Annotated in this window: 80 protein-coding genes and 2 tRNA genes (1 of these 82 cut by a window edge); 31 read left to right on the top strand and 51 right to left on the bottom strand. The window is 56.3% G+C overall.

Annotated features, from left to right (window positions below):
* The 8 genes from OSO_RS47560 to OSO_RS47555 form a co-directional block, all read right to left on the bottom strand.
* Positions 1 to 1,396: the 5' portion of a hypothetical protein gene (locus OSO_RS47560; protein ID WP_010582759.1), read on the bottom strand. It extends 167 nt beyond the left edge of the window; only the first 1,396 of its 1,563 coding nucleotides appear in the window; it begins with the start codon at positions 1,394 to 1,396; the stop codon falls past the left edge of the window.
* 204 nt (positions 1,397 to 1,600) lie between these two features.
* Entirely contained in the window at positions 1,601 to 1,831 is a 231-nt protein-coding gene (locus OSO_RS0107135; RefSeq protein WP_157605076.1) for a hypothetical protein, read from the bottom strand.
* 3 nt (positions 1,832 to 1,834) lie between these two features.
* Entirely contained in the window at positions 1,835 to 2,416 is a 582-nt protein-coding gene (locus OSO_RS0107130) for a sulfotransferase domain-containing protein (protein WP_010582757.1), read from the bottom strand.
* Positions 2,417 to 2,440: 24 nt separating this feature from the next.
* Positions 2,441 to 3,286 (bottom strand): hypothetical protein, encoded by an 846-nt coding sequence (locus OSO_RS0107125; RefSeq protein ID WP_010582756.1) that lies wholly within the window; start codon positions 3,284 to 3,286, stop codon positions 2,441 to 2,443.
* On the bottom strand, positions 3,283 to 3,468 hold the full coding sequence (locus OSO_RS0107120; protein WP_010582755.1) for a hypothetical protein: 186 nt from the start codon (positions 3,466 to 3,468) through the stop codon (positions 3,283 to 3,285). Before OSO_RS0107120 ends, OSO_RS0107125 begins: the two co-directional genes overlap by 4 nt.
* Positions 3,469 to 3,512: 44 nt before the next feature.
* A complete protein-coding gene (locus OSO_RS0107115; RefSeq protein ID WP_010582754.1) occupies positions 3,513 to 5,555 on the bottom strand; it encodes an alkaline phosphatase family protein in 2,043 nt (680 codons plus the stop codon).
* Entirely contained in the window at positions 5,552 to 7,717 is a 2,166-nt protein-coding gene (locus tag OSO_RS0107110; protein ID WP_010582753.1) for an alkaline phosphatase family protein, read from the bottom strand. Before OSO_RS0107110 ends, OSO_RS0107115 begins: the two co-directional genes overlap by 4 nt.
* A gap of 583 nt (positions 7,718 to 8,300) precedes the next feature.
* The gene (locus OSO_RS47555) at positions 8,301 to 13,142 is read right to left on the bottom strand and encodes a secretin GspD/PilQ domain-containing protein (protein WP_050986023.1); all 4,842 of its coding nucleotides are present in this window, start codon (positions 13,140 to 13,142) and stop codon (positions 8,301 to 8,303) included.
* 462 nt (positions 13,143 to 13,604) lie between these two features.
* On the opposite strand from OSO_RS47555, the gene OSO_RS0107090 reads away from it, so the two are divergent.
* The 3 genes from OSO_RS0107090 to OSO_RS0107075 all read left to right on the top strand — a co-directional run bounded on the left by OSO_RS0107090 (position 13,605) and on the right by OSO_RS0107075 (position 16,864).
* Positions 13,605 to 14,672, top strand: coding sequence for a sialidase family protein (locus OSO_RS0107090; RefSeq protein ID WP_010582750.1), 1,068 nt, complete (start codon positions 13,605 to 13,607; stop codon positions 14,670 to 14,672).
* Between the two features lie 400 nt (positions 14,673 to 15,072).
* Positions 15,073 to 16,209, top strand: coding sequence for a Gfo/Idh/MocA family protein (locus OSO_RS0107085; RefSeq protein ID WP_010582749.1), 1,137 nt, complete (start codon positions 15,073 to 15,075; stop codon positions 16,207 to 16,209).
* A gap of 175 nt (positions 16,210 to 16,384) precedes the next feature.
* A complete protein-coding gene (locus OSO_RS0107075; protein ID WP_010582748.1) occupies positions 16,385 to 16,864 on the top strand; it encodes a GreA/GreB family elongation factor in 480 nt (159 codons plus the stop codon).
* A 105-nt stretch (positions 16,865 to 16,969) separates the two neighbouring features.
* Here the strand turns inward: OSO_RS0107075 and OSO_RS50650 are convergent, their stop codons facing one another.
* Complete coding sequence (locus tag OSO_RS50650; RefSeq protein ID WP_029246740.1) at positions 16,970 to 17,524, bottom strand: hypothetical protein; 555 nt, start codon at positions 17,522 to 17,524, stop codon at positions 16,970 to 16,972.
* A 550-nt stretch (positions 17,525 to 18,074) separates the two neighbouring features.
* On the opposite strand from OSO_RS50650, the gene OSO_RS0107065 reads away from it, so the two are divergent.
* The gene (locus OSO_RS0107065) at positions 18,075 to 18,899 is read left to right on the top strand and encodes a sugar phosphate isomerase/epimerase family protein (RefSeq protein ID WP_010582746.1); all 825 of its coding nucleotides are present in this window, start codon (positions 18,075 to 18,077) and stop codon (positions 18,897 to 18,899) included.
* 78 nt (positions 18,900 to 18,977) lie between these two features.
* Here OSO_RS0107065 and OSO_RS47545 read toward each other — a convergent pair whose 3' ends face one another.
* The 8 genes from OSO_RS47545 to OSO_RS0107010 form a co-directional block, all read right to left on the bottom strand.
* On the bottom strand, positions 18,978 to 20,198 hold the full coding sequence (locus OSO_RS47545) for an ABC transporter permease (protein WP_010582745.1): 1,221 nt from the start codon (positions 20,196 to 20,198) through the stop codon (positions 18,978 to 18,980).
* A 19-nt stretch (positions 20,199 to 20,217) separates the two neighbouring features.
* The gene (locus OSO_RS0107055) at positions 20,218 to 21,357 is read right to left on the bottom strand and encodes an ABC transporter ATP-binding protein (protein ID WP_083842800.1); all 1,140 of its coding nucleotides are present in this window, start codon (positions 21,355 to 21,357) and stop codon (positions 20,218 to 20,220) included.
* An 88-nt stretch (positions 21,358 to 21,445) separates the two neighbouring features.
* Positions 21,446 to 22,177: a phosphatidate cytidylyltransferase gene (locus OSO_RS0107050; RefSeq protein WP_010582743.1), complete on the bottom strand. Its 732-nt coding sequence runs from the start codon at positions 22,175 to 22,177 to the stop codon at positions 21,446 to 21,448.
* A 365-nt stretch (positions 22,178 to 22,542) separates the two neighbouring features.
* Positions 22,543 to 23,538, bottom strand: coding sequence for a tetratricopeptide repeat protein (locus tag OSO_RS0107040; RefSeq protein ID WP_010582742.1), 996 nt, complete (start codon positions 23,536 to 23,538; stop codon positions 22,543 to 22,545).
* A 425-nt stretch (positions 23,539 to 23,963) separates the two neighbouring features.
* Positions 23,964 to 24,593 (bottom strand): D-glycero-alpha-D-manno-heptose-1,7-bisphosphate 7-phosphatase, encoded by a 630-nt coding sequence (locus tag OSO_RS0107030; RefSeq protein ID WP_157605075.1) that lies wholly within the window; start codon positions 24,591 to 24,593, stop codon positions 23,964 to 23,966.
* Positions 24,594 to 24,725: 132 nt separating this feature from the next.
* Entirely contained in the window at positions 24,726 to 25,451 is a 726-nt protein-coding gene (locus tag OSO_RS42500; RefSeq protein ID WP_010582739.1) for an HAD-IIIA family hydrolase, read from the bottom strand.
* A 406-nt stretch (positions 25,452 to 25,857) separates the two neighbouring features.
* Positions 25,858 to 28,299 (bottom strand): vWA domain-containing protein, encoded by a 2,442-nt coding sequence (locus OSO_RS0107020; RefSeq protein WP_010582737.1) that lies wholly within the window; start codon positions 28,297 to 28,299, stop codon positions 25,858 to 25,860.
* 123 nt (positions 28,300 to 28,422) lie between these two features.
* On the bottom strand, positions 28,423 to 30,579 hold the full coding sequence (locus tag OSO_RS0107010) for a TolC family protein (RefSeq protein WP_010582736.1): 2,157 nt from the start codon (positions 30,577 to 30,579) through the stop codon (positions 28,423 to 28,425).
* Positions 30,580 to 31,063: 484 nt separating this feature from the next.
* Between OSO_RS0107010 and gap the strand changes: the two genes are divergently transcribed.
* Positions 31,064 to 32,113: a type I glyceraldehyde-3-phosphate dehydrogenase gene (gap, locus tag OSO_RS0107000; protein WP_010582734.1), complete on the top strand. Its 1,050-nt coding sequence runs from the start codon at positions 31,064 to 31,066 to the stop codon at positions 32,111 to 32,113.
* A 334-nt stretch (positions 32,114 to 32,447) separates the two neighbouring features.
* On the opposite strand, the gene epsC is transcribed toward gap, so the two are convergent.
* Complete coding sequence (epsC, locus tag OSO_RS0106995) at positions 32,448 to 33,380, bottom strand: serine O-acetyltransferase EpsC (RefSeq protein WP_010582733.1); 933 nt, start codon at positions 33,378 to 33,380, stop codon at positions 32,448 to 32,450.
* Between the two features lie 284 nt (positions 33,381 to 33,664).
* On the opposite strand from epsC, the gene OSO_RS0106990 reads away from it, so the two are divergent.
* On the top strand, positions 33,665 to 34,498 hold the full coding sequence (locus OSO_RS0106990) for a CPBP family intramembrane glutamic endopeptidase (protein ID WP_157605074.1): 834 nt from the start codon (positions 33,665 to 33,667) through the stop codon (positions 34,496 to 34,498).
* A 116-nt stretch (positions 34,499 to 34,614) separates the two neighbouring features.
* Here OSO_RS0106990 and OSO_RS49725 read toward each other — a convergent pair whose 3' ends face one another.
* The 3 genes from OSO_RS49725 to OSO_RS0106975 form a co-directional block, all read right to left on the bottom strand.
* Positions 34,615 to 35,238: a methionine-R-sulfoxide reductase gene (locus tag OSO_RS49725; RefSeq protein ID WP_010582731.1), complete on the bottom strand. Its 624-nt coding sequence runs from the start codon at positions 35,236 to 35,238 to the stop codon at positions 34,615 to 34,617.
* Positions 35,239 to 35,324: 86 nt separating this feature from the next.
* A complete protein-coding gene (locus tag OSO_RS0106980) occupies positions 35,325 to 36,506 on the bottom strand; it encodes a sulfatase-like hydrolase/transferase (protein WP_010582730.1) in 1,182 nt (393 codons plus the stop codon).
* Positions 36,507 to 36,657: 151 nt separating this feature from the next.
* Entirely contained in the window at positions 36,658 to 36,927 is a 270-nt protein-coding gene (locus OSO_RS0106975; RefSeq protein WP_010582729.1) for a hypothetical protein, read from the bottom strand.
* Positions 36,928 to 37,131: 204 nt separating this feature from the next.
* Between OSO_RS0106975 and OSO_RS0106970 the strand changes: the two genes are divergently transcribed.
* Positions 37,132 to 37,530 carry a YkgJ family cysteine cluster protein gene (locus tag OSO_RS0106970; RefSeq protein WP_237729262.1) on the top strand — a complete coding sequence of 133 codons (399 nt, stop codon included), beginning with the start codon at positions 37,132 to 37,134 and terminating at the stop codon, positions 37,528 to 37,530.
* A 126-nt stretch (positions 37,531 to 37,656) separates the two neighbouring features.
* Here OSO_RS0106970 and arfB read toward each other — a convergent pair whose 3' ends face one another.
* The 3 genes from arfB to OSO_RS0106955 all read right to left on the bottom strand — a co-directional run bounded on the left by arfB (position 37,657) and on the right by OSO_RS0106955 (position 39,712).
* A complete protein-coding gene (gene arfB, locus OSO_RS0106965; RefSeq protein WP_010582727.1) occupies positions 37,657 to 38,100 on the bottom strand; it encodes an alternative ribosome rescue aminoacyl-tRNA hydrolase ArfB in 444 nt (147 codons plus the stop codon).
* 133 nt (positions 38,101 to 38,233) lie between these two features.
* Positions 38,234 to 39,058: an ExeA family protein gene (locus OSO_RS47540; RefSeq protein ID WP_010582726.1), complete on the bottom strand. Its 825-nt coding sequence runs from the start codon at positions 39,056 to 39,058 to the stop codon at positions 38,234 to 38,236.
* Between the two features lie 135 nt (positions 39,059 to 39,193).
* Positions 39,194 to 39,712, bottom strand: coding sequence for a hypothetical protein (locus tag OSO_RS0106955; protein WP_010582725.1), 519 nt, complete (start codon positions 39,710 to 39,712; stop codon positions 39,194 to 39,196).
* Between the two features lie 382 nt (positions 39,713 to 40,094).
* Here OSO_RS0106955 and OSO_RS0106945 point away from each other — a divergent pair, with 382 nt between their 5' ends.
* The 6 genes from OSO_RS0106945 to OSO_RS42475 all read left to right on the top strand — a co-directional run bounded on the left by OSO_RS0106945 (position 40,095) and on the right by OSO_RS42475 (position 46,744).
* Positions 40,095 to 40,973, top strand: a complete 879-nt coding sequence (locus OSO_RS0106945; protein ID WP_010582723.1) for an alpha/beta fold hydrolase — start codon at positions 40,095 to 40,097, stop codon at positions 40,971 to 40,973.
* Between the two features lie 264 nt (positions 40,974 to 41,237).
* Positions 41,238 to 41,522 carry a 30S ribosomal protein S18 gene (gene rpsR / locus OSO_RS0106935; RefSeq protein WP_010582722.1) on the top strand — a complete coding sequence of 95 codons (285 nt, stop codon included), beginning with the start codon at positions 41,238 to 41,240 and terminating at the stop codon, positions 41,520 to 41,522.
* Positions 41,523 to 41,720: 198 nt separating this feature from the next.
* The gene (locus tag OSO_RS42485; RefSeq protein WP_010582721.1) at positions 41,721 to 42,536 is read left to right on the top strand and encodes a phytanoyl-CoA dioxygenase family protein; all 816 of its coding nucleotides are present in this window, start codon (positions 41,721 to 41,723) and stop codon (positions 42,534 to 42,536) included.
* 84 nt (positions 42,537 to 42,620) lie between these two features.
* Positions 42,621 to 43,049: a hypothetical protein gene (locus tag OSO_RS0106925; protein ID WP_157605073.1), complete on the top strand. Its 429-nt coding sequence runs from the start codon at positions 42,621 to 42,623 to the stop codon at positions 43,047 to 43,049.
* 398 nt (positions 43,050 to 43,447) lie between these two features.
* Positions 43,448 to 45,445, top strand: a complete 1,998-nt coding sequence (locus OSO_RS42480) for a redoxin domain-containing protein (protein ID WP_010582719.1) — start codon at positions 43,448 to 43,450, stop codon at positions 45,443 to 45,445.
* 33 nt (positions 45,446 to 45,478) lie between these two features.
* Positions 45,479 to 46,744: a YcjF family protein gene (locus OSO_RS42475; RefSeq protein WP_157605072.1), complete on the top strand. Its 1,266-nt coding sequence runs from the start codon at positions 45,479 to 45,481 to the stop codon at positions 46,742 to 46,744.
* A 277-nt stretch (positions 46,745 to 47,021) separates the two neighbouring features.
* Here OSO_RS42475 and OSO_RS42470 read toward each other — a convergent pair whose 3' ends face one another.
* Positions 47,022 to 48,074 carry a TerC family protein gene (locus OSO_RS42470; RefSeq protein WP_040592031.1) on the bottom strand — a complete coding sequence of 351 codons (1,053 nt, stop codon included), beginning with the start codon at positions 48,072 to 48,074 and terminating at the stop codon, positions 47,022 to 47,024.
* 553 nt (positions 48,075 to 48,627) lie between these two features.
* Here OSO_RS42470 and OSO_RS0106895 point away from each other — a divergent pair.
* Positions 48,628 to 50,184, top strand: coding sequence for a purple acid phosphatase family protein (locus tag OSO_RS0106895; protein ID WP_010582715.1), 1,557 nt, complete (start codon positions 48,628 to 48,630; stop codon positions 50,182 to 50,184).
* 6 nt (positions 50,185 to 50,190) lie between these two features.
* Here the strand turns inward: OSO_RS0106895 and OSO_RS0106890 are convergent, their stop codons facing one another.
* Positions 50,191 to 50,637 (bottom strand): FHA domain-containing protein, encoded by a 447-nt coding sequence (locus OSO_RS0106890; protein WP_010582714.1) that lies wholly within the window; start codon positions 50,635 to 50,637, stop codon positions 50,191 to 50,193.
* A 398-nt stretch (positions 50,638 to 51,035) separates the two neighbouring features.
* Between OSO_RS0106890 and OSO_RS0106885 the strand changes: the two genes are divergently transcribed.
* The 3 genes from OSO_RS0106885 to OSO_RS0106875 all read left to right on the top strand — a co-directional run bounded on the left by OSO_RS0106885 (position 51,036) and on the right by OSO_RS0106875 (position 55,812).
* Entirely contained in the window at positions 51,036 to 53,648 is a 2,613-nt protein-coding gene (locus tag OSO_RS0106885) for a FliG C-terminal domain-containing protein (RefSeq protein WP_010582713.1), read from the top strand.
* 101 nt (positions 53,649 to 53,749) lie between these two features.
* Positions 53,750 to 54,445 (top strand): FliH/SctL family protein, encoded by a 696-nt coding sequence (locus OSO_RS0106880; protein WP_010582712.1) that lies wholly within the window; start codon positions 53,750 to 53,752, stop codon positions 54,443 to 54,445.
* Between the two features lie 56 nt (positions 54,446 to 54,501).
* The gene (locus OSO_RS0106875; RefSeq protein WP_010582711.1) at positions 54,502 to 55,812 is read left to right on the top strand and encodes a FliI/YscN family ATPase; all 1,311 of its coding nucleotides are present in this window, start codon (positions 54,502 to 54,504) and stop codon (positions 55,810 to 55,812) included.
* Positions 55,813 to 55,912: 100 nt separating this feature from the next.
* On the opposite strand, the gene OSO_RS0106870 is transcribed toward OSO_RS0106875, so the two are convergent.
* The 3 genes from OSO_RS0106870 to OSO_RS42465 all read right to left on the bottom strand — a co-directional run bounded on the left by OSO_RS0106870 (position 55,913) and on the right by OSO_RS42465 (position 61,940).
* The gene (locus tag OSO_RS0106870; RefSeq protein ID WP_010582710.1) at positions 55,913 to 57,256 is read right to left on the bottom strand and encodes a BamB-related PQQ repeat family beta-propellar protein; all 1,344 of its coding nucleotides are present in this window, start codon (positions 57,254 to 57,256) and stop codon (positions 55,913 to 55,915) included.
* Between the two features lie 301 nt (positions 57,257 to 57,557).
* Positions 57,558 to 59,093 carry an ammonium transporter gene (locus OSO_RS0106860; RefSeq protein WP_010582709.1) on the bottom strand — a complete coding sequence of 512 codons (1,536 nt, stop codon included), beginning with the start codon at positions 59,091 to 59,093 and terminating at the stop codon, positions 57,558 to 57,560.
* 648 nt (positions 59,094 to 59,741) lie between these two features.
* On the bottom strand, positions 59,742 to 61,940 hold the full coding sequence (locus OSO_RS42465) for a hypothetical protein (RefSeq protein WP_010582707.1): 2,199 nt from the start codon (positions 61,938 to 61,940) through the stop codon (positions 59,742 to 59,744).
* A gap of 452 nt (positions 61,941 to 62,392) precedes the next feature.
* On the opposite strand from OSO_RS42465, the gene OSO_RS0106830 reads away from it, so the two are divergent.
* On the top strand, positions 62,393 to 63,241 hold the full coding sequence (locus OSO_RS0106830; RefSeq protein WP_157605070.1) for a ThuA domain-containing protein: 849 nt from the start codon (positions 62,393 to 62,395) through the stop codon (positions 63,239 to 63,241).
* A 137-nt stretch (positions 63,242 to 63,378) separates the two neighbouring features.
* Positions 63,379 to 65,076 carry a tRNA 5-(aminomethyl)-2-thiouridylate-methyltransferase MnmM gene (locus OSO_RS0106825; RefSeq protein ID WP_010582705.1) on the top strand — a complete coding sequence of 566 codons (1,698 nt, stop codon included), beginning with the start codon at positions 63,379 to 63,381 and terminating at the stop codon, positions 65,074 to 65,076.
* 565 nt (positions 65,077 to 65,641) lie between these two features.
* Here OSO_RS0106825 and OSO_RS0106815 read toward each other — a convergent pair.
* From OSO_RS0106815 to OSO_RS0106795, 5 genes are all read right to left on the bottom strand, one after another.
* Complete coding sequence (locus tag OSO_RS0106815; RefSeq protein WP_010582704.1) at positions 65,642 to 66,151, bottom strand: GNAT family N-acetyltransferase; 510 nt, start codon at positions 66,149 to 66,151, stop codon at positions 65,642 to 65,644.
* Positions 66,152 to 66,213: 62 nt separating this feature from the next.
* Positions 66,214 to 66,384 carry a hypothetical protein gene (locus OSO_RS51570; RefSeq protein WP_193378329.1) on the bottom strand — a complete coding sequence of 57 codons (171 nt, stop codon included), beginning with the start codon at positions 66,382 to 66,384 and terminating at the stop codon, positions 66,214 to 66,216.
* A gap of 693 nt (positions 66,385 to 67,077) precedes the next feature.
* Positions 67,078 to 67,152 (bottom strand) — tRNA-Pro (locus OSO_RS0106805).
* Between the two features lie 80 nt (positions 67,153 to 67,232).
* Entirely contained in the window at positions 67,233 to 68,180 is a 948-nt protein-coding gene (locus OSO_RS0106800; protein ID WP_010582702.1) for a ParB/RepB/Spo0J family partition protein, read from the bottom strand.
* A 316-nt stretch (positions 68,181 to 68,496) separates the two neighbouring features.
* Entirely contained in the window at positions 68,497 to 70,416 is a 1,920-nt protein-coding gene (locus tag OSO_RS0106795) for an ArnT family glycosyltransferase (RefSeq protein ID WP_010582701.1), read from the bottom strand.
* 98 nt (positions 70,417 to 70,514) lie between these two features.
* On the opposite strand from OSO_RS0106795, the gene OSO_RS0106790 reads away from it, so the two are divergent.
* Positions 70,515 to 70,862: a tetratricopeptide repeat protein gene (locus tag OSO_RS0106790; protein WP_010582700.1), complete on the top strand. Its 348-nt coding sequence runs from the start codon at positions 70,515 to 70,517 to the stop codon at positions 70,860 to 70,862.
* An 846-nt stretch (positions 70,863 to 71,708) separates the two neighbouring features.
* On the top strand, positions 71,709 to 73,922 hold the full coding sequence (locus OSO_RS0106780; RefSeq protein ID WP_010582699.1) for an alpha-amylase/4-alpha-glucanotransferase domain-containing protein: 2,214 nt from the start codon (positions 71,709 to 71,711) through the stop codon (positions 73,920 to 73,922).
* A gap of 60 nt (positions 73,923 to 73,982) precedes the next feature.
* Here OSO_RS0106780 and OSO_RS0106775 read toward each other — a convergent pair whose 3' ends face one another.
* A complete protein-coding gene (locus tag OSO_RS0106775) occupies positions 73,983 to 74,912 on the bottom strand; it encodes a universal stress protein (RefSeq protein ID WP_010582698.1) in 930 nt (309 codons plus the stop codon).
* Positions 74,913 to 75,232: 320 nt separating this feature from the next.
* On the opposite strand from OSO_RS0106775, the gene OSO_RS0106765 reads away from it, so the two are divergent.
* Positions 75,233 to 76,282, top strand: a complete 1,050-nt coding sequence (locus OSO_RS0106765) for a hypothetical protein (protein ID WP_157605069.1) — start codon at positions 75,233 to 75,235, stop codon at positions 76,280 to 76,282.
* 26 nt (positions 76,283 to 76,308) lie between these two features.
* Here the strand turns inward: OSO_RS0106765 and OSO_RS0106760 are convergent, their stop codons facing one another.
* Positions 76,309 to 77,493, bottom strand: coding sequence for a DUF6263 family protein (locus OSO_RS0106760; RefSeq protein WP_157605068.1), 1,185 nt, complete (start codon positions 77,491 to 77,493; stop codon positions 76,309 to 76,311).
* 330 nt (positions 77,494 to 77,823) lie between these two features.
* On the opposite strand from OSO_RS0106760, the gene lepB reads away from it, so the two are divergent.
* Complete coding sequence (gene lepB / locus OSO_RS47535; protein ID WP_010582695.1) at positions 77,824 to 79,578, top strand: signal peptidase I; 1,755 nt, start codon at positions 77,824 to 77,826, stop codon at positions 79,576 to 79,578.
* A 52-nt stretch (positions 79,579 to 79,630) separates the two neighbouring features.
* Positions 79,631 to 83,185 carry an ATP-binding protein gene (locus OSO_RS0106750; RefSeq protein WP_010582694.1) on the top strand — a complete coding sequence of 1,185 codons (3,555 nt, stop codon included), beginning with the start codon at positions 79,631 to 79,633 and terminating at the stop codon, positions 83,183 to 83,185.
* A 169-nt stretch (positions 83,186 to 83,354) separates the two neighbouring features.
* On the opposite strand, the gene OSO_RS0106745 is transcribed toward OSO_RS0106750, so the two are convergent.
* The 8 genes from OSO_RS0106745 to OSO_RS0106705 form a co-directional block, all read right to left on the bottom strand.
* Entirely contained in the window at positions 83,355 to 84,980 is a 1,626-nt protein-coding gene (locus tag OSO_RS0106745) for a hypothetical protein (protein ID WP_157605067.1), read from the bottom strand.
* A gap of 158 nt (positions 84,981 to 85,138) precedes the next feature.
* Positions 85,139 to 85,588, bottom strand: coding sequence for a GNAT family N-acetyltransferase (locus OSO_RS0106740; protein ID WP_010582692.1), 450 nt, complete (start codon positions 85,586 to 85,588; stop codon positions 85,139 to 85,141).
* An 8-nt stretch (positions 85,589 to 85,596) separates the two neighbouring features.
* On the bottom strand, positions 85,597 to 88,200 hold the full coding sequence (locus OSO_RS0106735) for a polynucleotide kinase-phosphatase (RefSeq protein ID WP_010582691.1): 2,604 nt from the start codon (positions 88,198 to 88,200) through the stop codon (positions 85,597 to 85,599).
* A 72-nt stretch (positions 88,201 to 88,272) separates the two neighbouring features.
* The gene (locus OSO_RS0106730) at positions 88,273 to 89,676 is read right to left on the bottom strand and encodes a 3' terminal RNA ribose 2'-O-methyltransferase Hen1 (protein WP_029246727.1); all 1,404 of its coding nucleotides are present in this window, start codon (positions 89,674 to 89,676) and stop codon (positions 88,273 to 88,275) included.
* A gap of 406 nt (positions 89,677 to 90,082) precedes the next feature.
* Positions 90,083 to 90,156: transfer RNA gene (locus OSO_RS0106725), tRNA-Arg, on the bottom strand.
* Between the two features lie 221 nt (positions 90,157 to 90,377).
* Positions 90,378 to 90,989, bottom strand: a complete 612-nt coding sequence (locus tag OSO_RS0106720; protein WP_010582689.1) for a sigma-70 family RNA polymerase sigma factor — start codon at positions 90,987 to 90,989, stop codon at positions 90,378 to 90,380.
* A 580-nt stretch (positions 90,990 to 91,569) separates the two neighbouring features.
* Positions 91,570 to 92,124, bottom strand: a complete 555-nt coding sequence (locus OSO_RS0106710; RefSeq protein WP_029246726.1) for a hypothetical protein — start codon at positions 92,122 to 92,124, stop codon at positions 91,570 to 91,572.
* 274 nt (positions 92,125 to 92,398) lie between these two features.
* Positions 92,399 to 93,343, bottom strand: coding sequence for a sensor histidine kinase (locus OSO_RS0106705; RefSeq protein ID WP_010582686.1), 945 nt, complete (start codon positions 93,341 to 93,343; stop codon positions 92,399 to 92,401).
* A gap of 324 nt (positions 93,344 to 93,667) precedes the next feature.
* On the opposite strand from OSO_RS0106705, the gene purM reads away from it, so the two are divergent.
* Both purM and OSO_RS0106685 read left to right on the top strand, forming a co-directional pair.
* Positions 93,668 to 94,732: a phosphoribosylformylglycinamidine cyclo-ligase gene (gene purM / locus OSO_RS0106695; RefSeq protein WP_010582685.1), complete on the top strand. Its 1,065-nt coding sequence runs from the start codon at positions 93,668 to 93,670 to the stop codon at positions 94,730 to 94,732.
* A gap of 255 nt (positions 94,733 to 94,987) precedes the next feature.
* Positions 94,988 to 95,806, top strand: coding sequence for an ABC transporter permease (locus OSO_RS0106685; protein ID WP_010582684.1), 819 nt, complete (start codon positions 94,988 to 94,990; stop codon positions 95,804 to 95,806).
* Positions 95,807 to 96,093: 287 nt separating this feature from the next.
* On the opposite strand, the gene OSO_RS42450 is transcribed toward OSO_RS0106685, so the two are convergent.
* From OSO_RS42450 to wecB, 6 genes are all read right to left on the bottom strand, one after another.
* Entirely contained in the window at positions 96,094 to 96,573 is a 480-nt protein-coding gene (locus OSO_RS42450; RefSeq protein WP_157605066.1) for a hypothetical protein, read from the bottom strand.
* Positions 96,574 to 96,895: 322 nt separating this feature from the next.
* Positions 96,896 to 98,158 (bottom strand): DegT/DnrJ/EryC1/StrS family aminotransferase, encoded by a 1,263-nt coding sequence (locus OSO_RS0106675; protein WP_010582682.1) that lies wholly within the window; start codon positions 98,156 to 98,158, stop codon positions 96,896 to 96,898.
* Positions 98,159 to 98,234: 76 nt separating this feature from the next.
* Positions 98,235 to 99,488: a NeuD/PglB/VioB family sugar acetyltransferase gene (locus OSO_RS52370; protein ID WP_010582681.1), complete on the bottom strand. Its 1,254-nt coding sequence runs from the start codon at positions 99,486 to 99,488 to the stop codon at positions 98,235 to 98,237.
* 1 nt (position 99,489) lies between these two features.
* A complete protein-coding gene (locus OSO_RS0106665; RefSeq protein WP_010582680.1) occupies positions 99,490 to 100,710 on the bottom strand; it encodes a glycosyltransferase family 4 protein in 1,221 nt (406 codons plus the stop codon).
* Positions 100,695 to 102,929: an alginate lyase family protein gene (locus tag OSO_RS0106660; RefSeq protein ID WP_157605065.1), complete on the bottom strand. Its 2,235-nt coding sequence runs from the start codon at positions 102,927 to 102,929 to the stop codon at positions 100,695 to 100,697. The genes OSO_RS0106665 and OSO_RS0106660 overlap by 16 nt, the downstream gene beginning before the upstream one ends.
* A 186-nt stretch (positions 102,930 to 103,115) precedes the next feature.
* A complete protein-coding gene (gene wecB, locus OSO_RS0106655) occupies positions 103,116 to 104,213 on the bottom strand; it encodes a non-hydrolyzing UDP-N-acetylglucosamine 2-epimerase (protein WP_010582678.1) in 1,098 nt (365 codons plus the stop codon).
* A 527-nt stretch (positions 104,214 to 104,740) separates the two neighbouring features.
* Here wecB and OSO_RS0106650 point away from each other — a divergent pair.
* A complete protein-coding gene (locus OSO_RS0106650; RefSeq protein ID WP_010582677.1) occupies positions 104,741 to 105,904 on the top strand; it encodes a glycosyltransferase family 4 protein in 1,164 nt (387 codons plus the stop codon).
* Positions 105,905 to 106,165: 261 nt separating this feature from the next.
* Here OSO_RS0106650 and OSO_RS0106645 read toward each other — a convergent pair whose 3' ends face one another.
* Positions 106,166 to 107,341: an aldose 1-epimerase family protein gene (locus OSO_RS0106645; RefSeq protein ID WP_010582676.1), complete on the bottom strand. Its 1,176-nt coding sequence runs from the start codon at positions 107,339 to 107,341 to the stop codon at positions 106,166 to 106,168.
* 353 nt (positions 107,342 to 107,694) lie between these two features.
* On the opposite strand from OSO_RS0106645, the gene OSO_RS0106635 reads away from it, so the two are divergent.
* The 4 genes from OSO_RS0106635 (at position 107,695) to OSO_RS0106620 (ending at position 114,640) form a co-directional block, all read left to right on the top strand.
* Entirely contained in the window at positions 107,695 to 108,534 is an 840-nt protein-coding gene (locus OSO_RS0106635) for a glycosyltransferase family 2 protein (protein ID WP_010582674.1), read from the top strand.
* 341 nt (positions 108,535 to 108,875) lie between these two features.
* A complete protein-coding gene (ftsH, locus tag OSO_RS0106630; RefSeq protein ID WP_010582673.1) occupies positions 108,876 to 110,804 on the top strand; it encodes an ATP-dependent zinc metalloprotease FtsH in 1,929 nt (642 codons plus the stop codon).
* A gap of 529 nt (positions 110,805 to 111,333) precedes the next feature.
* Complete coding sequence (gene thiC / locus OSO_RS42445; RefSeq protein WP_010582672.1) at positions 111,334 to 113,163, top strand: phosphomethylpyrimidine synthase; 1,830 nt, start codon at positions 111,334 to 111,336, stop codon at positions 113,161 to 113,163.
* Positions 113,164 to 113,341: 178 nt separating this feature from the next.
* A complete protein-coding gene (locus OSO_RS0106620; RefSeq protein ID WP_010582671.1) occupies positions 113,342 to 114,640 on the top strand; it encodes a glucuronyl esterase domain-containing protein in 1,299 nt (432 codons plus the stop codon).
* Positions 114,641 to 115,343 lie beyond the last annotated feature (703 nt).

The raw sequence follows: 115,343 nt of genomic DNA, 5'->3' as shown, positions 1-115,343 counted from the left end.
CCAGCGAATTCGTACCGAGTGTACGGAAAAGTCCCAGCCGCAAATTGAATCCATCACACAGCCAGAGAAACAGGGCATAGATGACCAATGCGACCCCGGCGGCGAAGGTGGGGTAGGGCAGCGTGCCATGACGCTGGCTCATCATCCAGTAGTTCCATTTACGCTTCTCAATCCCCGGCGGCGGCACGAAAGGAGGTTCGGCAAATGTTCCATCCCAGGCCTGAATTCGTTCCTTGGAAGGAAAGACCGGATCAAGTGCGTACTTCTTGGGATCAAGTCCCGCCATCATCACGAAAGGTGGCTTGGCAGTTTTCGCTTCGGCAACGGGTTCGGCCTTGGGTTCCGGCGCGGGGGCGGGGGCCATTTTGGCTTCCAAGGCTTGATTCGCCGCGTCGCTGGCGACGTCGAGTTTTTCGTCGAGCACCCCAATTTGCTTGGAGTCAGGATTGGTCTCGGCCTCGGTCTTCGGCACACGTTCGGCGAGCGGGGTCGCTGCTTCGACGGGTGTCGCGTCGACCTTCGGTGCTGCATCAGCAGTGGGTGGTGTGGTTTCGGCGGCGGGCGTGGCGACAGGTGGCGTCGTTTCAGGCGTTTTGGTTTCGGGTGTCGTGCCTTCGGGGGCGGCGGCGGGGTCGTCCAACGTCTTCGCTGCAGGCACGTTATAGAGCACCGAGGCATTCGACATACCCCAGCCAATGAGCATCACCGCGATACCGCTCAGCGCAATTCGGCTGGCGGCTTTGGGGCCAGACGCCCGAACGGCGTCACAGGCGATGGTGCCTGCGATGGCGGGAATGGACCAAGTTAGGAATCCGAGCGGGCCTCCATCGATTCCCGTGGGGGGAGAAAAGACCCATTCATAGTTGAACCAATACGAAAGGCCGACATGGGCAAGTCCCGACGCGACGGCGTACCACAACCGAACCTTCCACGACATCGCGATGACGGGAAGAATCCAAAGCGAAGTGGCCGCGATGTGCAGCAGAGTTTGAAACAAGGGGCGTTTGAACAGGACATACAACGCCTCGCCAACCGGCAGGGTGTTGAACTTTTCGACGACGCCTCGGTAATCCGCATATCCGTACCACAGGATTGCAACGAGTGCCAAACCGAGAATCCGGCGAATGGCCCGGCCCCAGGGGGCAAAGCCGCCGACGGCCAACCGCTTGCCCAGGCTCAGCCGCATCGCAAAACCGGCCGCAAACAAGAACTGCGGCATGATGGTGTCGGCGTAACTGCAGTAATCGTGCGAGTGTTTCAGGATTTGCGGGCAGACGTGGTAACTGCCCAGATAGTTGACCAGCAGCATTCCCAACATCGTGTAGCCACGAAACTGGTCCAATGATGTAAGTCGGGCAGAGGGCGCAGGCACGGAACTGGCAGGACTGGTCGACATGATCGCAGTTCGCTCTTCGATGAACAGGGACAAAATGGACGATGACAACAAGGCAATGGCGGTCCGCGAGCGCGGCACACCGGAACGTACCCACGAGGAGATGGGAACTGTCGGCAATCGGTGAAGGGGCCGCGCCAAGTCTCGACAGAGTCGACGATGCGACGCGCGCGGCCAAATCACAGAAGGCGTAGACAGGTGGCCAGTCTACCAACGAAATCGCCGTGTGTAATTCTCGCGGAGTACGAGATGAAGAAGTTTTATGAAGACAATTGCCAGATCGCGGCTTTGAGGGCTGGTTGGCAGCACAGCCCACCCAATTCGACGCTTGAACTGGCGACCGACGGCACGAACACGCACGCCTGCCGTCTTGTCGAGATCCGGGGCGGTTTTGAAATCCGGCTGGATTCCGGCACCCGCCAATATTTGCCTTGTCAAGGATCAGCGTCCTTCGGAATTTCGGTTCCGGTAAAGGTCGGGATCGATCGCGTTGGCCATCGCCTCAATGTCGAGCGATGTTCCCAGGAATTCGTTGATTCGCTCCGCCTGCCGTGCAGGGGCTTCGATCAAATCCTTGTATCCGACTCGAAGGACGGACATCTCTGGACGCCCCTTCAACCAGTTGTTGAATTGCTCCAGATGGATCGTGAATGCCTCACGCATCTGATCGCGCGGGATGGCCGGTCGCTGCAAACGCCGCAGCATTGCTTCCTGGGATTGCAGAATTTCTTCCAGATCCCGTTCCATGAACAGAACTCGAAAGTGCTCTGTGGCGGGAAGCTGGTACAGCAGCAGCGAGATCATCTTGAAGACCTTGCCTCGCGATTGCGGCAGCCACGACGCATCCTCTTCGATCGACTTGACCGCTTCAAACTCAAAATAGCCTTTCGGATTGTCGACGTCGGCCATACGAATCTGATCGGTCATGACTTCGAGACCGCCGCGATGCAGCATTTGCATCATGAGCGACGTCCCGGATCGAGGCAAACCCGAGACGATATAGATGTCGGATGTCGAAGTCATGGAAATTCCCTGCCGAACAGACGACTAAAGGTTGACGTTGAACACGCCGCGAAAGCAAAACGCCACGATCGTCGATCCCAGAAACCAGAAGATCAACCACGAATGGGTTCCCGTCGCCCAGGCGCGATTTTCCGGATACTGAATGTCGATCGATTTCACGGCGGAACGCGCCTCAATAGGAGGTTCCGCGGGATGCATCACAATGTCGGACCAATTCCATTCCGGCCGCTGCAGGCTGATCCGCATGGGGGCGCGACCGACGGCCAGATCTTTTTTCCACGATTGACCATCAACGTGAATATCGAGTTGCTGGTGTCCTGGCTCACGAAATCGGATGCTCCAGCAAATCTCGCGTTTGCTGCGAATCGTATACGGACCTTGCGTAATCTCCATGGACGGCAACGGTTCGAGGTTGACCTTCGGCCAGCTCGATTTCGGATCGCCGTTCAAGCGGATCGTCACGACGGCGTCTTCGCCCACCTGAAACGGACGAGCCTGCCACCACAGCGAGAGCTGACCAAGCAGAAGTGTCACCGGTACGATCATCACCGCGATCGGGACGAGTGCCAGTCCCATCAATTTCAGGGCATAGCCCAGGATCCGTCCCTGCGAACCCAGGTTGACTGCGACATTATCACGAAACAGCGAAAGCGCCAGCAGTTCCGCTTTGATTCGGTCTCGGGCTTGTTTGATCGCGGCCTGATGCGAGGTGTACTTGAACGCAATCAGCATCAAAATGCCGGTCACCATTGCAACCAGGACCGCGCCCGCCAGTTCCGGAAGTTGTTCCAGCGGCGCAAGCAGCCAGCGCCCCAGCAGGTTCGCAAGTTGATTGAGCATGACAGTCAAGCGGATCGCAAGGTCGTTCACTTCAGGTATCCCAAACCTCGCAGCTGGTTGGCGACTTGCGATTCGGCGGATTCGACCTTCATGCGTTTGAGTTCGTTCTCAATGCAGTGGGCGATGAACTCATCGACGCTGCTATACCCCGCGGTCTCGGCGGCTTTCTTCGCACGATCATACAGGCTCGGTTCGACAGCCACTTTGGACATCTTGTTCCCTTGATTCTGTAGGACGAGAAAATCTCGATGAAGAATTACGACGAAAAAATACTTCGCCCGGACATGGTGGACGGTTTAGGCAAACCGAAATCTTCCAGGATTGACGGGGCGAGATCAACCAGCGACGGGTTTTCCGCTCGAATTGGCCGGTTGCAGCAAATCAGTCCCGGAACTTCTAGAGCGTCGGCGCAGTGGTCGGCGCTCCAGGCCGAGTCATTGTCGAGTAACACCGCGGGAGTCAGTCCTCCCAGACAGGTTTCCCACGACGCACGGAAACCGCGGCGATAGCCGATGATCAAGTCGGGGGCGAGTGCCGTCGCATCGCCGGTATAAATCTGGTCCGACCGATAGACGCCGCGAATCACCGACTTGCCATCGACATCCTTGACGGATTCCAGTTGCGTCACCAACTGCTTCAGCAGCGCCTCTTGCTCGTCACCCGGTTCAACAACACCGTCACGCTCGCGGCCTTTCAGATTGAGATACAGCCCGTTGATTCCCAGCCCATACGCGCGGGTGCTGGCCCAGTCGATATCGTCCATGATCGACGTACACTCGCGCGGGCCCAGATATCCGTTGTCACGGAGCCACGAATTGAGATTGAACTGTCGACCAAAGTTGGCGAACCCATGATCGCTCATGACCAGAATCGTGGCGCGGCTGCCATAGCGGTCATTCAGGTCACCGATGATGGCGTCAAGTTTCTGATAGAGGGATTTGACATGCGCGTAGTACTTTTGCGCCTCGGGATTCGAACGGATGGGATGCCGCTCATCCGAATCCCACCAGAACATGTGCGACTGCAGATCGCTGCTGGAGAAGTAAAAGAACAGCAGCCCGTCGTCATAGTTCTCGATCGCGTATTCCAGCAGTTGCAGGCGTTCATCAAGGACCTGACTGGCTTGCCGCAGGAATTCGTCATCCTGAAACACGCCATTCGTGCGAGCTTTGTGATCTTCTTGAAAGCCCGTTGTGTAGAACAGACCCAGATCCTTCGAGATGTCTTGAATGAAGTGTCCCGGTTCCGAAATCGGCACGGCCGGTGCCGAGGGATCGATATTGATCGGCGTCACGTACAGGCGATGATTTGGACTTCCTTCCATCAGATGGAACCGACAAATTCCGCTGATATGCGCGGTCGGGACGAACGAAGGACCAGTCAATGGAAAATCCACCTTCGTCCAGGGGCTCCACATTCCCGGGTTCAGCAGGATCTTTTTTCCCTGAATCTCAACGACGATTCCATTGGCCGTTCGATCGCGGTGAATTTGAAAGTCGATCACGATCGGCGAAGGGGTCTTCAACATCCCGTTCTCGGGGCCGACCAGTTTGCACTTGGCGGTTTCGCCGATAAACCGCAGCTTCGACCGTTTTCCGCCGGCTTCATCGAGCGGCTTCTGCGGTCCGTCCTCACTGAAGTACTGGTACGTTCCGTATCCGCCCAGCATATCCGGCGTGCCCATTCCACTCAGGCAGCGGTGATGGCCATGTTGCGAAGGGCTGGGGGGATAGTTGGCGGGAAGATCGTAAAACGTCGAGGGAATCCCCACGGCATCAAGATAGTCCCAGAACGGAACCCCCTGGCGTCGCAGGACGGTCTTGGGCGGCTGATGCTCGAACGGCCAGAAATCGAACTGCAAGCGGTGGTCGCCAATGTCCCACCCGCCTTCACCCGGCATCGTTTCGGCGGCCGAGTAAAATGGCTGACACTGATTGTGAGGATGGCGGTGGATGAAGTCGAAGATCCCGTGCGAGCCCGGTCCCGCTCCGTTAATAAAATTGGCCCAGGCCACGGGGCTCTGCGGGGGTGTGCTGGTTCCCAGATTACTAAAGCCACCTTGCGAGCTCATTTTGACAAAGTTGGGCATCAGTCCCTGTTTCATCAGGCTCGACGACAACCGGGGATCCATCCCGTCGATCCCGATGACGATGACTTTCTTGCCCAGACTGCGAGAAGCGCGAGTGATGCTACCCAACCAGTACGATGCGGCACCGGTTGCCGCCGCAGCCAGCGTGGCCGCGGTAGCCCCTTTCAGCAGCGTTCGTCGGTTGACTCCCTGATTTTGCGGCGCTGTCATTTCAAAGACCCTTGTGGGCACATTTCCGCTGGTGGTGCCTCGTTGCGTGTGCCAACCGAAAGTGGTTTCCCGTCCATATAGGCCGGAGGAGTGATGCCAAAGAGTTCCAAGATTGTCGGTCCGATATCCAGCAGCCGGGGCCGGTCCCCGGTCACCGGATGGTTACAAAACAGGACCCCAGGCACGACGGAAGGATCGACGCAATGATCGCCGCTCCAGGCACGCGTGTTGGCATGGAAGATCTCGTTGCTGGTCTGTCCATTGGCCGCCTCCCACGAGACTCGATATCCGCGCGCGTACCCGATAATCAGATCAGGAGCCTGTGTCTTGTAGGGGCCATTGTAGACGTGAATGGCTGGGTAGATCCGATGGATTGGTTTGGAATTTGTGACCGGATCGATCAGGTCACTCAACCGTTCGATGATCTCGTTTCGAAGCTGCTCGGCTTCAGCACCTTCTTCGACGATGCCTTGCGAGAATCGATCTTTCAAATTCAGAAAGATTCCCGTCAATCCGATCGCAAAGGCACGGGTTTTTTGCCAGTTGATTCCCGCGAGATAGTCCTCGTGACGCCGCGATTCATCGACAGACAGATATCCGTTCTGTTCCAGCCAGCGGTTCAAGTCGATGCCCCGGCGAAACGAATTGAATCCGTGGTCGGAGAGCACCATAAGCAGGGTATCGGTGCCTTCGCACTTCTTCATGGTTCGCCCGACGAGGTCGTCCATCCGGCCATAAAGATCTTCGATCGCATTGGCATGTTCGGCCGGGATGGTTTCGGGCCGCGCGGGATGTTCGGGGTCGTGGTATCGCCAAAACATGTGCTGCATCCGGTCCGTTCCGTCGAACACGCAGACGCAGAATCCCCGCGGGATCTTGTCGAGCGAATCGAAAAACATCGATTCGCGTTCGCGGTCGGTTTCCAGACACTGCTCCAGGAAATGTTCGTCGTCCAGGACCTGCTCGTTCAGTCCCCAGGTATCTTCGGCCAACCCAAGTGTCGCATAGGGGCCTTGTCGTTTTGCCAGATAGACCGGATAGACGCTGGGATAGCCAATCGGCATCGCCGGCTTTTCCGGATCGATGTTGATCGGTGTGACGTAAAGCTCGAAATCCGGTTCGTCCGAAAGCAGCAGAAACCGGCAAACGCCCGAGATCTTGACGCTCATGCCACAGCGGAACGTGACAGGCACCCAGTCGGTGTAGGTGCCTCGTTTGAGTTTTCGAGTTTGGTTGCCGATTCGCAGCGTGGCGTGCCCGTGATCGTGGATGGTCACACGAAACGGAAGTTTCAAAGAACCGCTTTTGGGGTTCGTGGGGTGGGGTGGCCCCGTCAATTCCGATGCGACGATTTGCCCCTCACGCGATACGGAAACGGTCTCGCCGCCATAGCAGGTGTTGGCATCGAGTGGCTTCGTGGTGAAGTGCGTAAATTCACCTTGTGTTCCTCGCAAATCGGGAACACACATGGCCGACAACTGCACACCACGCAGCTTTTCGGGCGGGAACGTGATTGGAACGCGAATGACGCAGTTGAAGATGCCGTAGTCGCTCAGAATACTCCAGAACGGTTTGCTCTTCCGCAACAGTCGAATATCGGGCCTGTAGAACGGAAGCGACCATTTCCCGATTCGCCAGATTGGTCGCGGTGGACGAATCTCGACGGAACTCATCTTTGGCTGATAGGTCTGTCCGTCCGGCACGAGGAAGTCAAAGATATTGTGTTTGCCAGGATTGACCCCGGTCTGGAACGACGACCAGGCGACTGGCGAGATCGGAGGCAGGGTACTGCCCAACGCCTGGAATCCACCTTGATCACGCAAGCGGGCAAGGTTTGGCAGCTTGCCTTCGTTCAGCATCGTCGACGTCAGTCCGTGGTCGAGTCCGTCGAGTCCCAGCACGACGACGCGTTGGAATCGGGCTTTGGTCGGTGCCTTTCGGCCAAAAAAATAGCGAAAGACAAGCCGGATGGGCCAGGTCAGCAGCAGCACGAAGGCCGAGAAAATGGCTGCAAAGACCGCCAGAAACGAACCAGCCAATGCAAACCCTGCCCCTGGTCCGACATAGGCCATCGCGGGTTGGGGGATTGCCAGAATCAGCAGACCGGTGCAGACGACGATTTGCAGAGAAAACTTGCTTGCGCGGTAAGACACAAATGACATCCAAATTGACTGATCGCCTTCTACGTCAACCGGCTTGCGGACGTTGGATAAAGCCAGCAGACATTCGATTGTACACGGTCACACACGTGCATTTTGCGAAATCCTCGCCGAAATGTCGCTTCAATCGCATCCGGAGACGGTGGCCGTATTCGCGAGCGGCAGACGATCGATTCCGCATGGCGACAGGCGAGATCGGTAGCCCTGTTGTCGGGCTTTCGGCTTGGCGAAGTCGCTATTCCCGAGGGCACGGTGCTTGAGAACGCGGACGAACGCCGAACGCAAACACGTATGTGATGCGATTTACAGAATTTTTGAAACGGATCCTGAGTACGGACAGAGAAGGCAAATCGTGGAAACGTCAGGCCTGGAAATAAAAAAACCGCCGCGATCCACCCCGGTGGGATCGCGGCGGCCGAGGACTTGCGACAGAGCCTCGGATTGCGATGTGTGTTGCGACTGGATCGAACGCGAAGTCGAGTTCAGGTCTCAGTCGTTTGGGAACCTCGCACAGATGCCGCTTGAAGGACGATCGGCGGCATTCAGGACGAGGCAACCCCCACGATGGGCAACAAGTCTTCGAAGCTCAGTTCTTCGAAACACCCAGCAGACTTTCTTCTTCTTCCTGGATGATGATTCGCGGAGTCACCATCAACATCAAGCTTTCCGTTTCGCGACCAACCCCGCTGTTTCGGAACAGGCGGCTGACGTAAGGAATCTTGTTGAGGATTGGCACACCGGACATCGTTCGTCCTTCTTTCAGTCGCTTGATACCACCCATCAGCACCGTTCCACCGTCGGGAACACTGACCGTCGTCGAGACGTTGACCGTTTCGATAACAGGTTGCTGAACCGTGATCTGCGTGCCGCCGCCGACTTGACCGGCCTGGCCTGTCTGTCCGCCAGCCTGGCCACCACCGACACCGCCAGCACCACCACCGGCACCGCCAGCGACACCACCAGCTTGCTGCTGTGCGAAGAGGGACTGCATGATCTGCATGCTACCGAGGCCCCCACCGATACCAAGCTGGCCACCGCCACCGGCTTGTCCGCCGCCTTGACCACCGCCACCACCACCGAACTGACCACCACCGAATCCGCCCTGGCCCTGGCCCTGGCCTTGCTGGCCACCGCTACCCGAACCGGATGCCTGGAAGGTGAAGACGTCTGTGATGCTGCGGAAGATCGGAATCAGCGTCAATCGGACGAATCGTCGATCTGCGGAGACCACGGCGGTGGCGGTCAGCGTGATTCCTTCGTTCACCGGCGTGATGACCGGTGTGTAGCCGACGGCGGCGATCCCCACCGTTGGAATCAAGCTGGTTACGAACGGTCGTTGGCGGTTGTCTTGCACAGTGGCAGACTGACCGTTGAACAACGTGACTTTCGGTGCGAACAACAGGTTGGTTCGTTGATCACCCTGTGCAGCCTGGATGAAGAAGAAGGCTTCCAGGTCACTCAGGATGGCCACACCGGTTTGAACACCGGCTGCAGGGTTATATCCACCGAATTGGGGGATGCCGACGTTGAACGAACCTTGTTGGAACGGAACCGTCAAATCGTTTGTAAACGTATCAGGCGATTGCAAACCAACGATCGTGGTGTTCTTCGGATTGTTGACCAGGCTGAAGCCAGGGAATGGTGTGAACAATCCACCGGATGTGGTTTGACCTGTTTGTCCCGTGGTTCCCGCTTGACCGCCCGTTTGACCGCCCGTTTGACCACCCGCTTGGCCACCTGCTTGACCGCCCGCCGTTCCACCCGAAGTTCCACCAGTTTGTCCTGTCTGACTGACAGACGAGCCGAGGAAACCAGATTGAGGCAACAGCACCGAACCGAAGTTTGGAATTGGCAACCCGCTTTGGTCGGTCTTGGCATATCCCGTGGTTGGCTTGATGTTGAAGTCGAAGTCGATCCCGATTCGTTCGAAGAAGCGGTCTGCGACAGTGACGAAGCGGACTTCAATCGTGACCTGCAGGTCCTGCAGCCGTCGAAGTTGTTCGAGCAAATCATGGATTTCTTCGTGAACCTTTTGAGTCTGGCGAATCACCAGGCTCAATGTTCCCGGATAAGGCTTGAGTGAGGCCTCGCCACCGCTTTGTTCCCATGACTCGGGAGAAATCGTGGACGTGATCAAATCGGTCAGCGACGAGAAGTCGGCATTACGATTCGTCTGCGTGGGCTTGCCATCGTTATCGAACTGCCGTGGCGCCCCGCCCCCGACAGCAACTCCGTTTGGACCGACTTGAGCAAAGACCTGTCCGCCACCGGTTGGATCCAAGTAGGCCTGAGGACCAAACCCGCGATTGCCGGTCGGTGCCGACCCCGTGTTGAACGGAACGTCACCGACGACACCGAAGTTCGGAATCGGGACAACCAGATCCGTCACGGAGTAGGTTTCGATGACGAGCTTACCTTGTTGTCGCTGACGATTGGTGATCATCAGCACTTCGTTGTCAAACATGTAGCCCAACTCGAACCGCTGCAGGATCAGATTCAAGGCACTCTTAACGGTGATGTTTTCGACATCGATGGTAATCGGCGTCATCGAGGTCACACCGACTTCTTCGAGTCCCACGTCGTCGATCACGATATTGATGTCTGCAACCGACTTGATCTTCGCGATCAATGCGGTTAGCGACGTGTTGTCTTCGTGCAGCGAGATTTTCTTCAGCAGGCTCTTTTCGGTCTCGAGTTCGGTTTCACTGCGAGTCCGATTGCTCTTTGAGTACTTGTCTTTTCGCGAACTGATCTTGTCCCAGATCTTCGTATCGAAGGACATTGGGTTGTCATCACCCACATCGTGGACCAGGCCACGCTCGAGTTCATTGATGGATCGCAGACGGGTTCGTTCCTTGTCCGTTTTCAGATCTTCGTTGAACTTCCGCTGCATCGCAAATTGGCCCTTGAGCACCATTTGGACGACAGCAGGGTCTTTCGGGTTCAGCGCGTTCGCCTTCTTGGCCACGACGTTCGCTTCGTCATAACGCTGTTGTTTCAAGAGGTCGTTGAATTCTTCGGTGAGTTTCGCCAGTTCTTGATCGATGCGAACGGCGTTCTCGATTTCACCTTGGATCAGATCTTTCACTCGTTTGTTTTCGGCCTTGAGCGCGAGGTTCGGAGCCTGTTGTTCAACGGCACTTCGAAGCGATGATCGCGAACGGTTCAGTTGCTTGAGCAGCGGAGCCGTGGCTTCGACCGACAGTTCGGCGCTTTCAACCTTTGCCAACGTTTGATCGATCAGTTCGAGTGCCTTTTCAGGTTCGGTTTCCTTCAGTCGCTCTGCTCGGAACAGGGCGTTCATGACTTCATCGCGAACGCGTTCGAGTTTGACGAGCTGTTCCTGACGAGCGGCATCGAGAGGCGTCGATTCCGTGACTGCTTCGCCTTCATTATTGGCGAGGCGGATGTCTGACTTTGGTTTCAATTCACGCAGATAAACGCTGAGGCGTTGCGTGCTGATGGGGTCGAGGCGTTGACCCGTCTCATGAGCGGCCTTAAACGCCTGGTAGGCGACGTCCGGACGGCGGTTGTGCAGTTCCGTCATTCCGCGTTGATAGAGTTCACGGGCCGACAGTCCGGACTGGCTGAATTCGGGAACGTCTTCACGGGCGGCAGCGACGGTTTCCTTGACGGCCACTTGTGCGTTCAATCGGGTGCGACGAGGAGCCGACGGGGCTTCTTCGTCAGAGAAGTCCTCTTCTCCCTTGGCGGTTTTCACTTCATTGCCATCTTTGCGAACCTTTGAGGTCAGCTGAATGGATTCCGCTTTTTCCAGATCGGCGAGAACCAGTTCTGGGCTGTCCGCTTCGACGGGCAATTCCAGACCCATGTCCTCGACGTGCAGTGCTTTCAGCCGTGCTTCGTCGAAACGTCGATCCTTGATCAGTTGACGAGCCTGTCGCAGTAGATTGAGAGCATCCTTCTGCTGTGCCACAGCCGTGGAGTTGTCGCCTTCCACAGCCGACGTCGGTGCGACGTTGCGTTGTGTGGCTTTGTGTTCGGCTCGTGCAATCTCGTTCAAAACGACTTCAGGATTCGAAGGATCGAACAGACCGAAGGCGACTTTCAGGCGTTGAGCCTGCAAGGCGAGTTCACGCGCTTCACCGAAGCGGCCATCTTTCATGGCTTTCTTCGACTTGGCGATCAGTTGCTTTGCCTGAACCGCGTCATTCTCAGAGCGATCGTTGACCGTTTGGTCTCCACCCTGAGCGATGTTTTCAGCAGCGCGACGTTCTTCGATGTCGTTCAGCACGACTTCGGGCATATCTTCCCACAGTTTGAACGCAACTCGCATTTCCTGGGCTTGTTCCGCCTTCTGCTTGGCCGAATCGAGTCGGCCTGCTTCCAGGTCGGCACGAGCCTGCTTCAAGAGTTCGATGGCTCGGTTTTTCTTCGCTCCTGCCGACTCATTCGAGCCCGCGGCGATTTCGGTTTGCGGTTCTTCGGCGACATCATCTCCAAACTCGGCCGCGACTTGCTTCGCCGATTTTGCGGCAGGCTGCCGTGGCAATGTCGTGGTCTTCATCTTGCGGTCAATGTCCGCCAGGATGTGTTCTGGTCGTTCTTCAAGGACACCGTACGAAGCGCCGAGTTCATTGGCTTCCAGAGCGTGTCGCTTGGCGTCTTCCAGGCGGCCTTCTTTGATCTCATTCTTGGCTTCTGAGAGCAGCGTTAGAGCGCGTTCTTTCAGAGAAGCGGTCTTGTGACTCTTCTTGGAAGCCTGTGCGAGTGTTTCATCGACATAGGGTTCATCGTCCGATTCTTCATCGCTTGCACCGGCGAGTTGAATGCCTCCGCGAGCGTTTCCTGATCCCGCGACCTGGCGAATCGTCGATGCCGGCGTGAAGTCATCTTTTGCGATGTCGTTCTTGGCGACGTTTGAGTCCGTCTTGACGAGCTTCGCCAACAAGTCGCCTGGAGTCGGTTTGTTCTTGGCGAACGTCAACTTGGCAGACCTTGCGGCATGGTCGGCCAGCTTGGCGAGTTTCATCGCTTCCGCTTTGTTTCCATTCTTGAAGGCCGCCATGGCCTGAATCATGAGCTGTTCGACGCGATCACGTGCCGCTTCTTCAGCAGATCGATCGACATCGGCTTCGATCTCATCCCAGCTTTGGGATTGAGCTCGGACGACCGATTTGCGTTTCAGGCCGGCACCCGGTCGCTTGGAATCGGCGAGCTCTTGAACCTTGCCGCGGGCTCGGTTCAAGTAGTCGTCGTTCGTGTGACGTTCGGATGACGTCAGGCCCGAAGTGGCCGCAGAGGCGTCTTCCAAAAGGGGCAGGGCTTCGATGTAACGGCCTCGCAGGTAAAGCTGCTTACCGAGCTTGTAGCTGGCGCGAGGCGTGAGCTTGGCCTGAGTCTCTTTGCGAGCTTCACCACCTTTGAGCGTGGTGGACTCGACGTGCGAGAGGTTGGTTAATCGCATCGCAGCGATTACCAGACATGTGCAACCGATCAGTCCGATGAGCCTACCCAAGATAGCTTCCTCCTCCAGGTCTGACTTTGACGAGGCGCGTCGAAGTTTTTTCCGACATGTGCGATAGCCGTGAACGCAAGTACGACCCGGCCGTTTGATGGCAAAACAGGGATTGTGCGAACTTCAAGCGTCGTCGCTTGAAATCCTTATCAGATGTGAATACGTGAATACGATTGATGGGAACGATCAGGAGCGGGGCGTGTAATAGTGGAACTTCCGGAAAAGGGTCAATACGACTCAAGTCAAATTCCACGCAGTACTTTTCGGGAAATTTCAAGGGCACGCCGACTTCGGCAGAGGTTGCCGCCGGGATTTACTCATTTCGTACAGCCCGCTATGTTCCCCTGATCACGAAAATCGGGGTTTGAGACGGCAATTCACGAAGAAAACCAATCAGCGAGTTCGATGTCCATGCGTCAATTTCTGCTTATCACGTTCGCCTTCTTTTGCCGGGCTTTTTGCCGACTGGCGCCACTTGCCCATGCCGAGACTGCTGGAGATGAGCTTCTCAAACGAGAATTTGTTTACGAAACGGCTCCATTTCCGTCCTGCCATGCATCGACGATCGCAGAAACGAAAGAAGGGTTGGTCGCCGCCTGGTTTGGTGGAACGAAGGAAAGTGATCCCGATGTCGGAATCTGGCTGTCACGTCATGTGGCAGGCGCCTGGACATCGCCGGTTGAGGTTGCAAACGGAGTTCAGTCGCCTACGAAGCGTGAACCCTGCTGGAACCCCGTGTTGTTTCAACCCCAAACAGGCCCGTTGATGCTGTTCTATAAGGTCGGTCCAAACCCCGATAAATGGTGGGGCATGCTGATGGTTTCAGACGACTCGGGGAAGTCATGGTCCGAACCGCGTCGATTGCCGGATGGAATTGTCGGGCCGATCAAAAACAAGCCTGTGCAACTTGCGAACGGCGACATCTTATCGCCCTCGAGCAGCGAATATGCCAAATGGCGTGTCCATTTCGAACGTTCCGCGGACCTTGGCAAAACCTGGACGGCGACCGCAGCGGTCAATGATGGAATCGCCATCGCAGCCATTCAGCCCAGCATCCTGACATATCGCGATGGCCATCTGCAGGCTATTGGCAGAACTCGCCAAGGTCAGATCTTCGACCTTACGTCGTCGAATCAGGGCGCGACCTGGAGCGAGATGAAATTGATCTCATTGCCCAATCCGAACTCAGGGACCGATGCGGTCACGCTGGCTGATGGTCGGCAACTTTTGATTTACAACCACATCTCACGCGGTCGCTCTCCGCTGAATGTGGCGGTTTCCGACGATGGCTACAACTGGTTTGCCGCTTTGGTGCTGGAGAGCGAACCGGGTGAATTTTCGTACCCTGCGGTGATTCAAACGGCCGACGGTCTGGTCCATTTCGCCTATACCTGGAACCGAAAACGCATTCGGCATGTGGTCATTGATCCCGAACGGCTGAATCTGACGCCAATTCTGGATGGAAAATGGCCGGAATGAACGATTGAATCGTCCGCAGGCGAGCAAATCGTGTCGCCGCATCAAAAAGCCGAAATGTCGATGACATTTACGCCATCGACACTCCATGCCTTACGGCATTTGCGTTTCCGTTGAGCGTCATCCGGCCCGAGGCGTCCGTGTCTTCGGGAATGCCAATGTCGGCGAAGGTACGGGAGACGTTTCAGTCGACTTCCGTTCAGTTGGCCGCGCGTGTCGGGCTGTATTTTTGATATGCACCTTGTCTCGGCGATCCCGTTGTTTGGGGCTGTCCGTTTGAGGTGTGGTGACAGTGAGCGTATGATGCTCGATCTGCCGCGGAAGGCTCGACGCAGGGTATTTGCCCTGTTGGAACGCCCCTGCAGGTCGAAATGTGGAATTTTTGAATCTGGAGATTGCGAGAATGGCGAAGCCTCTGCGGATTGGCATGGTTGGATATGGATTCATGGGGCGGACGCATTCCAATGCGTACCGTAAAGTCAGCCATTTCTTCGACACCGAGCATCAGCCAGTTCTGAAAGCGGTTTGTGCACGTGACACCGAAAAGGTCAAGGCGTTTGCCGACCGCTGGGGCTACGAATCGATCGAATCCGACTGGCGGAAGATGGTCGAGCGGAAAGATATCGATGCCATCGATATCTGTACTCCCAACAATCTGCATCATGACATTGCGATCGCGGCAGCGGCCAATGGCAAGATGATTCTGTGCGAAAAACCGCTTTCGATGGATGCCGCCGAAGGCGAGAAGATGTGTGAGGCTGTGGAAGCCGCCAAAGTCATCAATACCGTCTGGTACAACTACCGACGGGTGCCGGCAGTCACCTTTGCCAAGCAATTGATTGACTCTGGCAAGCTCGGCCGCATTTTCCACTACCGCGCCAACTTCTTGCAGGACTGGACGATTTCCGCGGACCTGCCTCAGGGTGGTGCAGCGCTTTGGCGGCTGGATGCGGCGGCCGCAGGGAGCGGTGTCACGGGCGACCTGCTGGCACACTGTATCGACACAGCAATCTGGCTAAACGGTAGCGTCAAGAACGTGACCGCGATGACGGAAACGTTCATCAAAGAACGCAAACACAACTTGACCGGCAAGATGGAAAAAGTCGAAATCGACGACGCGTGTGCGTTCCTTTGTCGATTCGGGAACGGTTCATTGGGTCTATTCGAATCCACGCGGTACGCCCGTGGACACAAGGCCCTCTACACGTTTGAGATCAACGGCGAATTTGCCTCGATCAAGTGGGACTTGCATGACTTGCATCGTCTGCAGTGGTTCGATCACCGCGACGAAGGAAAGATGCGCGGATGGCGTTCGATTCACGTCACCGACGGCGATCATCCCTATATGAGTCACTGGTGGGTGCCGGGCTTGCAGATTGGATATGAGCATAGCTTCGTCCATCATGTGGCTGATTTTCTGCAAGGGGTCGACAAGGGGGAATCGGTTGGACCGACTTTCCGCGATGCATTGGAAACGCAGAGAATTTGTGACGCGGTTCTGAAGAGTGCAAAGTCGGGCAATTGGTCAGAAGTCGGATAGCATCTGACTGTTTGCTTGGTATAATTCGAGGATGATCAAATTGCACGGGCGGCTACTGTTGTCGCCCGTGCTTCCTTTTGCCCGCGAATATTCGGCGGGTGCCCGCCTCGTTCTCACGCAGTGCGGGCTCGTCCAGACATTCCAGGATTGATCGACTTTAGACTGGGGAAAAGAGATGGAACGGCAGCCAATTTCTCGTGAAGGCTACGACAAGAAGAAGGAAGAACTCCGGATTCTCGAAGAGGTCGACATGCCGAGAATTACTCAGGCAATTGCCGATGCTCGCGCAGAAGGAGATCTGCGCGAGAACGCTGAATACCACGGCCAGCGCGAAGCCCAGGGAATGCTGCAGGCGCGGATCAATTCTTTGCGTGCCACACTCGCCGATTGCTTTATTGTCGACAAGTCCACCCTGCCAAAGGGCGTGGTCACTTTCGGAACGCGCGTCACCGTGAAAGATCTGAGCGACGGGTCGATCGAACAATATGAGTTCGTCGGTCCCGGCGAAGAGGATTACATGAGTGACGTCATGAAGATTTTGACGGCGTCGCCGCTTGCCACAGCTCTGATGCACAAGAAGGTGGGCGACCGGGTTGAGTTCCAGGCCCCACGGGGCGTGACGAACTACGAGATCACGCAGATCGACGAAACGTAAGCTGCTTGCCTTACGGTCGCGCAGGACGTCTCGCTTCAACGCGAGACGTCTTTTTGTTTTTGCTCCGATCGAAAACCGTGACCGCGCTCGATCGCACGTCCCCGTTCAGCGAGGATGAATGACCCGCTTCGACAGCCGGATTTCGATTTCACGTTCGACATAGTTCCATTCGTCCGTGGCCCGAATGGCCCGCGCCAAGTCATTAATCAGTGCGGAATCCTGGGCATCGAATTCGAACCAGGTCAGGAAGTCGAACGCGTCACTTCCGTCGCGATGCAACGTGAATCTTCGTGCAATGGCGGGCAACATGCGCAGGCGCGCATCGACTTGACGCGACCTCGCTTCAATAATGTCTTGCCGCGTGGCCCCCGCCAAATTCCACCACTCATCCGACTTGCGAATGAGTACCAGCGCGGCCGAGGGCTCACGACTTTCTGGTACAGGGGATCGACTCGATTCAGCCGGACGCGGATCTTCGCGGGTAATATATCGGGTTGAGCTGACGACGGCTGGCAGCACCCAAGCGGTGCCCTGTGGCACGCGTCCAAGGCGACCACCCAGAATCTCCAAATGCGAGACAGGCGTCAGATCCGGGCCTGAGAAGGTCTCGATCTGATCGACGCGCCATGAACCTGTTGCGCCTCCGACATAGTGCAACACACCAGTTTCGGAAGGTTGCGCGGCCCGCCACGGAACGTTGCACGACAAATGAGATCTGCACGTGACAATGCTCATGAAGCGTCCTGTGAACTCATCCGAATCGGAACGGCGATGTCGGTTTTCAGCGTTCTGTAGCAAGCCGAATGCCGCGTACACGACATCTGGACTTCTGGACTCGCACGACGTTTCTGCAGGCGATTTCGGGGAAAGGAGTTGTGCCAAATCGGATTGCTGGATGATTGCGAATTTCACGTCGGTTTTTGCGAACGATTTTGATTTCCGTGTCGCGCGGCACCAGCTTGAGATCTGTACAACGCGCCGTTTCTTGGCATGGCTGTTGTTTGATTCAGCATTCGCGTTTGCCGCGGCTTTCGCTTCATGGCGTGGGGAATTATGTTGTGTGGCGTACACAGACCACTGCGAATCTTGCCATGCGAGTCCACTCGGTCCCGGCAGGTTCGCGAGGATCGCTCGCAGGCTGTTGACCCGCTTGCTGTGCGTTCATCGACGTGTCAATTCAGGTTTGAAGCACCACGAGGGATCTCGACACATGAAACTGGGACTGATCAATTCCGCCTGGGCACAGGCCGGTCGCGATACGGCGTGGGGAATTCAAAAGACGAAGGAGATCGGGTTCGATACCATCGATCTATTCGCCGATCCACTGGATCTCGAGATTCAAGAGCGTCAATTGATTCGGCGCGAGTGTGAACGCTTGGACTTACCCATCGTTTCCTTGTGTTGTGTCGCGACGGGGTTAGTGGACTTTAACCCCAGCGTCCAACGTTTCCATGTCGATCGAGTCACCCAGTATCTGGAACTGGCGTACGAGTATTCTGCGAAGAACGTGCTGCTGGTTCTGGGAGAATACATCTGGAATCGCGAAGTCATTCGTCCCGAAGACCAATGGGGTTTCGCGATCGAAAACTGTCAGCGACTTGGCGACTATGCGGCGGAGTTGGGCATTCAGATTGCCTTGGAGCTTGAACCGTTTCCGCTCTCATTGATCAACAGTGTCGAGACGATGGTGCGATTCATCGACGATGTTGACCACGATGCCGTCCGGGCGAACATTGATGTGTCGCACCTGTGTCTCGCGCAAGTTCCGGCAGAAGAGGTCAAACGCCTGAAGGGGAAGGCGATTCATGTCCATATTTCAGACTGTGATGGAAAGGTCCACGGCGACCTTCCGCCAGGTCGTGGAGTGGTTCAATTTGAGCCCTACTTGCGCGAGATCGCTCAGTTGGGATTGAGCGGCGCGATCTCCATTGAACTCGAATACAGCCCTGAACCGGATCAGATCGAATCCTGGGTTGCCGAGGCCTATTCTGCGACGCGCCGCTTGATGAAATCGTGTGGGCTGAGCGAGTCCTGACAGGCACGGTCGCCCGTCGCAGGCCGATGGCGCTTGATCATGCGAATCGCGGCAGGATCGATCCGGACGATCAAAGCCTCAGGCACGTGCCGTGGCACGGAATCGCCACCAACCGGTGGTGAAGCAGGTGACGGCAAACAGAAGCAGCATCCCGCAACAGGTCGCGATCAATCGCGGGTCGACGTTCGGCTGCGTCAGCACGGCGTCAAAGGCTTTCAGTGACCAGGCGTGCGGGGTGAAGAGACTGATCTGTTTCATCGCTTTCGGGAAGAATTCGCGCGGAAAGAAACAGCCGCTGATGCTGCTGAGGACCAGGATGAGCGTCGTGCCATAGGAGGAGACCTGCTGGTCGGATTTCACAACGGTTGACAGCAGCAGTCCCAAGGACGTGGCCGCCGCCGACGTGCAAAGCACCACGGGAATCAAATACAGCGGCTGTGATCCCCAGGGCATTCCGAACAACAGGCGGCCGCACACGAACAGCAAACCGCATTGCAGCACAGACGTCAAATAGAATGGCGTCGTTTTGCCCACCAGGACTGGGAGTGTGCCTACGGGCGCCATCAGCAGGCGTCGGAGCGTCCCTTGGTCACGCTCGATGATGAACGAGCGAGCCATGATGCTGATCAGAAAAAATGCGAACATGACCGTGAAGCCGGGAACGACCCACAGGTAGACGGAATTGTTTTGCACCCGAACTTGGGCCGAGGTGGGGGCCGCCGCGACAGGATCGCCTTCCGCTTCTTCATTTTCTCGCTGGCGAACCCAGGCGCGTGTCACGGGATTCTTTTTCGCCGCGATGGGTGCGACAAACTTGATGATTTGCGAGTACAGGACCGCTTCAAGCAATCGGCCAACGCCCGATGATCCCAACTTCGATTCGAAAGTGAGATCGAGCGCCGCAGGCCCCTGAGCGGTCAGGCCGTTCTGCGAATTGAAGATATCGCTGACGCGGACATCGTCGACGCGCGCTTCGAATTCAGGGCCGACGATCAGAATCATCGACGCGTCGCCACGTCGCAGGACGTCGAATGCCGAATCGATTGAATCGGCGGCACTCATGGAGAGTTCGGGACGTTGCTGAAATTCTTTCATCAAGTCGCGAGAGGTCTCACTTTTGTTTTGATCGACGACCACAACCTTGAATCGATCGGCGTCATCGTCTCGCGTCAAGAACTGACCCGTCGACATTCCCACGATCGAAATGAACATCAGTGGCAGGACGAGCAGCAATACCAGCGCACGTTTGTCATGCGTCAGCAGCAACAGGTCCTTCAGAGTGATATGCCAGGCCGACATGCGTTGAACACCTTCTTCTTCAATCGCGCAGACGATTTCCGGTCAATTGGAGGAATAGCCGTTCAAGATTGGATTGCTGTGTTTCAATCCTTAGGACGCGGATTCCCAGATTGCCGAGTTTGTGTAAGGCCACTTGCAGCCGCCAGGCCAGACTCGGGGAAGGGCGTGCATCGCGGGCCAGACTCGTCAACTGGCCACGGTCCATCGAAACAGGCAGACCGAGATTGTCTGTCGGGTTCAATTCACCTTGTAAGATCACGGCCGGCGCGCCGTCGCTGCCTGTTCCCAGGCGGCCCCAGTCGCCAAGTTCGTTCGCGACTCCGGTCGTTCGGTCAACGTAGAGATAGAGGTCCGCCACCAGGCCGGACAGCAGATTCGGAATGGAGTCGTTGGCCAGAACTTCTCCGTGGTCCACGATCGCAACGCGTTCGCAGATCGACTGCACTTCTTCCATGTAGTGACTGGCGTAGATGATTCCAACGCCATCTTTGGCCTGGAGTCGTACGCAGTCCATGAGATGCGATCGCGATTGAGGATCGACGCCGACTGTCGGTTCATCAAGGATCAGGATTCGCGGGCGATGCATGATGGCCACACCAAAGTTCAGCCGTCGCTTCATGCCGCCCGAGTAGTTTCCGGAGGGACGATGCGCACTCTCGACCAGGCCAATCTGGTCGAGGACTTCGTCACAGCGTGCTTTGAGCGCTTTTCCTCGCAAGCCATAGAGTTTGCCGAAGAACATCAGGTTTTCGATCGCGTTCAGCTCTTGGTAGATCGCGTATTCCTGAGGAACAACGCCCAAAAGTCTTCGCTGATCGTGATTCCGACCGTTGAAAGGTTGCCCATGGAACAAGATCTCGCCGCTTGTGGGTGACAGCAAACCGGCGACCATCATCATGGTCGTGCTTTTGCCAGCACCGTTTGGGCCAAGCAGGCCCAGAACCTCGCCCGATTCGAGCGAAAAGCTGACGTCTTTCACCGCCAGATGCTGTCCGTAGCTCTTGCGCAAATGACGGACGTCAACGAGGCTTGTCGTTGAATCAGTTCGATCAGGCACAGGTTCTGACATGAGTTTCGAGCGGTTCACGATCGGTTTTCGCAGGTCCATAGTCCACCCGCGTTCCAGTGGTGAGCGAGTGAAAGAGTGTGCTGTCGCCATGCGTCACGAACCTCCTTCAACGCAGGAACTCGGCAAACGTAGCAGACCTGTGACTTTGAGAGAACCGCAGAATTCTCTGTTTTAGAATTTAGAAGGAGGAGAGCAGTTGGCTCATTAAGACCCCCGTGAAGAGCGCCGTGACACCAACCCGCAGATTGTCATTCGAGCGGATCGGCAACGATTCGACGAAGGCCGCGAGCAGGGCCGCCGTACCGCAGATCAAGAACGCTGATCCGACGGGAATTGCAGGTCGCGACTCTCCCCAGAAGCTGTAGGTCGATGCCAACGTGCCCACAATGGCAAAACAGAACAAGCCCGAGAACGTTTTGCTGCGATTCCAAGGCAGACGTCGTCCACCCAGCATGATTCCACCCAACGTTGCCGATCCGTCACCGAGTGCAATGATCTGGAGTGTCATCAGGCCAAACTCGGCGCGTCCCGGGAAAATAACGAGTGGAAGCAGCACGGGAACCATGTATCCCACGACGGCTTCCATCCAATTCTCTTCTCGTCGACGCTTCATCAGGTGACCAAAAGTGACGGCCAGGACAAGCGCGGAAATGGAGAGGATAAAGATGATGGTGACGAGAGTCGGCCCCCAGACATCGGAGTGTGGGATAATGGGAAGTCCCACAGGCAGCAGGGCCGGGGTCATGTGAAACAATCGACGTCGAAATTCGGTCACACCCAATCGACTGACCAGATGAGGGACACCGGGAAGTGCCAGGACCCACTGGGGTAGTGGCGGTGCTCCAGCGCCCGCGGAATTGACGGGAATTGCGGGCTGGATGAAATTCTGGGAAGTCGACAAGCGGCTCATGAGGGGGTTCCGTCCTGTTGTAAGGATGGTTCTCGACAGCGGCTCGCTGCAATCCCTTGGGCATTGATGCCAGACGTTCCAAAACTACCACCGTGTTCGAGGCGCTTCCATGGAATTTCCTGCCCCATGGAATTGTTGCGTCTGTGATTGTCACGATGAACTTAGCGTTAAATCGACGAATCGACTTAAGAAGATTTGGTCAATTGATGTCGCCCCGTCAATCGCCTTACCGGCAACGCGAGGCATAACCGGCAAAATCTGCGCGTGGCCAGAACGCAATGCCGATCTTAAGTTTCTTCCGTATTGTCCTCACTGCGGAATGAATTTTTTCTCGCCGTAAGTGACTTAATGCAATTATGTTGCGGTCAATCGAGGTCGTGGTGTCCGGCCGGAGTGACACGACGTTGCGCGGTCATCGATTCCGTCGACGCCTCGAGTTGATTGGCGAGCGATCGAACCGACGCAGAGTTGGGATCGCAATGGACCGCTCGTTGAAGGTCGGACTGAGCGCCTGTTACGTCACCGCTCTGCAATCGTGCCCATCCGAGAAAGCACCAATCTTCGGCCGATGCCTTTCGTCGTCCGATGGCCCGTTCGAGCACCGGCACCGCGAGGGACCAGCGCTGACTTCGCGTGTATGAGATTCCCAGCAACCATTCAATTTCCGATTGTTGTTCCGGCGTGGTTGCGGAATGCTGGCTGGCGGCACGAAACAACGGGCAGGCACGGTCCGGATGACCTCGTTTGAGATGAAGTTCCGCCAATTCGATCATCGGAATGACGTCGTCGGGAGCCAACTGTGCGAGTTGAATATATGAGGACATGGCTTCTTCGAATTCTTCGCGAACAACCTGGCAACGGGCTCGAACAAGCCATGCTTCTTTCGACTTTTGATCCAGTTTCAGAACCGACTCGGCCGTTTCAGCGGCTTCGGTCCGCCGATTGGTTTCCCACTGCATGACGGCGAGACGGGCGGCGAGCCGGGTATCTTTGGGGAGTTGATTGTGGAGCGCTGCGAACTCTTCAACCGCTTCGTGGCGTCGTCCCGAGTTCCACATGGTTTCCGCCAATTGACGGCGCGTTTCGACGTCGGTTGGTTTCTGACGGAGTGCCTCGTCAAGGTACTGGTTGGCCTGTTCGGCATTCCCTCGTTCGCGTGCTTCACGTGCTTGTGCGCATAGAGCCCCGCATTTCGCCGAATCTTGACTCAACCGCTTCTGCAGAGACTGGCAGCCGGTCACCAAGGGGCAGATCAAGACGGCCACAACGCCCAAGCGAATGGAACGCGGCGTCAAAACCGGCGTTCGGTTTCTGATCGTTGTGATCGTATTGGCAATTGCACCATTAGGATCAGGCAACATTCCTGCACCCTAGATAGTTTCGGAGACAGCTTGGGAATGGGGCGGGGAGCTTAGCACGTTATGAGAATTCTGAGAAGACGATGTTCTCGAGCGGGCGCGACGCCGTCTCGTTGGCGTGTGTGATGACTTTACGCTTGAAAAATAGGTCTTTCTTTGAAGTGACATGTTGTCAGGAGCATCGGCTGCAGGCTGGCTCTCGGACTCGTCAGCTTTCGTCCGTCACCTGAAATCGAGCCAATCCGATTTGTCCCGAGTCTGTCCAGGGATTTCTTGTTGCCAAGTTGTCGATTGGCAACGCTTCCCCAACACCAGCAATGTGGACGAGCGGTGCAGGAGGCGTTCCTGCTTGCCAGATAAAAGGAGGCAGGATGCGTTGCCAAGCGGGAGCTTGGCAACGAGGAATCGTGTGCGTTCCGTGCGATGCATCAATGTTTGTTGAGGCCCAACCAGGCTTCGACCGCGTCGCCGACGGAATCAAATGTGCCGATTCCCCGGACCCGGTTGTGATCGATCGCCACGCTCGTTTCATGTCCGTATCCGGTTCGCACGAGTGCCGTCAGACAACCCGCCGCGGCACCGGCTTGAAGGTCGCTTTCGCGATCGCCAATCATCAGCGATTGCGTGAGATCCAGCCCCAATTCCTGCGCGGCGCGGGTCAACATGCCTGGCATCGGTTTGCGGCAGTCACAGTAGGCCTTGTAGTGGCCTAAGCCGGCAGAGGGATGATGGGGACAGTAGTAGATGCCGTCGACTCGCGCCTGGTGTTCTCCAAGGAGTATCTGAAGTCGCTGATGGATCGGTTCGAGACGCTGCTCTGGGAAGTAGCCGCGTGCAACGCCAGCCTGGTTCGTGACAACGACCACGGCAATCTGGTGCCGATTGAGCAAGGCGATGGTCTCTGCGACGGTTGGCAGCAATACGAGCTGCTCCGGTTGAGAGAGGTAGTGGACCTCTTCGTTGACGGTTCCATCGCGATCCAGGAAGACGGCCTGCCGGAGTTTTGGGGATTGAAGCGGGGCCAATACAGTTCCTTTGTGCCCAGGGGGTGTTGTCATACCGAAATTCTCGGGTGGCCAGGTTTGGAAGGCTTTGCCGAAACCCCGAGGTTTCTATCGCTGCGCTTGTTCGGCTCCGGCCACCCGACCACTATTTTCAGGCCTGAAATCGCACTGGGGCCAGTCGTCGTCTCAGTGTTTCAGCAACTGATGTAGCGACCTGATCGTGTTGCCCGTCGTCCCTGCGTTCAGTCGGTCAATCAATACGGCGTTCATGCCATTGGCACGCGGGGCCGACACATCGTGCTGTAGATCGTCACCGATCATGAATATCTGATTTGCGTCACAGCCACAACGAGAAATGACCTGGGCATAGAACTCGGGGGCTGGCTTCCGATAACCCGTTTCCGACGACACAAATCGCTGCTCGATCAATTTCAATTCCGGGTGACCGCTACAAACGGTATGAAGGCGAGAATCGAAGTTCGATGCGATTGCCAGGCGATATCCCGCGTTTGAAAGTGCCTGGAGCGTTGAACCCACATCGTCGAAGCAAGCCCAGGATGACGGTCGGGCAAAATGATCCCACATCTCGGTGAAACACTCGTCGATCGAGGGGACATCGGGAATCACCTGCTCAACAATCCAGCGCCAACGCGCCATTTCAATCGCATCGCTGGATTGCCAGATCGATGTGGCGTCGGGGCCACCGGGAAATGTCTCGGTTTCGGTCTGTCGAAAAGATTGACGAAATCGTTGCCCGATCTCGTCAACGGATTGCCTTGATCCGTGGCGCACGGCGATCGAATGATAGGCAACCGCCACGGATGGATTCGGTCGAATGAGTGTTCCAACGGCATCGAAAACCATCCATTGATATTCGGTGCTCAACAAGGGGCCCTGATGATCCGCAGTCAAAATCCCAATCCTTCCACCCATTGATCGAATTGCTGTTTCGCCAGACTGAATCCCATGTTTTTTGCGGGTGGTCTATGGCGGCGGGCGAGGATGCATTGACTGCATCCTCGCCCGCCGCCATAGCGACTTCCACGCGCGACATTGGGGCATTTCAGAAATTGTAGTTCCGACCGGCCAGTCCGGCTGAGTTTTTTCTCAGTTCGACCAGTTGGCAATGAGCCTCGGCCGATTTTTCTCGTACGAGAGTCACCGTTCACGGACCGAAGAGAGGGGACAGGCACATTTTCGCGGTTCAATTGGAATCCACAGTGCATCGAGGTGGGGCATTGTTCCCTTGAATGCGGGAAAATGAGCCTGTCTCCGGCCTATGAACGGTTGCCGTACGTGATTCCCCGCACGCCGGGAGTTAGGCCTCATCCGTGCGGTAGAACCAGGTGGCCGTGAATTGTTCCAAGGCAAATACGGCAATGAGGAACGCGACGAGCAGGCTGTAGACTTCCTGGCCCAGCCGTCCGGTCTGAACGTTTCGTTCCAGGCTGCCAGGGTCACGATTGACGGTATAGCGGCCTTCGCCCAGTAGCGAATTAAGTTCCGTGGGTTCCAAACGGCGCAGGTCGCATTCGCGAGCCGGCAGATTGAGACTAAAACCTTCTTCGTAGGTACTCTTCTTGTCCGTCGAATCCACCTGATAGGAACCAATGGCGGTCAGGTCGCGGAGTAAGAGGAATTTTGAATCGAGAGGAACGTCTTGTGTCCGCTGTTTGAAATCAGGCATTCGCAGCACGACTTTCTTGAGTGGGTGCTGACGATCCAGCGGCAACGACACTTCATCGCCGACGCGCAGGTTTGTCCTGACGGACGTCTGCTGCGAAAGATACTGCATCAATTGATCGGCGAAGACGAAATACCACGGGGTGCGGATGAGATCATTCCATTCGACATTGTCGACACTGGTGGTCATCAGCATGACTCGACCATCACCCAAGCGTCGTTCGACCAGGGCTGGCCAGTCTCGAACTTCGCTGAATTTGGAGACGACCATTGATCCGGGTTGCGGTTTGACTTTCCAGGCGCGGCTTGAGAGCGTCGCTCCCAACTCGGTCAGCGCGTTTTCGTCCAGATCTGCGAACTGTTTGAGAAACGGGTGTTGTGTTTGCCGCAAATCCATCGATCTCGGCGGTGAGAGGGGAAGCGATGCGATCAATTCGGCCGGCAGGACGGATTGGGCCGCCGCACTGTTGTAGCCAACCGGATCGATTCGGTTGCTCTGCCGCGTGTCCGAAACAGCCGAACTCTCGGCACCCAGAAACACGGCAAGGCCGCCCCCATGTTCAACGAACGGTCTCAGTTTGTTCCAGAACGCTTCGGTTGGCGAGGAGACATTGAGAAGGCAGACCACGTCAAAAGCGTCAACGTTCGATGAAGCAAATCGATTGGCGGTGACAAACTCGGGGCGGATGTCGGTGATCTTTTCGTCGGCAAGAACATTTAGCGCCGTCTGCCAAAATCTGGCCACGGTAGGTGTCTCGGCGACGATCAAAACTTTCAGTGGCGGCAATGTCCGGAAGGTGAAGTAGGCCACATTGTCGATGGCCAAGGGATCTGATCCCACGACACGGACCTCGCCCTGTTGATACCGGCCTTTGGCGTTCGTGGGGATTTCCAATCGAAGAATGCGCTCTGACCCGGATTCCAATGTGACGGGTTCCTGCTTTTTCCTGGATTGTTTTCCGTCTGCTTCGGTCAGCGAGAGTTCGATCATCTGGTCGGGGGGAACGGCGCCTGTTGCAGAAAGGGCAACATCCACCTTCAAGAAACCGCCGACGGGGATCGTCTCGCGTAAAAGTTTTACGCCCGAAATTCCCGTGTTCGTGGCGCCGGTCTCGCCGACATCGATCAAGTAGACACCGACCGTATCCAACCGTTTCAATTCATCGTGCAGCAGTGTGGACGTATCTTCGCGCCAGGCGGATTTGGCCAGGTCGGTAAACAGATAAATTTCGCGGACAAAGCGATCCTGTTTCTGGTTCGCGGGACCGGATTGGTCTTCTGTGGAGCGACGACGGTCGTCTTCTTGCGCCAACAGGACCGTTCGAAGCATGTCGTTGAGCGGCAAGCTGACCGCATTGATCTCGGTGGAGTCGATTCTTCCACGAGCGGCCTGAAGGTCGAGTGAAAATACGGGCGAACTCGACTCGTGCGAACCGGCGATCATAAGCTTGCTGCCGCTTGGCATGCGACTCAGGTGATCACTGGCAATTTGTTGCGCGACCTGCAGGCGTGTCTGGTTCGCATGCCGATAGGTCATGCTCGGACTGGTGTCGAACAGAAACACCGCTGCCACGGGAATGTTGTCTGCCACTTTGGGAGCTGGAGACTTGATCTCGGCCGAGACACGGCTGGCATACGGCCAGCCGACGAGGAGCAGCAGTAAGACCGCGACAAGAGTTCCAACGCCGCCGCGCAGGATGGTTCGCCGTGTCAGGAAGGTATTGCGCGGCCAGTTCCGGCGTTTCCACCAGTGCATGATTCCGAAGTAGGCTGCCAATCCCAACGCAACAACTGCAAGAAACGACAGCCATTCCCTGGTGCCAAACGCATAGTTGGCCGCGGGCAGCGATGGGCGGGTGAGTGCCAGCGAGATTAATACGATCGCCAACACACGCAGCAACAACAGCCAGAGATGTCGAAGCTGCAGACGGCGGACGTTCTGACGACGGTTTTGCTGAATCAGTCGTAGTGCGGGAAAGATCAGCCGCTTGGGTTTTGCCCGCAATAGCAAATGCAACAGGATGGGAATGATCGCCAATCCCAATCCAGCCAACAGTGCGGGGTGCATGAACGACATGAGCACGAATCGCCAGAGTCAACAACACAGAGACCTGCCGCCAGTGTATGCCATGCTCGCAGGGAATTCACCGTCGAGAATGGTTTACGGCGTCAATTCGATCGTTGAATGACGGCCGAGCGGTTACTCGTCCGGCGATGGCGGCACGACAATGGAGTAGCCCGGTTCGTTTTCGTCGGATGTTGACGCATCAACAGGAAGTTCCTGCGGTGCCCAGGCGGCTGGGTCGGAGGATGGTTCTGCGGCTGGGTCCGTTGTCTGCAACGGCATTTCTTGCGGTATTTCTTCGGTTGCTGATTCTAAAGAATTGCTGATCGACGAAAAGCCTGCAGGCACTTCGGGTCGGACGCCGTCTGCCACGGGAGTCTTTCGTTTTGGCTTCGCATCCGGCTTGTTGTCGGGGTCGGATGGCGATGGCAATTCGGGAAGTGGTCCGGGCGGGACTTCGTCTTGGGCTGGTGAATTCAGCGGCAGACCATCCACATCGAGAACCGAAATTCCATCCATGGGCAGCAGTCGTCCCGTGCGGTAGAGCAGCTCGCGAAGCGACTTATTGTATTCTGTGATGCTTTTGGCATAGGCGACTTGCGCCAGCGTTTGACTGGCCAGCGCCCGCAGGAAGAGATCGCTGTTTTTATAGCCCCCTTCGTAGGCCTTTCGAGCGGCATTGACGCGTTTTTTTGCGGCCGTCAGTCGAAGCTGATAGATCTTTGAGATGGATTGAGATCGCTTGATTGTCAGCAGCACATTGTTGAGCTCGTGAGCAATTTCGTCTTCCTGCGTCGCCAGGGCTCGGCGTGCTTTGACGATCCGGAATTCCAATTGCCTGACCTGCGCCTTTTCCTGACGCAGCCAGAGCGGGATTGAGTATTCAAAGCCGGCGCTCCAGCTTGTCTCTCGTCCCGTATAAAGGTTGGAAACGGCACTATTGAAGTTGTCGGTATTGGCGTTCAGGAAATTGTGGCCGAACCCATTCAGAGCGTAGCCCGAAACAAAATCCAGTTTGGGTGCGACCAGCTTTCTGGCCGCGACTAACTGCAGTTCCAGGCTGTGCAGGTTCGTTTTCTGTCGTGTCAGCTCAAGGCGGTTGCAAAGAGCTTCGTACAAACACCGAGGGCGGTCGAGCGAAATTTCTTCCTCACGGGGCAGATCGCTGGGGAAGATGACTCGTTTGTCATCGATGGGTAAACCCAGTAGCCGACGGAATTTGGCTTCCGTCAGGTACAGATTGGAAAGAGCCAGTTCTTCGCGGCCTTTGGCGTCAAAATAGGCGTCTTCCGCCTGGGCAAGATCGACACCCGATTCCTGGTATTCGCGGCGGCGCATGCTATCCCAAAGGTCTTTCGCCACCTTTGCCGAGCCGCGTTCTGACTCATAGTCTTGATAGGTTTGATAAAGATCCCAGTACGATTCACCAATATCGCGGGCCAGATTCTGCAGGTTTTCATGCAGGTCAATCTCGGAAAGCCGCCGATTGATGTGGGCGATCACAATCCCCTGGCTCACGTTGCTGAAGCCACGAGCGCGCTGGTTGGCGGGACCGGCCACCGACGTGAAGAATTCGCCTCCACCTGACCACAAGGGCTGTCGAAATTCAGCGCCCAAGACACCGGTATAGGCGGAGTTGAACAACTGCAGCGGTTGGTTGGTAAGCTGATAATTCCAGTTGTTGTTGATCGCCACCGACGCACCATTCAGGAACGTCTGTTCGAGCCGTGTTTGATAGCTCGTGTAGTTGTTTTCGAGAATTTGATTGGGCGGTGCCTGCACAAGCGAGTTCTGAACGGTCTGGTCGTTTCCGGATTTGAACACCGTCGTCAGACGCGGGTCGAAGTCGGAAAGGGCGGCTTGCGTACCGCGTTGGCCGTACAAAACCCCTTCGTTTTGAATGATCGAATCGAAGACCGACGGCACGCCGTCTGGATTTCGCAGGACAGGGTTTCCGGGCGACATGAACTGCGCGTTCTGTCGGATGATCTTGTTGTTTTCGATGCCGATCCTCAGTGCATCGAGCAGTGCAATCGGCCATCGATCTGCGGGATCAGGGGGAACCAGGTCGCGTCCTTCTCCCAGAGACGGAGCCGGATCCGGCGACTGGAGTTCGGGGTCGACCTTAGCAACCTGTTCCGCGATGCGGTTGTAGTGGTTGACAAGGTGGTTCTGGATTCTGGGTTCTGTTCCCAGCCAGGATGCGCAGCCGGCCGAAATGACGGCGCAGCCGATTACCGCAAGCCTTTGAAGGCCACGTAGGGGACGCGCAATCCTGACGAGATCCGGCACGTGTCGGTCGTCCTGATGGGAACGTGGATTACAAATTGGAAAGTCGATTGATGGGATTTACGCGGCGGGAGATTGCCGAGTGCGCGAACCCTATCAAACGCTTTTCTCTTGGTCTATAGCAAGTTGCCGCAGTGCCGATGCGACGAAGGGCAGGGCATCATCAGGACTTAGGTTCTTAGACAGAATTGGGAGAAATTGAGGGGGCGAAGCAACATTGTACATCGAATGTACGGATCGACTCATCATGACAGCGATTGCGTGATCACAGAGTTTTTCGATTGCGTCAGGAAATCGCTTACGGGTTACGGGGAACCGAAATTAAGGCAATCGTGGGGCACATTCGTTTCCTTGTTCCTGATGACGGATGGAACTAGAATCTATGGCTTGATCGCCAAGGGCTTGTGGCGTGCAGTCTCTTTGGAAACTTTGCTCGCAGTCCATTCGGACGCCTCGTCGGCGAACCTTTTTGTTCAGGAGAAGTATTGTGACGGTGAAGGTCGCGATTAACGGTTTTGGCCGCATTGGGCGGTTGGTGTTCCGAGCCATGGTTGAGCAAGGCTTGGTTGGCAAAGACCTTCAGGTCGTCGCTGTCGGCGATGTCGTTCCTGCCGACAACCTGGCCTATTTGTTGAAGTATGATACAACGCAAGGGCGTTTCTCCGGTGAAGTGAGCTCGAAGAAATCCAGCCCGGACAAAGCCGAAGACGACGTTCTGGTCGTCAATGGCCACGACATTCATGTCGTGAGCGCCAAATCACCTGCCGAACTGCCCTGGAAGCAGTTTGGTGTGGATATCGTGATCGAATCGACGGGCTTGTTTACCGAAGCAGAAAAGGCCAAGGGGCATCTGACCGCCGGCGCGAAGAAGGTCATCATCTCGGCCCCTGCGAAGGGTGAAGATATCACCGTGGTGATGGGCGTGAATTCGGACAAGTACGATCCGAAGTCGCACCACATCATTTCGAATGCCTCGTGCACGACGAACTGCCTGGCGCCTGTCGTTCACGTGCTGCTGAAGGAAGGTTTCGGGATCGATGAAGGTCTGATGACGACCGTTCACGCATACACCGCAACCCAGAAAACGGTTGACGGTCCAAGCAAAAAGGACTGGAAGGGTGGCCGTGCTGCCGCTCAGAACATTATCCCCAGTTCAACGGGTGCCGCGAAGGCCGTGGCGCTGGTCTGCCCGGAAGTCAAAGGCAAGTTGACCGGGATGTCGCTTCGCGTGCCGGTTCCGACCGTTTCGGTCGTTGACCTGACGGTGAAGACCGTCAAGGAAACAAGCTACGCCGAAATCGCGGCCGCCATGAAGAAGGCCAGCGAAACCTATTTGAAGGGCGTGCTGGAATACACCGAAGACGAAGTCGTCAGCAGTGATTTCATTCACAGCAAGGCATCGTCGATCTTCGACAAAGGCAGCGGTATCGAACTGAACAGCAAGTTCTTCAAGCTGATCAACTGGTACGACAACGAGTGGGGTTACAGCAATCGCGTGGGCGACCTCGTGAAATTGGTGATCTCGAAGGGACTTTGATGCCTGGTGGCCCATTGGACTTAATTCAGGTTGACTGAGTTTGTCTCGATGGCAGGTTTAATCAAGATGCAAAACAAATGCCCCGTCACACGTGTGTGGCGGGGCATTTGTGATTTATGGTGAGCGCCACCTTCAGAGCGGTGGCCTGGGGCAATGGCGGGTGAGGACGGTGTGGCGAACGAGGCGTTACCAAGCGGGACGGCTTGGTAACGAGGAACGACGCGGGAGGAAGAAGAACAGAGGAGCAAGAAAAAGATACGTCCCCAAGCGGGAGCTTGGGAACGAGGGATGACGAGGAGAAACGCGGGTAGACGTGGGAACGAGGGATCGAAGTCTACGAAGCCTGACGCATCCGAAGTGTGGGTTTTTCCAGGGTCACCACCGTGTTTGGGGGGATGCTCTCGTAGACTGATGCGCCGGCGCCAATCACCGAGTTGCGTCCGATCGTGGTTGTTCCACCCAGAACCGTGGCGTTGGCGTAAATTACCACATGGTCCTCGATTGTCGGATGCCGTTTCGACGTGCGAATCAGATTGCCCTGTTCGTCCTTGGCAAAGCTAAGTGCCCCCAACGTCACACCCTGGTACAGCTTGACGTGGCTGGCGATCTCGCATGTTGCGCCGATGACGACGCCCGTACCGTGATCGATGAAGAATGAGGGGCCAATCGTCGCGCCGGGATGAATGTCGATTCCCGTTCGTCCATGGGCCCATTCGGAGATCATGCGAGGTATCAACGGGACCTGCAAAAGGTGCAGTTCATGCGCCAGTCGATAGATCGTGACCGCTTCCAGGCCCGGATAGCAGAAGATGATTTCGTCCAAGCCCCCTGCGGCAGGGTCGCCATCGAACGCCGCCTGGACATCGGTTGCGAGCAAACGGCGGATTCGTGGGACGGTCGACAGGAATTCGATCGCTTTTTCCTGGCCAATCGCCTCGAAGTCTGGCTGAACGTCGCTGCACGTCAATCGGTTTTTGCGGCGATAATCGTGTCGCAGCGCGCGGGCGATCTGTTGCGTCAGCCGATCGTGCAGACTGTCGACCAGGTCACCGATATGATAGGTGACATTGCCCAGGTGCAGATTCTGCCGCTTGCGGTAGCCAGGGTAAAGGATTTCCTTCATATCCTCGGCGATTTCCGTGACGACATCGATGCTGGGCAGCGGGCAGTGTCCCAGATGGTTGATCGTTTCGATTTCCTGATAGGTATCGACGATCCGATCCGTCAATTCGGGCAGGCGTTCCTTCAGGCGAATGTCGGTGGCCATTAGCCAGTCCTTTTACGAGCACGTCGCGTCGATCGAGTTTGAATGGAATCGGCGGACGAATCCGTCGCGGTCTACTGAATCTTGCGATCGGCAAGGTTTCACTTGCCAGCAGTACCCCCACCGCCGAAACGATCGTTATCGCTTTCCTACACTGTGGAGTATACCAAATTTGATTGAGCGAGACTTTGCGGGGAACGGCTCCGAATTTTGATTTCGCGCAAGTGGGGCGACGATGACAGGGCGAGTCGAGGGATTGAACTCACCGCTTGCTCGAAGTTGTCTTCATGACGCTGGACGATTCGTACCAGACGATTCCTGTGAATTGCGGACCGCCACTTCCCTATTGGCGGGAGACCCAACGTCCGTTCTGCAATCTCATCTTTCTGGTGCCGTTGCTGTTCGTCTACGAATTGGGTGTTCTACTTGCGGCTCATTCGCGTGGGACGAGTATTCGCAACGGAGCGGACGCGTGGCTGCGTCTCTGGCTGAATCAGGTGGGGATCGAGATCGTCTGGATGCCGCCGGCGCTGCTTTTAGGAGCACTCATTGCCTGGCACATGGTCACTCGACAACCCTGGAAGACAACTTGGGAGACGCTGGGCGGCATGGTGGCGGAAAGTCTGCTCTATGCCTTTCTGTTGATCATGATCGGACAGCTTGTTGATCTGAGTTTTCGGCAGGCAGGAAGTCCGCGGCTGCAAATGGGTGAGGGTTTGGTTTCTTCGGGGACGTTGATTCGGCTGGTCACCTTCATGGGGGCCGGCATCTACGAAGAATTCCTATTCCGCCTTTGTCTACTTCCGATCTCGTATCTGGCGCTCCGGGTGCTCCTGGTACCGAAGCACTGGGCCATTGCCGTGACCGTCGTCGGGACGAGTGTTGTTTTCTCGCTCGCGCATTACCTTGGTTCTGACAGCGGCCAGAATGCCATTTCGATGCTGGCCGACGCGTTTTTCCGTGTGCAGTCCAGCCGTGATCTCTGGTTCAGCTTTGTGTTTCGCGTGCTGGCCGGGATGTTCTTCGCAGGGCTTTATTTCTATCGCGGATTTGGAATTACGGTAGGGGCCCATGCGACTTACGACGTCGTCGTGGGCGTTATCCTGATTCAAGAAATCTAGTCCGTCGCGCGTGGATTCCCGCGCCCCGTAATCACGAGACAATGACCCAGTTTTCGACCAGCGGGCGGTTTGTTTGACGACCGATGCAGGCCCGCTCATTGGCCAGCGCGTCGCAGTCAGTCTTCTTTCTTGATCACGGGTGGCAACGTCTTGCCTTCGGCGTAGAACTTCATCGAGAGTGAATTGACGCAGTGGCGCGTATTCTTGTCCGTCATTTTCTCGCCGATGAAGACGTGGCCCAGGTGTCCGCCGCAGTTCTTGCAAACGATTTCCGTGCGCATGCCATCGATGTCTGGAACGCGTTTGACGGTTCCGGGAATTTCATCGTCGAAGCTTGGCCAACCGCAGTGGCTCTCGAACTTATCTTTTGAGCGATAGAGCGGCGCGTTGCAGCGGCGGCAGACGTATGTGCCCGCGTCTTTCAGATTGGTGTATTCACCGACGAATGGGCGTTCGGTTCCCTTATGGAGAATGACGCGTTCTTCGGCCTTGTTCAGCAGATTGTACTTGCGAGGAGCCGCCTTTGTGCTGGCGGGCTCATCGCTTTTTGTCTTTTCATCTTTTGGCTTTTCGGACACTTTCGACTCCTTGTCCGTTTGAGTTTCCTTGGCCGGTGGCTTCTTTTCCGCATCGGCTTTCGGGGTGTCTCCGACCACCTGGGTTCCGATGGCAAGCACCACCGCCAGTGCGAGAACACTCGCCGATGCGTGCCAATCGAAATACCGTTGATTCTTCGTCATGCTCGGCCTCCAAGAGACGACACGTCCATCGCAATTCGATTCAATTGTATGCACGTCGACAATGGTACGTTTCGAGTCGGATGACTTCAACAGGGGAATTGCCGCAGCAAACCTTCGATCACTTCGGGGTGCTGCGGTGCGACATCGCTCACATCCCAGATGTCTTCGGGTTTCACAAACAGGGAAACCCGTTGTGTTGCGGTTGTCGTTGTGTCGTCTCCGCCTGTGCTGGTTGAGTCACCTGATCGGCTTCGGATCAACAGCCATTCCGACGTACGGACCGCGTCGTCGCCATGGGAACTCGCAATGTAGGCCGGGGGGACCGACGTCGTTGGTCGCTGGTGATGTCGAAGCCAGCTAGTCTCGTTCGCGGGGGACTCGGGCGTTGTGGATGGCTGGTCAAACCAGTCGATCAGTGTTGATTCCAAATGATGGCACTGGGTGAGATGATTGGATCGCGTGCAAGTAACGTCTTCTGAACGAGGATCATGTCGAACGCTCAGGACGAGCGGTGTGCGGATGCATTGATCGGTCAGCGCATCGCACCAGGCATTGGTCGAGTCAGCGGACCGTTGCTCGATGCGGTGCCAAAGTGTTCCCTGCGCGGCGGTGACAATCAGCAGCGTTGGCTGATCGGTCGACTCGAGAACGACCTGCATCAACTCGCCGAGCCAATGATCGAGAAGTGACACGGCACCAGCATAGACGGCGGGATGACGCGCCCGCTCGTCGTCCGTCAGCTCGGAAATGACCTGTCCACGCTCTTCGAAGTCTTCAAAGTAGAGCGATTCAAATCCGGTCGGGGGAACTCCCGGTGCAAGCGAGTGCAGCCACAGAAGTCGTGAACCCTGGCGGAACGAAGCGTCGTTCCATGCCGCGACTCCCGCCTTGACGAGCGCGGCGATGGGGACTTCGTCAGGAGGCGCATCAGATCCTTCGCGTCCCACAACGGTTTGCACTTCGTCAAAATCGAGTTGCTCCTGCCACGCCTGACGAGCACCGGCAACGATCAATTTTGTCGCGATCTGTCGCGTACGAAGGAACTTTCCCAATGACAATGACGCAGACGCATCTGTTGGCAATGGTCGCGAGGATGGAGGGGAGGAACTCCATCCGGCGTTTGGGCCGATGGTATTCGCAAAGTGATTGTCAAACACGATACCTGACGCGGCGAGCCTGTCCCAATTGGGTGTTTCGATCCATTCGTTGCCGTAGCAGCCCAGCGAGTTCGCGGCGAGAGACTCAAACGAAAGAATGACAGCCTGCATTGAGATTGGTCCGGACGGAACGGTGAAAGTCGTGTGGCCAGGTGAATGCGCAATCGCACCTCACTTGTCGACGCGTACCGTAGTACAATCGGACCAGTGGTGAAAGCAGACAGCCCGGACATGTCGACCGGGCTGTCTGCTTTTTATGGATTCAAGGCGTTCGGAGCGCTCGCCGCCACTGAGGGCTGACAAGAATTCGCTCGATCTGCAATTCGTGTAACTGATCGAACCACGTGCCGTCGAACTCGAAGACCTCGTACATTCGTTGGGATTGGTCGAAGCGAGGATCTGTCGTTCCTCCGCCTTCGTCTGTCCCCGCAAATTGACTTGGGACGATCAGTACCCAAGTCCGATCTCCGGCCCGCTCCCAAGTGGGTTTCGTCCAGCGATATCCGATTTCCTGCAGCTCTGCCTGTGGCATACAACGGCCTCCTTGCCAATCGTCACGGTTCCGTCCGTGGGGCGGATTATTCAATCAGCTCATCCGTTGGTCAAGCGACTTCTGCACGGTTATGCTGACATCTCGATGACTTGATGTCGCCGCGTGGCCAACGAATCCAACTCGGTCGCACTCCCTGCAACATAGGTGAATCCACTGATGGTGGAAAGGCTGAAGCGTGTTTGGATGGCGCGAGCGATTGGGGCGGCGTCATCTCGCTCTGGCGTGCTTGACAAGTGGGTGACCATGATCCTTACGCTACCTCTATTGCCCCCAGACAGTTGTGAAGGTTGTGGATTGTGTTGCGAGGGGATCGGATCACCGGTTCTGCTTTACGCTTCGCGACACGATCTTCCGGAGCCACATCCGTTTCGACCTGTGGATCTTCCTCAGGCCCTGATTGACGAAATCAACGACCACTTTGCGGGACTCGTACGAGGTCAAGAGCCGCAGGCCGCCTGTCTGTGGTTTGATCCTCAATCACGTTCGTGCCAGCACTATTCCTTTCGGCCACAGGTCTGCCGCGATTACGAGCTCGGCGGACGAAGCTGCTTGCAGCGACGTCGACAAGATGTGACGTCATGACGACTGGGTGAACGTGTGGATTGGTCGTCAAGCAAAACAGGGACTGCTTGACGACGATCCAATCAACGTCAATCAACGTTTCTGATGGTCGCACACGCGGTGCGGACCGAGTCGATGTGGAAAGGGTCAGTCATCCGCGCGAGGAGGCTTGCGTCTCTGCTTGGTTTCCCCGCGTTCGCGCTTGGCCGTGATCCGTCGAACCTTCGAGGCCTTGGTCGGCTTAACTGCACGGCGCGGTTTGGGCGGGATGGCGATTGACTCAATCATTGCCCGCAATTTTTCGAGACAGTCGCCGACGTTTTTCAACTGATCGCGATAGCGTTCGCTGCTGATCACAATGTCGCCGTCGTTGGTCATACGTGACCGAAAGGCGGTGACGAATCGCTCACGCACATCTGCAGGCAGCTCTTTCGACTGTACGACGCTCCACCGCAAGATGGCCTTCGAGTTAACCTTGTTGACGTTCTGGCCGCCGGGGCCGGAACTGCGCGCGACGGACCACGAGAATTCGCTGCAGGGAATGCGAACTCGTCGAGTGACTTGCATCACCTCTGTGTCAGCGGGAAACATGGTCTGCCTCAATCCTCTGTCGTCGAACAGCGCACCGTCGCACGTCGACACAGGCAGACGACCAAGGTTCGCCACAAATGCCGCGTTCCGAAAATTCTAACAAGAATCATCGCACGAAACGTCGAGCAGGGCGTCAGGCGGCGATGGGCGACCGTGTGATTTCGGCGTGCACGCCCTCGATTTGATCTGAGGAAACGAACGCAAGCTGATTCGCGTAGCCGATCAGCAACGCAAAATCGCAGAGCCGGTTGATGCGGCGTGGAATGCCACCTGAAAGTTCGAAGATGGCGCGCAGGGCCGAATCGTCGAACAACGATTCAGTACGTCCTGCGGTCAGTAGCCGGTGGCGAACATAGGCCGCGGTTTCTGCCGCGGTGAGCGATTGCAGCAGGCACTGAAATGCAATGCGATCCGACATCTGTTCATGTCGCTGCAAAGTTCCAGCGAGTTCTGGCTGCCCGGCCAGAATCAAAGAGAAGTTGGTTCGACCCGGTCGCTGGAAATTCATGAGTTGATGCAGTGTTTGGAAAACACGCCGGTCATCAATGAGGTGTGCATCGTCAATCATGATGACGGGGGATTGGCCAGCTTGAGTCAGTTCGGTGAGCCGGCCTTCAAGTGTTTGCAGCAAAAGATCCATCCCCGGAACCGCACCTGCGGATTTTGGAGGATTGGCGTCGAGTTCGTGCGTGATGTACGAGACGAGTTCATGCGGCGTCAGTTGCGGGTACAGCAGGTGGACGACCGGCCCGCGGGTGACCGACTGGCGGACCAGTTCGAGGACATGGGTTTTTCCTGTCCCGCTGGCGCCGACGAGTGACGCCGAGCCTTTGCCGTGTTCAATCAGGTATTTGAGCTTGATCAGGGCCTCACCATGAAACCGGCTGGAATAGAACGTTTCTGTGCGGCGATCTTGATCAAAGGGGGCTCGTTCGAGCTTCCAATACCGTTCGTACATTTCGTGCTTTCTTTCGAATGATCAAGTGAGGCAACCTGCCGCACGCTCGCTGTCTGTGAAAATCATGCGGACAGGCACCTTTGCCTTCGCGACGCCCTGGCGTTTTTGATTCTGTCAGGAGCCTGACCTGCCATTTCATCGAAACGAGGAATTGTCGCTGCGGCCTCCCGACAGTCGTTCTGGCACGCGGATGCCGTCTGTGGAATCGGCATCTTCGATTGTGCCCGTCAGCCAGGCGTTTGCCGTGGTGCGCGTTCCGATAGCGACAGAGCTTGCGGTGGCATTTCGAGAGGGAATTGCGATCTCGCCGGTGAGCGGCGGCAGTTCAATCGTTGCGCTGTTCTGTGTATTTGACGCGACCATGTCGTCGGGGACAGGTGTGCCCAGCGACGGTGTGTCGGCGTCGAATCCGTCGATATCCGCGATTTCATCCCCGTCGTCAGCGTTCGATGAGTGCGGTAGGACTTTCCAGGCCACGCCACCGATTGCGATCATCGCGAGCAGAAAGCCAATACCCCAGATGGTCCCGATCGGTTTTCGATTTCGCTTTCGGCGTCGGGACGGTTCGGCCGTTTGTCCGCGCGACTTTGTGTCCGCGGCTTCCATCATCACCGTTGCGTCTTCGTCGTTGTTCGGAATTCCGTTCGCGGTCATGTGAAGGCTCCGAGCCACAGCGGCAGTTTTTACCGAAGATTGCACGGTACAAACGAACTGGGACGAACCCCAGCGGGGATCGCTCGATGTTTCTATCGTCCGTCACAGAGATCGACTTGAGGCGATTGAACGCGTGGTGCCGTTCATACGGATTTGCCCGGACATTACTTGCTTTTACTCAAGCTGCCGGGAGGTCAAGTCGCACCCGAGAGGCGAAATTGGTGGTTTACACTCCATCATGGCGTCGTCAACAAAGTCGGTCGGCAACTGGGTTCGAACACCGCCGTCAGACTGGAAGAATTTCATCGTGGCCGCGATGATGTGATTTTCGTTCACGCGGCACGGCTGCTGCGAAATCTCTCTTCAGTATGATGGCGGCACCGTGGCATTTCCTGGTTACGATTTTGCGTCGAACTTCGTTGAGATCAATCGAGTCGGGATGCACTATCTCGACGAAGGCCGCGGCGATCCGGTTGTGATGCTGCATGGCAATCCCAATTGGTCCTACTACTACCGCAATCTGGTTCACGCCCTGCGCGATCGGTATCGCTGCCTGGTGCCGGATCACATTGGCTGCGGACTGTCGGATAAGCCAGGGGATGACCGCTATGAGTATTCGCTGGCGCGGCGGGTCTCGGACCTGGAGGTTTGGCTCGATCATTGTCAGGCGACGACGAACTTGACGCTCGTGGTGCATGATTGGGGTGGCATGATCGGGATGGCGTACGCCACGAAGTATCCCGAACGCATTCGCCGCCTTGTGATTTTGAACACGGGCGCGTTTCACCTTCCCGCAACAAAGCCTGTCCCGTGGCAACTGAAGCTTGCACGCGGTCCGCTGGGGGCGATGCTCGTCCGAGGATTCAATGCATTCAGTCGTGGGGCCGTTCGATCATGCGTCACCCGGCGACCGATGTCGTCAGAAGTCGGTGACGCCTATTGTGCGCCATACGACAGTTGGGCTCATCGCATCGCGGTTCATCGGTTCGTCCAGGATATTCCGCTTCGATCTGGAGATCGCGGATTTGACCTGGTCACGGAAACAGCGAGTCGGCTCTGGCTGCTCAAGGGAGCGCCGATGTTGATTTGCTGGGGCGATCGCGACTTCGTCTTCGATGCCCATTTTCTGCAGGAGTGGAAGCTTCGGTTTCCTGAGGCCGAGGTGCACGAATATCCCGATTGCGGACATTACATCCTTGAAGATGCCGCTGAAGAAGTCGTGCCTCTGATTGGGGACTTTCTGGATTCGCATCCGCTCTGATCGCGGCAAGCGGCTCAAACACAGGTCATTGTCCGCCTTGAACTTCCGTATTATGAGGAAATTCCGACCTAGGACGTGGGGCAGGCTTGCAATCTCGAGCCCAGACAACGATACTTTCCCACCCGTTTCAGCGCTGACGCTGAGCCGTCGATGAGATCGATGGCGGGGCCGCTGGCTCACAACGGTGAATTGATTCCTCCCGCGTTTCTTCACGAAACGGGTTTCGGTTAGCTGCCGAAATCACCAACCTGAGGTGCTTTGACGATGAACGCTTATACCAAGACTGAAATCAAGAAGCTTCGCAAGAAGCGTCAACGCCTGAAGAAGAAGCTGCGCTGCCGATTCTGCCCACATGGCTGCGACAAGTCACCTCGTCCGGTTTTCGTCGACTACAAAGACTTGAAGACCCTTCGGACGATGATCGATCGCGAAGGTAACATGCTTGCTCGCCGTAAGACGGGCAACTGTGCCAAGTTCCAGCGTGCTGTCCGCGAAGCGATTCTTCGCGCTCGCTACGTCGGGCTGCTGCCTTACGTCGCCGAAGAGTGATCCAGGCGACGGTTGTCGTCTGACAATCTCGATCATAAAAGAATCAGAGCCCGGCAATTCGGTTGTCGGGCTCTTTCTTTTCCGGTTGTGATTGATCTTGCCGGAAGCGACTTCGCCTGGGCCTGTTGAATGCCGAGGCTTCCGTCATCTATGCTGGGCTTTGAGGCCACATGGATGGAGTGAGGGAGTCTTTTCGAAATGCCTGAATTCGCGCTGACCGAGTCGATGATCGATCAATTCCATGATGAGGGGTACCTGATCGTGAAGGACCTGCTCGACTCGGAAGAGATCGAGTTGCTGCGGCAGATCGCCAAAGCGGATCAGGGCCTCGATCGCGATACTTTGCAGCGAGCGGACGGCGAAGGCGGCGCCGTCAAGTTGGTGGTTCGCAACGAACTGCCCGACGACACGATCTATGGTGCACTCGTCCGCTGCCAGCGAATCGCTGCAACCATCGAGCAATTGCTCGACGACGAAGTGTACCACTACCACCATAAGCTGATCTTGAAAGAGGCTCGCGTCGGCGGAGCTTGGGCTTGGCATCAGGACTATGGGTACTGGTATCGAAACGGCTGTCTGTTTCCTGACATGGCAAGCTGCCTGATTGCGATCGACGGCGCCACGAAAGAGAACGGGTGCCTGCAGGTCGTTAAACACTCGCATCTGCTGGGACGGCTCGATCACGGCAAGGTCGGTGAGCAAACGGGTGCCGATCCAGAACGCGTTGCGGCTGCGCTTGAACGATTGCCGCTCGAATATTGTGAGTTGGAACCAGGATCCGCAATTTTCTTTCACGCCAATACGCTGCACAGATCGGATCAGAACACCAGCGAGAATCCGCGGTGGGCCTTCATCTGCTGCTACAACACGCGTCATAACGACCCATACAAAGAGTCAGAGCACCCCGGTTACAGCCCGCTTGAGATCTGGGACGATGGTTGCGTGAAAGAGATCGGCAAGCGGCATTGGGAACGGATGGTGGCCGTTGATGCGTCGCAGTCCGATCAACAATGATTCGAGGCCGCGACGTGGTATGATTTTCTGCGGATGCGAAACACTGTTTTGACTGTCAATGTCATTGGTTCAAGGATCACGACGATGCCACGATCGCTCTTCTGTCTCTTGTTCGTCCTGACGCTCAGTGGTTGCATGAAAAGCTTGGAAGATCAGACGAAAAAATCCGAAGGGTTCATCGTCGGGAAGAAGACGCAGGATGTCGGCAAGTTCGATCCGAACGCCGACAACAAAATCAGCGATTCCAAAGTGAGAGTCGACACGCCGGGCCTGAGTGGCTTGCAGGCGTATGGCCCGATGGTCGAGCAGCTCATGAAAGGACAGGTGAAGCACGCGGTCGATCTGTTTCATGCGACCAATGATCGCTACCCCAAGGACTATGACGAGTTCATGGAGCAGATCATCAAGGCGAATCAGATCCAGTTGCCGGTTCTGCCTGGCGGTAAGAAGTATCAGTACGACGAAGTGAACCACGTCCTTGTCGTTGTCGAGCCAACTCCAGCGGCCAAGTAATTTTTGACGACGCAGGGGGGGCGGGCGTTTTTCCGTTCGACCAAAATTGAGGTCGCAAGAGGCGTTGCCAAGCGGGAGCTTGGTAACGAGGACAACGCTGTAACGCTCTCGCTTGGCAATGTTTCCTACATCAGAAATGTGTACGTCGGTTCGGGGCCGCTTTTCCTGCTCGATGGAAAATAGAAGTGCAAGAGGCGTTACCAAGCGGGAGCTTGGTAACGAGGGGGGAAGAGGCATCGCTGGGGGTTTGAGCTGAGTTCGAGGACTGTCGGAACGTTCCAAGATTGCTGATGACTCAAAATTGGGCAATCTCTAGAATTCGCCGGCTCGCATGGATGCCATCTGCCCGATTCGCTGGCGGTGGAGAAAGTTCGTCTGGTTTCAAGGGAGTGGCGAGGATGACTTCGCAATCTCGTTGGTATTGTGGCTTGGTGGTTGGCTGCTCAATCTTCGCCCCGGCTGTTAGCTATGCCGAGCCGACGGTCGCACAAGTGCTCGCTCGTACTCCGATTCAAAAGGACGTTGAGTACGAGACTCCCAAGAAGGACGAAATCGCCAAGTGTAAACTGGAGGCCGAGCGAAAAGGGAAGAGCGTCGGTTGGGTTGTGACCGGACCCTCCGGTCAGGTGCTGCGCCGGTTCCTCGATACCGACGGTGATGGCACGCTTGATCAATACCGGTTTTACAATCACGGGATTGAGGTCTATCGAGATATTGATTCGAACAACAACCAGAAGGTTGATCAGTACCGCTGGTTGAATTTGGCGGGTACACGCTGGGGCATTGATCAGAATGAGGATGGCCGTATCGATCAGTGGAAGGTCCTGTCCGCGGCGGAAGCTTCCAAGGAAGCAATTCGTGCGATGGTGACTGGCGATCAGGCCGCGTGGCCGGCGCTGATGATCAATGCCGATGATGTGAAAACACTGGGTTTGAACCCTCAGCTCGCTGCGAAATTGCTCGAATCGGCAGCCGATCCTGCCAAGAAGGCGAAGGCGATTCTCGACAAATCGAAGACGGTCAGTCCGCAGACAAAGTGGACTCGATTCGACGCGCAAATGCCCAGCACCATTCCGTTCGACGATGAAAAGGCGAACGCGGATTTGAATGTTTATGAAAGTGCAATGGCGATCATCGAGACGCCCGGCAAGAAGGATCCTTTCGCGGCCGTACAAATCGGTGAAATGATTCGCGTGGGCGAAGTCTGGAAGATTACGCAGGTTCCGCTGCCGATTGAAGGTGATGTGATCACCACGAGCGGCGGCGTCCTGATGGAACCATTGATCGCGTCCGGAAACTCTGCGACCTCACTTCCTGGGCCATCGCCTAAGGTCGCGAATATCTTGAAAGAACTTCAGGACATCGAACAGCGGTTGCTGCAGCCAAGCCAGTCTGCTGCCCAGGTCAAGACGCTCATGTCCAAGCGTGCCGTCTTGTTGAAAGACGCTATCGAACTAGCGGATAGCGACGACGATCGGACGATTCTGACGAAGCAGATGGTCGATGGTTACGCGTTGGCGGCGCAGATGGGAACCTACCCCGAAGGCGTGAAAGAGCTCAAGGCGATTGAAGCTGACATCACCAAGAAATCTCCCAAATCGCCGCTGATTCCATATACCAACTATCGCTTGTTGCAGGCGGAATACTACGTCAATGCGCAGGAGCTCGACGGCAAAGAAGATAAGAAGGAAAAGCAGGGCGAGGTTCAGAAGCAATGGCTCCAAGCCCTTCAGGAGTTTGTGACGAAGTATCCCACTGCGGATGACACGGACGATGCCATGATGACGCTGGGAAACAATGAAGAAATGCAGGGGCGGACGAAAGAGTCTGTTGTCTGGTACCAGCGAATCGTTCAAGAACGCCCGAAATCCACCTTGGCGGCACGCGCACAAGGTGCCATCAAGCGACTGGATCTGAATGGCAAGGTGCTCGACCTGGAAGGGCCGATGCTGGCGGGCGGCAGTCTCGATCTGAAGAAGCTTCGTGGCAAGGTCGTGCTGGTCGTGTTCTGGAACAGTGAATACAAGATGTGCGAGGAAGACATTCCCGCACTGCGTGCTTTGTATCAAGAGAACAGAGCGAAGGGTTTTGAGATCGTGGGGGTCGCCCTGGAGCACGACAAAGCGTCAGCACAGTCGTATGTCGACAAGCATCGCATGACATGGCCGCAGATTTTCCAGCCCGTTCCTGCAAACCAGGCCGGTGGGCTGAACAGTCCGATGGCGACGTCTTATGGGATTATCTTGTTCCCCACGATGTTTCTGGTGAACGCAGACGGTAAAGTGGAAAGTCGCAATGCGACAATGACCGACGTCAAGCAAGAGTTGCCTGAGCTATTGAAGGCAGCGAATGTTGCGCAAAACCCACAGGCGAAGGGCAGTCAACCTAAGAAGTGACCAGCCCGTCGCAATTCGACAAGGCTGTTCATCGTGTTTGACAGTATCAAATCCTGGATGGGGCTTGGGCCGCTCACTGATGAGCAGTTCGAAAAGAAGCGTGACGAACTATTGAAGAAGATGCCGGTGCCGGTCTTCTGGCTGTTTGGAAAAACCGGCAGTGGCAAGACGTCGATTATCCGGTATCTGACCGGATCGACGCAGGCGGAAATCGGCAACGGGTTTCAGCCGCAAACGAAAACTTCGTTCCAATACGATTTTCCCTCGACAAGCCAGCCGCTCATGCGTTTCCTTGATACGCGCGGGTTAGGGGAAGTCGGCTATGATCCGTCAGAGGATTTGAAGTCGTTTGATGGCTCAACGCACGTTGTGATCGTGGTCGCTCGGGTGATGGACCACGCCCTGGCGGAGGTGATCAAGCCGCTTCAAGCGATTCGTGCTGCGCGGCCATCAAGGCCAATCGTGCTGGCTCTGACCAGCTTGCACGAAGCGTACCCCTTCGAACAGCATCCCGAACCCGATCCCTTCGATGCTGTGTCCACGGCGCTGGCCGTCTCGAATTCCGGCGACGCGACGACGACAGCAACGGCACAATCGAGCCCGGCATGTGATCTTCATCCCTCCGCTCGTGCGATCCATCCCGCGCTGCAGAGAAGTCTGCGTGAGCAGGAAGTTCGATTTGCTGGACTGGTGAATTGCATTGTTCCCATCGATTTGACTCGTCCCGAAGAGGGATACAACGAGCCAAACGTCGGAGGGAAACGGCTGCAGAATACCTTGAGTGAACTTTTGCCCGCCGCATGCCGTCAGGCCTTGTTACATCTGGATGAGTTACGAGGTTCGCTACGTGATCTGACGGCCAGACAGGCGATGCCGCTGATCCTGACCTACAGCGGGCTCGCCGCGACATCTGCGGCGACACCGCTACCTTGGGTGGATATTCCGGTCGTCATGGCGCTTCAGTCGCGGCTTGTTTACCTGTTGGCCGACCTTTATGACCAAAAGATGAATGCCGAACTTCTGCTGAAGATGTCCGGGGTTGTGGCAGGACGGCTGGCGGTGCGATCGGCCGTGAAGGCGCCGCTGAAGTTCATTCCATTCCTCGGGCAGACGGCCAATGCGGCGATGGCGTTTGCGTATACGTATTCGCTCGGCAAAGCCTGTTGCTGGTATTTTGGCGAAATGCGGGACGGTCACGTTCCCTCAGCGGAGCACCTGAACAAAGTCTGGGCCGATCAACTGCAGCAAGCCGTCCATGTCTGGCGCGATCGCCAGCCGGACGCCGCCGCCAGGCATTGATGATGCTTGAGCTGATTGGGGACTTGTACGAAGGGTCGACTTCGTTTGAGATTTCGTGCTTTGACGCGGCCGTCGAGCAGTCCACAGACGAGTGGCGACTCGAGTACGTCAGCGGGGTGTGATCATTGCTACGGCGAACCACAAATCCCTGGTGTCGTGTCATACAGAAATCTTCGGGTTGCCGGCGTCGAGCGGCTTGCCGAAACCGCGGAGCTTCCGGCGCGTCGCTCGTCCAGCCCCGGCCAAACAACCCGTGCATTTCGATCTGACAAAAGTACTAACTGAGATGTGCGTCGGGGGGCTCTGACGTCTCGGCTTCATGCTTCTCGGGGTATGCGAACGACGCCGCGACACCACCGAATAGCGTGAGAACAATGACCGCGAATGAAATGAGATTCACGATCCCCTTGGTTTCTGCATCATGTGGGATGAGAAGCTTCTCAAGCAGCATCTTCGCACCCACGAATGCCAGGATCACAACCAGCGAATACTTGAGCAGGTGGAATCGACCGAGCAGATCGGCGAGCGCGAAATAAAGGCTTCGAAGGCCCAGGATTGCAAACACGTTTGATGTAAACACCAGGAACGGATCGCGCGTCAAGCCAATGACGGCCGGGATCGAATCCACGGCGAACACCAGGTCGGTGGTTTCGACGACGACGAGTGCCAGAAGCAGTGGTGTGATCGCGAGCTTGCCGTCGATTCGTGTGAAGAAATGGTCTTCGACGAATTCGGGGTGAAAGCGGAAGAGCCGCCGGACCATTCTGACGAGAAAACTCTTCTCGAAATCGATTTCGTCGTCTTCGCCGGCCGTCAACATCTTAATGGCCGTGTAGATCAAGAACAGACCGAAGATGTAGGTCATGAACTCGAAGTATTTGATGAGCGCCACACCGGCTGCGATCATGACGCCGCGCATGATTAGCGCGCCGAGGATGCCCCACAGCAAGACACGATGCTGATAAGCGGACGGGACTTTGAAGAATCCGAGAATCAGTGCGATGACGAAGATGTTGTCGACGCTGAGCGACTGTTCGAGGATGTATCCCGAGAAGAACTGAATGGCTGCTTCCAGGCCGGAATCAGGCAGGCTCGCATCGTCCGCGTGTTCGCCTTCGACATTTTCATACACACCCAGATTGAACCAGTGGTACTCATACGCGAAATAGACAAATCCCGTGAACAGCAGAGCCAGCGTGAAGTAAACGCCGGTACGGAACAACGCTGTTTTCGCGCTTAGTGTCTTCGATTCGCGTGATAGGATTCCCAGATCAAACGCGAGGATCAAAAGCACCAGCAGTACGAATCCCCCCCAAAGAATCCCCGTCACGCGTTTATCCCTTTGCCCGAGAAAGATCATTGCCTGCAGAATTTGAATTCTACGAGGCTGTACGTTGGCTCATGCTCACGTGCAACTTTGCGTCCGATCCGCTGAACCGATCGAATAAATCGTCCACTTCGTCCGGTCATGTCAACCGGCCGGTGGAAGTCGGTCCAGAGTATAGCGATGGCAAGCAAAGTTGCGCACTCAACTCCCTAAAAACGTTCGCCATCGGTTTTTGGATCACGCCACGACGCCGAAAATGCAAAAAAATCGGGACTGCGGTGCGGCAATCGTCACCTTTGGAAATGAGTTTACGGCACCTCGATTCGTTTCCTGGATGGCGACAATTGCTTGATCGTAGAGATTTTGAAGAAATTCACATAATCTTCACAAATGGTGGCGGTTTTCGTCCATCCGTTGGGATCGCGTCTCGGCGCTATCGGTATCATTTGTGGTGCAGAGACCGAACTGGAACAGAATTCTTCAGGAATCGTCCTGCCAAATTTTCTTCTGAGCGGCCCTCCTTTTTCTGACTCATTCATCATGAGGTGATGTTCCGATGTTCCAATTCCGAAATTTCCTGTTTGCCGGGATTCTGCTGCTGGCGTCCGCCGTCACAGCGGGTGAATCGTTTCGAGTGCTTCCCTACGTACAGAATCCAGCACCCGACGCAATGACGGTGATCTGGTTCTCAGAGGCCGACGAAGCAGGAAAGCTGACCGTTGAATTGCCTGAAGGGGCGAAGGCGTTTACTTCGAAACCGGTACTCACGAAGTCGCTGGCCTACAATCCCTTTAAACCGGAACCCGGCGAGCCGCATCCCTCGATTCCCTGGATGCACCGAATCCGCGTCACGGGTCTGACGTCTGGTGCGACCTATGCGTACCATGTGCAACAGGGGGCGAAGGAGTACTCTGCTTCGTTCCGGACATCTCCTTCGTCCGATCGGTCCGTGCGATTCATGGTTTACTCGGACTCAGAGACGGAACCCGAATCCAGTACGACGCCACCTGTTGAGTGGCCTTCGGCCGCTGGCAGCAACCGACCTGCAGAGATTACGAAGTACCTTGTGGACCAAACGATCGGGTATCAGGAAAACTGCCGATTGATGGCGTCTCGCAATCCTGATTTTTTGCTGGTGACGGGGGATCTTGTCGAAACGGGCGGTGAGCAACGGGACTGGGATGAATTCTGGCGACATAACGCCGGGGAGCTTGGTCAGATTGCCTCTGGAGTGCCAATTCTGCCTGCGATCGGGAATCATGAGAACTTTGCGGGGCCAGGCGGTGGCTATTCGGCCGAGGGGGCGAATTTCGCCACGGACAAGTATCTAACCTATTTCGAAGTTCCCTCAAATCACGCCAAGAATCCGAAGCATCACGGGCGTTACTACCGCGTTGACTATGGCCCGATCACGATTATCACCGTCGATTCGAGTGACGGTCTGCCACACAAGTCGGCGTCGGATACAAATCACAATCTGGATGGCAGCAATGCACCTGACTTCAACCCTGGTTCAGAGCAGTATCAATGGTTGGAATCGCAACTGGCCGATGCACGCACCAAGAGTCGATTTACGTTCGTGCAGTTTCATCACACGATGTACGGTTCAGGTCCCCACAGTATTCCCTTTGGAAATGCAGGGTTCTCGGGGCAGTCAGGAATTGCCATGCGTGCGCTGGCGCCGCTGTTTTTCCAGTATGGCGTCGACATCGTTTTTTCTGGCCATGACGAGATGCTCGAGCGATCTCACGTCACGGGTATGCAAACGCTGGCGGATGGCACCAAGGCGTCGCATCAGATTCATTTCTACGACGTGGGGATTGGTGGAGACGGCTTGCGCGGACCTTCAAAGGGTTTCGACAATCCGTTCCGCAAGTTTCTCGCACATGACAACTCGCTGGAAGTCTGGGTTGGAAAGCAGTTGATCTCGGGTGGAAAGCACTATGGCCATCTCGAGGTCAACGTCGCCAAGAATTCCGAAGGTGTCTGGGAAACGGAAGTGACCCCAGTTCAGCTCTTCCCTCGTACCGACGAGGCAGGAGAGGTCATTGGCTGGGAGCGCCGGGCGTATGATGACCTCGTGAAAATCAGTTCGACTCGCGGTTCAAAATGAACCGGGTTATTCGTGCTCTTCGAGGAACTTCACGTCGCTGTTACTCGATTTGAGCGGTTCAAGCTGATACTCGAGGAAGTTTTCTTCCGCGGCCTTCACGGGCAATTCGATCATTTCCGTGTGCTGGTTTTCCATGTCGCGATCGGGTTCGGGATCAGGGTCGCCTGGTCCCATCTCGACGCGAAATTTCTCGCCGGCGAAGGCGAGTTCATCACCTGGCAATAGCGCACCGCGCACCACGCGCTGTCCATTCACTTTCGTGCCGTTTGTGCTGCCCAGGTCTCGAATGAAAAGCAGTCCATCCGTGCGGACGATCACGCAGTGCATTTTGGAAACGCTGCTCTTCTTCAAGCAAACGTCGCACAGGTCTTCCTGTCGTCCGACAACGGTGATATCGCGCGTAATCTGAATCGGGCGTCCGCGACCTTTGACTGGTATCAGATGTGCACGCATGACAGAATTCTTTCACTTCCTCGCGCCGAGGCAGTCTGTAGACCACCATAAAGTCAAACGGCCATCACTATTCTACGCCCCGACCACTCCAAGATCGTAGCTCAATTGGAGACGATTCGTATTCGACAAGTTGAAGATGAGGAAAGTTCGTCGGATCTGCTTGACCGATTGTTGGGTTTTTCCGGGCAGTCCGACGGCGTAAAGATTTGTTAAGTCATTCTCTCGAAAGGAGAACGGGAGTCAAGTACGTTCCAGGCACAACGCGGATTGATTTGCGGAACTGCTGATTTGTACAGAGAAGTTCGACCGACTCGCATTGCCTCGAATTGCCAGTCGCAACTATAAGACGCATCGTGCCTTGGCTAAATTCCGTTCCTCAAACGACCGCGCGCTCCAACATGGACGTTCTGCCGCGCATCACCGCACAATTCTTCGAGCTATTTCGGTCGATGTCACCCATGCGTCGCGTGGCATCGATAGCGATCTCGCTCGCGGTTGTCGTTGGCTTTGGTGCCTTGCTGCTTTCGAATAGTCGGGCCAGCTATCAGCCTGTGTCGTTCGGAAGGGCGTTTGTTGGCGATGAACTCCCGGCGGCGGAACAGGCGCTCAAAGCGGCGGGATTTGTCGATATTCGACGTGATGGTTCACGATTGCTCATTCCAGCCAGGGATCTCGAACGCGGCAATGCCGCACTGCTGGCCGTCAACGCACTACCCGCCGATTTTGGCTCGCAAATGTTAAAGCATTTCGAGACCTTGGGGCCGTTCAGTACGGATCGCCAGCGACAGCAAATGAAAGAGGCTTTGCTGATTCAGGAACTGCGCAGCACCATCAAGCAGATTCCCGGGATCGACGACGCCCGGGTGGCGATTGCGTATTCCGATCGGCGGCATGGATGGAATCAGAAACCACGTACGACCGCGAATGTCACTTTGAAATCGGCTTCAGGCTACGAGATCACGGCGTCGCTGGTGGATTCATTGCGGCACGTCGTGGCGAACATGGTTCCCGATCTGAAGCCTGTCGACGTCACGGTTTTTGATGTCGCTCGGGGACACGCCTACCATGGCGATCGGATGGGCGAACCGTCGACGAATGGATCACTCCCGGCGAACGAAACGCTGATTGCTCAATATGAGCAGCAGCTTCTGAAGGCGCTTTCCTACATTCCCAACGTCAGTGTCGCGGTGCAGTTCGACAAGGACACCGAATCGCGTGTTGCGACGACGACAAATTTTCAATCTGACGAACGGGCTGAATTTGATTCCGTCGCGAATCGTCCTGCTGTGATCATGCAACCGGATTCACATTCGGCCGCATTTCGAGGTACGTCTACCGCACTTCCGAGTTCCGGTGCGCCGTTGCCTTCGTCGGATGCGTTGCGAACGACTGGGCTGCGAGTCAGCGTCTCAATTCCCCGCGACTACCTTCGCGCGGTGGCTGCCAGTCGATCCTCAAAATCGCGAAGTGCAGCAGCGGATTCTGAGTCCTACATGATGGAAGACGAAGTCGCGGCCACGGTCGAGCGCGTTGTGCGGCGTCTGATTCCTTCGACCTCCTCTCACGACGCAATTTCGGTCACGTTTGTTGATCGGATATCTGCCGATCGGAATAGCGACGGGCCGCAGCTCAATTGGAATCAGACGATTGAGCATGCTCGGCGATGGCAGAAGGAGATCAGCTACGTCGGCGTGGTATGCTTGGCGTTCACACTGATTTGGCTGTTTCGTCGTCCGGCGAAACAGGCTGAGGGCACTTCGGACATGACGTTCCCCACCGAATTCGAGGAACCTGGCCCCTCGATCGCGATTGCCGAGGAGGTCGAAATTCCGCGTCCCACCGTTCCTGTTGTCGATCGGGTGGCCTTATTGCGGGACGATGTGCGGGCTTTGATCGGCTCTGACACCATCGCTGCGGCAACCGTCGTTGGACAGACATTGTCAGAAGTTGGTTCCGTGGCGAGCTACAGTGAAACTGACGGAGATCGACAGGCTGCAATTCTGTTATTAAGTCTTGATCAGTCGCTCGCGTCCGAGTTGCTTGGAAAGCTTACGCGTGAGAAGGTCGAGCAGATTACTTTTGCGATTGCAAAGGCTGATAATATTACACGCGATGAACAGGAACGAGTCCTCAGTTCGTTTCAAACGTCGTTCCTGTCTCGGCCGCTGGTGCAGCCTGCTGGGCCCGAAACCGCTCGAATCCTGCTGGAACGGACACTCGAACGCGACGATGTCGAACCCGCGTTGGTGAAGGTGGAAGCACAGGTTGCAGCGGGGCCGTTCGCGTTTCTGCACCATCGGCACGCGGATGAGATCCGTCAGTTGATTCAGGACGAGCATCCGCAGACCATCGCACTTGTCACATCACAGCTATCACCTCCTTTGGCTGCCCAAGTGTTGTCTGGATTTTCGGCCGAAGCACAGGCCGATCTTCTGGGGAGAGTGTCCCGACTTGCGGCGACCGATCTCGATGTCTTGGCGGACATCGCCGCGCTGCTACATGATCGACTTGGTCGCATTCCGGTGCACACCGGTGGCGTCGCCCGTGCGGCGAAAATGCTGAGCGCCGCCGATTCGTCGAGTGCCGCGTCACTCATGAGGACGATCGAAACGCGTGATTCAACGGTGGCGGATGCTCTGAAGGACGAGTTGTTTTCGTTTAGCGATCTGGCTCTGATCGATGACGCAACCTTGCGTTTGGTGATGCAGCGGACGGGCCAGTTTCGCTGGGCTGTGGCGTTGAAGGGTGTGTCGACGGGATTACGGCAGAGGATCTTCAGTTGTGTTGCTTCACCGTTGGCGATGGCATTGAAACGCGAAATCAATGCCATGGGGCCATTGCCGTTGAGCGAAATTACGGTCGTTCAGCGTCAGATTGCCGCGGCGATTCGGGGCCTTGCGATCGAAGAAGAGATTCCGCTGTCAGGTTTGGCATCACGACGTGGAGGGCGGGCCTCGAACGCGACCGTTACCAGTCGTGACACGGTTCGTCCTGCGCAAAGGACAGCCTGATGTCTGACAAAATTGCGCAAGATGCAATTTTCATGTGTTGTAAATAAGTGATATTAATAATTATTGACTAATAAGTCATAAAGTCATTTGAGAGCGTCGTCATGTCCGCTCGGATCATTAAAGCGTCGGAAGTCCGTCAGGTACGCGAACCAGGCTCCTATAATCTCGTCGACTTCCGACTGGCGGCAGAGCAATTGACGGAGGTTGCCTCACGCGAGGCATCGGCGATTGTTGAGGCGGCGCATCGCGAGGCGCACGAGATTCGGGAACGCGCTGCGGGTGAAGCACGAACGTCGGGACTTGACGAAGGAATGCGAGAGGCGACTGAGGCAATTCACCGACAAGCGAGTGAAATTGCCGAGACGCAAATCACCGAGCAATTGTCGACGGCGCTCCCCGCGCTCCAGAACGCGGCGGCACTTCTTCGTGAAGAGCGAGATCGCTGGATTCAGCGCTGGGAGCAAACGGCGGTGCGAATCAGCGTCGCCATTGCTGAGAAATTGCTGCAGCGGCAACTTGAGTCACGGCCGGGCGATGCGAAGGAGATGATTGCTGCCGCGCTGCGACTTGCTGTCGGCCAGCCGCAGTTGACGATTCATCTGAATTCGGCGGACCTGGGGATCCTTGGTGACCGCGCGGTGCAGGTGGTCCAATCGCTGACGGCGTGTGGTGAAACAACGATCGTGTCGGACGCGGGCATGACGCGGGGGGGATGTCGAATCGAAACGCGGCATGGCGAAATCGATGCGACAATCGAAACGATGTTGGGTCGCATCGCGGATGAATTGATGAACTAGTGCCGGTTTGATGACCTGTGTCGCGACGGTGGATCGAATTTCACTAAGGCTGCCAGATGCTGGATTTGGAAGATCATCTTCAGCGGATTGCCGCTGCGAAATTGACCGGGCGTGTCACGAAGATTGTCGGGATGACGATCGCCGTGGCGGGTTTCCCCGCGCCGCTGGGCGCCATCGCCAGGCTCGAAGCGGATCATGGTGGCTCGCTGGAAGCGGAGGTCGTCGGCTTCTCGGGTGAAGAAACGCTCTTGTTTCCTTATGACGAAATGAGCGGAGTTCGGCGCGGAACGCGCGTCGTTCTGGGGCATTCCGTCCAGCGGGTGAAAGTTGGCCAAGGTCTATTGGGGCGGATCATTAATGCACGCGGGGAGTTCATTGATCTGCGTCCGAGTCCAATCTTGCCAGATCGAGTTTGTCTGCATCAGAAGCCGATTCCACCCATGAGCCGCCCTCGGATCGATGAGCCACTTTCGACGGGAGTGCGCGCGATCGACGGCTTGCTCACGATGGGGAAGGGACAGCGGCTCGGGATTTTTTCGGGCAGCGGGGTCGGAAAGAGCACCCTGCTGGGGCAGATCGCGCGAGCGACGGCCGCCTCCGTCAACGTCGTGATTCTCATCGGTGAACGTGGTCGCGAAGTGCGAGAATTCATTGAGCGGGATTTGGGACCGCACGGGTTGTCACGCAGTGTCGTCGTGGTCGCAACGAGTGACGATCCCGCGATTCTGCGGTTGCGAGCGGCGTACTTGGGAACAGCGATCGCCGAGTACTTTCGTGATTCGGCGAGTGACGTCTTGCTGATGATGGACAGTGTGACGCGGTTCGCACAGGCACAGCGTGAGATCGGACTCGCTGCGGGCGAGCATCCTGCAACTCGTGGAAATCCGCCGAGTGTCTTTGCACTGCTTCCCAAGTTACTCGAACGTTGCGGCCGCACGGAACATGGAAGTATTTCCGGATTTTATACGGTGCTGGTGGAAGGAGATGACACCAACGAACCGATTTCCGACACCGTTCGCGGAATCCTGGATGGGCATATCATCTTGTCGCGGTCTCTTGCGCAGCAGGGGCATTTTCCGGCGGTGGATGTCCTGGGAAGCGTGTCTCGATTGATGCCCGATACGACGACGCCGTCGCATCGTCAGGCGGCCAGTTCGTTACGGCAGTTGATGGCGGCGCGTCAGCAAGCGGACGATCTGATCTCGATCGGGGCCTATCAGGCAGGCGCCAATTCCGTCGTCGATGCGGCGCTGCGATTGCAGGCGATGATCGAATCGTATCTGCAGCAGCCGACCCATGATGCCAGCACTTTGGCGGATTCCATTCATCGACTCGAGCAATTGAGGGATGCCAGGAGTGAGATTTGAGTCGACCTCAAATTGCGTTTTTGCGCCGCACAATCGGTTCACGAAGTGACCTGTCGTGGCAAGGGGAAACGCAAATTCGGACGTCGGACAATGTCCAAGATCACGGGCGGGCTGCGATTCCGACTCGATAGAGGTGGGACTGACTGCGTAGTAACAACGACTCGTCGAGGACCGCTGGCGATGCCATGAGTTGTCCGTTCAGGGTGTTGACGGCGACTTCGTCGTATTCGCGTCCCGGCCGGATGATCGTCGTTTTGCCTTCATGACTGCAGAAGTACAGTTTACCGTCGGCGAAAAGTGGCGACGACGAAAAGTTGCCCGAGACCCGCTTGGTCCAGATGACCTCGCCTGTGTTGGCGTCGATGCTTGTCGCAACTCCCTGATCCGAGATGAAGTACAGCTGATTTTCGATAAGGATCGGCGATGGAGTATTTGGGACCTGTTTCGGGATCTTGAATTTGACGTGCGTTTGGGAGACGTCACCCCGGCCGTCGAGACCGATGGCCCAGATCTGCGGCTGCATGAAGCCGGTGCAGATATAGGCCATTCCGTTGCCGACCACAGGGCGTGGGACATTCGAGAATCCTTCGCCGTGGCGCACGCGCCAAATCTCATATCCATCGCGCGGGTCATAGGCGACGACCCACTGCGCTCCGGGGATGATGACCTGATCGCGGTTGTCGACATTCACGACCAGCGGTGTGCTGAATGACTTGTGCACATCACCCGTCGTACCGGTGAGCGGTGGACGCTTGGTCTTCCAGACCTGCTCGCCGCTCATCTTGTCGAGTCCGATGACGTACTGCTGTTCGGTTCCATCGCACGGGACGATGAACAGATCCTGATGGACAATTGGAGAACTGCCGGGGCCAACCGAATGGTTGGACGGCAGTTGTGCCTTCCATTTGATCGAATTCGTTTCGGTGTCCACGCACGCGGTACCGAGTTCGCCAAAGTGGCAATACAACCGAGTTCCATCGAGCACGGGTGACGGAGACGCGAAGCTGTTGAGCGAATGAATCGGTTCGAGCTCAGTCAGAACGAACAGCGGAATGTTGTGTTCGACCGCCCCCGTTCTGGGATTGATTCCGATGGCATGCAGTGCGACGGACTCGAACAAATTCATCTGTTTGGCAACGGGATTTCCCGCCAGTTTTTTCTCCCGCAGTTCCGCCTCTTGCTCTGGGGAAAGCGGCTTTTCGATCGCCGTCGTGAGCCAGATCGTGGAATCGGCGAAGACAGGTGACGACCAGCCACGACCGGGGATCTCGGCCTTCCACAGGATGTTGTCCGTCTCGCTCCACTCGGTTGGCAGGTTGGTTGCCCCTGCGGCGTGACCTTGTCCATCGGGACCGCGGAACTGCCGCCATTCGTTTGCAGAAGACACCTGACAACAAACGGTTGAGATCACAGCGATAGCCAGAGCACGATACAGGGCGTTCATCAAAGACCTCACACAACAGGCGGCGGGAACAATCAGGAATGAACTTGCATAGCGGAAGTTCCAGCATAAACGACGTTGCATACTTCATAAAGTCTGCAGTGAGTGATTGTCTCGTTGCGGACGCACATGTACGGTGATCTCGAAATTTGGTTTCGCTCGAAACGCTGGTCGAGGCTCGTTCTCCAATGACGAACGCGGGGATCGAGCGATCTCGAATCCCCGCGTTTTTTCAAATGAATCACAATCCGATCATCCCCGCGAACTGATCCTCGCGGAGACTTCGATCGGTGACCGGATGGGATCAGTGACCGGATGGTGCTTGCATGACGAAACCTGGATAGGCTTCGTTGCCGTGTTCACCGATGTCCAAGCCTTCGATTTCTTCTTGACGCGTCACTCGCAGCCCCATCGTGGCCTTCAGAATAAACCAGATGACCAGCGAGACGGGGAAGACATAGGCGAAACACATTCCAACCCCGATGGCCTGGACGATGAGTTGATCCGTGCCGCCACCTGTAAACAGACCGGCCTTCAACGTTGTTCCGGCTGGAATCAGCGACGTTTCCGTGAAGAGCCCGATACAAAGTGTTCCGAAGACTCCGTTCACAAGATGGACGGACGTCGCCCCGACAGGATCATCGATCCCGATTCGGTCAAACGACATGACCGCGATCACGACAACCACTCCGGCGATACTGCCAATAATGACCGAACTCCAAATCGAGACGAACGCACAGGGGGCGGTGATTGCGACAAGTCCGGCAAGACAGCCGTTCAATGTCATTCCGATATCGGGCTTACCGAGCAGGCACCACGCGGTTGCCGTGGCGGTAATGGTTGCAAACGCGGCGGCAGTGTTCGTGGTGACGGCCACATGGGACATCAGGCCGGGATCGACACCCATCGTGCTACCTGGGTTGAATCCGAACCAGCCGAACCAAAGGATCAAGCATCCGATTGTGGCAAGCGACATGTTATGACCCGGTATCGCCTGAACTTTTCCCTCGGCTGAATATTTTCCAATACGCGGTCCCAGAACGATGACACCAGCCAAAGCGGCCCAACCACCGAGTGAATGCACTTGAGTCGACCCAGCGAAGTCGAAGAAACCCTTGGAAGCCAAATAGCCACCGCCCCAGATCCAGTGTCCCACGATTGGATAAATCAAGGTGCCCATCAGGAAGCTGAAGACAATGAACGTGTGGTACTTGATCCGCTCGGCCACGGCACCCGAGACGATCGTGGCAGCGGTGCCAGCGAACACAAGCTGGAAGAAAAATTTGGCATTGAGCGGAACACCGGTCCAGCCGATCGACGCGTAGTCTCCTTTGTACCCGTCGCCCGTCGCAGGGCTGTTGTCAGCCCCTTGGACGAATAGCAGACCCGCTTTTCCGTACCAGCCGCCATCGCTTTTGCCTTCTTCAGGCTTATCGTTTCCGAACATCAGGCCCCAGCCGATTGCCCAGAATGCAATTGTGGAAACGGCGAACACGATGAAGTTCTTCGACAGAATATTCACGCAGTTCTTGGCGCGACACATCCCGGATTCGATCGCTGCGAATCCGAGATTCATGAAGAACACGAGCATCCCGGTGATGAGTACCCACACGGTGTCCAGCATGACCTTGATTTCGGCTGTGGTCAGCGGCGCAGGTGGTGGTGGGGTTTCAGCGGCGGGTGTTTCGGCTGCGGTCGCAGGTGCCTCAGTGGTTGCTGCTGCAGCCGGTGCATCCTGGCCCCAAGCCGGTGGCTGCAATGCCATGGAAAAGAGCATTAGCAACGCGGCGAGGCCGGCGGGTACACACCGCCAACCGCTCGAAACAGTCAACATCTTCATCGTGCGCTTCCTCAAAGTATGATTCATTCATAACCGTCGAGAAACAAATTCTCGTCCACCAGATTCGACCCGACTGAATCACGGGAGCGCGCGACTTCAGGGCGAATAATCCGGGCGAACGCAACCTGCGTGCCCGAAAAAGTGACGGCGGAGCAAAAATTTGGCGACTTGAAAAAAACGCCCGCTAATTCGAAGACCTATTTGAGGTCCTTGTCGTGTCGGGAATGTGAAGAAATTTGTTTTCGCATTTCCGGTGTCTGCCTAGCTGCCTTGCAGTTCTGCCTGTGAATCGCGCCAATTTGGTTCTGTGAGGACTCAAACCGGAATTGAAGGCGCGACGCCCTCGCAATGTTCCTGCGCGAGACGCTTGCGAGCCTATCGGGACTGCGACCCGGTGCCTCTTGGTGCCGCTGCAGGTCGGGGGGCCGTGTGGCTCTTTGTGGCGGTCCCCATGCCGGACTTCTGGAGGCGGGAAGTGCACGACGGAACCACGTCGTTGAGGGGCGTGTTGATTGGATCGCCGAGCGTGTGGTGACGACGAAGGTTCTTCTCGTTCCCGTGCTTTTCGAGTTGAAATCATAAAGGGAACAGGCACCTTGCGGAGCCAGTCCCCTTTATGATTTCAACTCGCTGGGAAACTTAACGAGGTTACTTGATCAGCCCCTTGTCTCGTTCGATCATGGCTTCCAATCGGCGAACGTACGCCAGTCGCTGTTTCTCGTCAGCGTTGGCGCGATATTCCGATTTTCGTCGTGTCAGTCGTTCAACCCAGAAATCGGCCAATTCACGAATTTCCAGTTTCTGGCTGAGCATCCAGTTGGGGAAAAGTGACGACGTCACGGGCGAGTCTTTGACATCTTCGGGTGTGAAGCCCCAAAGCAGCCGGTAGACCGCCTCGGCATCGACGGGGGAATAGTAGGTCTCGAGCTCGGCTTTCAGAAGTCTTCCCCGATCGATTTCCATAGGAAGCCACTGCCGCAATCCGTCGCGAGCCGCGAACCGGGCATCTTCGTGCGGGCATTCGGCCAGGGTTTCGACAAGGGCCCGGTAGTTGTGAACGGCGGACAATCCCCGGGTCGCCAGCTCCGCGATCTTAGGATTTTTGGTTGTCTTGACCAGCATCAACAGCGATTGCTCGACAGCCAGGTCCGGCTCGAACGCCTTCTCGAACGGAACCAGATATCGTCGTAGCGGGGCGGTTCGTCGCTTGGACGCATCGGTCCAGTCTGGCGGCGACGCAATCGCGATCGGCTCCATCCTGGACGAGACGTCACGTTCCGGGACAATCGTGAGTGCCTTGGATTGCGGAATCTCGATCGGCGGCCCGTCGCGGTGAGTCCATCTTGCAGTTCCCGACATGACATACAGTGTCGCCATGTACCAGTGGTAATCATTGTATTTCTGGAACTGCACCGGCTCGCGCGGTGTGACTTCGATCGCACAGACGGTGTCACGATTCAGCAATTCGAGCTTCCAGGTATCCTCGCCAATTGTGATTCCGATGGCACCGCGCGCTTCGTCGTCTTTTCGGACCGTCTGCAGCACGAAGCGTCCGTGGCCAATCTCCAGCCCTTGCAGAATGCTGTCGCTGGGGGGCATCAACTTCACGACCGCCTCACTCACCACCAGGGCGCGAACACCCGCTTTTTCAAACTCCAACACGCCATCGAATGGCTCGAGATTGGCGATCGTCTCACCCGGTTTGATCTCCTGACGGCGCGGTGCAGCAAACCAGTGTTGCTGCGATTCGTCGTATCGAACGACGACCCCTTCCGGGGAACTGTATGTGACTTGAAGCTCACTCAGGATCTCGGCGGGGATTTCGGGGACCTTCGCTCCTGGCCGTGGACCTGCGGCCGAGGCCACATTCGGAACCGGTTTGGCAACGGGATCGCCGGGAATCGGTGCCGCGGGTGCGGCCGCATCCTTTGGCTCCGTGGGTGCGTTGACTTCGGGGCTCGGCAGGTCCGCGTCGAAATCGTCCATTGGCGGAGCAGGGTCGAGCCCTTGGGGTAATTCGTTCTGCGCCACAGCGGGGATCGACGACCGAGGTGCTTCTGTCGTCTTGGTGGCCGCCGCAACCGTCGCGGTGGCCGCGTCGTTCTCGGTCGAGGGCGTGCTTTCTTCGCTGTCGTCAGCCGGTGAGATCACTTGATCACGAGGGGCCTTTCGCTGAATCTCACGCGTGGCTTGCTGAAAAATATTGGAGAGGCCGGGAACAAAGAGGGCCGCACAAACCAGGATCAAGGCGGCGATGATCGCGGAAGGCAAGAATCGCGCCGACCATGGCGCGGGCTTCAAGTAGTCCGGTACGGTCGTGATTCGCTCGTCTTCAACCTTGACCGATTTCATGCCCATCTGGATTCCCGATGGCGGGGCGTTGCGCGTCGAAATGGACTCGGGCGTGCGTGACTGAACGCTCAGCGAGGTGTCGCTGGGGACAGCCAATTGCGATGTCGAATCGACGGGGCCGAGCGCATACAGGCGTTCGCGGCTCGCCAGCGAGACCTCGGTCTGCTCACCCAAGATCAGTGTCAGGACCTGATGACAGGAGGCCGTCTCGGCCAGGAGTTCGTCCGACTCCAGCAGGACGCGTTCAACGTCCGCATACGTTTCCGGGGCGAGTGTGTTATCGAGATACTGCGCGACGATGTTTGGATCGATTCCAATACTGGCTCCAAACAGTTCGGGCGCTTTCAGACGACGACGGCGCATGACCTCTTTGATCCGGCTGACGAGCAGCTGGGCCATGGGACTTTCCTGGATCTTCTGTCCAATGATCTTGGTGTCGGCGGGCGACAGGACATCATCCAGGTAGGCCAGCAGTGTTCGCAGCGTCAAACGCATGGTCGTAATTCCTCTGTTCGCTGGCCTGATTCACGGCCAGAAAATCGTACCTCAAATCGCCTCGACTTCGCCGGTCAACATCCTGAGATCTACCCCCTAAGAGGGCGTCGCTCCACCATCATCACCAACCCCAGATCACTTCACCCCGCCCAAATCACCCCGCGAAATCTGGAATCATCCCGCGAGAATTGACCGGTGCCCGGGTGGACCAGCGCACGGCCGCTTTTTGACCGTCAACTTAATAGTGCGAGTTGACGGTAGCTTCCGTACAAGTTTTTTGGACAATCGGGGATTCGAGAGGAATTTTGTCTGCCTGTCGACCGGCAACGGACTGGCAGCAGACCGGGATGTGGAGTGGGGGCGGCTCGGCGAAGGTGTCTGGTCTCGGTGCGGTCGGTTCGGGTGAGTCTGAATGGCTGGTGGTCGACGGGAGACGTTTAATGTTCAGATTCATGGCGAGAATTCTTCCGAGCTTGGTAACCGTCGTCGCGATGGTGTTGAGCGAGCGAGGTTGGGCCGAGGACCCCAAGCCACCGGCGTCCCGTCCCAAGCGAATTCTCCTGCTTGGTCAGAAGCCCGATTCTCATCCCAAGACGACTCATGAATACATGGCAGGTTGCCAGCTGATCGCGAGGCTCTTGCAGAATCGAAATGCGATTCAGGTTGTCGTCGTTCAGGCTGACAATCCGTGGGCCGACGGGCCGGAACTGATCGACGGCGCGGATGCCGTGGTGTTGTTCTTGAGTGAGGGAGCGAAGTGGGTCAGTGCCGATCCGCAGCGTCTGGCGGCGTTCAAACGCCTGGCAGAGCGCGGGGGCGGTTTCAGTTGCCTGCATTGGGGGATGGGCACGCGAGAGGCCCCGCCGATTGCGGACTTCGTCGCGCTGTTTGGAGGGTGCCACGGTGGTCCGGACCGGAAGTATCGCTACACCGACTATCGGGTGGTTCCCGCATCGGTTTCTCACCCCGCCCTGCAGGGTGTCGCCGCGTTCGACGTCCATGAAGAGTTCTACTACGATCTCAAGTTTGCAACCCCTCGAGACCAGGTCACGCCGTTGCTTGCGACCAAGGTCGACGGGTCGGACTACGTCGTGTCATGGGCGATGGAGCGTCCCGACGGAGGACACTCGTTTGGTTTCTCTGGACTGCACTATCATGAGAACTGGAAGCGGATCGAATACCGTCGACTGATCCTTCAAGGAATCCTTTGGACGTTGAAGGAGCCGATCCCCGCGGAAGGGGTGGATGTTGAACTGAACGAATCGGACTTTGCACTGCCTGAGCGTCCCGCAGGAAAGTGAATTCGTTCCACGTGGAACGTTAGGGCGGATGCAGTCGCTTTGGCTGCATGCACCGAATTGGTTGTGTGCACGACATTGGCGGTGTGCACTGCGCGGGAAGTCTGGTGAAGATGTTTCACGTGAAACGTTGAAGGAAAATGCCGATCACCCAGTCTGTTGATGTCGTTGTCCTCGGGCAGGGGCTGGCCGGAACCGCCTTGGCCTGGAGCCTGCTTTGGGAGGGGGCTCGGGTGGTGGTCATTGACCGCGAGGCTCGAGTGGGCTCATCGGGGATTGCCGCAGGGCTCGTGACGCCCGTCACCGGCCAGAAGCTGACCCTCTCGTGGCGGTTCGCGGACTTCTGGCCGCACGCCATCGCGTTCTACCGACGGGTCGAATCGGAAGTTCACCGCCCGTTGTTTCGAGAAGACCGGATGGTGCGTCTGTTCGCTGATGAGCGGGAGCGCCGTGCGTTCAATCTCAGAGGGGAATCGGGCGAGCTCGACGGCGTCGTCTCGGACTCAAGTCCACAGTGCGAACCTTCGCTTGATCAGACACATGGCGGTTTCGAGATGACCTCGGCCGGGCGGCTGGATGTTCTCCTCTATCTGGACTCGTCTCGAGAGTCCTTGCTGCAGCGAGGCTCGTTTCTCCCAGGCGACGTGGATGTTTCACGTGACTTCGAACTGGAGCCATCGGGGGTGACCCTACCGCGATTCGGGATTCGTTCGCGGCGTTTGGTTTTTTGCCAGGGGTATCAGGCCGATCCGAATCCCTGGTTTCGCGACGTGCAGTTCAAGCCGGCGAAGGGCGAGATTCTGACGGTACGAATCCCCGGGCTGACCGAGCAGAAGATCGTCCACCGTGGCATCTGGCTGGCACCGATGGGCGACCAGGTGTTCAAGGTGGGGGCGACCTATGACTGGTCGCACCTCGATTCGATTCCCACGTCCGAAGGGAGAACCGAGATCCTGACGAGGCTCGCTGGGTTTTTGAATCGACCTGTCGAGGTGCTTGAACATGCGGCGGCGGTTCGACCAATCCACCGGAATCAGTATCCGGTCGTCGGGATCCACCCAGTTCAATCGCAACTAGGGATCTTCAATGGATTCGGATCGAAGGGGGTTCTGCAGGCTCCCTACTTCGCGAGCCAGTTCGCGGGAGTTCTTCGAGGTCAGGGTGAGGTCGACGCGGACGTTGAACTGAATCGGAAGACGACCTGGTCCGATGTCGCCACAGCACGGGCGGCGATATCGTTCGAAGCGGCGCGCCACGTGAAACCGCGCCCGTCCAGACCGCTGACCGAACAGGCACAGCTCGCTGTGGGTGAGGTGATTCAGTCGGGTGACGTTGTGATCGACGCGACTACCGGGAATGGATACGACACACACTTCCTGGCGGAACAGGTCGGGCAAGACGGACGAGTGTATGCGTTCGACATTCAGCAGGTGGCCCTGGATCGAACTCAAGCACGCTTGATGGAGGCGGGACTGGAGAACGTGACCCTGCTGAACCAGAGTCACGCGAACATGACGTCGTTGATTCCCTCGGCCGTTCACGGTCACGTCGCCGCCATCATGTTCAATCTGGGTTACCTGCCGAGCGGTGACAAAACATTGACGACCCAACCAGAGTCGACGCGGCAGGCGATTGGGCAGGCAGCCACGCTATTGCGACGGGGCGGGGTCATGACGATCGTGGCCTACATGGGGCACGATGGAGGGAACGCGGAAGCGGACATCGTTCAGTTGACGCTTGGTGGTCTGGGGCCAGGTGAGTTCGAAACGAAGGCGTTCGATAGCCAGCCCGGGAAGAAAATCGGACCACGGTTGTTTCTCGTGAAACGTGTCGTGTGACGCGCGTAAGGTCGTCAATTTGCGTCGCAGATCTGCAGGCCTAACGTGGTCGATCAGTCTCGTAGCCAGGGGCGGAGGCGTCGTCGCCGGAGACCCTGGACCAGATCACATTCAGAAGATTCTGAGGTCTGAATGACCGGAAGGCCTCTTTTAATTCCAGATAGATCACCACCACGGTTTCGTGGGATTGGTTCGTGACAGAAATGAGACGGTACGGTCCTTCAGACCTTTTACGATTTGATGGGGCGGAATTCCACGGCCTCCGGTGAGACCACCTCCGACCCTGGCTATGAGGCTGGCTGGCCCGATTGGGCCTGAGGAATACAGATCGCCTATGCGATACATCTGAACTTGTTCTTCGCCTTGATTGGAACTTGAAACTCAACCGCAAAATGCCGCACAGCGTTGCCTGACTGGGCGGGTGAGCACTTTGAGGCTCGGTCACCCATGGCAGCGATCGAAACTCGCAACGCGGCGACCAACGTTTTCATGCCGAAGATTCCATGAACGCAACTTCAAAAGCTCCCGCTTGGGAACAAGGAAGGTGCATTGCGTGCCGGCGCGGCTATTTTCGAACTTGGGCGATAGGAGACTCAGCGTTGTTCGCCGAAAGTTGAAATGTGAACATCGCCGGGGCTGGCGGCTTCACGCATCCGATCGACTCGTAAAGCCGGCATGCCGAGTGGTTTTGTCGATCGGTCAAGACCCAGGCTTCCGAACAACCGAGGTGCCGACCGACCTCGAGCAGTGCCGTCATCAACCGTTTACCGAACCCCCGACCACGATGTGACGGCGCGACTCCGACCTCGTTGATCCAAAGCTGCGGAGATTTGTCGGGATGAACGTAGTGGACGGCGGACGCGATTCCGACCACAAAACGACCGTCGATTGCGACCGCGAGATGATGACGTGGATCGCCGAGAAACTCTTCTGACAGGCGATTGTCGATCGAGTTGTCGAAGACTCCCTCCGCGACCCTGTTGAGAATGTCGTGATCGCCACGTCGCAGAATCCGGATTTCGACATCATTGAAGTCACTCCCTGAACCGGAATGATCTCCCGATAGGGGGGCCATGCCGACGCTCACGCAACAATCGAAGTCCCCCCTCGATCGACCGACTTCGAGAAGCGACGGCACTAGTAACTTGCCGATGCCGCAACTTCGATGCGATGGGGTGATGAGGCTCGTTCGGCGCCCGCTTTACACTTTGCCAACAGCTCTTGGTAGCCGTTGTACTCGTTCTTCCAGTCTCCATAGACCGCCGTTAACCCACATGCCGTGCAGCGGAAGCCAAGAGATACAGCCACCGCATGTCATCGGTTTCGTCGTAGAGTGCGACGCCCACAGTGACTTCGAACGTCACGTTTCCACAGGGGTATTCGCATTCGCACACCTCGGCATCATCGAGATACTCTTCACTGTCGCCAATGGGATGCTGGTGTTCGCAGCCGATGCAGGCTCGAATTGCGGCCCCCCTCGTTTTCGTCGAGAAACACTCGAAATCGCATACCACCGCACTGGCGGGTCGCGTCAGCGAAATGCTGAGCAACGTAACCATTCAGTTCGCTGTTTCGGAGAATTTCGGTGCGGATGTTCTCCTGGCGGTCTCCGTAACAATGCTCTCCCCGTTTTTACCACGGCCATGGACGCACCACTTTACGCTGACTGTTGAATGCTGATCATTGATTCGTTCAATCGAACGCATCGACATGGCGCTGGGAGCAAATGCTCTACAGTACAGACGTCCCTCGCAATACACGTCGGCTTATGCCAATCGCATTTGACCAAGAATATTGTGAGAGTACTGGTCCGGCCGCACCATAAGCTGGCGAGATGGTTTTGAACTACGCTTCGTCAGGCGTCTCAATGAGATTTCTCTGGAATCTCTTGAGCCGTCGTCTGTCCGGCCCCATGCGTTTGCTCTCGTTCAGCTGGCTGCAGCTCTCGACATAAAAAAAACAGACCCTTCGACGAAGACATCGAAGGGTCTGTTTTGAATGTCGGGATGACAGGATTCGAACCTGCGACTTCCTGGTCCCAAACCAGGCGCTCTAGCCAAGCTGAGCTACATCCCGTGCGGCGGGCAGTTTAGGTGGGACGCACGCGTTCGTCAATGAACTTTTTGTTCCACGTGAAACCACCCATGTTTCCATGGCTACGCAGCTCGTTGCAGTTTTCCAACAATCCGTTCGAAATCATCGTTCGACGCGAAATCGATGACAATTTTTCCCTTGTCCTTCGCCTTGCCCGAAAGCTTGATTTCGACGTTTGTTCCTAACCAATCGCGGAGTTGATTTTGCAAACCGACCACGTGCGAGGTTCGGTTCGACGTATCGGCGGATGCGTTTGACTCGTCCGGATTTTGGAATGGGACGACGTCGGCGTCCTTAGTCGCGATCATTTCGCGAACCGCTTCCTCGGTCTTGCGGACGGACAGATTCTCTTGCTGAATTCTCTGCGACAGAGAAACCTGAGCGTCGACGTTTTTCAGAGCCAGGATGGCGCGAGCGTGACCGGCCGAGATCTTGTCAGACCGCAAATCGGTTTTGACCGCCTCGGGCAGTTCGAGCAGTCGGAGCATATTGCTGACCGTCGATCGTTCGAACGACAGGCGGCGTGCGAGGTCCTCGATCGTGCAACCGAACCGCTTCAGATAGTCCTGGAAGGCGATCGCCTTTTCCAGAACATTCAGGTCTTGGCGTTTCAGGTTTTCTTCGAGCGCGACTTCGCTGACCTGTTGATCGGTGAGATTCAGAACACGGCAGGGAACCTGGCGCAGGCCCGCTTTCTTGGCCGAGATCAGTCGTCGCTCGCCCGCGATCAACTGGTATCCATCCCCGGCGGGACGGACCAGAAGTGGCTGCAGCACGCCGTGCTGGCGGATGCTGTCCACCAATTCGTTGAGCGCCGTCTGATCGAAATCCTGACGCGGCTGAAACGGATTCCGCTCGATCAGTTCGACGGAGATCTCGGTCTGATCACCGGCGCTGGCTTCGTCGGTTCCTCCCATCGGAGCCGTTCCGAGCAGCGCGTTCAAGCCACGCCCCAAGCGACGACGGGAAGGTTCTTGAGAGACCTGATCGTGACCAAGTTGCTCGTCCATGATTCGTTCCTTGGCGAATAGCAATACCACCGCACAATCCATGGCGGGGATAATTAACCTACAGATGGTGAGACGCAGGAGGGGAGCCCGATTTTACTCGCGACTTCGAAATTCGGACAAGAGGAAGTTTCGAAGATGCGAGCCGATGCACGGCGTTTTGTCGTTTGCGGAAGACCGGATCACGTCACTCGACCGTGTGTGTGCGATGTCTCGGTTGTGCAGAACCCCGGGGATCCGTTGCGAACGTGGGGGTGTTGGAGCCGACGTGCGAGGAGTCGCATTGGGGGGAAACGTGGGGTGAGCGGCCACTGCTGAGCTACTTTGCGTCGACGCGAAATAGCCAGATCTGCGATCTATAAATGCCGCTCTGTGAGTCGGCGGGATCGTGATCGATGGCGCTCCGGATGGCTTGACCGAAGTCCCATGAATAGAAATTTGCCGTGTTCTGCGCGTCCATCTCGACGAGATGGCTGGGATTGAAATGGCAGATTTCTTTTAACGAATACTGTTCCAGCTTTGATCGCGACTGCGAGAATTCGGTACTGCCGAACGACTGATTTCCGAAAAGCAGAAAGGTGGGTGCCGCCGAGGTCTTTTCGATTGAGGCAAGCCCCTGGGACGGGACAGCGTATCTGAAGCCCTCCGAGCGCAAGCCAAACACGAGCGCGGGCTCGCCCCAGACGTAGGCGATCGATCCCGTTTTGGCGTTGGCGGACGAGCCGACCACGTCGGTGATTCGGCTCGCCAGTCGCTCGGAGACTGCCGCCATTCCCGTGCGATCGCTCCAGGCATGGGCGGTGCCCGCCATCAGACGGATCAGACAGTTTGTGGTCAGCCATACGAGCAGGACCCACTCGACGCGGCCGGGACGCCAAACGGCGGTCGCGGTTGGACTGCTTTTCAGGATCACGCGCCAGGGTTGCAACTGGATGGCGACACCGACTCCCAGCCAGACCGCGGTCAGCCACGGAAAAATGAGTCGAGGATACGGATGGTAGAACGGAGTCGCGAGCGTCATTCCAATGAGCCATGCGACAAGCAGACATGCCGCAATTCTCTGGCGCCGATCAAAGCGGACTGTGAGTCCGAAGAACGCCGAAATGATCGCGGTCAAAAACAGCCCAAGGGGAACGGCGAAGGTGGCAAGACGGTTCGCGAGAATCCTGACTCCCCGAGAAACGGACTTCAACGTGGAGGACATGTTCCAAAGTTGCGCTCCATTGCTTGCCGCGCCGAGGCCCTCTTCGAGGACCTGATCGGCGGTGGGCCGCCGTGCTGGATTCGACCAACTGCTGCGACTGCCGAGAGGGACGAACGTGGGTTCGGTGACCATGCCCAGCATGTTGTCGTACATTCCAATGCATTCGACTTGCTTGGCGGCGGTGTTCCACCACTGACCAATCCCGACCAAGTACTGGCGATGATTTGCCGCGACGGTGGCGTATCCTCCGGTTTTTTGCAGACCCACCAGAACCGGCGACCAGACCAAAAACGCGATCGTGGCGACGAGCAGCCAGCGCGTCAGCGCACGTCCCATCGCGCGTTCCGTCGAAGGCGCGATCGTCAACCAAAGCCCCGATCCGGCGGCTCCGATCGCGAGCGGCAGCCAGCCATTGTACTTTGTCGACCATGCGAGTCCGGTGAAGGCTCCGGCCAAAATCAGAAACCGCCAGGGCAGCGGGGCCGCAGCGATCGGCTTCGATTTCTTCCGCTCGAGGTTCAGCGGAAGATCGTTTGCCCACGCGCACCAAAAAAAATAGACGCCCCAAAGGACGAACAGGGACAGCGTGACATCGGTCAGCGCGGTCCGGGAATACGATGCGTGAAAGTCACTGGTCGCGACGAGCCAAGCGGAAATCAGGCCCGCACTTGGACCGAACCAACGTCGTCCGACCCACCAGATCGACGGAATCATGGCGATGCCGGCGACCAGGGACGGTATCATCGGGACGAAGCCGGTGGGAGAAAATCCGCAGATTGAAACCAGCGTCATCGTCCATTCAATGGCGGCAGGAAGCAGCGGCGGGGCATATAAGTAACGGGCGGGATAGGAGTATCCATTGCTCGAATCGAACCAGAAGTTGGAGGCGTAGACGGCTTCGTCAAAGTGCTCGACGGCGATTCGACCAAGAAAATTGACGCGGACAAACATGCCTAAAAGGATCGCTCCCGCGAGGAACAGAAGTTCGCGGCGCCAATCGGCGGGGGTGTTCGTCAGTGGGGCGGGGGAACTCATGTCAAATAAGATATCGCGCCGTGGGTTGGATCGTCTTCCCCAACCGCCTATGATTATGTCTCAAGTGCACGGTTTACATGTCCCAGGAAAATAGTCCGATGTCGAATCCAGACGTAATGTACGATGAAGCAATTGCCCTGAAAGATAAAGGGGACATCCCGGCGGCCGTCGCGAAACTGCAAGAGATCGAGACGATCGCCCCGGAACACGCGTTGACGCATTCCGCGTTGGCAGTGATGTTGCAGAAGTTGGGGAAGTTCGACGAAGCGATTTCTCACGCGAAGAAAGTCGTGGAACTGAATCCCAACGATGCCTTTTCGCAGTCGCAACTGTCAGTGATCTACCAGCGCTGCGGTCGAATTCCCGAAGCGGAAGATGCTCTCGGAAAAAGCCGCTCGATGAATATGGGTGGCGGTTGTGGCAGCGGTGGTTGCGGTCACCACTGATTTCTGCGTCACGAATCAGAATTCGGATGACACTGCATGACAGGCGTTGGTCATGCGGTGCGTTCTGAGTCGCACGTTTGGCAAATCCGCCGCGTTGTTCGTTGTCGTCCAAATCTGACGAGCCCAAGTTGTCTCGTTCATTGATTCGGCCGAGCCGAGCCGTGTCACGGCGCGGCGCGTTGAAGGAAAGGGGACTGGCTCCGCAAGGTGCCAGTCCCCTTTCTTTCAACGCTTGTTTCGGCAGAGCGGCAACTCTGGGAATTCTCGTTGTTACCGCCCGCGATTGGCGATGATGGCAACAAGGGCGGTGAGCTCTCGCGGATTCTGGATTGAATCGCCGTTTGCCGAACCGCAGCGTCTCGCCAGGACGTTACATAACGTTCGCGGCCCTGAAGTCCCGAGAGCTGATCGGCAGTTTGATTTGTGAGCGGTTTGCCAGAAAGGGGACAGGCAGCTGGCGGAGCCAGTCCTCTTTCTGGCAACTCAGCGACAAATCATTCAGGGCGTTGCGGCCGAGCGTGACTCTCGCTGGCGTTTGACTTCTGTGAATTTTCCGAAGTTTCGCCGCGCCAAGAGTTCGCCAGACTCGCAGGCTTTCCAGGTTTTGATCTACCGTTTGCGACCTCGCTGGCTGTACGAGATTCGATACAGGTTGCGCTCCAAAATGACGATTCTGCGGTTTAGGACACTGCGCGCCGGGCTTCGTTGGGAACGAATTTCGGCAGGTCACGCGCTGGCGATTCGAGAACGTCAATCAAGACGAAACGATTGCCATGGGCCCAGCAGACCGATCCGCTTACGCACTTGTCGAGTTTGACCAGATTTGCCCAGGGATAGGTAAGAAGCATGAATGGCCAGGTGCGACTGATTCTAACGCTGCACAACCATCAACCCGTCGGGAACTTTGATGGCGTGTTCGAAGGGGCGTTCCAAGACAGTTACGTTCCTTTTCTTGACGTGTTACAAGACTTTCCCGAATTGCCCGTCGTGCTGCACATTTCGGGCAGCCTGCTCGATTGGCTCGAGGTCAATCATCCCGAGTACATTGCCCGCGTGCGGGAGTTCGTCCAGCGCGGTCAGATCGAAATTCTGGGCGGTCCCTATTATGAACCGATTCTTTCGGCGATTCCGCGCCGTGATCGAATCGGGCAGATTCAGCTTTATAAACGGCATCTGGAAAATCTGTTCGAAACTCGGGTCCGCGGAATGTGGGTGCCGGAACGCGTGTGGGAACAATCCTTCGCGGGCGAGATTGTCGACGCGGGCATCGAATACACGCTGCTTGACGACACGCATTTTCGCAATGCGGGACTGAATGAAGACAGCCTGCACGGCTTTTATCTGACGGAAGAAAGCGGTCGTCTGCTGAAAGTCTTCGCGGGCGGCGAGCGACTGCGTTACTTGATCCCATATGCCGATCCCCAGGAACTGATCAACCACTGCCGGGGGATCGCCGAGCGATTTCCGAATGCCGTTCTGATCTTTGGTGATGACGGCGAAAAGTTCGGCGTTTGGCCAGGTTCAAAAGATCACGTCTATCGCGACGGCTGGCTACGTCGTTTCTTCACAGCGCTGCGCGAGAATCAAGAGTGGCTGCATGTCACCACGATGGCCGAGACGGTGGACTATGTTTCGCCGCTGGGACGCGTCTACCTTCCCGATGCCAGCTATCGCGAAATGACCGAGTGGGCGCTTCCGACGGAAAAGCAGACTCAGTATCGCAATCTCGTATCGATGAACGAACAACGCCACGACTGGCATTCGATGCGGCAATTTGTTCGTGCCGGATTCTGGCGAAATTTCTTGGTGAAGTATCCCGAGTCCAACGAGATGTACTCGCGGATGATGCAGGTCAGCCGTCGCTTGGAAGAGGTCTCGTCCACCGTGACGTCTGGTGCCGGTTTGCAATTGGTTGCGGATGCTCGCCGCGAACTCTATCGCGGACAGTGCAATTGTTCGTACTGGCACGGCGCCTTCGGCGGGCTGTATCTGCCGCATCTCCGCAACGCCGTCTATCGGAGTTTGATTTCCGCCGAGATGTTGCTCGATCGTGCCGCGGGACGAAAAGCGCGCGGCGTCGAGATTGCTGCCGACGATTTTAATCTCGATGCCCGGAAGGAAATTCGCATGGGCGGTGAAGGACTCACGGCCTTCTTGTCGCCCGGTAAAGGTGGTCATCTGTACGAGCTAGATGTTCGCCAGATTCAAACGAACCTGCTGGCCACGTTGAATCGACGATCAGAACCGTACCACGACCGAATTCGGGCGCACGCCGGACAGGCCGCAAGCGATACCGGCGGCGGTGTTGATCCCAATGGCGGTGTCCGTTTCAAGCAGCCGAACCTGGACCAGAAACTGCAATACGATAGCTGGGCTCGCAAGAGTCTCGTCGATCACTTCTTGCAGCCCGGCTTGGACCATCGAAGCTTCGAACACGGACAGGGAGAACTGGGAGACTTCGTCGAGGGAGTGTATCTCTCGAAGATTCGTCGATCGGACGAACGCGTCGAAGCGACGCTGTGGCGCGAGGGACAGTTGGGGCCGTATCAGGTCAAGGTGTCCAAGACGGTTTCGATGTGTGCGCAGCAACGAAGCTCGATTGAGATTCAGTATCGCCTGGAAAATTTGCCGGTTGGCTTACCGATTCACTTCGGGGTGGAATTCAATTTCGCTGCGATGCCGGCGGGGGCAAATGACCGGTATTACTACGATGCCGATGGGCAGAATCTGGGGACGCTCGAACGATCACAGGCAACCGAGCCGTCCGAACGAGTCGGGCTTGTGGATGAATGGTTGGGGCTGGACGTTTCACTGGATGTTTCGCACGCGGCACGATTCTGGACTCAACCGATTCAGACGGTCAGTCAATCGGAAAGTGGCTACGAGCTGGTTCATCAAAGTTGTGCCGTCATGCCGACATGGAACTTTATCGCTCCGTCCGATGGCCAGTGGACGGTGACGATCAATCTGTCGGTGGATACTTCGATTGCCCAGGCCAGGCAATTGTCTGAACGAGCCGCGGCAAAACTGATGACGATGGAACTGTCCGCGGACGAATGACCTGTTGAGTGATACGGCACGCGCCGGAGAGCGACGGGAACGATCCCGCTTCACGCGAACTCAGGCCGTTGCGGGATTCGGAACGACCGCCAGGAGGGAGTGATTTCTTGCAAGGTCACTCCATTCCTCGCGGAGCGACCGTTTCGGATCGCAATCGCGAACAAGGCGTCGTCGACTAACGATGAGCAGGTCGAGCTGATTTTCGGTCGCATAGCGGGCGATCCGCGTTTCTGAATCGTCATCGAGAATCTCGAGTTTCGAACCGAACGGTAGTGCCCGAAAATCGGTCCGTTCGAGTTGCGATTTCAGTTCGGATTCCGCCGTTCGCCGAAGGCTCGCCAGTTCTTCGACTGGGTCGGAGTCCGCAATTGAAATGCCGTCATCGCTCGTCAATTCGAAGCGATTGATGGGGTGCAGCACATGCAGTCGTGCATTCAAGAGTCGGGCGAGCGTCACGGCGAGTGGCAGCGCAAGGTTCTCGCTGGTTTGGCCAATGAAACCGATGTTCAGGGGATCGCCTTGACGTTTGGGATGGAACGCCCAGGCGGAACATCGTGATCTCAACAGCAGATTGTCGACCACGGGAGCTCTGGAGTTCTTATCGTGCGCGCCTGCCGACGTCCCTGTGAACATCACAAGGTCGTAGGAGTCTTCGAAGGATTCGGCGATCAGTTCCTCTGAAAAGTCGCCCGATCGAATCAGGCATCGCGCGGAAATGCCTTTTGCCGCGGCCTGTTCCTGCAATGAGATCAATTCGCGACGAATGCCTTCATCCGATTGGACGGCTATCGGAACAGTGAAAGCATTCGATGGGGCATCGGTAGGTTGTGGCGCGACGACGGCACAAAATGTCAGTTGAGCGCCGGTGACAAGTGCCAAGTCAATGGCGGCTATGTGGACAGGCGTGAGTCTGATTGACGAGATCTCGTGTAGCGGCGCCACAGTTTCAACTGGAGAGACGGCAACGAGGACGTTTTCAAATCGAAACATTCAGCGGGGTTCTCACATTCACAGGGGCGCCTGCGTTCACTGAACAATTCGTCATTCTGTGCATATTCGGCATGGGGAACGACAGATTCAACACGGTTTGTTGCCCAATTGCTACGTCGCCGAATTGCCTGAGATAGGTTGGCAGTGATCGAGCAACAACGGAAATTCCGTTCACTGCACGAACGCGGTTTCGTCGCTCGATCTGCAACTGTCCCTGATTTTGACTTTCGATCGCAAGAAAGCCAATCGATCCCCGATGGTCTTCCTGTCAAACGAACGCGCGATGCGACATGCCGTTCGAGATGACACTGGTATCCCAGATGCCTAAACACACAACTCAGCCGATAGAATCCTCAGTCGCCCTGAAGGCACTTGATGCCGCTTCGTCACATGAAGGCGCGGTTGGGACGGAAGTGATTACCAAATATCAGCATGATCTGGATCAAAAAGACGAACTGATTACCGCGCTCGTGAAAGAACTTGAGCAAGCGGTTGAGCAGCTTGACCGGATCGAACGAACAGGCGCTGATCGTTCTCGCGGCAATCGGTCGTCGATGTCGGCAAATCCCTTTGCGGATTTGCATGATGGACGATCGCCTTTCATGGACGATCTGCGGCAGATGGCCGCAGACTGGGAAGAGACGCAGGCGGGATCACTGCTGGTGCGCATCGATTCTCAATTGGCGTCGCTTTGTGACCTGGTCAAGAACCAGCCACGCGGCCATCGGACGGCGAGCGAACCGAATGACTTCGAAGAACGAATTCGACGTCTCAATTTGCCTCCCGAGACAAATTCGGATCAGCACACTGACTCGGTCAATATGACGCTTGATGAATCGTCGCCATGCTGGCAAACGATTAAGAGTCAGATTCTGGACGGAGAATTCATCGCTGCGCCTGAACCGGTTGAAATGACGGACGATCGCGAGATCCTGAAGCTGATGACGGAGACTCCGACGCCAGTCGATGTGGATTTCCAATCAGCCAGCCATGACGATCTTAAGGCGGCAATTCTCGAACGTGATACGTATATCATTCAATTGAATCGACTGTTTCGCACGCGGAATGTGCTGGCGTTGCCGAATGACTGGGCCGCGTTGGGAAACGTGCCTGCCGACCTTCAGCTTCGCGTCGAATCGATCATGGAACACCTTGACGTTCAAGTGCGTCTGGGTGAAGTCGAGATGTCGCTGGAACGAGCACGTCTCGCCCGCGAACGATCACAGATTCAATCGGATCGCGAAACGATCGAAAAGCACATGAAGCGACTGGGACTGACGTCGCTTTCCGAGCTGGAGAATATCAGCGCTGCAACGGGGTCGATCACCGATCGCAGGTGGCTGCGATTCCTCGGGCCGAATACGAAGTAGGTCGTCACCGCGTCGTAACTTCATCTTTAGAATTTACGTGCGCCACCCGCCTGATCGACGCGACGATGCGATTCTGCTCCGATGGCATTCCGAAAATTCGTTTGCTGAATCGGAGTGGATGACCCCACGGGCGGCATTTGCAATTGGTTCAAGAACGACGTGATCTCGCTGACGGATTCTTTCGTCTGGTGGATCTGTTTTCCATCGGACGTTTCCATGCCGATCTCAAGGTAACGCTGGACCCGCGATTGCGTCGGCAGGCCGGTGATGCGATCCACGCGACAGGTTCCCGTACACTGGCCCCCCTTGACCTGAATCTTCATGGAACCTTCGGCCGTTCGAATCACGGTTGGGTTCGTGTTTCCACTGATTCGACCGGACAGCAGAATCTCGGCGGATGTTGGCGTCAGTTCTTTCAACATGCACTGTGTGTTGACGATGGTGGGAATTGGCCCGTCCGAATGTCGGGGATCAAGTTCCCAGGTGGCTCCTTCTTTTACAGAAACGCCTGGGTGCTTCGGGTCGTTGCTGTATGGCAACAGGCCGATGCTGTCGTCGATAAAATTCGCGATTCCGTCCTCGCGTCGTGTGGCATCCAATTGTTTCTGCACCATGGCGACATGCTGTGGAGGAACGCTGCTTAGACAGCGTCGTAGAAAGTCATTGAAGCCAACGATCTCGATGACCTTGTTGTCGGGGCCGATCCAGAACGAAAAGCCGTTCTTTGCCAGTCCGGCATAGAGCATGGCTTCAGGTGGCACTACTTCGCCGGGCCGGTCCGAAGAGTACGAGACTTTCTTTCCGTGAATGTCCTGATCGTATTTGACGCGGTGATAGTGGACTGAGAGGAGCTTTCGCCCATCGGGTTGCACATCCTCGACGACCAGTGACAGCATCATGTCGGTTTGAGACGTGTTTTCGCTGACGCCGTTGGCGTCGGACTGCGTCAGTCGATTCGAGACTCGTTTTGAAAGCGGGAAACGATCGCCCACTTTCACTTTCAACTCCAGCAGGCCCTCTTGGATGGGGGAATTCTCACCTGCCATTAGACGCGTTTCGGCTTCGGAGGAACTCTGGTCGGTTTCGGTGCCGTCCAATTCATTCAGTTCAGTGTCATCGTCCGCCACCGAGTCTTGGAAATAGCTGCAACCGGACAGGCTGACGCACAACAGTGATCCAATCAACATCCATCGCAGTGTCGCTGGTGACATCGCATTGCCTTCCATGGTGAGCCATCGTCTTGCGGCGGTTCTCGTTCGCCGCGCACAATGAGTTTGCGCAATATCCCTCTGCGCGGCGTGAAGATAGCAATCGGCCGATTCCGCGCGAAGACGGAATTCGCGGGCGGGACAAGTGGCCAGCTGGACAGACCCTGAATCCCAGAGAATCGCGGGAACGCTTCTATTTCCTGCCTGGAGAATGATGGAGTAGAATCCTGGGGATCGTTGAACTTTCAACGTTGCCCGCAAATGTTCGTTGAAGATCTCCATTCTTGATGAAATCGGACAGGATGTCCGGTTGCGTCTCCACGGTTGGTATTGATGACTCAATTGTCTACTCCGACGCCGACTGTCAATGCGGTGGGTACGTCGGGATCCGACTTCGATGTTGACGAGCGAGGTACGTTTCGCGCCCTGGTTGAAGCGTTCGTTTCGCTGTTTATTGCCGTGCTTCTGTTTCGCACATTTGCGGCAGAAGGCTATATGATCTCGACGGGGTCAATGGCCCCCTGTCTGCTGGGATTTCATAAGCGGATCGTTTGTCCCACGTGTCAGATCACGTTCCCCTTTGGGACGGCCTATGACACGGACGAGGATCCCGATGCCGAGTCTGTGGTGGCCAATCGCACCCGCGCGGTCTGTCCCAATTGCGGACAACACGGAATCGACGTTTCGGAAGTTCCGCGAAATCACGGAGATCAACTGCTGGTCAACAAGCAGGCCTACCTCTATCGCCCACCACGTCGCTGGGATGTCATTGTCTTCCGGAACCCGGCTCATCCGACGGAAGCCTATGTGAAACGGGCCGTCGGCTTGCCTGGCGAGCGAATTCAGATCCAGGGCGGGGATGTGATCATTGATGGTCAGATTGCCCGGAAAAACTATGCACAACAAGTGGCGACCCGGATTCTGGTCCATGATCATGACTACCGACCGACAGATGATGACGAGTTTGAACCGCACTGGAAGTGCGTGGATGAAACCGAAGACGATCTTGAGAGATCAAAGACGACCGTCTGGACGGCGGGTTCGAAGTCGTTCCAGTTGCGTGGTGGAAATGTCCGTCGTCCCGACAAGACCCCGCTCGCCTGGGTCGAATACCATCACTGGATCCGATCAGGAGGCCTGCACGATACCTCCGTCCCACTCAGTCAGTGGCCGGAAGATCTTAACAGTTCCCTAGTTCCCGATGCGGGACTGAAGTTCGACCCAAAGAACAGCGAGTTCCATGTGACGGGGGCACTTTCGAAAGAGGTCGCCCGAAAGCTGATGGAACTGACCACCGATCAAGTGTTCTATCGCGCGGTCCAGGATCTTTACGAAGCATCGCACATCGTGCCGATCTCCGACGAATATGGATACAACCCGCCGGACGAAGTGGGAACCCCCAATCCGGTCCTCGATTTGATGCTATCTGCGCGTGTTGCCTGGCAAGGCGGAGCGGGTGAGTTCGTGGTCGAGATGACCAATGGCGCATCCGTGTATTCAGTGGTGTTCGATATTGTGCGCCGCGAAGTCAGTCTGTTTGTCGATGTGTTGCCCGACGGAGTGACGATTGGGACACGGGCCGATACGCGTCACAGTGAATCCGAGGCGGTCGTATCGGCTCCATGGCCGTCGTCATTCACGGAAGCGGGGGGCCTGATCGAAGTGTCACTGATCGACAGGCAAGTGCTGATCGCCATCAACGGAAAACCGGTGATGGAACCGGCCGCAATCGACTTGCCGAGAAACGTCCAGCCTCCGCGAATCCCCGTTCGGTTTGGTGCACGCGGCGTCGACATCAAGATGAGCCAGCTCAAACTTTATCGTGACGTGTACTACACCGAATCTCGCAGTCGACACGCGGTGAATCGCCCGTACGAACTGGGACCCGATGAATTCTTCGTGCTGGGGGACAACAGCCCCGTCTCTCATGACAGTCGCCGCTGGGACAAACCAACGGTGCCGCGAAAGCATCTGATCGGGAAGCCGTTCCTGGTGCACTTGCCATCCAAACCGGGTAACCTGCGGATCGGGAATCAAGAGATTCATCTTCGTATTCCTGACTGGGAACGAATTCGCTTCCTGCGATAACACATCACAATCGAAACGCTTTCGATTGACTGAAATAAAGGGCCCGTGCGGAATGTGGTTGGCCAGACTGGATCTATTGGCGTTCGGGCGATTCACGGATGTCAAGTTGGCGCTTGGACCGGGATTTCATTTGATTTATGGTCCGAATGAGGCGGGCAAAAGCACCACTCTGCGGGCGATCCGCCAGTTGCTGTTCGGATTCGATGAACGGACGGACGACAATTTTCTCCACCAGAATCCGCAATTGCGAATTGGCGGGATCGTTCAGAATCGACAGGGCGAGACTCTCGAGATTATTCGGCGGAAGGCGCGAAAAGACTCATTGCGCGCCGGTGACGATTCGACCGTCATCGATGACCAACGCTGGCAACGCATGCTCTGCGGGCTCGACGAAGCGACGTTCTCGAATCGATATGGGATCGACTACGAACGCCTAGTCGAAGGGGGACGCGAGATCGCGACGGGGACCGGCGATCTTGGTGAAATTCTGTTCGCCACAGGATCGGGTGTGATGGATCTGGCGGCGGTCCAAAAACGCCTGACGGAGGAAGCGGCAGAACTATTCAAGCCACAAGGCAAGAAGCAAAAGATCAATCAGGGGATCGTTGAATGGCAAACACAACGCGATCTGGTTGCCGCCAAACTTCTACCCGTGTCGGATTGGGAAGAAGCTGAATTTTCACGGCAGAAAACGCGTGCGGCGCTGGATGCCATCACGACTGAGATGGAGACGAATACCGCCGAAGTGGATCGGCGACGGCGCTGGCAACAAGCGATTCCGCTATTGGTCGAACGATCGACGGCGCAGAGTCAATTGGCTGCGTTGACGGCGGTGCCCGTATTGCCGGTGGAGTTTGGCGCGCGCCGACAAGAGGCCTTCGTGTTGTTGAAGCACGCCGATGAGCAGTTGCGATCCGAACAGAAGACGATCGACGACACACAACTGCGGCTCGAAGCACTGGCTACGCCCAGCGTGCTCGTCGCGCGGGCCGACGATCTCACTCAGTTGCTAACGGGCTGGGGCTCATACTGCAAGGCACAATTGGATCGGCCAAAGCTTGTTGATCAGCGACAGCGATTGATCCGGTCGATTGGCGAATTGCAGACGACGCTCAGTCAATCGTCTGAAATTGCGATCGACAACGTTGTCATTCCCGATCGAATTCATCGAGTGCGGATTGGGCAATTGGGCCGACAAGAGGCGGGACTGCTTCAAGCCCTCGAACATGCCGGGAAACGGTGTTCACAGCTGACATCGGACGCGGATCGAGCTCGTTCCGAAATCGCGGCACTGCCTCTGCTGCGGCCATTGGACGCACTACGCTCTGCCGTCCGCACGATGCGAATCGAAGGCGACCTCGAGCAGCAGCTTTCGAGGTTCAAGAATGAAATCGCCGAGCGACAAGCCGATTGCGAACAGCAGTTGAAGGGATTGGCCCCATGGACGGGATCGCCTGAGCGGCTTGTCACATTGAACGTGCCGGAGCCAGATCAGATCGCCGCGTGCGAAGCCGAATTGCGATCTCTGGAATCCGGGCAAGCATTGCTTCTGCGACGACGCACCGAACTGACCGAGGCGGGGGCGAAGTTAAGGCTGGAAATCGAGGTTTTGAAGCAAGAGTTTCAGGTTCCGACGGAAGCTGATTTGCTGGCCGCTCGGCGAAGTCGTGACGACGTTGGCGAAACGTTGCGATCATCACTGAAGACCAATCAGAAGGCGGCTGAGCCGATTCTCGATCAGCTTCTCAAGCGGATCGGCGAGTCGGATCAGATTTCGGATCGATTGCGAAATGAAGCGGATCGCGTGGCTCAATTTGCGGACTATGCATCGGACCTGATCGAACTCGATGATCGCCAACGCAATCTCGCACTGGAATTGACGGCGATCGATGAACGACGGATTGAGCTCGACAAGAATTGGAGCTCGATGTGGCCCGAGTTGGGCTTCGCGCCACGAACGCCGCGCGAGATGCAGACGTGGCTTTCTCGGCGCGAAGTTTGGTTGCGAACATACGAACTGCAGTCACGCCGAATCAAAGATCTTGATGCGCTCAAAGAGCGGCTTGACGAACATCAGGCGTTGCTTGTTCGATTGCTGGACGATGAGTTGGAACTGCAGGCTAGTGGCACCTCGAATCCGGATGGGATCGGCGACAGCGACCGGTTGCGGGGGAAGTCGTTTGGCGAACTGTTGCTGATGGCCGAAGATCGGCTGCGGCAGGCGGACCAGATTGAGCAGTCTCGACGTGAGGCCGAGGAGATTCTGGCTCGACACTCGGTCGAGAGCGCGAGTGCCCTCGAGCAGCAACGCCTTTGCGCCGAGCAGCTCGAGAAATGGCATGGGGAATGGCGAGCGGCATTGTCGGAGCTAACGCTTCCGCCCGATTCGTCGCCAGACGCGATCGCCGTGATACTTGATTCGATCAGTGAGTTGGCGGATCTTCGCCGGCAAGCGGATCAGCTTGAGCAACGAATTCAGGGGATCGACGCCGATGCCTTGACGTTCTCGGCCAGTGTGATCGAACTGTGCCGCGAACTCGCTCCTGATCTGATGGAGCAGGGAACCGAGGACGCGGTGAACTCGCTTCGCATTCGCGCTGTCGCGGCCCAAAAGGATCAGGCGACGATCAATCAATTGACGGCCCGTCTTTCGCAGGCCGAGCGTCAATTGCGAACGGCGCGAGAATCCCGTGATCGTGCGATTCAGGTCGTTGCGGAACTGTGCCAGACGGCCGGGCTGTCGCCGCTTGGCGAGGTTGTCGCGTCGGAACCACTGCACGGAATTCTGGATGAGCTGGCAACCATTGAAGCGAGCTCGCGTCGCCTGCAAGGGTGTGAACGCGAGGTTGCCAGAATTGAAGCGAGACTCGTCGAGTTGGCAGATGGAACCCCCGTCGACGAGTTCGTGTCCCTGGTGAAGGGTGTATCCAGTCAAGAACTGGCAGCCGATCTTCAGCGGCTGGAACGAGAAGGCGAGCAGCTCGCGGAGCAACGGAATCAGCTTCATCAACAGCTCGGTGGGTTTGTATTGCGACTGCAGCAAATGGACGGCAGTACCGAGGCGGCCGAGGCGGAAGAGAAGCAACGTCAGTGGCTTGCTCGAATTCAGTCGGACGCCGATCAGTATGTGCGCCTGAAACTCTCGAGCGTTGTCCTGCGATCGGCGATCGAGAAGTACCGCGAGAAGATTCGCGGACCTGTGCTGGCGGTGGCCAGCGATCTCTTTCGCGAACTGACGCTTGAGTCGTTTGATGGACTTCGCGTCGTGGAAGACGACGGCGGGCATTCCATTCTGGTCGGTTTGCGCTCGGGGCAGCGCGAGATGGTTGCTGTCGGCGGAATGAGTGAAGGAACGTGCGATCAACTGTATCTGGCGCTGCGTTTGGCGAGTTTGTCGCTCGAAGACGCGCCACGAAATCAACTGCCGTTTATCGCGGACGATATTCTGATTCAGTTTGACGATGCCCGATCGGCGGCGACGCTGCGAATTCTGTCGAGACTGGCAAAGGATCGGCAGGTGATCTTCTTTACGCATCACGAGCATCTGCTCGAAATCGCACAAAAGATTTCTCCGACGGAGTTCGCCATCCATCGACTGGTGAGTTAGCACAGTTGAAGTAATGGGGACTGGCCGAGACCAGATTTATAGCCGCCATGACATTGTGAATACCAAGGTGTCTGCCCATTTCTACAACAGGCTGCTCGTTCTCGTCCGGAAATGAATCAAGCCGTGCAACAGAGAATCCGTTGCACGGCTTGCGTTTCAGAAACGAGGATCACGGAATCACAATGGCTCTTAGGTCGACGATTGATGGCGTCAGTTTCGTTGCCAATCGCCCCAAGGCTGCGCGTTCTTCCGACTGGCATTTGACGAGATAGCCGTAAACGGTTCGCCAACGTTCGTAAACGTCGATCATGCCGGTTTTCAAATCCGAGGCGCGTTTTCCTTCGGCAATGTCGTCGTGTAACTGTGCGGCGCTGTCGGCGAGCGCTTTGACTTCGCTGAGGCAATCGTCTTCAAAATCCGGGTCTTCTTTGTCCAACCAGCGTTTGCTGACGAACGTGATTTGTTCGGTCAGATTCTGCACCAGTGCTGCCAGATCCGAGGCGGTTCGCGTATCAAAATTGTCCTGCTGAAGCTGCAGTGCTGACCGCAACGAACCAACCGACTGGTTGATCCTGGTGAGAGCGGCCACCGCACGATCGCTGTCGACGTCTCGATAGACGTCGTAGAACGCCTTCTCCGCCTGCTCGATCTTTCGAAACGAATCGACCACGGCGGCATGATCTTGTGATTTCTGAACAACTTCGACGAACCGATCGCAGGCGCGGCTCAATTGGTCGGCAACGGGAAGTGCCTGCTTGGAGTTCTCGAGTTGCATGACGAGGACGAGCGGCGTTTTCAAAAAGAATTCATCAATGTCCTTCTTCAGCCCCTTTGTCAGGTACACGAATTGTGTCTGGTCGACTTTTTGTGGCAACAGCAGCAACTGGTGAATTTCGTTTGAGGCGGCCGCCACGCGGGTCAGACCGCGTTCGATATACCGATCGTCTTCGGCGTGAAGTTTGTTGACCAGTGGGGTCCAGATCATTTCGAATTGCTTGAATTCGCTCTCCATGACGTTTGATTCCGTCGTGTTGTCGCGGATCAACGCGATCAGGTTCAAGACAGACTGCCGTGCACGACCGATGGATCGGCGATAGAAGACCGTGTCTCGACTCTTCCCAAGTTCAAACTCGATGTCGTCCTTCAAGCTGTCGAGACTCGACGCGAGCCCCGCCGCTTTGAGGGTCAATTGACGGCGATCAAGTTGGGGTTGGATTCCGAGGGTATCGCGAATCTTTTGATCCAGCCGGCTCAGATCTTCAATGAGTTTCTTGGCCTCGCCCGAAAGTCCACGCAGGTTCCCCGCGCGATAGACCAATTCCCGCCAATCGGCGTCGGCCTGCTGCAATTCGTCAAGCATCGTGGAATCGATGTCATGCTTCGCGACATGCTTCGCGATGGTATCGACCGAACCGCTCAGCTGCAGTGCCTCCAAATAAACGGGACGGACACCTGGCAGCGTGCTCGATTGGTCGTTCAATTCATAGATCAACTGTGCCAGGATGTCCTTAAAGGCCTGGACATGTTGACGCAACTGCTTGGTATCGACTTCCCCCGAGAGAATTTGATTGCGCTTATCGGATGGACGAGGACGCTCGAAGCCATCGTCCGAATTGAATCCTTTCGAATAGTCCAATAGATCTTTGGCGCCTTCGCGCGATTGCGCCAAGCGTCCGCCCTGTGCGAAGGCCGTCGAAATTCCGATGTCCTGCACCGCTCCACAAACCAAACCGATCAGAACCGCACACCCGGCTAACGGGCGAATGCGTCTCTGCAGAGGTCTCCTCATATTCATCTTTCAGATTCCTTTCCACGATGAGCACGTTTCGGAGGCGACTGTCGTCCCAAAAACAGTCTCGTACGGCAGAGACTAGTGGAAACGGCCGATTCAGCCTAGGTGAAACCACGCATTTTGCCGAGTTGGTAATCTGGGATGATCACGGCAGCGGTTTTCTAGAGTAACCGTTTGCTGAAGTGGACGAGTCGCTCCACCTCAGAGAATCCCATCGCTCGGTGTGCGGCTTCACTGACGTGATTTTCGATGTGCGCATCTGAATGAATCTCGTCGCATCCCTGTGATTTAGACCAAGATTCTGCTGCGTCGACCAGGCTCCGGCCGATCCCCTGGCGCCTGGCTGTGGACGCCACGTACCAGCCTTCGACATAGCCGAATCGTCCCGTCGTCCCGTTGACGTCCGATGGCCGAATTGCGACTTCAAGAAATCCACACAACACCCCGGCCGCGTTCTCGGCCACGAATACCGCGCAGTTCTTGCCTGCGATCCAGTCGGGTGTTTCCAATTCCAATTCCGCCGACGGAACATCATTCCACAACTGCGCGCGCATCTGGCACCATTGTTCGTAGTCCGACGAACGCAGAAGACGAATTGCGAATGACATCATCTGTCCTTTCAGAGTCGAGGATCGACGGGTTCGCTTTCTAACGCCAGTACTCCGAATACTGCTTCATGTACGCGGCGAAGTGGTTCGTAGCGTACGAATCGGTGCAGCGCTTCATGGCCGAGAGCGAATTCTCGGAGTGCCAATGACCGTTTTGTTCCGACCGATCGTTTCCGCAAGCGTGCGAGATTGGCGTCCGCGGTGTAGTTGGGGCCATAGATGATTCGCAAGTACTCGCGGCCGCGACATTTCACTGCGGGTTGGACCAACCCCTTGGTCCCTCGCATGACGAAATCGACGGGTTTCACCACCATTCCTTCACCGCCAGTGCCCGTCAATTCTTCCCACCACGCCGTCGCTAAACGTTCGCTGTCCGGATCGGTGACGTCGAACGTCGCATAACGCGTTTTGCGAAGAAGGGAGGGAGCCTGATCGCACAGTTCGTGCAAGGTCTCCATGTGCCAAAGGTGATTCTGCTCGGTATGCACTTTTCCTTCCGTGGCAAGCAGGTGAAAGGGGGCGAGTTTGAGATCCTCAAGCGATTGGACTGGCCAGCAATAATTGCGGTACGCCTCGACGAACCTATCGAGATTGTGCCTGTGAGTCGCCATTGCGTCCGCGACTTCCATCAACGTTTGACGGGAATCCGCCTGCAATCGTGCCGCGGCTTGCTCGAATGCCTGTGTGACAGGCGGAAAGGCTCCCTGGCCCGACGCGCCGACAGCGGCGTACTGCGAACGAAGGAGCTCCTGCGCCTTGGCGGACCATGGCATTAGCTCACAATCAAAACATACCCAGGTCGTGTGAAATCGCTCCCAGAAATGCGCTGCGCCGAGTGCCCCCCGCAGTCGTTCGAGGAGCTGGGATTCAAGATTCAAATCGGTGAAGAATCGTCGGCCCGTCCGCGTGTAAATGATCCCCGATTCTGCTTCTGCAATTCCGAAGCGGGCACGCGCTGCGGCCTCATCCTGACAGACGATGACCACCGCCCGCGATCCCATATGCTTTTCCTGACAGATGACCTGTGGAATCCCTTGATTGCGGAAGTAAGAGAGCGCCTCGGCGGGATGTTCGAGCAAACCAGGCATCGTTGACGTTTCGGTCGGCGACATCGTTGGTGGTAGATAAATCAACCACTTCGGATTGGCGGCAAACCGGCTCATCACTTCGAGTGCGGCCGAGGCGTTCTCGGCGCGGATTGTCAGATTCTGCATTAATTGGGTTGTGACAATTCGCTTTCCGCTGACGTCTTCGAGATCGAGCATGTCGTCTTGCTGCTGCTGCGTCGACAATGGATGTGCGGACAATTCCCTCGGACTCAACGGTCGGGATGGTTCGCAGTAAGTCTGGCGTGCGCGTACGGAAACCAACTCCCGTTCGGGGTATCGCAGGGCCGTCAACTTCCCGCCGAACACGCAGCCGGTATCGATATTGATTGTGCGGTTCAGCCATTCCGCCTCGAACACGGGGGTGTGACCATAGACGACCATTGCGTCGCCGCGATACTCGCTTGCCCAGTTCAAGCGGACTGGCAACCCGAATTCATCAGTCTCACCGGTTGTTTCACCATACAGGGCAAAACTGCGAACCGCCCCCGATCCGCGTCCCTGCATTTCCGCTTTCATGCCCGCGTGCGCCACGACGATCCGGCCATCATCGAGCACATAGTGACTGACAAGTTTGTCGAGAAATGTTTTCAGTGTGTGACAGAACGACTCGCGGAGATCGTCGGGCAAGGCTTCGATTTCCGCGAGCGTGTTGGCGAGTCCATGCGTCCGTTTGACGTCACGACCGCTGAGCTTCCGGACTAGCTTCTCGTCATGATTTCCAGGGACGCAGAGTGCGCTTCCTGACTGGACCATGTTGTAGACGATGCGCAGCGTATCCAAAATACGCGGGCCTCGATCGACAAGATCGCCGACAAACACCGCCTTGCGTCCGGCAGGATGAACGAAGCCAGTCCCATCGCCAAGTCCAAGTCCCGAATTGGATGGCGCGCATTTGTAGCCCAACTTCGCCAGAAGTTCCTCCAGTTCGTCCGCGCAGCCATGAACGTCGCCGATGAAGTCGAACGGGCCATGGTCGTGGCATCGGTCGTTCCACAACGGGACTCGTTCGATCGTGGCCTGATCGATCTTTTGCAACGAGTCCAGGACGAAAATATGTCGGAACCCTTCTTTGCCCAGGGCCCGAATCGATCGCCGAAGCTGCAGATGCTGTTGTCGTACGACATGTGGACCAAATGCACGATCCGAACGGGACTGGTTTCGCTCATGGCAAACCGATTCCGGTAGATTCAGTACGATCGCGACGGGAAGGCAATGGAATTTCCGCGCGAGGGTCACCAGTGGCGCTCGCGATTCTCGCTGCACGTTGGTGGCATCAATGACGGTCAGCCGTCCTCGAGAAAGCCGTTTTGTGGCAACGAAATGGAGAATTTCAAAAGCGTCGTTCGTTGCCGCCTGGCAATTTTCATCGTCGCTGACAAGACCGCGACAGTAGTCGGACGACAGTATTTCACTGGGCAGGAAATGGCGGCGCGCGAAGGTGCTTTTTCCGGTACCACTCGGTCCGATCAATACAACGAGAGACAATTTCGGGAGGGCGATGTGCATGTATCGTGTTCGTTTTTGAGAGGCGGCGATCGCTCGTTCAAGTCAATCGGGATCAATGTCCTACCGGCCACGTTAGCGGGCATCTCGGGTTTGAAAGATGCTCATTTGAGTGGGCGAGCCAACGACGGGGTCGTTCGGCCCGATTCCGACAAATTCCACCGTATACCCATGCCGTTCCGCGATGCGGTTTGACCAATCCTGAAACTCTTGCCGTGTCCATTCGAATCGGTGATCCGCGTGACGAAATTGGCCCGCAGGTAACGTCTCCCACATCGTGTTGTATTCCTGATTGGGCGTCGTCACGATGACCGTTTTCGGGTGGGCGAATTCGAAGATGACGCGTTCGCAGGCCGACAATCGTGGTGGATCGAGATGTTCGATCACCTCCACAAGGGCCGCGGCATCAAAGCCTGATAGTCGTTTGTCGCGATAAATCAGTGAACCGTGAATGAGTTGAACACGTTCGGCCACGCTCTCTGGAAGTCGGTCCAGCTTCAGGCGTCGCTGGGCAATTTCCAATGCCCGCACGGAAACATCCATGCCGAGAATTCGCTGGAACTGACGATCGGCGATCACCTCACGCAGCAGTTTCCCTTCGCCGCAACCCAAATCGATGACGCTCTGTGCGCCGCTTGCGCGAAGTGCGGCAAGGACCGATCCGAGTCGTTGCTCATTCAGGCTGACTTTCTCTTCAAGCTGAACCTCGGGGCTCAATGGTTTTTCTTCCGTGAGCTCCTCTTCGAGAACCTCGTCGTCAATCAATCGGGCGAGCGCTTCCCGATAAAGGTTCGGTTTGTGGCCGAGATACCGGCGCGCAATCTGATCTTTTTCAGGATGATCCGCGAGCCAGACCGATGCTTTGTCGAGCAGTTTCTCGATTTCATCGTCCCCGAAGTGGTAGTGCTTCTGGTTATCGAAGACCGGGATCAAGACGTACAGGTGTGTCAACAGTTCTGACAGCCGTTTTGTTCCCGAGATTGTGACGGAGTAATAAGGGCTGTCCCCCCATTCCGGAAACTGTTCGTCAAGTGGATAGCGCTGTGCATCAAGGGAGTACCCCAAAGGCTCAAACAGTTTTCGCAGAAAATCCTCGCCGCCGCGGACGGGCAAGACGTCCAGGCGCGCCGACAATGGAATGGGGGTCCGGGCAAGTTCTTCGCGTGCTTCGCAGCGCCCGTTCAACGCCGAGCGAAACACCTGCGCGATCGCGACACTGAGAAACGAAGACGCCACATAAGGGCGGTCGTTCACATATTGTGCAAGGTGAGCTGCCTCGTATCGGCGGTTTCGCACCAGGCCGACGGGATCGACTTCAAGCAACAGAGCCACCGTTGTTCGCTCGTCCGTCGCTTCGGGATAGAAGACATGTGTCGAACCGTAGCTTGCAGAAAACGTCTGACAACGATCCGGGTGTTTGTGCAACAGAAATCCAAGATCGGTTGCGGGCGCATGTGTGGTTGAAATCGTGAGCAGCATCGAGGGGCCCGCCGAATGGATACGGGAACTGAAGAATGGAAGACGATTGCCGAAGACCATTCAATGGGAGTGAACTTCGGAGCAGGTTGAAGAATTGATGCGCCCGACCGTGATCGGTTGCGGCCAGTGACTCGGGAAACGCGAAAAGTTCAATTGTCGCGACAGGCTCAGGAAGCCGCGGGCTTTTGACACCATGTCTTCACGACGGGTTCGGGATTGTCACAGAAATGCGAAAAGAACAGAGATCATTCCCCAACGGACGGACGCAGAAGAACATGGAATCGCTTGTGTGCGGTCGCTGGATGCTGGAAGGCTCACAGGCACCGGAACGATGTTGAGACCAGGTAGGTAAATCTCAACGGGGGGCGACTCTCGCCGAAATGGCGGGTCCGCAAAGAAAAAGAAATGCACCCGGGAGGATTCGAACCTCCAACCCTCGGTTCCGAAGACCGATGCTCTATCCAATTGAGCTACGGATGCGCTGAATTCCGCCACTGATTCGGTTCATTCGAACGGCATGAAGCATGCCAGTGTTCAAACGAACGAAGTGCAGGCGACGTCAAACCGCCTATGGGATGACTGGTCCCGTTTGCGGCGGACGAGGATTGTAGTGTGAACTTCCATTGCGGTAAAGCAATCCGTGGTCATCCGACGGCGACAATTTGGCAGGTTTTGGCGCTGTGGGAACGGATCGGCATTTACTACAGCTTGGGCCACGACCCATCCAGCATCCGTAGAAGGGTGCGGCGGGCTGACAGCCAGTATCGCCGGATTTGCCGATCCGATACTTTCATCAGTTCCGCGACCTCGGATTGAGGCAATTCGTGGTAGTACAGCAGGTCAAACGCGGTCCGGTCGGGTTCTTCGAGCTGATCGACGGCGGCGTGAAATTCAGTCCAGCGCATCAGATCTTCGGGGGCCATATCCGCACTGTCCGCGACGACCCCAACTGGACCGCCTTGGGAATCCGATGCCGACAAGAGAAATACGGCCGCTCCGTTGTTCTGCCTGAAATGGTTGCGAACCATGTCATTGAGTGCCCGGCGAATCTGCAGGGCGGCCAATCCCATGAACTCTTCGACGGTTGTCGGACCGACGGCCTCAAGCGATTTCCAAAGGCGAATCATCGCTTCCTGTAGCAGGTCGTCGGCATGTTCGCGGTAGTTCAAACCTCGATAGCGGAAGAACATTCGGTCGGCCAAAATTTTGAGCCGACGTTCTGCGTAGGCCAGCAGTTCACCGCGCGCCGAAGGGTCATGGTCGCTCAGCGACTGCAGACAACGCTTCAAATTGATGGTGGTGGAGGCTGACATCGACGATCTATCCAGCGGACCTAATCAAGGGTGAGCGATCCGCAGGCTCGGATTGGAGTCTTTCTTTGACCATTGACTCCACTTGCCAGAATCCATCAGGCTGAGTTTGGCGTCGATTGACGCACCCCCCAAAAGCCTAAGTACTGGTTGGCTCGTTCAGTTCGGAAATTGGGAGGACGGGCACCTTGAGCGTCATGCCGTCATGACGGTTTTGAAACGGGGCGGAACCAGCCCCTCCATTCTTTCAACACAATACGAATGAGGAGATTCGTGCAGTTCTCAAATCAACGATCGTGACTATCTTACGTAATGTGGCCACGAAATCACGTCCAAAGTTTGTTTCGAAGTATTTTCGAATCAAACATGACAAATGCGCAGTGGGCGGATTCGAAAATCCGATCATGCCACCAAAAAAACGCCCCCCATGTTTCGATAAACATGGGGGGCCGATCTGTCGAATTCATCTACAAGTCAACGGACTTGAAGAGCTTCTAACCTGAATTGACACGTCGATGAACTTGCCGCGAGCAGACCAGCGGGCGAGGCTCATGGACCTGCCATGTGCTGAAAGACTGCGTCACTAGTCAAGAATCGTTTTGGTTTCGCTGACCAGCTTTGCAATCGTTTCCTTGGTCAGGTCGGACTTGCTCAGTCCCTGGCTGACCTTCACTTTGCCTTCGACCCACATCATCACGGTGACGTCGGCCTTTTCGTTGATCTTGTATGCTGGAGGTCCTTTGATTCCATCAAAGGTCGTCAGCGGCAACTGCGAAATCTTGTGCTTGGCGGCGACTTCCACCAGGGCAGGAGCGGCCTTTTCGGGATTATCCGACATCAAAACCACGAAGCCCGCCATTTTTTCATCGCGGTGCTTGGCGACGACGTTGTCGATTTCTTTTGACAACTGGACCACTTCATCTGACATTTCCTTGGCAAAGATGCTGACGACTGGCTGATTGCCATAGCGACAACGATAGCAGAGCTCGCCGTCATTCTTGAACGGGCCTGTGACGTCCTTCACGTCGAATGCTGGAACTTTGTTTCCTTTTTCCAGACCCGACTGAATTTCAGCGGCGGACAATAGACCCGCCGAAGCCAACACAAGCGCCGCACATGCTACGAAACACTTCTTCATCGATGCTTCCTCCGTCGAACAGATGAACATCCAAATTCTCTTGCTGCCTATGAACTTCATCGGCAGCGACCGATGTGATTGTACCTGCTAGCAGCCAATCGTCGAGTTTCCAGAGGTGACATGCACGATTCATGAAAAGAAAAAAACTTTGGAAATTCTGTACAAAAGATGACCATGACGCGACATGGTCAATCCTGTAACTACGTGAGATACACAAGATGTGAGTTCGAGGAAGTCTGAGTCGCGTGTCATTGTGGGCAGCTGGGGTGCCGCGTCAATTCAATGCGTCGGTCGCGCGATTCGGTGTGGTCGCAAGTCCACGATGTCCGGGTAGATCGACTTCAAACACACTGCCGGGTTGTCCACTGCGGTCATGGACACTGACCCGGCCGTTCAGTTGTTTGACGAGCGTGTGCACGATGTAAAGCCCCAATCCCGTGCCTTTGCGTCGTCGTGTCAATTCACTGCCTGCCCGAAAGAACATGCGAAAAATCCGCTTCCGCAGTTCGGGGGGGACGCCTTGTCCGTTGTCCATGATTCGCGTAATGACACGCCCACGTTCGCCAAGTCGCACCTGGACTTCGACGCGAGGCGGCTCGCCCGCATACTTAATGGCATTGTCGAGCAGGTTGCGGAACACCGTTTCCAGGACTAGCGGTCGAGCGAACACCATGGCCGGCTGGAAATCGTATGTGATCGTCTCGCTCTCTTCACACTTGTGATGCGCGCAGGTTGCCGCACCACATTTTCGTAGAAAGCTATCCAGGTCAATTTCTTCAGGGACGGATTGTTCGCCGATGGCGTCAATTCGGCCAACTTCCAACAGTTGTGTGATGAGATGATCGAGTCGTTCCAGTTCCTCTTCCATGACTCGATAGAACTTCGTGCGCTGCTCGTCCGTAACGGCTCGCATTTCGAGTGTTTCCAGATAGAGCCGCAGCGACGCGATCGGTGACTTCAGTTCATGCGTCACGCTATCAATGAAATTCGCCTGCCGCTGATTCAGTCGCACTTCTTTGATCATGAGAAACAGGTAAAACGACAACCCGACCAGGATCAGGGCGAACACGGCCACACCGATGATTAATGAACTCCACCCATGTGAGTGGGCGAGTAGTACGATCCAATAGACCATCAGCATCACATTCAGCGTCATCAAGACAACGCTGAGCGTGATCGGAAGTCCGATTGTCGTCCGTGAACGAAGGGCACTGCTCACGATCGTGGTCCCTACGAAGTCGAAGTCGGTCAGGCCGCCAGAAGATGCGATGGCCCAAGATCCACAAGTGTGGAACAAGACGTGACCGCGTCAGATGGTGACGAAGCCGGACCCTGGCAATTCAAGCGGTAGTGAAGGCGGACTGCCGGCGAAACAACCTGGCCAGCGCCTTTGACTTCATGAACGATAGCCATCCGGTGGCCGGTTTTGAAGTCGGACGTTGATTGACGATGACGAACTGACAATCGTAGAACCGACTGCTATCATCCTGCGCAATTGGACTTGCAACCCGGTTTTCTTCCCGCTGGAAAGCTTTGAACAACGATGGCGAATGTCACCTACAAATCCGCAGGTGTGGATCTTGAACTGTACGACGAAGCAATGCAGCGCCTGCCGAATTTGATGCAACGCACCTTCACGCCGCGCGTCCTTCCGCTGGCGGATGCGTTTGCTGGATTGATGCGATTGAATCATTCCCAGCGACCGGGGAAGGCCAGCTATCATGATCCCGTCCTGGTTTCAGGGACCGACGGAGTCGGGACGAAGCTAAAGGTGGCGCAGCTAGTTGGAAAGTACGACACGGTCGGAATCGATCTGGTTGCAATGTCCGTGAACGACGTCTTGTGCCTGGGCGCTGAGCCGCTGTTGTTTCTAGACTATCTGGCACTCGGGAAAGACAATCCGGATTTGATTTCGTCGCTCGTGCAAGGTGTCAGTGACGGCTGCGTGGAGTGCGGGGCGTCACTATTGGGTGGCGAGACCGCCATCATGCCGGATATCTACCACGACGGCGATTTTGACATGGCTGGATTTTGCGTGGGAGTTGCCGAGCGGTCACGGCTGGTTGATGGGAAAGCCATTCGGCCGGACGACGTTGTGATTGGCTTGCCGTCGAGCGGTTTTCATTCCAACGGCTATAGTCTGATTCGCAAAGTCGTGTTCGGGATGGCGAATCTTTCGGTGAACGACGTGATTCCCGAACTGGAAAAAACGGTCGGTCAGGTCCTGCTCGAACCAACGCGACTGTATCCGAAATGGATTCTCGGAATCCTGAAATCCTATCGAGTTAAAGTCGCGATTTCGGGACTCGCGCATATCACGGGTGGCGGTTTGAAAGACAACATCGAACGATTGTTGCCCGAGGGATGTCGTCTGTCGATCGACCGAAATGCCTGGCCGGTTCCGAAGCTGTTTGGCTGGCTGCAAGGCCTTGGCGGGATCGATCGCGATGAAATGTATCATGTGTTCAATATGGGGATCGGATTCACGTTGATCGTGCGTCCGCAGTTTGTGGAGAGTATCCGTCGCCAGTTGACTCAGGCGGGAACCGAAAGTTGGATCGTGGGACGCATCCAGGCCGGAACTCGTGGAGTTGACTACGCGTCATAGTCGTGAATTGAGTCGTCGCGAATTGAAAATCGAGACGGTTCATGGGGCAGACAGGGGGATGGACCCGCTTTGATCGGCAAAGCAACGCAAGGATGAGAATGCCACGCGCGTTGTTTGCCATCAAAATGTGTCTGTTCTGAATTCGTGAACGATGACCTGAACGCGGCTCGTGAAGTGGCGGGCACCAGCGAACTCTCAATCGCTGGTTGTCCTTGTTGTGAATGACCAGACCTGCTTTGAAGAAGTCGAACCCGAATGTCCTCGGCCAAAATGTACCGACGCGTGTTCGCCACGTTTTTTCGCAACTCGCTGATGCGCGAACTGATGTTTCAAAGCAATTTTCTGATCACGCTGTTGACGCGCGGTTTCTGGTTCGCGGTTCAGATCGTGATGTTCGACCTGATCTTTCGCAACGTTCGGTTGATCAATGATTGGACGCGCGAAGAATACTTCGGATTCATGGCGACGGGGATGCTGGTGAATTCGATTGTTGAGGCGTTTTTTATGCCCAACTGCGCGCGATTCAGCGAGCTGATCCGAACCGGTGACCTGGATTTCGCGCTGCTTAAACCGATCGACACGCAGTTTCTAGTTTCACTGGAGAAGATGGAACTGGCGATGACCTCGCAGATGGTGTTTTCCGGAGCGTTGTTGGTCTATTCCGTCTGGAGTTCGGGACATCATGTGACCTTAACCGAACTCGTGACGTACGGCCTGTTGATCGTCTCTGCGGTGGCGTTCTTTTACAGCCTGATGATCGGTCTGGCGGCAACCAGTATTTTCTTCGGCAGGAACCAGGGACTGCTCGATTTCTGGTTTTATGTCACCATCTTCGCGCGGTATCCCAGTAGCATTTACAGCGGGTCACCTGCGGCGGAAGTCTTTCGATTTCTGTTTTCGTATGTTTTGCCGATTCTGCTGGTCGTGACCGTTCCCGCGCGAGTTCTACTCGGTAAGGGACTTCAGCCGAGCTGGCTTTCGGGAATCACGATCGCACTGTGCGCGGTGACGTTTGCCGTTTCGCGATCCGTCTTCAATTGGTCACTACGGCACTATCGCAGCGCCAGTAGCTAACGGCACCGCCAATATGGCCTGATCCGTTCCCAGAAACGCCCGTGAGACGACCGCTTGTTCGGGTCGGGCTCGTCGACTTGTTATCCCAGGCCGAAAGCATCACGCCTGCCGACGGGGGTCTGAAACGTCAGTCGCGGCCGAGGGTAACCGGTCGCAGCCCGGTGAGAGGAGGGCAGACGCATTGTCCCCCTTACATTGAAATCCCGAACGCGTCGACCGGAGAAATCCTTCTCATTGTCGCGGGAAATTGAGTCCGTCCTCGGCGTGTGAACGGTGACCGGCTATGGTCACCGTTTTTTCTTCTTCGGTTTAGGATCTTCGTCTATATCAAAATCATCGTCGTCAAACTCAAAGCTATCGACTTCCTCGACATGCTCGGTATCGAGATCGTCTTCAAAACTCATTTCGGCATTGTCATCGGCGTCGGCGACCTCGAAATCGGACGTCGCCATGACCAGATCATCGTCGTCGGCGATTTCATCGGCGTCGACAACTGCGACGTCTTCATCGACCGCTTCAATTTCGTCCCCGGTCGATTTCTTCGAGGTGGTTTTGGCTTTCGCCGGTTTGCGTCGTCCGCCCACAAAAATTCCCGCAGGAATCAGCACCACAGTCGACGTCGCCAGCAGTGTCCCGCCGATCACGACATAGGCAATTGTAGTCAGGTTTTCGGAGTGTGACAGCAGCGCCATCACAAGCAACAAGATCAAGAACGCACCGGGGATCACGGCGACCAGAGACGTCAACATCAGTTGGAATTTTGTCACGGCGGTGATTCCGACAAGCAGGAAAGCGACCACAAGGAACCGACAAAACGGCGACGACCTTTCATCGTAAAGGTGTCGACCGATCGGTCACAAGATCGGCTTGAGGAAATCCCTGACCTTACAGGAATTCCTCTTCAAAGAAATCCTGCTGTTAAGATTCGCCGGTCCTGACGGTTGTATCGCCCGATCCTGCCAGGGGACCCGGATTTCCGAGGTTCAGACGCCTTGATCGAGCCGGACAGTCCGAAACGGTCGACCGACAAATTCCGTCGATCGACTGCTCAGACGCAACGCAGAAAGTACTCTGGGCCTCCAGGTTGGATCAGGCCGCCCGTCGCTGGGACGAAAGGTCGGATCGGGATGCCGCATGCATCACTTTTTTCACCGCGTCGGCTGTCGCGCGGATCTCGGCTTCTGTCAACGTGGGGTGAACCATGAACATCAGGCTCGTTTGTCCCAGTTCCTGTGCCGTTGAAAGTCGCTTTTCTGGTCGTAGTCCAGTCTTGTCGAAGGCCTTTTCGAGATAAATCTCGCTGCACGAGCCGGGGCCGCAGGAAATTCCTTCCGCTTGCAGATTCTGGACGATTCGATCGCGAGTCCATCCCGTGTTGAGGGCTTCCGGACGGACAAACGCGTAGTACTTGTAGAAGCTGTGGGACACGTCCTGAGACGGTTGGGGAATTCGCAGTGCGGGGATCGAGCTCAGAATCGATGTCAACGTCGCGGCATTCTTCCGACGAGTCGCCACCCATTCCGGCAGCCGTCTCAGCATGATCCGTCCCATGGCCGACTGCATTTCCGTCAGGCGCCAATTGGTGCCGAAGCTTTCGTGCAACCACCGGAACTGATGCGGTTGATGCGGTTGTTGAATGGCCTGCAGGCTCTTTCCGTGGTCCTTCAAGCTCCAACACCGATCCCAGACTTGTCGGTCATTGGTCGTCATCAAGCCGCCTTCGCCACCCGTCGTCATGATTTTGTCCTGACAGAACGAAAAGGCACCGGCGTCGCCGATTGAGCCGACGTGGTGGCCCTTATAAATCGCATGGTGTGCTTGAGCACAATCTTCGATCACCTTGATGCCGTGCCGTCGCGCCAGATCCATGATTGGGTCAAGATCGCAGGGCCAACCCGCGAGATGAACGGCGACAATCGCCTTTGTGCGGCTGGTGATGACATCGCGAATTGTGTCGACGGTCAAGGTCTGGCTGTCACGATCGACGTCGGCGACAACAGGCGTCGCACCTCGCATCACGGCGCAACTTGCGGAAGCAATAAAGGTGCGGCTGGGGACGATGACTTCATCACCGGGGCCGATACCGAATCCGTACAGAGCGAGTTCCAGTGCGACCGTGCCATTCGTCAGCGCAATCGCATGATCGACGCCGATTGCCGCAGCATATTCCTGTTCGAAAAGTTTTCCTTCTTCGCCAGTCCAGTAGTTCACCTTGTTGGACCGCAGGACACGCGACGACGCTTCGATCAGTTCGTCGTCAAAAAACGGCCAGGGCGACATGGGACCTGATCGAACGGGTGTACCACCATCGAGTGCCAGTATCTGAGTCGACGGATGAGCTTGATGGGTCATGGCGCTTCCTTGTTCAGCGATGTCTAACGTGCCGTTTTTTGCGAATTCATCTTTAGTGGGCGAAGTTTCGGCTTCACTACGCGGCTTTGCGTTCGCCTTCGATTTCAAGTCGTCGGACAATACGTGGAGTGGGACCGACGACCGTACACCCCCGCGCGACATTTTCGATGACAACTGTCCCCGCCCCGATGGTGACGTCGGATTCGATGCACACATTCGGCAAGACGCAGCATCCGGTTCCAAGCAGGCTGCCGTCTGCGATATGCACCGTCCCGGACAAATGCGTGCCCGGACCGATTCCCACAAAGCTACCGATCTGACAGTCATGGTCGATGGAGGCGGCAGTGTTCACAATCACGTGATTACCTACGACGGCCCCTGGCTGAAGCACAGCGCCCGCGAACACGACGGTTCCCGCTCCCAGTTTTACGGAAGGATGAACAGACGCGTGTGGATGAATCGCCGTCAACCATTCCAGGTCGAGTATCTCGACCAGTCGTCGACGCAATTTGGCCGAACCGATTCCGATAATTCCCGCATAGCGTTTTGGATCTTGTTGCAGTTCTGAGATCGGACCCAGCACGGGCACGCCCAAGACTTCCGTTCCCCAAAGGGACTTTTCGTCATCATAGACGGCATCCACGACGCGACCGGCGGCTTGCAGCACGCTGACGACAACTTTGCCATGGCCTCCCGCACCAATGACGACCGTTTTTTTCGTGCCTTCAAAATCCGGCATGGAAGGGTGACCCTCGGCCGTGATTCCCCGCCGACCAAAGACGGCAGAGATCGTCATCCAAAGGATTCGCAGATCGAGCGACAGGCTCTGATTGTCGACGTACCAGACATCCAGTTGGAAACGCTCTTCCCACGCCACGGCATTTCGTCCGTTGACTTGAGCCCACCCTGTGATGCCTGGTGTCGCGTCGTGCCGTCGGGCCTGCTCGCGCGAGTACATTGGCAAGTACCGTACTTTCAGCGGCCGTGGACCGACGAGGCTCATCTGACCCGTCACGACATTCCAAAGTTCCGGAAGCTCATCCAGGCTGCTGGAACGCAGAAATCGTCCAAATGCGGTGAGTCGCCGATCGTCATCGAGCAGATTTCCATTCGCATCGCGAGCGTCGGTCATTGTCCGGAATTTGCAGATCCGGAAGAGACGCCCCCCGCGTCCGGGCCGTTCTTGTCGAAACAGGATTGGCGAGCCGAGCAACAGACGGACGGCCACCGCCGTCATCGCAAGGACGGGTGCGAAGATGATCAGTGCGGGGATGGCAATCGCCAGATCGAAGCAGCGTTTGCCGCCATTCCGATAGAAGCCGTGTGTCATGTCAGGCTGCCCTTTTCTTGCCGACCTGATGGATGAGCTCGCCAAACTGCTGCGCCTGCTGATTGCGATCAAAGTGCTTGATCACATAATCACGTGCTTGCTGTCCCATCTGCTCACTGCGTGGTCGGTTTTGGTAGAGCGTTCGAACGGCATTCGCCATGGCCGTCGGATTTCCGGGTGGGACCGGAATTCCTCCGTCAGCGGCCTCGATCACTTGTCGAATCACACCGTCGATCGCAAGCACGACGGGACGGGCGGCGGCCATGTAGTCGAAGACCTTGTTCGGATACGTCGTGCGAAACATCGGAATATCACGCAGCACGGCAAGACAAACGTCCGATTCGGCGAGAATCTCGGGCATTTGCGATTTGGGGCGTGACCCGGTGAAGGTGACATTGGTCAATTGCAAACGCTCGGTCGCTTCGTCCAGCTTCTTTCTGTCCTTTCCATCACCCACCATGAGGAAGTGGACATCGGGCAGGTCGCTCAGTGTAGCCGCGGCTTCCAGGACGATTTCGAGATTGTTCGCCATTCCCATGGCGCCGGCATAGGTCACGATAAACTTGTCTTGAAGGAGGTATTCTTTACGAAGCCGGCCAGACTTCTTTTCTGTCACAAACATGTCAGGGTCGACGCCGTTCGCGATGAAGCTGATCTTCGCGGCAGGAATTCCCAGATCGATCAGGTAGTCGCGATAGGCTGGCGAATTCACCAAAAGATGGTTCGCTTGCGAATAAAGGAATCGTTCCAGACGTCGCGACATCCAGATCAGAACGGGATTTTTGAGAACGCCCATATCGATGGCGAATTCGGGCCATAGGTCGCGGATTTCCAAGAGGAATGGGCGCCACTTAATGACTGAAATGACCCAGGCCGAAACCGCTTGGAAAATCGGCGGCGATGTTCCGATGACCAGATCGACATTCTTGACTTTCAGAGCCACCCAGATGGAACTGATCATGAACGACAGGAACGACACGACTCGCCATACGAAACTGCGATGCAGGGCCGAGTAGGTCCACGCGCGTCGAACCTGGACGCCATCGAAGTCCTGCACGTGTGCTTCCGCACTGCATTTCTTACCACTCAGATAACTCAGGTCACTGGCGACGATCGAAAATTGCTGGCCGCCATCGACGAAACGTCGAGCCAATTCGTAGTGCCGCGTTCCGCCTGCGTCATCGGGCGACACGAATGCTTGGTGAATCAACAGGACGTGCATTGGGTCATCTCCGAAAGTGAGCGAATTGGGGCCGATGCGGCGGACGTGTTCAGCAGAGATCCACTGGTTTCAATTGATCTGACAAGTGGCGTGCCTGATCTCTGCGAGAGATTCAGGGAAATCGTTGCGTTCCAGTCCCATCCGCGAACCTGGACCTTGTCCAGTTCAATCTTGGGTGTTGTGGCGTCGGGCCCAAACAGCGTGGCAAACACGATCCGTGATGCGGTTGCCTTCTGACTTATGGCAATCGCGGGCTCGCGTGAGTGATAGTAGGCGGAACGCCAACCGACGGCGGAATCGGCTTCCGCGCGGGCGACCTCGAAGGCCCCGTCAACGGATGAGCATGCCAACGCCACCGAATAGTGGCCTGCACTCGTCATCAACGTCATGGACGTGGAGTCGGCATCGACCTGATACGGTGCATCCATCAGCAGCCAATGCAACCGGTACAGGTGGGGTTTGTCGCCTTGAAGAGAATCGATGACCAGCCAGTGATCGGCTCCAAGCCGTAGCAGGCCTCGTCGATGTATGATCGGATCGGGGAGGCGTCGATAACCATTGTGCTCACCGTTCCAGCACGCGACATCGCCTTGCTTGACGGCATGACGACCAAACGATGTGGCGCGCGCCCACGGCAGCCAAAGAAATCGGCCTGCACGTTCCATCTGGTCCAAACCATCGACAGTGACCGTGTTGTGGAACGCCGTGTGGGCCAGTCGATTGTCCCAGGGAGGAGGGGAGTTGTAGCTAAACGTGCCCGGATCGATTGCGATGTTTTCGCCACGCCACCAGATGTCGACGTGAAGCAGATCGGCTTGAGCCGGTCGGTGACGGAAGTTGCCGGCACGCGTCATCGCGAATCCATCGCGTGACCGCAGCGTCCAGTAGCCGCCGTCGGCGGCGTTCAGATCATGCCGAACAGAAGGGGCCGTGTCCGAAATCGATCGGTCGATCGGCGTCGTTTCGGGTTGATCCTCAGTCAGGTTGCCGGTCGGATTCGCCTCGAAAAGCCAGAGCAAATCTTCGTCCCACGGTCCCTGCTCAAATCGACGTTCGCCCGTCGTGAGGTAGTGGGCCGCCTGAACAACGGGCCGAAAGTCGCGATAGTCACAATTGCTGAGCGGCAGAATCAGGGCTCCGTCGTCCTGTCCGTAACAGGGAACGCGTCCGGTGATATGATCCTGCACCTGGTAGACAAAGTCTCCCGCAGCGGCAATTCGTTCGCCAAGCGTTTGGGAGAACGGTTGTCCCAAGACATTTCCGAGCTGAATCGACCAGAGGTAGTCGTGTAGCATCACCCGGTGATAGTTCATGGAATGTTGCGAGAAGGCGCCGTCCGGGTAGATCAGGTCAAACGCCTGTCGCTCAAGCAACCGACGTCCGAGCGTTGCCCAGCGTGATGCGTGCTTCAGTTCGGGAAACAATCCGCCGATGGTCCAAAGCCCGGTTGCTTCGCTGAGCCCATGATTGTTCTTTTGGCTGAGGGCGTATCCGATGTTCGCCTCAATCCGTTGACCCGAGACTGCCAGCATCTGAATCAGCATCGCGATTCGAGCAGGTGTCGAGGCGTGGCTGCCGGTAAAACCATATAGGCCGAAACACCACGCCATGACGCGCAGGCTGATCTCCTGTCCGCATTTCCAGTTTGCTCCCGATTCCGGAGGATTCGCCGCGCGCCAGCTCTCGACGAGTTGCCAAAACATCTCAGCGTACTGCTCGTCGCCCGTTCTCCAATAAGAACGTACGAGTGGAAAGACGAATCCGAACCGGTTGGTCTCCCAGACAAGTTTGATGTCGCCGGCGCCAAAATCGGCGATCTGGCTCCAATGGCGGTCGTCGGGAAACGAGGACTCCGTGAAAGGGTCCACATGCCATTGCGGAGGAAATCCAACATTGACCCGCTCGTGCGAGAAGAATCGCAACGTTCCAAGTCCAACCTCATTTGCGATTTCAAGCGGGCTCGTCGTGGAGTCCCACTGCGCGAATTGAGCCTTGAGGCCGGGGCGTGACGTGGGATCGAAAAAGAAACGCGGCGAGTCTGTGTCCCGGTGATTCGCCAACCGTTCGGGGTCGGCGAGATTCGGGTCATTCAGAAGCGGTTTCAGAGGCAGCTCATCCCACGATCGTCTGGGCAATTGACGGCGGATCAGTCCCGTCTTCATTCGTGCCGCATGGTAGACGCGATACATCAGCCACGAAGGGCCGAAGTACCGCAGCAAGTTCCAGCATCGATGAAGCGAGGGTGCATCCACAACTGTCTCAAACTCTGCAAATTGATGTCTTGAGCGTCCCGAATTCCGTCAACGTTGGCTGAGTTGTTTAGTTCGTGATTTCATTCGGTCGAGGTCTCCGTAAGTGTTCTGCGTGCCGAGCTGACGGCAACTCGATGAAGCTCAATCGCCGACCTATGCGGCTCGTCGCACCGTCTGAGCTTCCACACCCAGCACGATATCGGCGATTCGTTTCGAGGCCCGACCGTCCCAGAGTGGTGGGATCCGGCCACCTTTTCCTTGACCTGCCAGAACTTTCGAGACTTCGTCCAGCAGCATGTTCATGTCGGTGCCGACCAGCGTATTCGTTCCATGCGTGATCGTGATGGGCCGTTCGGTATTCTCGCGCACGGTCAGGCAAGGGACACCCAATGCGGTTGTTTCTTCCTGCAGCCCTCCCGAATCAGTGACGACGACCGTGGCTCGTTGCTGAAGGGCCAGACACTCCAGATAGCCGGTTGGAGGAATCGCGAAGATCCGGTCGGAGTTCTCGAATCGATACCCGAGACTTTCGATCCGAGCCTTGGTCCGAGGGTGGACAGGGAAAACGATTTGCATGCTTTCACTGATCGTGGTCAATGTTTCCAGGATTCGACGAAGCGATTCTGGTTCGTCCACGTTCGATGGGCGATGCAACGTCACCAAGGCATATCGGTCGCCCAGTCCGGTCACCTGGGGCATGCGTGCCTGCGGCAGCAGCGTTCGCAGTGTGTCGATCATGACGTTCCCGACGAAATGGATTTTCTCGCGGGCGACGCCTTCACGCAGCAGATTGCCCTCGGCCTCTTCCGACGGAATCAGCAACAGGTCTGCCAACTGATCCGTCACAAGTCGGTTGATTTCTTCGGGCATCGTTCGATCAAACGACCGAAGTCCCGCTTCGACATGTGCGATCTTTGTCCCGATCTTCGCGCAAACGAGCGTCGCGGCGACCGTCGAGTTCACATCACCGTAGACAAGGACAAGGTCTGGTTGACGTTCGAGAATCGTCTTCTCGAAACGAATCATGATTTCGGCCGTTTGCACCGCGTGCGATCCCGAACCGACTTCCAGCGAGACGTCTGGCCGGGGGATCTGCAACTGTTCGAAGAAGATGTCCGAAAGATTGGCGTCGTAGTGCTGGCCCGTGTGCACAAGGGTTTGTCGCACCTGCGAGCGTCCACGAAACTCGGCATGGACAGGAGCGACCTTCATGAAATTGGGTCGCGCGCCAACAACATGCAGAACGTGCATCGGATTCCATTCCTCTTGAGCACTGGCGTCAATCAGGATGCAACGACGACTGCGGACGAGCGTTTTCCCTCAGTTTGTCACCTTGGACTGGCTGATTGGTTCGTTGTGAGAAAACACTGCGCCCTGTGACGAAGCCGAGAATTGATCCGTTCTCGCGCCGCGGTCACCTCAAGTCTCTTCGTGCGATCTGATTGACTCGAACTGATTCCATTCAGTAGACACGCGGTGAGGATATGAGGAGGTCAAAACTGCCACAAGTGCAGTTTTGAGTCGACTAATTAGCCCGAATCGTCAGATTTCGCCGACTTTGGCTCAAGTCTTCTGCTGCCGACTCGTTTTTGTCGAAGATCGGTGATGCACAGTCTGTTTGGAGTGAAAACGCAACGACATCTTTGGCGTTGCGAACCTTGTTTGCGCTATCCCAATATTCTCGTTCGGTTTAGCATGACACGAACAACACGTTCACAAACTCGACGCCTCGCGGACCCTCGCGCCGTTGACCGACTCTGCTGGTTTGCCCAAATCTCATGAAGATCGTTCATTACATTACGCGGCTCATCGTCGGGGGTGCCCAAGAGAATACGCTGCTGACGGTTGAAGATCAGCATCACCTGTTCGGCGACCAGGTCACGTTGATTACGGGACCGGGGCTGGGACCCGAAGGTTCGCTCGAAGACCGCGCGCGACGTGGCGGACTGGATCTCAGGCTGCTCGACGATTCACGTCGAGCCATCCATCCTTGGCGGGACTGGAAAACGTATCGTGATCTTCAGCGAATGCTGCGTGAAATCAAGCCAGATCTGCTTCACACCCATTCGTCAAAGGCGGGGATTATCGGACGGGCGGCGGCCGCAAAGCTGGGTCTGCCCTGTGTCCATACCATCCACGGGGCGTCGTTTCATTTTGGACAGCATCCGCTCGCGTACCGGCTGTACGAACAGCTCGAACGCTGGGCCGCACCGCGAACGGCGCGGTTCATTTCGGTTTGTGACGCGATGACGGATCAATACGTCGCAGCGAAGGTGGCACCGCGCGACAAGTTTGTCACCGTCTACAGTGGCTTTGACGTCGAGCCGTTTCTCGTACCTCCACGCAGTCCACAGGTGGTTCGTGCGGAATTGGGCTTGAAGCCGGACCATGTCGTGATTGGCAAAGTGGCGCGATTGTTTCCACTGAAAGGGCACGAATATCTGATCAAAGCGGCCCGAGCCGTGGTCGATCGCTGTCCCGCCGTTCGATTCTTGCTTGTTGGCGATGGCATTCTGCGTCCGCAGTTCGAAGAAGACCTGCGAACGCAGGGGCTGCGAGATCACTTTGTCTTCGCGGGGCTCGTTCCACCCGAGCAAGTGCCAGAGCTGATCCATGCGATGGATATTGTTGTCCATACCAGTGTTTGGGAAGGCCTTGCACGCGTGCTTCCTCAGGGCCTGATCGCGGGTAAACCGGTTGTAAGCTATGACATTGATGGAGCCAAAGAGGTGGTGATCCCGGGCCAAACGGGATTCCTGATTCCGCCTCGGCAAATTGACCTGCTTTCCGCGGCGCTGTGCGAACTGGCGTCCGATCCGGAGCTGCGGAGATGCTTGGGGGACACCGGCCGGGACCGATTCACGGATCGATTTCGGCATCAAACGATGACGAAACAGATCCGTGAGGTCTATGCGTCGGTCCTGAATGGTTCCCACTCGTGAGGTGAGGGAGCATTTGAAATTCATGCTCCCGATTTGGAAGCGAGGTTGTGAGAACTCTCGGTTTCCGCGGAGTGAGATATCGAGCTGATGTGCTGCTGCGCACGTCAGGTCATCGAAACAGAATAAATAGAATAAAAGGCGTTACCAAGCTGGAGCTTGGTAACGAGGAAGAACGCTGGAGCTTGGTAACGAGGAAGAACGCTGGAGCTTGGTAACGCGGGAACGAACGAGGACCGGATTCGGGCCTTCCGCGTTCGTTGGCTATCCGGCGGACGGGGTCAATCGTGCGATCGGCTGCGGATGGATGACGGGAGTTGCGCCTCCCTGAAGCTGGTGAACCCGTTCCTGAATCCGCCGCACCGATTCGAGGGTGTCGGCCACTTCGAGGGCCAGTTCTGACTTGTACGTGTGGCCAGGCTGGATGAGCGGTAGCCGTCCCATTTTCCGTTCATCTGCACGGAAATTCGGGAAGACGATGCCTGGTTCGAGTCCGGTGACATAGCCATCGGCTTCCGCGACGGTGTTCTTCCAGACTGTGAACGTGGGGAGTTGGCGCGTTTGAAAATGGACCGCGAATGCGGCGTGACCACTGGCGTTTGAGAGCAGCGCTGTCGTCCAGCCGTCGGCACCGCCCAGTGGCGTGTGGAAATACGCCTGTTCGGCGAATCCCGCGACAGGCGCGCCGTAGATCGAGTGCGTTTCGATTCCTTCCGCGGCGCGGGCATCGCGCGGCGCAACTTCGATGCTGGGGACCGAGTAGGATGCGTATGGCTCTAAAAATGGCCGGCCCACGTTGATGTGGTAGAGCAGCGAAAGTTCGGAGGCGCGGCCGCCCAGATTGGTGATCTCGTCCACGATTGAGCATCGTGACGAACCGGCTTCGAGGCGAATCGTGGACGTCATTCGCCACCGCGGCCCAAACATCGAGCATTCGTCGACAATGCCAACGACTTCGAGTGATCCCCGTCCAGACGTATCGACCCGAACTTCGACCCGGTGTGCAGGCAAGTTGGCAATTCGGCCGTGCAGCGTAATTCGCTCGCCGTTGTCGTCGCCCGGCGGGCCCAGAAACGCAAGACCACAACGGCAGAGCAGTTCGTTGAATCCGTGCAGCCAACCAATCCCACCGCGATCGAGTTGGTTGACATACGCGGGATGGACGGGGCGTTCGACAGGAGATTTCCATTCAAGAGGCAAATCGTGAAATCGACCCTTCCAGATCCCCATCCCCCGCGTGGGCAGAATAGAGAGCGATAAATCACCGTTGTCGAGTTCGACCACGTCGACCCCTTCCGAGACTCCGCCGCGTAGCGTTCGCCATCGGATCGACCAGTTTGCCGAGCCCGCAAGATTCAACCGGCTGTTGGGGCGAAGTTCTCCATGATCAAGATGGACGCCCGAATCGGCATCGGTCAACACGAGCGTTTGAATCGCCATGAGAGTTCCGGATGAATAAAGAATGCAACGGGAAACTGCGAATCCGATCGTCGTCCATCAGGCTGATGATGGTGGTTGTGACTCGGATGACAGGAACGTTTCAAGAATGTACAACAATGTTTCGATCTTCGCGATATTCCGAAAATTCATGTCCTCGATCAGTACGACGCGACCCATGGATTTTGACCAAGATGACGGAATCTTGGCAAATACTCGGCGAACGTTCATCGTACGGTCGCCAAGTGAAGGCGAACATCGTGGTAGACGATCGCGCGGGTCCGCACGAATGTCGACCACCTTATGAACCGGAGATCAGGTGTATGGCTTGCCGCAACTAGACAGATGGAGTCCGCATGGTCCCCGAGGAATTCGACAGCAATGTACGACCTTATTCGCAGGAATGGTACGCGACGCTGAGGTCGACATTGGGCGGCACCGCGTGCCATCAACTGGGGCTCTATGCCATACCAGACGATTTTGTGTTGTCAGTGGTCATCCCAATCTACAATGAAGAAAGAACCTTACGGGTTCTGATTGATCGGGTGCGAGCGGTTCCGATCAAGAAAGAGCTGGTTCTGGTTGAAGATTGCAGTAAGGATGGGACGCGCGAAATCCTGAAGCAGCTTGAGCGGGAAGCGGCTGACAATCCCGATCCGATGAATGAGATTCGAGTTTCGTATCACGAAGTAAATCAGGGCAAAGGAGCAGCAGTTCGTACTGGGTTTTCGCTGGCGAAGGGCGACGCGATCATCATTCAGGATGCCGATCTGGAATACAATCCGTCTGAGTATTCGCGGTTGCTTCGGCCGATCATCCAGGGAGTGGCGGACGTGGTGTACGGAAGCCGCTTTCTCGGAGACCAAGAACACCGTGTCCTTTATTTCTGGCATTCTATCGGGAACAAAGTCCTGACGCTGGTCTCGAACGGGTTCACCAATCTGAACCTGACCGATATGGAGACGTGTTACAAGGTCTTTACTCGTGAGGCACTTGCGGATATTTGGGGGACTTTGAAACAGAATCGATTCGGGATTGAGCCCGAACTGACGGCGAAGATTGCCAGGCGAAAACTACGCGTGTTCGAGATGTCGATCAGCTATCACGGTCGGACCTATCAGGAAGGAAAGCACATTGGGATGAAAGATGGATTTCAAGCTCTGTGGTGCATTCTTCGCTATTGGTGGAAGGATTAGTGGCGCTGTCACGATCTCCGACAGCTTGGCGAGCACCGCCCGCTGGCGAACTGCCCTGCTGAAGCGAGATCATCGACGTGTCACTTCGAGGTTGGATGTTTGGGGCTTATTTCGTGGGGACGCGGATTTTCGATTATCGCTGGCTGTGTTGCCCCGAAACATCGACGAACTGGCCACTATCGCATAACCTCCCTCCATAGCAGCCTGTTGAAATCAAGGGGACTGGCCCCGCCAAGGTTCGAACAGCCTTGAATCTGTATATGCTGAGGTGTCCGTCTCGCTGATTTTGAATGGCTGTCAGACGCACCACCGGATCGACATCACTTTTCTCGGAAGTACGCATGACTGATGATTCCCCTTCACGTGGCCCGGATTCTTCCTCACCACGTCGAGATCCGCGTCGTGAAAGCAGTGGGACGGTCTTTTCCTCGTCGTGGGGGATGTTGTTTGCCGTCGGGGTGATTATCGCCGTCATCTTGTTCAGCCTTTCGACGCCGAAGAATTCGAACGTCGACTACGTATTTGTCTGGAAGCAGGCGGAAAAGAAGAACATCGACTTTGTCGAATTCCAGGGCGAGAGCGTCAGGGGACGCTGGAAAGTGATTCCCGAGTCGCCGGACAGCAAGGTTGGAAAGCTGACCGAAGAGTTCGAGATGATTCTTCCTGTTCCGCTCGACCACGAACTGAAAGACCATCTGCTGAAGAACGGCGTCATTATCAAGGCGAAGTCAGCCAATGGCGCGTTCAGCTCGCGAGAATTCCTCTGGCTATTGATCCAGATCCTGCCGTTCGCATTCCTGTTCTGGGTCTTGTGGAGCATGATCCGCCGCAATAGCGATCCATTTGGATCTGGCCCGCTGGGAAGTTTCATTCGCAGCCCGGCGAAGCGATTCAAGCCGAACGAACACCAGACCACTTTCGATGATGTCGCGGCTATGGAGCATGCGAAGCAGGACCTGCAGGAAGTTGTTGAATTCCTCAAGACACCCGCAAAATTTCAGCGCCTGGGAGCTCAAATTCCTAAGGGTGTGCTGCTAATGGGGCCGCCCGGGACCGGAAAAACCCTGCTGGCACGCGCCACCGCAGGTGAGGCCGGCGTTCCGTTCTACGCGATCAATGGCTCTGAATTCATTCAGATGTTTGTCGGCGTCGGGGCGAGCCGCGTTCGCGATATGTTCCGCACTGCAAAGGAAAATGCTCCATGCATCCTGTTCGTCGACGAGATCGACGCCGTCGGTCGCATTCGAGGTGCTGGCCTGGGCGGTGGTCATGACGAACGTGAGCAGACACTCAATCAGATTCTCAGTGAAATGGACGGTTTTCAGCAAACGGAAGCGGTAATCGTCATCGCCGCCACCAACCGTCCTGATGTTCTCGATCCCGCGCTGTTACGTCCGGGGCGTTTTGACCGACATGTCACCGTCGATCGGCCGACCAAAACCGGTCGCGCCGCGATATTGAAAGTGCACAGCCGCAAGGTTCCGCTGAACGATGACGTCAATCTTGAGAAGGTTGCGGCCGGATCGATCGGATTCTCGGGGGCCGAACTCAAAAATCTCGTCAACGAAGCCGCGCTGAACGCCGCACGTGACAATCGCGATAATGTGACGTCGGAAGACTTCGACCAGGCGCGTGACAAGATTCTGATGGGCCCCAAACGCGAAGAAGTTCTGGGACCCAAGGAACGCAAGATGACTGCCTATCACGAGGCAGGGCATGCCCTGCTGGCCTGGCTTCTGTCTGAAGTCGACTCGGTCCACAAGGTCACCGTGATTCCCCGTGGCCGGGCCTTGGGCGTCACACAATTGATGCCGGACGAAGATCGTTACAACATCGGCGAAAAGCGTTTGCACTCGCAACTGGCGTTCATGCTGGGGGGCCGTGCGGCTGAGAAAATGGTCTTCAATGAGTATTCCGCAGGTGCGGAAGACGACTTGAAACGCGCCACGCAAATTGCGCGGCGAATGGTCACACGCTGGGGGATGAGCGAGGCGATTGGTCCGGTGGCGTTTCGCGATGGGGAAGAGCATCCCTTCCTTGGCAAGGAAATGGCCAGCGATCAGCGCGAGTACAGCGACAATACGGCGCGCGTCATCGATGCGGAAGTGCAGCGTTTCTTGATTCAAGCGGATCAACGTGCCGTAGAGATTCTGACGGAGCACCGTCAAAAACTGGACGCGTTGACCGACGCGCTCGTAGAAAAAGAGTCGCTTGATTTGGACGAAATCACCGCGATTATCGGGCCACCTTCCAGTCGAGACGAAATCTGAGTCACCGCTTCTGGATTGGGATTCATGACAGATCGCGCACTGCGGTGCGCGATCTGTGTTTCTTTGAGCAGGCTGCTGATCGCGGACTGTTTTTCCTCGTTACCAAGCTTCCGCTTGGTAACGCCCCCCCGACACAAGTTTCCCCGGCGCGGTTCATCCTGTGCGTTTCCGATCTCAAGAACGCGTATCGGGCGGGGCCAGGGCGCTTTCATGATCGACAGAAAGCGAAATGGTATGTGGCGTTATCAAGCGGTCGCTTGGTAACGAGGGGCAACTTCCTGCTTGGTGACGACAGACGACGGTCGTTTGCCGTCTGAAGCTCGATGGTGAAACTCGGCTATTTCCCTGAATCACGGACGACCGGTGATCACGGCATTTTGAAAAGTGACGGCCATTTAACTACTATGACTCTGCGTGGCACACTGTCGTTCGGTTTGCCACAACTCACGTATGACATGTGATTTGTTGGTCGAATCCAACGCTTGTCCATGCGTCTTTACGTTGCAGTCGCCCCGCGAAAGAGATGCCCATGTCCATCGACTCACATACGATTACCTATACGCTTCCTCCTTTGGGAGAAAACCCCTCGTCAACTGCTCAGGGCACGACGCCAGGAAGTTTTGCTCAGCGGCCTGCATTGAAGCCTGGCCGCGCTGGCGCACTGACCTTTGCGTCGCCGGATACGCCCGGAATGCCCGTTGCCTCCGAGAAAACGGCTTGGGATTTCATGCCCGCTGATTGGGTTTTGAAGCCCGGGTTTGGAGCGGGCGAAGGCTGTCAGAGTTATGAGCAAGCGGATGCCTGGTTGCCACCGGCCGGATTTGTCCCTGTGACGCAGCTTGAGTCGGCGCGACGCGGAATCATTACGCCTGAAATGAAACGCGTAGCCGAGCGAGAGCCCCATCTCACGGCAGAACAGGTCCGCGATGAAGTCGCGGCGGGGCGCATGGTCATTCCCGCGAACAGGGTTCACTTGCAGCATTTGCTTGATCCGATGGCGATCGGACGTGCCTCGAAGACGAAGGTGAATGCCAATATGGGGGCTTCGCCGGTGTCGTCGAGCACCGACGAGGAAGTCGAAAAGTTGAAATGGGCCGAGCGGTGGGGGGCAGATACCGTCATGGATCTGTCAACAGGCGGTGATCTGAATGCCTGCCGGGAAGCGATCGTGAAAAACAGCACCGTGCCGATTGGGACCGTGCCGATTTATTCCATGATCATCGGTCGCCGCATCGAACAACTGACGACGGAAATCATTCTGGAATCATTGCGCCAACAGGCGGCGCAGGGCGTTGACTACTTCACGATTCACGCAGGCGTGCTTCGTGAACATCTTTCGTTTGTGAAAAAGCGTTTGATCGGAATTGTCAGTCGCGGCGGATCACTTCTGGCTAAGTGGATGCTCGTTCATGGCAAGCAGAATCCCATGTATGACCATTGGGAAGAAATCTGTGAGATCATGCGTGAGTACGACGTCACGTTCTCGATTGGTGATGGTCTCAGACCCGGAGGCCTGGCGGATGCGACTGATCAGGCTCAGTTGGCGGAACTCGTCACGCTCGGTGAACTCACAGAGCGTGCCTGGCGCACGGGTGTGCAGGTCATGGTCGAGGGGCCGGGGCATGTTCCGTTCGACCAAATCGAATACAACATGAAGCTGCAGAGGCAGTTGTGCCACGGCGCCCCGTTCTATGTCCTTGGCCCTCTGGTGACGGATATTTTCCCCGGTTACGACCATATCACGAGTTGCATCGGTGCGACGGCCGCCGGTTACCACGGCGCGGCCATGTTGTGCTATGTCACTCCGAAAGAGCATTTGGGGCTGCCGAAGAAAGACGACGTAAAGCAGGGCTGCATCGCCTATAAGATCGCGGCCCATGCTGCCGACGTGGCGTTGGGGATTCCCGGCTCGCGCGATCGGGACGACGAACTGACGAAGGCTCGTGCTGCACTCAATTGGGAAAAGCACTTTGAGCTCAGCTTTGATCCCGATACGGCTCGCGCTTATCACGATGAGGATCTGGACGTTGATACCGATTTCTGTGCCATGTGCGGCCACGATTGGTGCAGCGTCCGCATCAGTAAAGAAATCGTTGAGTTCACTTCGGGTAAGGATGATCTCTATCAGTGGGACAAGGCCAAGGTGACCGCGGCCCTGACACCCGAGCAACAAGAAATCCTCGAGAAGCGAGGTGTGCTCAGTCCGGACGAAATTCATCGTCTTGCTGCGAAGACGAAAAAGGTGATGGCTGCCACCTCGGATGAAAAGGCTTCGTGTCACAGCGACTATGTCGATCCAGAGACGGCGCAGGCGCTCCAGGAAAAGCAACCGGGGCTCGTCGAAGTGACGCTGCCTTAGGGCTGGCTGCCGATCGTCACCTGTTCTGACGGTTCTGTGGCACTCCGAAGCGTCGCGGGCCTGTGTTTAGCAGGCTGTTGTGACGTTTCGGGCTTTCGATCATGATTTTCACCTCAGCGTGGGTTTTCCACTGACGCTGAGGTTTTTTTACGCGATGTTCTAGCGAGAGGCTCTGTGGATGTACTCGAATCTTCGGTGTTGGATTGCGTTCGGTTTATGTCTTGTCTGTCGGACGTCGGTCGGGCTTGAGTTTCCGGAATTCGCGGCACTGCCGGATCGGGCTGAGTTGCCTGATCCGCTCGTGATGCTCGACGGGACCAGGATCACAACCGCGAACGACTGGAATGAAAAGCGTCGTCCGGAATTGAAGGCGTTGTTTCAGCATTACATGTATGGGTTTTTGCCTCCCAAACCTCAGGCGATGGTGTTGGAAGAGGTGTTGTTCACGGATGATCAGTTTCTCGGTGGCAAGGCGACAATGAGTGAGTGTCGTCTGGCCTTCAAGGGGCCCGATCTGACTCACCGCATGCATGTCCTGGTTGTTGTTCCCAATCAAAGGACAAAACCTGCCCCTGTATTTCTCGCGATGAATTTCTGTGGAAATCACGCCATGGTGAATCATCCGAAGATTCATGTCCCCGAGGGCTGGGTCTACAAAAGTTGCGGCGGTCAGGTGAACGAGCGTGCCACGGAAGCGGGGCGTGGAACGCAGGCGCATGATTGGAATGTGGATCTGATCATTGAGCATGGGTATGCATTTGCGTGCTTTCGGAGCGCCGATCTTGATCCCGACACACCCGAGTTTTCGGATGGCATTGAGCCCGCGTTCTATGCGCCCGGACAAACCTCGCCCAGACCCGATGATGCCGGCACGATTGCGACATGGGCCTGGGGCTTCCATCGCGGTGTGGATCTGTTAGTGAGCCAGTATTCCCAATCGATTGATCCATCGCGAATCATCGCCGTGGGGCATTCGCGCAATGGCAAGACCGCGTTGCTAGCGGCGGCGATGGATGAACGCATCGCACTGGCGATCCCTCATCAGGCTGGTTGCGGCGGCACGGCGCCGAGTCGAATTCCGGTTGACTCCAAGAAGATGGAAACCGTTGCGCGAATCAATACGCATTTCCCTCACTGGTTTTGCGACAATTTCACGCTTTTCAATGAGCATCCCGAGAAGTTGCCGTTCGATCAGCATTGCCTGGCAGCGCTTTGCGCACCTCGTCCGGTGCTTTTCTCAAATGCCGTTGAAGATCAGTGGGCGAACCCGGATGGCCAATTCGAGATGCTCAAAGCCGCGGACCCGGTTTATCGCCTGCTGAAAGTCGATGGGCTGGGGGCAAAAGAGCGTCCGGCGTTGCAGGAGCCTCTCTATAGTCGGCTCGGTTACTTTCTGCGCAAGGGGAATCACTCCATGACTCGAGAGGACTGGGGAGTCTTTCTTGACTTCGCGGACATCCAGCTCGGAAAGCCGTAATGACCTGCCGACTTAGCAAGCGAGCGGGGGCCGCACTGAGTTGGGCATGGGGGTGGGGACGGGATGTCCGCAAACAAGCGGTGTGTGGCCTCAGCGACTTGCGGGTTGACTTGCGTTGTTTGGGTGGTTTGGTGTGCTGCGTGCGACTCTTCCGATCTTTTCGTTCCGACCCGTCCATTTGTTCATCGTTTTGGGTCTGACGGATAAGAGATTTTGGATTCCAACAGATTCCAAAGAATCTTGGACCAGTTGATTGACTCTCAGCGTCAGGCCGCCTAGAATCTTCCTCCCGCACCGCAGCAACGCAGTCAACACGACGCGTGACGCAGTGAGGGGCAGATCTTTGAAAACACGGTTGGAGAGTTTTGAGAATCAGTCTTGTCGTATTGATGCGGTTGCTGGCCGTGCGAAGACCTTGTTCTCCATCACTTAATTGTGATGAAGACAAATGACCAAACCGAGTCGTAAGACTCATCGGTCAGTCAACACATGGCTAGCGGACAAACCCAGTGCATACAACACTGAATCTCAAGCTGCCTGATTTATCAGCGGTTTGTGGTTCAGTTCGGAAACACTACTCAAAGGGTTTGATCCTGGCTCAGAATGAACGTTGGCGGCGTGGATTAGGCATGCAAGTCGAGGGAGAACCCGCAAGGGGGACACCGGCGAACGGGGTAGGATCACGTAGGTGACGTACCCCCAG

This window comes from Schlesneria paludicola DSM 18645 (assembly GCF_000255655.1).
GTDB classification, from domain to species: domain Bacteria; phylum Planctomycetota; class Planctomycetia; order Planctomycetales; family Planctomycetaceae; genus Schlesneria; species Schlesneria paludicola.
Note: the sequence above shows the minus strand (reverse complement) of the source record. Positions and strands in the feature narration are given on the sequence as shown.

Bases quoted from the DNA above. Each gene is read 5' to 3' on its own strand.
- OSO_RS0107130 (WP_010582757.1), bottom strand. From the start codon at position 2,416: ATGACTTCGACATCCGACATCTATATCGTCTCGGGTTTGCCTCGATCC.
- OSO_RS0107120 (WP_010582755.1), bottom strand. From the start codon at position 3,468: ATGTCCAAAGTGGCTGTCGAACCGAGCCTGTATGATCGTGCGAAGAAA.
- OSO_RS0107115 (WP_010582754.1), bottom strand. From the start codon at position 5,555: ATGACAGCGCCGCAAAATCAGGGAGTCAACCGACGAACGCTGCTGAAA.
- OSO_RS0107110 (WP_010582753.1), bottom strand. From the start codon at position 7,717: ATGTCATTTGTGTCTTACCGCGCAAGCAAGTTTTCTCTGCAAATCGTC.
- OSO_RS47555 (WP_050986023.1), bottom strand. From the start codon at position 13,142: ATGCGATTAACCAACCTCTCGCACGTCGAGTCCACCACGCTCAAAGGT.
- OSO_RS0107090 (WP_010582750.1), top strand. From the start codon at position 13,605: ATGCGTCAATTTCTGCTTATCACGTTCGCCTTCTTTTGCCGGGCTTTT.
- OSO_RS0107085 (WP_010582749.1), top strand. From the start codon at position 15,073: ATGGCGAAGCCTCTGCGGATTGGCATGGTTGGATATGGATTCATGGGG.
- OSO_RS0107075 (WP_010582748.1), top strand. From the start codon at position 16,385: ATGGAACGGCAGCCAATTTCTCGTGAAGGCTACGACAAGAAGAAGGAA.
- OSO_RS0107065 (WP_010582746.1), top strand. From the start codon at position 18,075: ATGAAACTGGGACTGATCAATTCCGCCTGGGCACAGGCCGGTCGCGAT.
- OSO_RS47545 (WP_010582745.1), bottom strand. From the start codon at position 20,198: ATGTCGGCCTGGCATATCACTCTGAAGGACCTGTTGCTGCTGACGCAT.
- OSO_RS0107055 (WP_083842800.1), bottom strand. From the start codon at position 21,357: ATGGCGACAGCACACTCTTTCACTCGCTCACCACTGGAACGCGGGTGG.
- OSO_RS0107050 (WP_010582743.1), bottom strand. From the start codon at position 22,177: ATGAGCCGCTTGTCGACTTCCCAGAATTTCATCCAGCCCGCAATTCCC.
- OSO_RS0107040 (WP_010582742.1), bottom strand. From the start codon at position 23,538: ATGTTGCCTGATCCTAATGGTGCAATTGCCAATACGATCACAACGATC.
- OSO_RS0107030 (WP_157605075.1), bottom strand. From the start codon at position 24,593: ATGACAACACCCCCTGGGCACAAAGGAACTGTATTGGCCCCGCTTCAA.
- OSO_RS0107020 (WP_010582737.1), bottom strand. From the start codon at position 28,299: ATGTCGTTCATGCACCCCGCACTGTTGGCTGGATTGGGATTGGCGATC.
- epsC (WP_010582733.1), bottom strand. From the start codon at position 33,380: ATGGCCACCGACATTCGCCTGAAGGAACGCCTGCCCGAATTGACGGAT.
- OSO_RS0106990 (WP_157605074.1), top strand. From the start codon at position 33,665: ATGACGCTGGACGATTCGTACCAGACGATTCCTGTGAATTGCGGACCG.
- OSO_RS49725 (WP_010582731.1), bottom strand. From the start codon at position 35,238: ATGACGAAGAATCAACGGTATTTCGATTGGCACGCATCGGCGAGTGTT.
- OSO_RS0106980 (WP_010582730.1), bottom strand. From the start codon at position 36,506: ATGCAGGCTGTCATTCTTTCGTTTGAGTCTCTCGCCGCGAACTCGCTG.
- OSO_RS0106975 (WP_010582729.1), bottom strand. From the start codon at position 36,927: ATGCCACAGGCAGAGCTGCAGGAAATCGGATATCGCTGGACGAAACCC.
- OSO_RS0106970 (WP_237729262.1), top strand. From the start codon at position 37,132: ATGGCGCGAGCGATTGGGGCGGCGTCATCTCGCTCTGGCGTGCTTGAC.
- arfB (WP_010582727.1), bottom strand. From the start codon at position 38,100: ATGTTTCCCGCTGACACAGAGGTGATGCAAGTCACTCGACGAGTTCGC.
- OSO_RS47540 (WP_010582726.1), bottom strand. From the start codon at position 39,058: ATGTACGAACGGTATTGGAAGCTCGAACGAGCCCCCTTTGATCAAGAT.
- OSO_RS0106955 (WP_010582725.1), bottom strand. From the start codon at position 39,712: ATGACCGCGAACGGAATTCCGAACAACGACGAAGACGCAACGGTGATG.
- rpsR (WP_010582722.1), top strand. From the start codon at position 41,238: ATGAACGCTTATACCAAGACTGAAATCAAGAAGCTTCGCAAGAAGCGT.
- OSO_RS42485 (WP_010582721.1), top strand. From the start codon at position 41,721: ATGCCTGAATTCGCGCTGACCGAGTCGATGATCGATCAATTCCATGAT.
- OSO_RS0106925 (WP_157605073.1), top strand. From the start codon at position 42,621: ATGCCACGATCGCTCTTCTGTCTCTTGTTCGTCCTGACGCTCAGTGGT.
- OSO_RS42480 (WP_010582719.1), top strand. From the start codon at position 43,448: ATGACTTCGCAATCTCGTTGGTATTGTGGCTTGGTGGTTGGCTGCTCA.
- OSO_RS0106895 (WP_010582715.1), top strand. From the start codon at position 48,628: ATGTTCCAATTCCGAAATTTCCTGTTTGCCGGGATTCTGCTGCTGGCG.
- OSO_RS0106890 (WP_010582714.1), bottom strand. From the start codon at position 50,637: ATGCGTGCACATCTGATACCAGTCAAAGGTCGCGGACGCCCGATTCAG.
- OSO_RS0106885 (WP_010582713.1), top strand. From the start codon at position 51,036: ATGGACGTTCTGCCGCGCATCACCGCACAATTCTTCGAGCTATTTCGG.
- OSO_RS0106880 (WP_010582712.1), top strand. From the start codon at position 53,750: ATGTCCGCTCGGATCATTAAAGCGTCGGAAGTCCGTCAGGTACGCGAA.
- OSO_RS0106875 (WP_010582711.1), top strand. From the start codon at position 54,502: ATGCTGGATTTGGAAGATCATCTTCAGCGGATTGCCGCTGCGAAATTG.
- OSO_RS0106870 (WP_010582710.1), bottom strand. From the start codon at position 57,256: ATGAACGCCCTGTATCGTGCTCTGGCTATCGCTGTGATCTCAACCGTT.
- OSO_RS0106860 (WP_010582709.1), bottom strand. From the start codon at position 59,093: ATGAAGATGTTGACTGTTTCGAGCGGTTGGCGGTGTGTACCCGCCGGC.
- OSO_RS42465 (WP_010582707.1), bottom strand. From the start codon at position 61,940: ATGCGTTTGACGCTGCGAACACTGCTGGCCTACCTGGATGATGTCCTG.
- OSO_RS0106830 (WP_157605070.1), top strand. From the start codon at position 62,393: ATGGCGAGAATTCTTCCGAGCTTGGTAACCGTCGTCGCGATGGTGTTG.
- OSO_RS0106825 (WP_010582705.1), top strand. From the start codon at position 63,379: ATGCCGATCACCCAGTCTGTTGATGTCGTTGTCCTCGGGCAGGGGCTG.
- OSO_RS0106815 (WP_010582704.1), bottom strand. From the start codon at position 66,151: ATGGCCCCCCTATCGGGAGATCATTCCGGTTCAGGGAGTGACTTCAAT.
- OSO_RS0106800 (WP_010582702.1), bottom strand. From the start codon at position 68,180: ATGGACGAGCAACTTGGTCACGATCAGGTCTCTCAAGAACCTTCCCGT.
- OSO_RS0106795 (WP_010582701.1), bottom strand. From the start codon at position 70,416: ATGAGTTCCCCCGCCCCACTGACGAACACCCCCGCCGATTGGCGCCGC.
- OSO_RS0106790 (WP_010582700.1), top strand. From the start codon at position 70,515: ATGTCGAATCCAGACGTAATGTACGATGAAGCAATTGCCCTGAAAGAT.
- OSO_RS0106780 (WP_010582699.1), top strand. From the start codon at position 71,709: ATGAATGGCCAGGTGCGACTGATTCTAACGCTGCACAACCATCAACCC.
- OSO_RS0106775 (WP_010582698.1), bottom strand. From the start codon at position 74,912: ATGTTTCGATTTGAAAACGTCCTCGTTGCCGTCTCTCCAGTTGAAACT.
- OSO_RS0106765 (WP_157605069.1), top strand. From the start codon at position 75,233: ATGCCTAAACACACAACTCAGCCGATAGAATCCTCAGTCGCCCTGAAG.
- OSO_RS0106760 (WP_157605068.1), bottom strand. From the start codon at position 77,493: ATGTCACCAGCGACACTGCGATGGATGTTGATTGGATCACTGTTGTGC.
- lepB (WP_010582695.1), top strand. From the start codon at position 77,824: ATGACTCAATTGTCTACTCCGACGCCGACTGTCAATGCGGTGGGTACG.
- OSO_RS0106750 (WP_010582694.1), top strand. From the start codon at position 79,631: ATGTGGTTGGCCAGACTGGATCTATTGGCGTTCGGGCGATTCACGGAT.
- OSO_RS0106745 (WP_157605067.1), bottom strand. From the start codon at position 84,980: ATGAATATGAGGAGACCTCTGCAGAGACGCATTCGCCCGTTAGCCGGG.
- OSO_RS0106740 (WP_010582692.1), bottom strand. From the start codon at position 85,588: ATGATGTCATTCGCAATTCGTCTTCTGCGTTCGTCGGACTACGAACAA.
- OSO_RS0106735 (WP_010582691.1), bottom strand. From the start codon at position 88,200: ATGCACATCGCCCTCCCGAAATTGTCTCTCGTTGTATTGATCGGACCG.
- OSO_RS0106730 (WP_029246727.1), bottom strand. From the start codon at position 89,676: ATGCTGCTCACGATTTCAACCACACATGCGCCCGCAACCGATCTTGGA.
- OSO_RS0106720 (WP_010582689.1), bottom strand. From the start codon at position 90,989: ATGTCAGCCTCCACCACCATCAATTTGAAGCGTTGTCTGCAGTCGCTG.
- OSO_RS0106710 (WP_029246726.1), bottom strand. From the start codon at position 92,124: ATGAAGAAGTGTTTCGTAGCATGTGCGGCGCTTGTGTTGGCTTCGGCG.
- purM (WP_010582685.1), top strand. From the start codon at position 93,668: ATGGCGAATGTCACCTACAAATCCGCAGGTGTGGATCTTGAACTGTAC.
- OSO_RS0106685 (WP_010582684.1), top strand. From the start codon at position 94,988: ATGTCCTCGGCCAAAATGTACCGACGCGTGTTCGCCACGTTTTTTCGC.
- OSO_RS0106675 (WP_010582682.1), bottom strand. From the start codon at position 98,158: ATGACCCATCAAGCTCATCCGTCGACTCAGATACTGGCACTCGATGGT.
- OSO_RS52370 (WP_010582681.1), bottom strand. From the start codon at position 99,488: ATGACACACGGCTTCTATCGGAATGGCGGCAAACGCTGCTTCGATCTG.
- OSO_RS0106665 (WP_010582680.1), bottom strand. From the start codon at position 100,710: ATGCACGTCCTGTTGATTCACCAAGCATTCGTGTCGCCCGATGACGCA.
- wecB (WP_010582678.1), bottom strand. From the start codon at position 104,213: ATGCACGTTCTGCATGTTGTTGGCGCGCGACCCAATTTCATGAAGGTC.
- OSO_RS0106650 (WP_010582677.1), top strand. From the start codon at position 104,741: ATGAAGATCGTTCATTACATTACGCGGCTCATCGTCGGGGGTGCCCAA.
- OSO_RS0106645 (WP_010582676.1), bottom strand. From the start codon at position 107,341: ATGGCGATTCAAACGCTCGTGTTGACCGATGCCGATTCGGGCGTCCAT.
- OSO_RS0106635 (WP_010582674.1), top strand. From the start codon at position 107,695: ATGGTCCCCGAGGAATTCGACAGCAATGTACGACCTTATTCGCAGGAA.
- ftsH (WP_010582673.1), top strand. From the start codon at position 108,876: ATGACTGATGATTCCCCTTCACGTGGCCCGGATTCTTCCTCACCACGT.
- thiC (WP_010582672.1), top strand. From the start codon at position 111,334: ATGTCCATCGACTCACATACGATTACCTATACGCTTCCTCCTTTGGGA.
- OSO_RS0106620 (WP_010582671.1), top strand. From the start codon at position 113,342: ATGTACTCGAATCTTCGGTGTTGGATTGCGTTCGGTTTATGTCTTGTC.